At 51.5% G+C, this 115,343-nt stretch carries 101 protein-coding genes and 1 riboswitch (1 of these 102 running past the window's edge); of the genes, 63 read left to right on the top strand and 38 right to left on the bottom strand.

Annotation, left to right across the window (positions count from 1 at the left end):
* A partial coding sequence (locus ACAN56_RS26375; RefSeq protein ID WP_379146542.1) for a beta strand repeat-containing protein occupies positions 1–783 on the bottom strand: 783 nt, incomplete at its 3' end.
* A 770-nt stretch (positions 784–1,553) separates the two neighbouring features.
* Between ACAN56_RS26375 and ACAN56_RS26380 the strand changes: the two genes are divergently transcribed.
* Both ACAN56_RS26380 and ACAN56_RS26385 read left to right on the top strand, forming a co-directional pair.
* Positions 1,554–2,222, top strand: a complete 669-nt coding sequence (locus ACAN56_RS26380; protein ID WP_340896673.1) for an alpha/beta hydrolase — start codon at positions 1,554–1,556, stop codon at positions 2,220–2,222.
* 208 nt (positions 2,223–2,430) lie between these two features.
* A complete protein-coding gene (locus ACAN56_RS26385) occupies positions 2,431–4,131 on the top strand; it encodes an alpha amylase N-terminal ig-like domain-containing protein (RefSeq protein ID WP_038596213.1) in 1,701 nt (566 codons plus the stop codon).
* A 39-nt stretch (positions 4,132–4,170) separates the two neighbouring features.
* Here ACAN56_RS26385 and ACAN56_RS26390 read toward each other — a convergent pair whose 3' ends face one another.
* Complete coding sequence (locus tag ACAN56_RS26390) at positions 4,171–5,259, bottom strand: M23 family metallopeptidase (RefSeq protein ID WP_379146546.1); 1,089 nt, start codon at positions 5,257–5,259, stop codon at positions 4,171–4,173.
* 302 nt (positions 5,260–5,561) lie between these two features.
* On the opposite strand from ACAN56_RS26390, the gene lipA reads away from it, so the two are divergent.
* Entirely contained in the window at positions 5,562–6,464 is a 903-nt protein-coding gene (gene lipA / locus ACAN56_RS26395; protein WP_038596209.1) for a lipoyl synthase, read from the top strand.
* 195 nt (positions 6,465–6,659) lie between these two features.
* Positions 6,660–7,445 carry a YutD family protein gene (locus ACAN56_RS26400; RefSeq protein WP_379146549.1) on the top strand — a complete coding sequence of 262 codons (786 nt, stop codon included), beginning with the start codon at positions 6,660–6,662 and terminating at the stop codon, positions 7,443–7,445.
* A 110-nt stretch (positions 7,446–7,555) separates the two neighbouring features.
* On the opposite strand, the gene ACAN56_RS26405 is transcribed toward ACAN56_RS26400, so the two are convergent.
* From ACAN56_RS26405 to ylbJ, 4 genes are all read right to left on the bottom strand, one after another.
* Positions 7,556–8,992, bottom strand: a complete 1,437-nt coding sequence (locus tag ACAN56_RS26405) for a S41 family peptidase (protein ID WP_052092296.1) — start codon at positions 8,990–8,992, stop codon at positions 7,556–7,558.
* A 59-nt stretch (positions 8,993–9,051) separates the two neighbouring features.
* Entirely contained in the window at positions 9,052–10,233 is a 1,182-nt protein-coding gene (locus tag ACAN56_RS26410) for a copper amine oxidase N-terminal domain-containing protein (protein WP_379146551.1), read from the bottom strand.
* Positions 10,234–10,420: 187 nt separating this feature from the next.
* Positions 10,421–11,224 (bottom strand): NAD kinase, encoded by an 804-nt coding sequence (locus ACAN56_RS26415; RefSeq protein WP_038596204.1) that lies wholly within the window; start codon positions 11,222–11,224, stop codon positions 10,421–10,423.
* Positions 11,225–11,349: 125 nt separating this feature from the next.
* The gene (gene ylbJ / locus ACAN56_RS26420; RefSeq protein ID WP_379146553.1) at positions 11,350–12,588 is read right to left on the bottom strand and encodes a sporulation integral membrane protein YlbJ; all 1,239 of its coding nucleotides are present in this window, start codon (positions 12,586–12,588) and stop codon (positions 11,350–11,352) included.
* Positions 12,589–13,008: 420 nt separating this feature from the next.
* Here ylbJ and ACAN56_RS26425 point away from each other — a divergent pair, with 420 nt between their 5' ends.
* The gene (locus ACAN56_RS26425) at positions 13,009–13,392 is read left to right on the top strand and encodes a globin domain-containing protein (protein ID WP_038596199.1); all 384 of its coding nucleotides are present in this window, start codon (positions 13,009–13,011) and stop codon (positions 13,390–13,392) included.
* A gap of 31 nt (positions 13,393–13,423) precedes the next feature.
* Complete coding sequence (locus ACAN56_RS26430) at positions 13,424–14,128, top strand: DUF2225 domain-containing protein (RefSeq protein ID WP_038596197.1); 705 nt, start codon at positions 13,424–13,426, stop codon at positions 14,126–14,128.
* 103 nt (positions 14,129–14,231) lie between these two features.
* On the opposite strand, the gene ACAN56_RS26435 is transcribed toward ACAN56_RS26430, so the two are convergent.
* Both ACAN56_RS26435 and ACAN56_RS26440 read right to left on the bottom strand, forming a co-directional pair.
* Positions 14,232–14,462, bottom strand: coding sequence for a hypothetical protein (locus tag ACAN56_RS26435; RefSeq protein WP_038596195.1), 231 nt, complete (start codon positions 14,460–14,462; stop codon positions 14,232–14,234).
* The gene (locus ACAN56_RS26440) at positions 14,459–14,650 is read right to left on the bottom strand and encodes a YycC family protein (RefSeq protein WP_038596193.1); all 192 of its coding nucleotides are present in this window, start codon (positions 14,648–14,650) and stop codon (positions 14,459–14,461) included. Before ACAN56_RS26440 ends, ACAN56_RS26435 begins: the two co-directional genes overlap by 4 nt.
* A gap of 209 nt (positions 14,651–14,859) precedes the next feature.
* Between ACAN56_RS26440 and ACAN56_RS26445 the strand changes: the two genes are divergently transcribed.
* Together ACAN56_RS26445 and ACAN56_RS26450 are read left to right on the top strand one after the other, a co-directional pair.
* Positions 14,860–16,650 (top strand): M3 family oligoendopeptidase, encoded by a 1,791-nt coding sequence (locus ACAN56_RS26445; protein ID WP_379146557.1) that lies wholly within the window; start codon positions 14,860–14,862, stop codon positions 16,648–16,650.
* Positions 16,651–17,065: 415 nt separating this feature from the next.
* Positions 17,066–17,473 (top strand): hypothetical protein, encoded by a 408-nt coding sequence (locus ACAN56_RS26450; RefSeq protein WP_038596189.1) that lies wholly within the window; start codon positions 17,066–17,068, stop codon positions 17,471–17,473.
* A 123-nt stretch (positions 17,474–17,596) separates the two neighbouring features.
* On the opposite strand, the gene ACAN56_RS26455 is transcribed toward ACAN56_RS26450, so the two are convergent.
* Entirely contained in the window at positions 17,597–17,830 is a 234-nt protein-coding gene (locus ACAN56_RS26455) for an alpha/beta-type small acid-soluble spore protein (protein ID WP_038596187.1), read from the bottom strand.
* Positions 17,831–17,937: 107 nt separating this feature from the next.
* Positions 17,938–18,906, bottom strand: a complete 969-nt coding sequence (locus ACAN56_RS26460; protein ID WP_379146560.1) for an aldose 1-epimerase — start codon at positions 18,904–18,906, stop codon at positions 17,938–17,940.
* 433 nt (positions 18,907–19,339) lie between these two features.
* On the opposite strand from ACAN56_RS26460, the gene trpS reads away from it, so the two are divergent.
* Positions 19,340–20,329: a tryptophan--tRNA ligase gene (gene trpS / locus ACAN56_RS26465; RefSeq protein WP_038596183.1), complete on the top strand. Its 990-nt coding sequence runs from the start codon at positions 19,340–19,342 to the stop codon at positions 20,327–20,329.
* On the opposite strand, the gene ACAN56_RS26470 is transcribed toward trpS, so the two are convergent.
* A complete protein-coding gene (locus tag ACAN56_RS26470) occupies positions 20,326–20,514 on the bottom strand; it encodes a hypothetical protein (RefSeq protein WP_038596181.1) in 189 nt (62 codons plus the stop codon). The genes trpS and ACAN56_RS26470 overlap by 4 nt on opposite strands.
* A 243-nt stretch (positions 20,515–20,757) precedes the next feature.
* Complete coding sequence (locus ACAN56_RS26475) at positions 20,758–21,762, bottom strand: metal-dependent hydrolase (protein WP_379146562.1); 1,005 nt, start codon at positions 21,760–21,762, stop codon at positions 20,758–20,760.
* A 258-nt stretch (positions 21,763–22,020) separates the two neighbouring features.
* On the opposite strand from ACAN56_RS26475, the gene cyoE reads away from it, so the two are divergent.
* On the top strand, positions 22,021–22,953 hold the full coding sequence (gene cyoE / locus ACAN56_RS26480; protein WP_038596177.1) for a heme o synthase: 933 nt from the start codon (positions 22,021–22,023) through the stop codon (positions 22,951–22,953).
* 18 nt (positions 22,954–22,971) lie between these two features.
* Positions 22,972–23,589 (top strand): SCO family protein, encoded by a 618-nt coding sequence (locus tag ACAN56_RS26485; RefSeq protein WP_038596174.1) that lies wholly within the window; start codon positions 22,972–22,974, stop codon positions 23,587–23,589.
* A gap of 78 nt (positions 23,590–23,667) precedes the next feature.
* On the opposite strand, the gene ACAN56_RS26490 is transcribed toward ACAN56_RS26485, so the two are convergent.
* Positions 23,668–24,030: a DNA primase gene (locus ACAN56_RS26490; protein WP_038596172.1), complete on the bottom strand. Its 363-nt coding sequence runs from the start codon at positions 24,028–24,030 to the stop codon at positions 23,668–23,670.
* 286 nt (positions 24,031–24,316) lie between these two features.
* A complete protein-coding gene (locus ACAN56_RS26495; RefSeq protein ID WP_379146565.1) occupies positions 24,317–25,489 on the bottom strand; it encodes an MFS transporter in 1,173 nt (390 codons plus the stop codon).
* Between the two features lie 242 nt (positions 25,490–25,731).
* On the opposite strand from ACAN56_RS26495, the gene ACAN56_RS26500 reads away from it, so the two are divergent.
* The 13 genes from ACAN56_RS26500 (at position 25,732) to ACAN56_RS26560 (ending at position 39,875) form a co-directional block, all read left to right on the top strand.
* A complete protein-coding gene (locus ACAN56_RS26500; RefSeq protein ID WP_340899730.1) occupies positions 25,732–26,178 on the top strand; it encodes a hypothetical protein in 447 nt (148 codons plus the stop codon).
* A 36-nt stretch (positions 26,179–26,214) separates the two neighbouring features.
* A complete protein-coding gene (locus ACAN56_RS26505; protein ID WP_379146567.1) occupies positions 26,215–27,360 on the top strand; it encodes a transglutaminase domain-containing protein in 1,146 nt (381 codons plus the stop codon).
* Positions 27,361–27,583: 223 nt separating this feature from the next.
* The gene (locus tag ACAN56_RS26510) at positions 27,584–29,695 is read left to right on the top strand and encodes a peptidoglycan D,D-transpeptidase FtsI family protein (protein WP_340896699.1); all 2,112 of its coding nucleotides are present in this window, start codon (positions 27,584–27,586) and stop codon (positions 29,693–29,695) included.
* Positions 29,696–29,768: 73 nt separating this feature from the next.
* On the top strand, positions 29,769–30,506 hold the full coding sequence (locus ACAN56_RS26515) for a Cof-type HAD-IIB family hydrolase (protein WP_038596162.1): 738 nt from the start codon (positions 29,769–29,771) through the stop codon (positions 30,504–30,506).
* 34 nt (positions 30,507–30,540) lie between these two features.
* Positions 30,541–31,026, top strand: a complete 486-nt coding sequence (locus ACAN56_RS26520) for a DUF456 domain-containing protein (protein WP_340896701.1) — start codon at positions 30,541–30,543, stop codon at positions 31,024–31,026.
* 21 nt (positions 31,027–31,047) lie between these two features.
* Complete coding sequence (locus ACAN56_RS26525) at positions 31,048–32,673, top strand: putative polysaccharide biosynthesis protein (RefSeq protein ID WP_038596157.1); 1,626 nt, start codon at positions 31,048–31,050, stop codon at positions 32,671–32,673.
* A gap of 107 nt (positions 32,674–32,780) precedes the next feature.
* The gene (locus ACAN56_RS26530) at positions 32,781–33,125 is read left to right on the top strand and encodes a thioredoxin family protein (protein WP_379146571.1); all 345 of its coding nucleotides are present in this window, start codon (positions 32,781–32,783) and stop codon (positions 33,123–33,125) included.
* Between the two features lie 108 nt (positions 33,126–33,233).
* Positions 33,234–34,166: a COX15/CtaA family protein gene (locus ACAN56_RS26535; RefSeq protein ID WP_038596152.1), complete on the top strand. Its 933-nt coding sequence runs from the start codon at positions 33,234–33,236 to the stop codon at positions 34,164–34,166.
* 98 nt (positions 34,167–34,264) lie between these two features.
* Positions 34,265–36,049, top strand: coding sequence for a UbiD family decarboxylase (locus ACAN56_RS26540; RefSeq protein ID WP_379146574.1), 1,785 nt, complete (start codon positions 34,265–34,267; stop codon positions 36,047–36,049).
* 135 nt (positions 36,050–36,184) lie between these two features.
* Positions 36,185–36,925: a Cthe_2314 family HEPN domain-containing protein gene (locus tag ACAN56_RS26545; RefSeq protein ID WP_379146577.1), complete on the top strand. Its 741-nt coding sequence runs from the start codon at positions 36,185–36,187 to the stop codon at positions 36,923–36,925.
* Between the two features lie 89 nt (positions 36,926–37,014).
* Positions 37,015–37,157, top strand: a riboswitch (SAM riboswitch).
* Positions 37,158–37,259: 102 nt separating this feature from the next.
* Positions 37,260–38,276 carry a methionine ABC transporter ATP-binding protein gene (locus ACAN56_RS26550; RefSeq protein WP_076112519.1) on the top strand — a complete coding sequence of 339 codons (1,017 nt, stop codon included), beginning with the start codon at positions 37,260–37,262 and terminating at the stop codon, positions 38,274–38,276.
* 38 nt (positions 38,277–38,314) lie between these two features.
* Positions 38,315–38,944, top strand: a complete 630-nt coding sequence (locus ACAN56_RS26555) for a methionine ABC transporter permease (protein ID WP_052092688.1) — start codon at positions 38,315–38,317, stop codon at positions 38,942–38,944.
* Positions 38,945–38,996: 52 nt separating this feature from the next.
* On the top strand, positions 38,997–39,875 hold the full coding sequence (locus ACAN56_RS26560; RefSeq protein WP_076112518.1) for a MetQ/NlpA family ABC transporter substrate-binding protein: 879 nt from the start codon (positions 38,997–38,999) through the stop codon (positions 39,873–39,875).
* Between the two features lie 228 nt (positions 39,876–40,103).
* Here ACAN56_RS26560 and ACAN56_RS26565 read toward each other — a convergent pair whose 3' ends face one another.
* Positions 40,104–40,352, bottom strand: coding sequence for a NifU family protein (locus tag ACAN56_RS26565; RefSeq protein WP_038596139.1), 249 nt, complete (start codon positions 40,350–40,352; stop codon positions 40,104–40,106).
* An 82-nt stretch (positions 40,353–40,434) separates the two neighbouring features.
* Between ACAN56_RS26565 and ACAN56_RS26570 the strand changes: the two genes are divergently transcribed.
* Entirely contained in the window at positions 40,435–40,689 is a 255-nt protein-coding gene (locus ACAN56_RS26570; protein WP_038596137.1) for a YuzB family protein, read from the top strand.
* 34 nt (positions 40,690–40,723) lie between these two features.
* Here ACAN56_RS26570 and ACAN56_RS26575 read toward each other — a convergent pair whose 3' ends face one another.
* Together ACAN56_RS26575 and mqnE are read right to left on the bottom strand one after the other, a co-directional pair.
* Entirely contained in the window at positions 40,724–41,785 is a 1,062-nt protein-coding gene (locus ACAN56_RS26575) for an NAD(P)/FAD-dependent oxidoreductase (protein WP_076112517.1), read from the bottom strand.
* An 83-nt stretch (positions 41,786–41,868) separates the two neighbouring features.
* Complete coding sequence (gene mqnE, locus ACAN56_RS26580) at positions 41,869–42,975, bottom strand: aminofutalosine synthase MqnE (protein ID WP_038596132.1); 1,107 nt, start codon at positions 42,973–42,975, stop codon at positions 41,869–41,871.
* A gap of 351 nt (positions 42,976–43,326) precedes the next feature.
* Here mqnE and ACAN56_RS26585 point away from each other — a divergent pair, with 351 nt between their 5' ends.
* The 4 genes from ACAN56_RS26585 (at position 43,327) to ACAN56_RS26600 (ending at position 44,603) form a co-directional block, all read left to right on the top strand.
* Complete coding sequence (locus ACAN56_RS26585) at positions 43,327–43,686, top strand: HesB/IscA family protein (RefSeq protein WP_038596130.1); 360 nt, start codon at positions 43,327–43,329, stop codon at positions 43,684–43,686.
* 17 nt (positions 43,687–43,703) lie between these two features.
* Entirely contained in the window at positions 43,704–43,931 is a 228-nt protein-coding gene (locus ACAN56_RS26590) for a hypothetical protein (protein ID WP_076112516.1), read from the top strand.
* A gap of 144 nt (positions 43,932–44,075) precedes the next feature.
* Positions 44,076–44,384, top strand: coding sequence for a GNAT family N-acetyltransferase (locus ACAN56_RS26595; protein WP_379146584.1), 309 nt, complete (start codon positions 44,076–44,078; stop codon positions 44,382–44,384).
* 15 nt (positions 44,385–44,399) lie between these two features.
* Positions 44,400–44,603: a DUF4177 domain-containing protein gene (locus tag ACAN56_RS26600; RefSeq protein ID WP_340896713.1), complete on the top strand. Its 204-nt coding sequence runs from the start codon at positions 44,400–44,402 to the stop codon at positions 44,601–44,603.
* A gap of 399 nt (positions 44,604–45,002) precedes the next feature.
* On the opposite strand, the gene ACAN56_RS26605 is transcribed toward ACAN56_RS26600, so the two are convergent.
* Positions 45,003–45,212 carry a hypothetical protein gene (locus ACAN56_RS26605; RefSeq protein ID WP_076112514.1) on the bottom strand — a complete coding sequence of 70 codons (210 nt, stop codon included), beginning with the start codon at positions 45,210–45,212 and terminating at the stop codon, positions 45,003–45,005.
* Positions 45,213–45,524: 312 nt separating this feature from the next.
* On the opposite strand from ACAN56_RS26605, the gene ACAN56_RS26610 reads away from it, so the two are divergent.
* Together ACAN56_RS26610 and ACAN56_RS26615 are read left to right on the top strand one after the other, a co-directional pair.
* Positions 45,525–46,187, top strand: a complete 663-nt coding sequence (locus tag ACAN56_RS26610) for a YheC/YheD family protein (RefSeq protein WP_038596121.1) — start codon at positions 45,525–45,527, stop codon at positions 46,185–46,187.
* A gap of 325 nt (positions 46,188–46,512) precedes the next feature.
* Complete coding sequence (locus ACAN56_RS26615; protein ID WP_076112513.1) at positions 46,513–46,656, top strand: sporulation histidine kinase inhibitor Sda; 144 nt, start codon at positions 46,513–46,515, stop codon at positions 46,654–46,656.
* 131 nt (positions 46,657–46,787) lie between these two features.
* Here ACAN56_RS26615 and ACAN56_RS26620 read toward each other — a convergent pair whose 3' ends face one another.
* A complete protein-coding gene (locus ACAN56_RS26620; RefSeq protein ID WP_379146679.1) occupies positions 46,788–47,762 on the bottom strand; it encodes an NAD(P)/FAD-dependent oxidoreductase in 975 nt (324 codons plus the stop codon).
* Between the two features lie 328 nt (positions 47,763–48,090).
* Between ACAN56_RS26620 and ACAN56_RS26625 the strand changes: the two genes are divergently transcribed.
* The 3 genes from ACAN56_RS26625 (at position 48,091) to ACAN56_RS26635 (ending at position 56,156) form a co-directional block, all read left to right on the top strand.
* Complete coding sequence (locus ACAN56_RS26625; protein WP_038596116.1) at positions 48,091–49,284, top strand: NAD(P)/FAD-dependent oxidoreductase; 1,194 nt, start codon at positions 48,091–48,093, stop codon at positions 49,282–49,284.
* 1 nt (position 49,285) lies between these two features.
* The gene (locus ACAN56_RS26630; protein WP_038596114.1) at positions 49,286–49,534 is read left to right on the top strand and encodes a hypothetical protein; all 249 of its coding nucleotides are present in this window, start codon (positions 49,286–49,288) and stop codon (positions 49,532–49,534) included.
* A 202-nt stretch (positions 49,535–49,736) separates the two neighbouring features.
* Positions 49,737–56,156, top strand: a complete 6,420-nt coding sequence (locus ACAN56_RS26635; protein ID WP_379146590.1) for a phosphodiester glycosidase family protein — start codon at positions 49,737–49,739, stop codon at positions 56,154–56,156.
* Between the two features lie 121 nt (positions 56,157–56,277).
* Here ACAN56_RS26635 and hemQ read toward each other — a convergent pair whose 3' ends face one another.
* Entirely contained in the window at positions 56,278–57,036 is a 759-nt protein-coding gene (hemQ, locus tag ACAN56_RS26640) for a hydrogen peroxide-dependent heme synthase (protein WP_038596109.1), read from the bottom strand.
* Between the two features lie 257 nt (positions 57,037–57,293).
* On the opposite strand from hemQ, the gene ACAN56_RS26645 reads away from it, so the two are divergent.
* From ACAN56_RS26645 to dnaI, 3 genes are all read left to right on the top strand, one after another.
* Positions 57,294–57,590 carry a YuiB family protein gene (locus ACAN56_RS26645; protein WP_038596106.1) on the top strand — a complete coding sequence of 99 codons (297 nt, stop codon included), beginning with the start codon at positions 57,294–57,296 and terminating at the stop codon, positions 57,588–57,590.
* Between the two features lie 203 nt (positions 57,591–57,793).
* A complete protein-coding gene (locus ACAN56_RS26650; RefSeq protein ID WP_038596104.1) occupies positions 57,794–59,335 on the top strand; it encodes a replication initiation and membrane attachment family protein in 1,542 nt (513 codons plus the stop codon).
* Positions 59,336–59,359: 24 nt separating this feature from the next.
* A complete protein-coding gene (gene dnaI, locus ACAN56_RS26655; protein WP_038600668.1) occupies positions 59,360–60,316 on the top strand; it encodes a primosomal protein DnaI in 957 nt (318 codons plus the stop codon).
* A gap of 259 nt (positions 60,317–60,575) precedes the next feature.
* Here dnaI and ACAN56_RS26660 read toward each other — a convergent pair whose 3' ends face one another.
* On the bottom strand, positions 60,576–60,734 hold the full coding sequence (locus tag ACAN56_RS26660; protein WP_144024388.1) for a YqzM family protein: 159 nt from the start codon (positions 60,732–60,734) through the stop codon (positions 60,576–60,578).
* A gap of 351 nt (positions 60,735–61,085) precedes the next feature.
* Here ACAN56_RS26660 and trxA point away from each other — a divergent pair, with 351 nt between their 5' ends.
* The 3 genes from trxA to ACAN56_RS26675 all read left to right on the top strand — a co-directional run bounded on the left by trxA (position 61,086) and on the right by ACAN56_RS26675 (position 65,343).
* Entirely contained in the window at positions 61,086–61,403 is a 318-nt protein-coding gene (trxA, locus tag ACAN56_RS26665; RefSeq protein ID WP_038596102.1) for a thioredoxin, read from the top strand.
* A gap of 130 nt (positions 61,404–61,533) precedes the next feature.
* Positions 61,534–63,543, top strand: coding sequence for an excinuclease ABC subunit UvrC (gene uvrC / locus ACAN56_RS26670; RefSeq protein WP_379146594.1), 2,010 nt, complete (start codon positions 61,534–61,536; stop codon positions 63,541–63,543).
* 201 nt (positions 63,544–63,744) lie between these two features.
* Positions 63,745–65,343, top strand: a complete 1,599-nt coding sequence (locus ACAN56_RS26675; protein ID WP_052092293.1) for a sensor domain-containing diguanylate cyclase — start codon at positions 63,745–63,747, stop codon at positions 65,341–65,343.
* A 231-nt stretch (positions 65,344–65,574) separates the two neighbouring features.
* On the opposite strand, the gene ACAN56_RS26680 is transcribed toward ACAN56_RS26675, so the two are convergent.
* From ACAN56_RS26680 to ACAN56_RS26695, 4 genes are all read right to left on the bottom strand, one after another.
* Positions 65,575–67,287 (bottom strand): CPBP family intramembrane glutamic endopeptidase, encoded by a 1,713-nt coding sequence (locus ACAN56_RS26680; RefSeq protein ID WP_379146598.1) that lies wholly within the window; start codon positions 67,285–67,287, stop codon positions 65,575–65,577.
* A 134-nt stretch (positions 67,288–67,421) separates the two neighbouring features.
* Positions 67,422–68,978, bottom strand: coding sequence for a hypothetical protein (locus ACAN56_RS26685; protein ID WP_076112510.1), 1,557 nt, complete (start codon positions 68,976–68,978; stop codon positions 67,422–67,424).
* Positions 68,975–69,709 (bottom strand): ATP-binding cassette domain-containing protein, encoded by a 735-nt coding sequence (locus ACAN56_RS26690; RefSeq protein WP_076112509.1) that lies wholly within the window; start codon positions 69,707–69,709, stop codon positions 68,975–68,977. Before ACAN56_RS26690 ends, ACAN56_RS26685 begins: the two co-directional genes overlap by 4 nt.
* On the bottom strand, positions 69,693–70,091 hold the full coding sequence (locus ACAN56_RS26695) for a GntR family transcriptional regulator (RefSeq protein WP_038596091.1): 399 nt from the start codon (positions 70,089–70,091) through the stop codon (positions 69,693–69,695). Before ACAN56_RS26695 ends, ACAN56_RS26690 begins: the two co-directional genes overlap by 17 nt.
* Before the next feature lie 206 nt (positions 70,092–70,297).
* On the opposite strand from ACAN56_RS26695, the gene ACAN56_RS26700 reads away from it, so the two are divergent.
* Together ACAN56_RS26700 and ACAN56_RS26705 are read left to right on the top strand one after the other, a co-directional pair.
* The gene (locus ACAN56_RS26700; protein WP_076112508.1) at positions 70,298–71,665 is read left to right on the top strand and encodes a TrkH family potassium uptake protein; all 1,368 of its coding nucleotides are present in this window, start codon (positions 70,298–70,300) and stop codon (positions 71,663–71,665) included.
* Positions 71,666–71,680: 15 nt separating this feature from the next.
* The gene (locus ACAN56_RS26705) at positions 71,681–72,349 is read left to right on the top strand and encodes a potassium channel family protein (protein ID WP_340896726.1); all 669 of its coding nucleotides are present in this window, start codon (positions 71,681–71,683) and stop codon (positions 72,347–72,349) included.
* Positions 72,350–72,421: 72 nt separating this feature from the next.
* On the opposite strand, the gene ACAN56_RS26710 is transcribed toward ACAN56_RS26705, so the two are convergent.
* Genes ACAN56_RS26710 through ACAN56_RS26725 form a run of 4 tightly spaced genes read right to left on the bottom strand, consistent with a single transcriptional unit; the run spans position 72,422 to position 74,746 of the window.
* Positions 72,422–72,736: a hypothetical protein gene (locus ACAN56_RS26710; protein WP_052092290.1), complete on the bottom strand. Its 315-nt coding sequence runs from the start codon at positions 72,734–72,736 to the stop codon at positions 72,422–72,424.
* A 23-nt stretch (positions 72,737–72,759) separates the two neighbouring features.
* Positions 72,760–73,452 carry a hypothetical protein gene (locus ACAN56_RS26715; protein ID WP_038596087.1) on the bottom strand — a complete coding sequence of 231 codons (693 nt, stop codon included), beginning with the start codon at positions 73,450–73,452 and terminating at the stop codon, positions 72,760–72,762.
* Positions 73,449–74,390 (bottom strand): ATP-binding cassette domain-containing protein, encoded by a 942-nt coding sequence (locus ACAN56_RS26720; RefSeq protein ID WP_340896730.1) that lies wholly within the window; start codon positions 74,388–74,390, stop codon positions 73,449–73,451. The genes ACAN56_RS26715 and ACAN56_RS26720 overlap by 4 nt, the downstream gene beginning before the upstream one ends.
* Entirely contained in the window at positions 74,387–74,746 is a 360-nt protein-coding gene (locus ACAN56_RS26725) for a GntR family transcriptional regulator (protein WP_179091801.1), read from the bottom strand. Before ACAN56_RS26725 ends, ACAN56_RS26720 begins: the two co-directional genes overlap by 4 nt.
* Positions 74,747–75,081: 335 nt before the next feature.
* Here ACAN56_RS26725 and ACAN56_RS26730 point away from each other — a divergent pair, with 335 nt between their 5' ends.
* The 4 genes from ACAN56_RS26730 to ACAN56_RS26745 all read left to right on the top strand — a co-directional run bounded on the left by ACAN56_RS26730 (position 75,082) and on the right by ACAN56_RS26745 (position 81,165).
* Positions 75,082–77,349 (top strand): helix-turn-helix domain-containing protein, encoded by a 2,268-nt coding sequence (locus ACAN56_RS26730; protein ID WP_379146606.1) that lies wholly within the window; start codon positions 75,082–75,084, stop codon positions 77,347–77,349.
* Positions 77,350–77,590: 241 nt separating this feature from the next.
* The gene (locus ACAN56_RS26735) at positions 77,591–78,547 is read left to right on the top strand and encodes an ABC transporter permease (protein WP_340896732.1); all 957 of its coding nucleotides are present in this window, start codon (positions 77,591–77,593) and stop codon (positions 78,545–78,547) included.
* A gap of 14 nt (positions 78,548–78,561) precedes the next feature.
* A complete protein-coding gene (locus ACAN56_RS26740) occupies positions 78,562–79,461 on the top strand; it encodes a carbohydrate ABC transporter permease (protein WP_052092288.1) in 900 nt (299 codons plus the stop codon).
* Between the two features lie 57 nt (positions 79,462–79,518).
* Complete coding sequence (locus ACAN56_RS26745; RefSeq protein ID WP_379146608.1) at positions 79,519–81,165, top strand: type 2 periplasmic-binding domain-containing protein; 1,647 nt, start codon at positions 79,519–79,521, stop codon at positions 81,163–81,165.
* Positions 81,166–81,300: 135 nt separating this feature from the next.
* On the opposite strand, the gene ACAN56_RS26750 is transcribed toward ACAN56_RS26745, so the two are convergent.
* Positions 81,301–82,200, bottom strand: coding sequence for a LysR family transcriptional regulator (locus tag ACAN56_RS26750; RefSeq protein ID WP_038596078.1), 900 nt, complete (start codon positions 82,198–82,200; stop codon positions 81,301–81,303).
* Positions 82,201–82,639: 439 nt separating this feature from the next.
* Between ACAN56_RS26750 and ACAN56_RS26755 the strand changes: the two genes are divergently transcribed.
* The 8 genes from ACAN56_RS26755 to ACAN56_RS26790 all read left to right on the top strand — a co-directional run bounded on the left by ACAN56_RS26755 (position 82,640) and on the right by ACAN56_RS26790 (position 90,745).
* Positions 82,640–83,305, top strand: coding sequence for a succinate dehydrogenase cytochrome b558 subunit (locus tag ACAN56_RS26755; RefSeq protein ID WP_379146611.1), 666 nt, complete (start codon positions 82,640–82,642; stop codon positions 83,303–83,305).
* Between the two features lie 240 nt (positions 83,306–83,545).
* Positions 83,546–85,288, top strand: a complete 1,743-nt coding sequence (gene sdhA, locus ACAN56_RS26760; RefSeq protein ID WP_342437096.1) for a succinate dehydrogenase flavoprotein subunit — start codon at positions 83,546–83,548, stop codon at positions 85,286–85,288.
* A 174-nt stretch (positions 85,289–85,462) separates the two neighbouring features.
* A complete protein-coding gene (sdhB, locus tag ACAN56_RS26765) occupies positions 85,463–86,227 on the top strand; it encodes a succinate dehydrogenase iron-sulfur subunit (RefSeq protein WP_038596073.1) in 765 nt (254 codons plus the stop codon).
* Between the two features lie 363 nt (positions 86,228–86,590).
* Entirely contained in the window at positions 86,591–87,427 is an 837-nt protein-coding gene (locus tag ACAN56_RS26770; protein WP_379146613.1) for a DUF3891 family protein, read from the top strand.
* Positions 87,428–87,485: 58 nt separating this feature from the next.
* Positions 87,486–88,181 carry an ion channel gene (locus tag ACAN56_RS26775; RefSeq protein ID WP_038596070.1) on the top strand — a complete coding sequence of 232 codons (696 nt, stop codon included), beginning with the start codon at positions 87,486–87,488 and terminating at the stop codon, positions 88,179–88,181.
* A 60-nt stretch (positions 88,182–88,241) separates the two neighbouring features.
* Positions 88,242–89,177 (top strand): metallophosphoesterase, encoded by a 936-nt coding sequence (locus tag ACAN56_RS26780; RefSeq protein WP_038596068.1) that lies wholly within the window; start codon positions 88,242–88,244, stop codon positions 89,175–89,177.
* A 53-nt stretch (positions 89,178–89,230) separates the two neighbouring features.
* Complete coding sequence (locus ACAN56_RS26785; RefSeq protein WP_379146616.1) at positions 89,231–89,773, top strand: GNAT family N-acetyltransferase; 543 nt, start codon at positions 89,231–89,233, stop codon at positions 89,771–89,773.
* Positions 89,774–90,004: 231 nt separating this feature from the next.
* Positions 90,005–90,745 (top strand): NADPH-dependent oxidoreductase, encoded by a 741-nt coding sequence (locus ACAN56_RS26790; protein ID WP_379146682.1) that lies wholly within the window; start codon positions 90,005–90,007, stop codon positions 90,743–90,745.
* 97 nt (positions 90,746–90,842) lie between these two features.
* Here the strand turns inward: ACAN56_RS26790 and ACAN56_RS26795 are convergent, their stop codons facing one another.
* Together ACAN56_RS26795 and ACAN56_RS26800 are read right to left on the bottom strand one after the other, a co-directional pair.
* Positions 90,843–91,655: a histidinol-phosphatase gene (locus ACAN56_RS26795; protein ID WP_379146618.1), complete on the bottom strand. Its 813-nt coding sequence runs from the start codon at positions 91,653–91,655 to the stop codon at positions 90,843–90,845.
* A gap of 97 nt (positions 91,656–91,752) precedes the next feature.
* Complete coding sequence (locus tag ACAN56_RS26800) at positions 91,753–92,655, bottom strand: LysR family transcriptional regulator (RefSeq protein WP_038596062.1); 903 nt, start codon at positions 92,653–92,655, stop codon at positions 91,753–91,755.
* A gap of 400 nt (positions 92,656–93,055) precedes the next feature.
* On the opposite strand from ACAN56_RS26800, the gene ACAN56_RS26805 reads away from it, so the two are divergent.
* The 5 genes from ACAN56_RS26805 (at position 93,056) to ACAN56_RS26825 (ending at position 97,937) form a co-directional block, all read left to right on the top strand.
* Positions 93,056–93,511, top strand: coding sequence for a chemotaxis protein CheX (locus tag ACAN56_RS26805; protein ID WP_038596060.1), 456 nt, complete (start codon positions 93,056–93,058; stop codon positions 93,509–93,511).
* 27 nt (positions 93,512–93,538) lie between these two features.
* Positions 93,539–94,315, top strand: coding sequence for an SDR family NAD(P)-dependent oxidoreductase (locus ACAN56_RS26810; protein WP_052092286.1), 777 nt, complete (start codon positions 93,539–93,541; stop codon positions 94,313–94,315).
* 172 nt (positions 94,316–94,487) lie between these two features.
* Entirely contained in the window at positions 94,488–95,975 is a 1,488-nt protein-coding gene (locus ACAN56_RS26815; protein WP_038596055.1) for a DEAD/DEAH box helicase, read from the top strand.
* Complete coding sequence (locus ACAN56_RS26820; protein ID WP_038596054.1) at positions 95,972–96,718, top strand: ABC transporter ATP-binding protein; 747 nt, start codon at positions 95,972–95,974, stop codon at positions 96,716–96,718. The genes ACAN56_RS26815 and ACAN56_RS26820 overlap by 4 nt, the downstream gene beginning before the upstream one ends.
* Before the next feature lies 1 nt (position 96,719).
* On the top strand, positions 96,720–97,937 hold the full coding sequence (locus ACAN56_RS26825; protein WP_038596052.1) for an ABC transporter permease: 1,218 nt from the start codon (positions 96,720–96,722) through the stop codon (positions 97,935–97,937).
* Positions 97,938–98,216: 279 nt separating this feature from the next.
* On the opposite strand, the gene ACAN56_RS26830 is transcribed toward ACAN56_RS26825, so the two are convergent.
* The 3 genes from ACAN56_RS26830 to ACAN56_RS26840 all read right to left on the bottom strand — a co-directional run bounded on the left by ACAN56_RS26830 (position 98,217) and on the right by ACAN56_RS26840 (position 100,566).
* Positions 98,217–98,327, bottom strand: a complete 111-nt coding sequence (locus ACAN56_RS26830; protein WP_218642534.1) for a YjcZ family sporulation protein — start codon at positions 98,325–98,327, stop codon at positions 98,217–98,219.
* Between the two features lie 153 nt (positions 98,328–98,480).
* The gene (locus ACAN56_RS26835) at positions 98,481–99,782 is read right to left on the bottom strand and encodes an aminotransferase class I/II-fold pyridoxal phosphate-dependent enzyme (protein WP_038600645.1); all 1,302 of its coding nucleotides are present in this window, start codon (positions 99,780–99,782) and stop codon (positions 98,481–98,483) included.
* 169 nt (positions 99,783–99,951) lie between these two features.
* Complete coding sequence (locus tag ACAN56_RS26840) at positions 99,952–100,566, bottom strand: pyridoxamine 5'-phosphate oxidase family protein (RefSeq protein ID WP_076112497.1); 615 nt, start codon at positions 100,564–100,566, stop codon at positions 99,952–99,954.
* Between the two features lie 138 nt (positions 100,567–100,704).
* On the opposite strand from ACAN56_RS26840, the gene pdxR reads away from it, so the two are divergent.
* The 3 genes from pdxR to gpmA all read left to right on the top strand — a co-directional run bounded on the left by pdxR (position 100,705) and on the right by gpmA (position 104,457).
* On the top strand, positions 100,705–102,264 hold the full coding sequence (gene pdxR / locus ACAN56_RS26845; RefSeq protein ID WP_379146622.1) for a MocR-like pyridoxine biosynthesis transcription factor PdxR: 1,560 nt from the start codon (positions 100,705–100,707) through the stop codon (positions 102,262–102,264).
* A 123-nt stretch (positions 102,265–102,387) separates the two neighbouring features.
* Positions 102,388–103,173 (top strand): helix-turn-helix domain-containing protein, encoded by a 786-nt coding sequence (locus ACAN56_RS26850; RefSeq protein ID WP_038596047.1) that lies wholly within the window; start codon positions 102,388–102,390, stop codon positions 103,171–103,173.
* A 534-nt stretch (positions 103,174–103,707) separates the two neighbouring features.
* Positions 103,708–104,457: a 2,3-diphosphoglycerate-dependent phosphoglycerate mutase gene (gpmA, locus tag ACAN56_RS26855; protein ID WP_038596044.1), complete on the top strand. Its 750-nt coding sequence runs from the start codon at positions 103,708–103,710 to the stop codon at positions 104,455–104,457.
* 106 nt (positions 104,458–104,563) lie between these two features.
* Here gpmA and ACAN56_RS26860 read toward each other — a convergent pair whose 3' ends face one another.
* From ACAN56_RS26860 to ACAN56_RS26870, 3 genes are all read right to left on the bottom strand, one after another.
* The gene (locus tag ACAN56_RS26860; protein ID WP_379146626.1) at positions 104,564–106,618 is read right to left on the bottom strand and encodes a methyl-accepting chemotaxis protein; all 2,055 of its coding nucleotides are present in this window, start codon (positions 106,616–106,618) and stop codon (positions 104,564–104,566) included.
* A gap of 191 nt (positions 106,619–106,809) precedes the next feature.
* On the bottom strand, positions 106,810–107,601 hold the full coding sequence (asd, locus tag ACAN56_RS26865) for an archaetidylserine decarboxylase (RefSeq protein WP_341119091.1): 792 nt from the start codon (positions 107,599–107,601) through the stop codon (positions 106,810–106,812).
* An 89-nt stretch (positions 107,602–107,690) separates the two neighbouring features.
* Positions 107,691–108,785, bottom strand: coding sequence for a YheC/YheD family endospore coat-associated protein (locus ACAN56_RS26870; protein WP_379146630.1), 1,095 nt, complete (start codon positions 108,783–108,785; stop codon positions 107,691–107,693).
* A gap of 240 nt (positions 108,786–109,025) precedes the next feature.
* Between ACAN56_RS26870 and ACAN56_RS26875 the strand changes: the two genes are divergently transcribed.
* Positions 109,026–115,343 carry the 5' portion of a WIAG-tail domain gene (locus ACAN56_RS26875; RefSeq protein ID WP_379146633.1) on the top strand. 384 nt of this gene lie beyond the right edge of the window, so only the first 6,318 of its 6,702 coding nucleotides appear in the window; its start codon is at positions 109,026–109,028; the stop codon falls past the right edge of the window.

Below are 115,343 nucleotides of genomic sequence, written 5' to 3' on the forward strand. Positions count from 1 at the left end.
TACGCTGGTAATCGTACCGTCAAGCAGATTAGTGACTGTACCAGCTGACGATAATGTACCGGCAGTAATGGTAGCGCCGAGTACGCTGGTAATCGTACCGTTGAGCAGGTTGGTGACTGTACCAGCCGATGACAACGTACCGGCAGTAATGGTAGCCCCCAGCACGCTGGTAATTGTACCGTCAAGCAGGTTGGTGACTGTACCAGCTGACGATAAAGTACCGGCAGTAATGGTAGCACCGAGTACGCTGGTAATCGTACCGTTTAAGAGGTTGGTGACTGTACCAGCGGACGACAACGTACCTGCGGTAATGGTAGCCCCCAATACGCTGGTAATCGTACCGTTGAGCAGGTTGGTGACTGTACCAGCCGACGACAAAGTACCGGCAGTAATGGTAGCACCGAGTACGCTGGTAATCGTACCGTTTAAGAGGTTGGTGACTGTACCAGCGGACGACAACGTACCTGCGGTAATGGTAGCCCCCAATACGCTGGTAATCGTACCGTTGAGCAGGTTGGTGACTGTACCAGCCGATGACAACGTACCGGCAGTAATGGTAGCCCCCAGTACACTGGTGATTGTACCGTCAAGCAGGTTGGTGACTGTACCAGCCGACGACAACGTACCGGCAGTGATGGTAGCCCCCAGCACGCTGGTAATTGTACCGTCAAGCAGGTTGGTGACTGTACCAGCTGACGATAAAGTACCAGCAGTAATGGTAGCACCGAGTACGCTGGTAATCGTACCGTTTAAGAGGTTGGTGACTGTACCAGCGGACGACAACGTACCTGCGGTAATGGTAGCCCCCAATACGCTGGTAATCGTACCGTTGAGCAGGTTGGTGACTGTACCAGCCGATGANTACGCTGGTAATCGTACCGTTTAAGAGGTTGGTGACTGTACCAGCGGACGACAACGTACCTGCGGTAATGGTAGCCCCCAATACGCTGGTAATCGTACCGTTGAGCAGGTTGGTGACTGTACCAGCCGATGACAACGTACCGGCAGTGATGGTGGCCCCCAGTACGCTGGTAATCGTACCATTCAGGATAACTGTGGTCAGGTTACCGCTGGGATCCGTAGTAAGGGGAAGATCGTTAAGTGAGACGGGGTCCCGCCCGAAAATAAGTGTGCGCAAATTATCCGGATTGGACTGGAATGAACTAAAGTTAGGCAAAGTTATTCATCCTTTCTTCATAGAATAGGAACAGCAAGCTTACTCGTAAAAAGACCCAAACCGTCGTCTGGGTCTTAAACATTATTGCTTCCGTCATTGCTAGAACACAGCCTGTACGGATAAAAATAAACCATTCGAATGGTGTGATATTAATATATGGAGGATTGAAGAGGATGACTGGGTTGGCATGGCAAAATACGCAGATTCCCAAACAAGCCGGTTAAAGCCGCATAATAGGAGTATATTTTTAATGACATAATGATGAAGTGAACCTTAACGATTGGACGTTGAGGTTTATTTTTCTTAAAATGGTTAAAATAAGGCGGATACATATAAACCCAGCGGCCAAAAAATCTAAACGAAAAGAGGAATGGTTATGGATAGCTGTTTGTTTATTCATGGCTTCACCGGGGGAGAACACGAAATCTCTCCGTTGTCACGGTTTATGGAGCAGCATAATTACCATTCCAGGACCTTCACGCTTAAAGGGCACGGCGGCAGCAGAAAAGATCTGCTTCACTCGGACAGGCATGATTGGCGGCAAAGTGCCGAAGATGAATTAAAGAGTTTGCTGAACCAGACGGAGAGCGTTCATCTTATTGGTTTTTCTACCGGAGCGTTGATCGCTTCCCATCTTTCGGTACAATACCAAGCCCGGATTAAGTCGCTTACGCTGCTGTCGGCGCCTGTGTTTCCGCTGAACGTGCTTGAGATTCTCAGAACGTTGGGCAGCCCAGCCATGCTCAGGAATTATTTCAGCAAATTCGGCTCGACGCCGGCGAAGGCCACCCGGGAATTTCAGCGGCTGGTCCGCGAAAGCTTTGAGGTCTATCCGCGCATCGAGATTCCGACCTTGATCGTGCAGGGCAGAAGAGATCATCTGGTGAAGACCAAAAGCGCCGGTTACCTGCAGCAGACCATTCCTTCCGGCCGCAAACAGGTGCTGATGGTGGAGAACAGCGGTCATATGGTTTGCCATTGCGATGACAGTGAGCGGATCATGAATGAAGTACTGCAGTTTATCGAGCGCTCAGGGGCTTCCTGAATAGTGTGTGAAAATAATATATCAAGCGCCGCTTGCAGAGCCTCTTTCACCGATGAGTGTGAAGCAGGCTCTTTCTTATTTATAGAGTTGATTTGCATTGACAACGTATACAGCACATGGTAATTTTTATGAAGGAAACCGGTTTCCCTAACGGGTTGAGTTTGTCCGGAAAATTCCGGGACTGATAATAAAAAGGAGATTAAAAAATATGTCAAACCACTGGTTTTTGTACCATACGTCAGAAGATCCTTTTGCCTTTCCCGCTGGACCGGGAGCCCTGAAATTGCGGCTGTTTGTGCCTGCCGGACAGCATTTAAGCTGTACTGTGGTTCACTCCGACCGCTATGATTCCCCGGGCAGTGAACAGCCGCAGTCTATGGAGAAAATCGGTTCAGCCGGCGCCTATGAGATTCATGAGGCGGTAATCCGGACGGAAACCGGCAAATGCAGATATTTGTTCTATGTAAAAAATCCTGCGGGTGATTATACATGGTACGGGGAGCGGGGAGAGTCCCAAAACCGCGAACGTGCCGGGTCTTTTCAATACGCTTATCTGCATGCCGACCAGGCGCTGGAGCTGCCTTCATGGACGAGCGGAGCCATTGTCTATCAGATATATCCCAGCAGCTATAACCGTGGAACACTGCAGGGAATTACAGAAAAAATACCCTATCTGCAGGAACTCGGCGTAACCGCCATCTACATGACACCTATCTTTGAATCTCCTTCAGAGCATAAATATGATACATCGGACTATTACAAGATTGATCCTGATTTTGGTACAGCAGAGGAGCTTAAGGAGCTCGTCGCTGAGGCACACCGCCACGGGATCAAGGTGCTGCTGGATGCTGTGTTCAACCATTCCGGCGATACTTTTTTTGCTTTCAGAGATGTGCTTGAACATGGGGAGAATTCGCGGTATAAGGATTGGTTCTTTATCCATTCCTATCCGGTTGAGCAGTCTCCGGTTCCAACCTATGAGACCTTCGCAAAGGCCGAAGCCCAAATGCCCAAGCTGAATATGAATCATCCTGAGGTTGCTGATTATATGCTCGGTGTGGCTAAGCATTGGATACGTGAAGCGGGAATTGACGGCTGGCGTCTGGATGTGGCCAATGAGGTCCATCCGCTGTTCTGGTCGCGGTTTCGCCGCGAACTGAAGGATGAATTTCCTGAACTGTTGCTGATTGGGGAAATCATGCATGCTTCAGGCCCGTGGTTAAGGGGTGACCAGTTTGATGGCGGGATGAATTATGTGCTGCGCGATGCGGTGCTGGAATTTTTTGCGGAACAATCCACGGGCCCGCAGCGGTTCATGGAGCAGCTGCTCCATATCGAAGCACTCTGCAATGATCAGGCTAACTCGGCAATGTTCCAGCTGCTTGGCAGCCATGATACCCAGCGGTTTCTGACAGCCTGCAAGGAAGGCGGCCGCGGCTGGAACCGGGCGGGTACAGCCCTTCAGCGGATGAGGCTGGCTATATTTTTTCAGATGACCTATATTGGCCTGCCAATGATTTATTACGGAGATGAAGTCGGAATGGAAGGGGCCACCGATCCGCACTGCAGAAAACCGATGCTTTGGCACAGGCAGGAGCAGAATGAGGAACTGCGCAATTGGTATAAGGAGCTGATTGCCCTGCGGAAAGCACATAACGTCCTGCAAAAAGGCGCATTCCGCCCCTGGTTCACTGATGAGGCGCGTAATGTCCTCGGCTTTGTGCGGCGGGGTGATCAGGACCCAATAGGGCTGATTCTCAACAACTCCCCAAATCATTATCAGCTTGAGCTGAGCAGTTTCCGCCCTGACCCAAATGAACTGACTGACTTGTTGAGTGGAAGGACCATCCGGAATGCCAAACGGATTCTTGTGGAGATTGAACCGTTCGGCTGCCTGATGTTGAACTAGCCGAACGGTGCGGATGAAATCATACGGCCGGGCTCAGGTTCATGATTTGTTTTTCTTATTTTTCCTAAGTGTCCGGTACTCCTGATTCTCCCATTGCTTGAGCAAAGGATAAGGATCGAAGGCCCACTCTGTAATTCCCCGGTCGCGGTAGATGCCGTAATGCAGATGGGGAGGGAATTTGCCCTGAGTTCCGGGTTTGCCATACCCCGAGCTGCCGACCCAGCCAAGAGTCTGCCCGGGTGTGACGATATCTCCGCGGGAGATGGATTTCTCATACCCGGCCAAATGGGCGTAATAATGATATCGGTTCTCGATATCGCGAATGCCTATTCTCCAGCCGCCAAAGCGGTTCCACCCCTTGGTCTCCACTACTCCAAAGCAGGTGCTGCGCACAGTCATTCCGTGCGGGGTGAACAGATCCGTTCCCTCGTGAATGCGCGCACCTCCCCAGCTTCTGCCGGTGCCCCAGGTACTGCGGTAAGCATACATCGTTCCGACAGGCAGCGGAAAAGCGCTGCCTGACAGGTCGAGCCGTCCGAAATGCTCATACAGCTTAGAGAACTGCGCCACCCGCTGGGCCGCGCGGCCATTATGATAATACTCCCAAATTGCAATGTTGAAGTCATTCGCAGAGTTTCCATAATTCAGAAGGTGGCGTGCCATGCTGTAGAGCACATCGGCATCATTTGCGGGATCGGCAAGATCGTCCCCGGACCCGTCCTGCCCGAAACCGCCGAAGAAGCTGATGGAATCAGGCGATTTATCGGCCTGATCCGGATTCAGCGGACCGGACCATACCGGTGCAGGAATGGCGATGCTGGTAAGACGGGAAGAAGCGGATACTTCCGTGCCTCCCTTTTTCTTAGCGATCGTCCGCTCATACTGGTCAATGGCAGCGAATCTGAACCAGGGAATGCCGGTAGCAGCACTCATTTGCTCATAAAGCTCCTTGCGTGCAGCCTCATCATTCACCTTGCTGCCGGCAGGAACGCCGCTGGATTTGACGGCCGGGAGGTTATGCCCCCGGGTGGCTGCAACAGCCGCTTCCCCGCTGCCCGACAGCAATAGGGCAGCCGACAAGCAGGATACGGTGATCACTTTTCTATAATTTCTGAATGGTGCCAGCATGATAATAACCTCCTAAATTCCGCCGTGGAATTGTACAATACATCGGGCAGGTATTGACAGATGCACTTCTTTTTCTTTTAATTTGAAGCAAAAGGGATGTTTTTATCCGTACTTGTCTAAAGCTACCAAGTATGAACAAATACCCTGCAGAAAGAGCTGATGTCTATCTGAAGTACAGGGCAAACAAGTTTGCAAGTTGAATTTCACAAAAACAGGCAATTGCTAATGGCACATGATATAATATGAGGCAGCAACTTTTTAACCATGGAACTTATATTCAGGCGAAAGCGGGGTTCACCACTTTGACTAATAGAACAGCCAAACAACCCAAGCCGGACTGGATTAAAATCAAGTTAACAACCGGTGATAATTATCAGGATATTAAAGGCATGATGCGATCCAAAACTTTACATACCGTATGTGAGGAAGCACGTTGTCCCAATATTTATGAATGCTGGGCGAACCGTACGGCTACATTTATGATCCTGGGAGACATTTGTACACGGGCCTGCCGTTTCTGCGCCGTGAATACAGGTCTGCCCACGGAGCTGGACCTGCTGGAGCCGGAGCGTGTTGCTGAAGCTGCAGAAGGCATGAAGCTTAACCATTGTGTGGTGACAAGCGTGGCCCGCGATGACTTGAAGGATGGCGGTGCGGCGATTTTTGCCGAGACTGTTGCTGCTATTCGAAGACGTCTTCCGCTATGCAGTGTGGAAGTACTGATCCCGGATTTTCTCGGAGACCGGGACAGCCTGGAAATTGTAATGAACAGCCGCCCGGACATCCTAAACCATAATATAGAGACGGTAGAGCGGATGTCGGACCGTGTGCGGGCCAGAGCCAAGTACCGCCGCTCTCTGGAGCTGCTGCGCCGGGCGAAGGAGATCAAACCAGATATTCCTACCAAATCCAGCATCATGCTAGGCGTTGGAGAGGAATGGGACGAAATACTTCAGGCGATGGATGATCTGCGGGCGGCAGATTGTGATATATTGACATTAGGGCAATACCTGCAGCCTTCCCCTAAGCATTTAAATGTGGAGAAATATTATCCGCCGGAGCAATTTGCTTTGCTGAAGGAAGAAGGACTGAAACGGGGCTTCAGTCATGTGGAAGCGGGTCCGCTCGTCCGCAGCTCTTATCGTGCGCATGAGCAGGTCAAGTCCGCTGCAAAAGCCCGTGAGGAGCGTTCAGTTTCACAGTAATAATTAAAATTTAGGGAAACAAAATTGCCTTCGTGACGGAGTCACAGGGTTTATCTTTAGTCTTTAGTCTTTAAGGTTTTAGGTTTTAGAGGGAAAAGGGCCGATTGTGAGCCGTAGGCGAGCAGAGGCCCTTGGGTTAATGTTGTAGGTCCACCCCATCACGCGTTGATGGAGCCGTGGAGCTGAATTTCGAAATTGGAGGAGCGCCAGCGTTCGCCTTTGTTGTCCGATTTCAACCGCATGGCGGTTAAGATGAAGAAATCGGACAACAACAGCGGCCGGAAATTCGAAATTCCGCGGAACGGCGGCTTATCAACGCCCCCGCTCCCGCTCCCATTATGCAAAAGAAAGGCAGGCGACACACGCTTGATCGTTATAGGTGGAAAAGGCTACGAGCTCATGTTGGATCATAAGGACGGCTGGAATCCGGAGGCGTTTCGCGGGAGATACAGCGAGGTGCTGGACCGTTACGATTATATTATCGGTGACTGGGGATACAGCCAATTACGTCTGAAAGGCTTTTACCGGGACAACCATCCGAAGGTGAACCGGGATACGGCTATTTCAGGCATGGTGGATTACATTAATGAATACTGCAATTTCGGCTGTGCCTATTTTGTTCTGCATAAATTGAAAGAGCAGCCGAAGGAAGGCACATTCAAGGATATCTTGATTAAAGAAATACCGGAGCCGGCGCTGGAGGAAGACCTTGAACAAGAGCCGGCTGAACCGGATGCTGTAATTAAAGAGCAGCGGGAATCGAAATCTTCTTACTCTAACCCGGCCCGGGACAAGGGTACTGGCGGAAACGGCAGGGATCATTCGTCTAAGGATAGACCTGTGCGGGAACATCAAAGCCGGAACCACCGGAATAAAGACAAAAAAGGCAATAAAGATTTTCAGGGCAGACAGCAGCAGAACCAGCAAAGCCCGCAGAACCAGCAGAATCCGCAGAACCCGCCCCAGAATTCTTCAAACTAAGCAAAGGCGGCAACTGTCGTCTGTTCTGGGATTGGTATAAAACAAGAATGCCCCGCAGCCATACATGGCTGGCGGGGCATTCTTTTGTTTCTGCTGTGCGATATAATCCGCTATTTAACGGATAATTTCAACTGTTTGAGTGCGGCGTCGTAGCTCCAGGTTAGCGCAGGGAATTTCTTCTTGAATGCATTGAGTTCAATGTAGGTCTCATCATTCTGGGACAGGGCTTCTTTGGAGGCTAAGGCGAAGCTGGAGATGCTGCCGGCTCCGTTCGTGACGAGCACTTTCTTGTTCTTGGCATCCCAAGTAACATCGCTCTCGACAAGGGTGGCCAGCACGCGTGCCGAAGCATAAACCTTGTCTCCTTGCTTCAAGAGACCGACATTTCCGGCAAAAGGACTTCCATTGATGTTCAGAATATGGTTATCTCCGGACGCAGTAATGTTGGTCATTCCGGCAATTTGCAGGGCGGTAATCAGCTGCGCGGTTTTGCTTTGGACTTCAATATCCGGCTTCAGGCCGATCTGGTTAAAGTCCTCCTTGTTCGGGGTCAGGTACTTTAAAGTCGTGAGCTTTAGTTCTCCGCCGTTGGATACGGGCACCAGGTTTTGAATTCTGGCTTTGCCGTATGTGCGGGTACCGACGATAGTCGCGATCTTATTATCGCGCAGAGCGCCGGTCAGGGCTTCGGAGGCACTGGCGGAGTTTTCATTCGTCAGGACGACGACAGGCACGCCGATTTTACTGCCACCCTTTATAATTTCCGGAGTCAGAGCGCCACTTTGGTCGGAGGTGTACATCATAATGCCCGACTCCATAAACTTGGCGGTAATGTTCTTGGCAACATCAATATAGCCGCCTCCGTTATTGCGCAGATCCAACACGAGCGATTTCATCCCAGCTGCCCGCATCTTATCCAGCATAGCGGAGAATTCCTTGTCGGCATTTTGCGTGAAGCCGCTTAATGCGATGTAGGCGATTTTCTGGCCGACAATTTTGCCGGTGACAGAGGTTGTTACCATACTTTTCAGGGTTACGTTAACGGATTTGGCCGCTCCGCTTCGGTTGACTGTTAGGGTCAGCTTGCTGCCCGGCGCTGCGCTAAAGGGATCGGCCTCAAGATCATCGATGGCCGTACCGTTGATCTTCAGAAGAACGTCACCACGTTTCAGACCCGCTTGTTCGGCGGGAGAACGGGGGGTGATTTCTTCAATGTACACTTCATTCCCATTTCTCGCCAGCGAAAAACCGATACCGACATATTCAAGCTCAAGCTGATGTTGAAATTCAGCGGCTTCGTCACTGTCGAGGTACATGCTGTAAGGATCATTGAGCGTATAGATCATTCCGTCAATTGCACCACGGATCAGGGTATCCTTGTCTACCCCTTCCACGTTGTAGGATTCAATATAGTCCATAATTTCGTTAATAATTTCCGTGTTTGAATCGGTCTGTGCGCTCTCTGCCGCTGAAGCAGCAGGTGCTAAGAGGAGGGAGAACGCAAGACAGCCGCTAAGAACGGCCGACATGATTTTACCGGATTTCATAAGTGCATACGCCCTTTTTTATTATATTTGATGATGCATTACAGCTGTCTGTCTTAAGATTATGATTGATCACCATCAAAGCTAAGGTTATAGGTTTCGTCAACCGTCCACGCACCTTCTTCTGACTTCACAAAGAGGAAGATGAGTGACTGCTTGTAGCTCTCCCCGCTATCGGCATCCTTAATGGTGGTTTCCGCATACACAGCGGCTTCTTCGTTAGAATAATAGAAGATATTCGAGTTATCCAGTGTATAGCGGTGATCATAGGTATCAAAATAGTCCTGCATATCCGACTTTGTTGCCGCATCGTACTCCTCCCCGTATGAGGTCATCAGGGCGGAGATAGCATCCGTATTCTCAGCGCTCATATATTGATAATACTTGCTGAGTTTATCTTTGATGGTTGTTGCTGTAGCTTGCGGCAGCACTGCTGCTGTCATTCCCTGTTCACGGGTCAGGAGCACCGTTCTGTCTTGCACCTCCATCGAGGCGATCTTCCATTTCCCGTCCTTACGGACGAGCTCATACAAATATTCAATGTTCTCGTCAGGAATATAAACGCCGCCGGTTCGAACAGCTTTCTCAACCGTGACGGCAGTCGCTTCATTTCCCTGGATTTGCAGCACCTTGAGGCTTTCTATTGTATTCTTGACATCATACAACTCAAAGGATGAATCCATATCGGCTACCATTCCCGTAACGTCCTCACCTGCATCCACAAGCGAATAAAAGCGACTGGCTTGTTCAGTATTATAATATTGATTGGCCAAATGAATTAAGGCCGTAATATCCTTCTCGTCGGTGACAGTGGACACAGCGGCTTTGATCTTGACGCTTCTGCTGCCAGAGTCCCAGACGGCTGTGCCGCCGGTAGCTTCAGCAATGAAACGCAAAGGAATATAAGTAGTGCCGCCGATGGAGAGGGGCGCTGTACTCATTTTTTTGACGGTTCCGTTCAGTGTAGCCCGGTTGCTGCCGAGTTTGAGGCTGAGCTTAAGCGAGGAGCTGGTGCCGGTGATGGTTCCCGTCTGGGCATTATAGAGCACCTGAAGTCCAAGCTTTTCGAAGATGACACGGAAAGGAACGAGTACAGTATTATTCTTAAGGTAAGGAGTACCCGCCGTGAATGAAACATTGCTGCCGTTAATATAGACCTTAATCGGTTGTTCTGCGGCAAAAGCGGGGACTGCCAGCACAAGTGCCAACAGGCTGGTGCCTAATAAAGATATTAATTTTTTCAACGGTATTCTCTCCTTTAAAATAAACATAACTATGTAAAATAGGTTCATTATACCAATGGAAATTCTCCCTGTCTATCAACTTGTGTTAGCTGTAATAGAGGAGTTTGTTAAACGCCCCCAAGCATAAAAGAGCCGGGAATGTCGTTGCATTCCCGGCTTTCCCACCTCTGAAGTTAGGACCAGCTCCCTAGACCAGAAAGGCTTCACGGACACGGTTCCAGAAAGGAAACGGGCGGTATCTGGCAAAGCTGATTTTTTTGTCGGATACCTGGCAACGGACGGAGACCAGGTCATCCACTGGAATATTGTTATGGTCAATCGTCAGCAGCAGGCGCTGGTCTTTGCGGGAAAAGATGTCGCAGTGATGATGCTTGGGCAGCAGCAACGGCGAACCCATCGTACGGAACACACGATTGTTGATCGATGCAATTTCGGCAATTTGCAGCGCTTCAATCGACGGATGCACCATAGCACCTCCAAGACTTTTGTTGTAGGCGGTGCTGCCTGATGGCGTGGAGAGGCATAAGCCATCGCCGCGGAACATCTCGAAGGTAACGTCATTAATGTCAACCTGGATGACCACCGTTCCGTCAACACCTTTAAGGGTGAACTCATTCAGGGCAATATGCGAGGTGGAACCTGATTTTTTATGGATTTCCAGTTCTAGCAGCGGATACTGCACGATACGCGGTTTATGTGGCATGGAGTCACCCACTCCGCACATATAGTCGATCAGTGTCGGAAGCTCTTCCGCTTGCCAATCCGCATAGAAGCCCAAATGTCCGGTATGCACACCTACAAAAGCCAAATTGGGAATCTGATCGATAAAAGTATGAAAAGCGTGCAGCATAGTTCCGTCACCGCCAATGGAAATGACGATTTCAGGAGATTCGGCATCCAGCTCCAGGTTCCGCTCCGCCGCCAGCTTGTGAAATTGCTCCGCAAGTTTAATGGACAATTCGTCTCCGCGGTCCAGAACATAATATCTCAAGATGTACAGGCTCCTTTGTATGATTCAGTCATACACCGATCATAATCAATCTTGACCCGGAACACAATATTAGAGCGATGAAAAGACTGTCCTTCTTGCGTATATTGTTCAGTATCCTTTCAGGATTAATGCCGCCGCCATGTGCGCGCTGCTATGCCGGATAGCATTATGAGCAGCGACAGCAGCAAAGCCCCACCCAGCAGCAGGCCAAGCAGGCTTAGACTGGAGACGAAAGCAGAGGCGGGAGAGGCAAGCCCGGAAGCGGCAGGCAATGAATTCCAATGCTCTGACAACCCGGAGCTTATGACGGGCTTCCAGAGCAGCAGCAGCAAGCCCGCTGACAGAAAGGCGTGGACCAGTCTGGCAAGCATGAAGGGGAGATAACGCAGTCCTGTGCCATTCAGGATGCTTGCGACCTGGGCATGTACGGATAATCCGCCCCAGGAGAGAATAAAAGCAGCTGCAGCTGCTTTGAAATGCAGCGGAATTGAAGCCGTCGCCTCACCGGCTGAACGGGCGCCCAGGGTAACCTCGAACAGGCCGCTGACCAGAGCCGCCGACAATTCAGGCGGGAACCCTGCCAGAGAGAGAATACGGTCTGTCAGTCCGAACAGTGTCGACATGATTCCGGCGCGGGCCAGCAGCTCCATCAGCACGGTGAAGAATACAACCAGCCCTCCTACGACAATAATAAGCAGCAGTGAGGATTGCACAGCCCCCATAAGCAGCTCGCCGAAGCTCCGCCCGTCCCTGCGCCGGGCTTCGGCCATGGAGCTCAGTGCCATGCGCAGCCGCCCGGAGTTTTGTCCACTAGGGGGAGTCTGATTTTTAGCGGATAATGTATGTTCTTTCCGTCCATGGAAGGACATCAGCAGGCCTACGATCAAGCCCCCTCCGTAATGGGCAAGCGCCAGGACTAGTCCTAAAGAAGCATCATGAAAAAAACCGACCGATACGGCACCCAGCAGAAAAATAGGATCGGAGGAGGTGGTGAACGCAACGAGGCGCTCCCCTTCCACCCGGTTGACCAGGCCCTGTTCCCGCAGCTTTGCGGTTAATTTGGCACCAACTGGATATCCTGATACATATCCCATGGCCGCCACAAATCCGCCGCTGCCGGGAATATTGAACAGCGGACGCATCAAAGGGTCCAGCAGCGCACCGAAGAGATGAACTATGCCGAGGCCGAGCATGATTTCGGAAATGACAAAGAACGGAAACAACGAGGGGAACAGCACGTCCCACCAGATGGCCAGCCCGCGCAACGCTGCAGCCAGAGCGCTTGCCGGATGAGCCAGCATCAGCAGGATGCAGCCGGCAAAGATGAGACCTAGCAGGGGGCCGGCAATCTTCTTCAAGAGCATAGTCAACGCCTCCAAGTTCTATGGTTAGATGTATGCCAAAAGGAGGACAAACAGCACAAAAAAATGCGGAAAGCGGTTACAAGACGCGATGCATTTTTGCTTGAATTATGATATTATTAAATTAATCAATGCACACCTTTTAGAGTAATAATTAGGGATGGAGTGATGGTGATGAGCGTAGTTGCCGGAGTTCTCGTTTGTGCTTTTGTATATGTTATCCGGATCTCTCTCGTCCCTCCTGGTGATGAGGAATTTCGGACCTATTAAATATGATGTGACGCTAAACACCGGGTTTAGCGTCTTTTTTTTGCGTTCTACAGGATGACATAAGCCTAAAGTCATTGTTTAACGGTGCAATGCTTTTTTTGGTATAATAAAACAGACGCTTCAATTAAAATGAAAGAAAGCTGGTAACCTCCAATGAATCCAAATGACAGCTTATTCGACAATCTGGGGGGCGCAGAGGGGCTTCACCGTCTGGTTGAAGTATTCTATGCAAAGGTGCAGCTTCATCCGCAGCTGAGCCCGTTATTCCCTGCTGATATTACTCCTGTCCTGGAGAAGCAATATCAATTCCTCAGTCAGTTTTTCGGCGGACCGGCGCTATATTCCGAGCTCCATGGCCATCCGATGATGAGAGCAAGGCATATGCATATTCCTATCACGCCGGCACATGCCGAGCAGTGGCTTAGGTGTATGAAGGAAGCACTGGAGGATACCGGTGTTCAGGAACCGCTGCGTTCATTTGTGCTCAGCCGGCTTGCAGGACCTGCACACCATTTTGTTAACATGCCCCAGGAGTAAGGAGCAGTTGATCGCGAAAGGATGAGGGCATTTGCCAGAATTAATACCTTTGTACTCGATTAAAGTTATATGCTGCAACTGTGAAGAGGAATTCTCAACCTCACGGGTACGTCCGAGCCTCAAAAGAGCAATACGCCGGGATGCGGATTTCTGCTCCTATTACAAGGAGGAAAATCCGGATTATTATGTTGTGCGTGTCTGTCCGAAATGCGGCTTTGCCTCTACAGAGAACTCTGCCGACAAGCTGGTCGACTGGCAGCGCAAAGCTTTTAATGAGCAGGTGGGGACCCGCTGGAAGACCCGGGATTTCGGGGAGAAGCGCAGCTGGGAGCTCGCACTTGAATCGTACAAGCTTGCACTGATTTGCGCTCAAAGCATCAAGGATAAAGACCGGATTATCGCTAGCCTCCTGCATCATATTGCCTGGATGTACCGCTACCAGGGGGATTCTGCGCAGGAGCAGCGCTTTTTGCGTTATTCGCTGGATGAATATGTAAAGGTGTTTGAGAATGACGGGATGGGTGGAAATGACGCCCGGCTGATGTATCTGATCGGCGAGCTGAACCGCCGTATCGGGGAGTTCCACAGTGCGGTGAAATGGTTCTCACGTCTGATCAACGACCAGAGAATCACCGATGCCGCGATGATCCGGGCTGCGCGCGAGCAGTGGGCCCTGCTGCGCGAACAAATGCGTGGAGAAGATATTGACCCGGACACATTGTCTGCAGGAATCTGATGCTTTTGCGCAGCTCCATGAACGGCAAAAAGCGCAAAAGCGACAAACTCGCTTTTGCGCTATGCAGGTGTGCCTGATTGAGGGAATGGGAGACCATAGGCGGTCAGCGGACCGCGCGGTCGAACAGCAGATAGTCCCCATCGTTGTCGATGACTGTCGGGCTAGTGCTGCAGCATGGAAAGACAAGCAGTTTCTTTTTGCCGTCGCGCACGATTTGCAGTTCCTTCGGTTTCATGGGGAGAAGCACATTCTCCGAGTTGCAGAACGGGCAGTACTGCACGTACAGATCTCCAAGAATAATGTCATAAGGCCAGGTATGGCTGAAAGGGATCATTGCTCTTCCTTCTCAGCTGGCGGCGTCTCTGCAGCTTTACCATCGGTCTCAGCGCTTTGCTGCTTCGATAATTCAGCGATCTTTTGCAGCAGGATATGTTGAGGCATATGCATCAAGTGTTCCAGGGGAACGCCGAGCTGTTTGGATAAAGTGATAGCCGTTTCCGGTGAAATTTGCAGTGGCTTCATGTTGATGCCCTCCTAAAAGTTTAATGAGCATAGCTGCTTAGAGTCATTTCGTACAAAGCTGCCTCAGAAGCATATGGCGGTACCCATTAGAATAAATATGATTATTTGGCCTCGAAAGCAGAGGCTTGGGGTTATCGTAATTCACTTTACCATGGCTTCAGGCCAAATACAAAGAAAACCAATTCAGAGCAAAGGAATGGTGGGAAGACATGAAACAACCATTATCACTGACATGGGAGCTGGAGTCTATTTTTCCGGGCGGTTCATCCTCTCTCCAGTTTGAAGAATTCTTGAAGCAGCTTGAAGCGGATATTGAGACCTTGCGGCAGCAGGTTGCCGCTTCCGTCTCCCCGCCTGATTCCGAATCCACCAAATCCCTGGATGCTGTGATCGAATTGCTGCAGAGCTGCTCCGGACGTCTGATCCAGGCGTCGGAATTTGCCGGCTGCCTGGGTGCCCAGAATCAGCAGGACAAGGGTGCTGTCCGGTTATCCTCCAAAGTGACCGGTTTGCGCGCCGGCTTCGAAGGCATCAGTTCGCAATTTGACAATGTGCTGCGTCAAACGTCGGATGCGGTATGGACGGAGTGGATGGCCCGGCCGGAAATTGCTCCGCTTGCTTTCGTACTAAGCGAAAGCCGTGACTTAGCCCGCGAGAAGATGAGCCCGGAGCTGGAAAGTCTGGCGCTTGAGCTCGCCGTTGACGGATATCATGGCTGGAGCGAGCATTACGAAACGATTGTCGGCTCCATTCAAATCCCGTATGAGGATGAGGAAGGAACCAAACAGTTGTCTGCCGGACAGGCCTTCAATAAGCTGGATGATGAAGATCCGAAAGTACGGAAGGCCATGTTCCGCAAATGGGAGGAAGCCTGGGGCGGAGCCGCGGATTATTGCGCGGATACCCTAAATCATCTGGCAGGATTCCGGCTGAAGTTGTACAAAGGCCGGGGCTGGGAGGATGTGCTGAAGGAGCCGCTTGGCATCAACCGCATGTCGCACACAACATTGGACGTGATGTGGGACGTCATTACCAAGAGCAAACCGGCGCTTGTCTCCTACCTCCAGCGCAAAGCCAAACTGCTGGGTATGGACGCACTCGCCTGGGTGGATGTAGAAGCGCCTGTCGGTAAATCCTCCGGCAAAATCCCTTATGATCAGGCAGCAAAAGACATTGTTACGCAATTCCGCAAATTTAGTCCGAAGCTGGCGGATTTCGCTGAGCATGCCTTCGACAATAACTGGATCGAGGTCGAAGATCGTCCGGCCAAACGTCCCGGCGGATTCTGCGTCTCCTTCCCGGAGAGCAAGGAATCCCGCATATTTATGACATACAGCGGCACGCCTTCCAATGTGTCGACATTGGCGCATGAGCTTGGACACGCCTACCACTCTTTCCTGCTGGATGACCAGCCGCTGTTCAACCAGAATTACGCGATGAATGTAGCAGAGACCGCCTCTACCTTCGCAGAAGTCATTGTATCCGATGCACAGGTGAAGGCAGCTGCTGATCCGGAGGAGAAGCTGGCGCTGCTTGAGGCGAAAATTCAGAACAGCGTTGCCTTTTTTATGAACATCCACGCCCGCTTCTTGTTCGAAACCCGCTTTTACGAAAAACGCAAGGAAGGTCTTGTGAACGCGGAAGAGTTGTCGGCACTGATGGAGGAAGCTCAGAAGGAAGCCTTCTGCGGTGTGTTGTCAGAGTATCACCCGCATTTCTGGGCCTCTAAGCTGCATTTCTACATTACAGATGTGCCGTTCTACAATTTCCCTTACACCGTAGGATATATGTTCAGCACGGGATTGTACCGGCTTGCGCTGGAGCAAGGGGCTTCATTTGCTGACAAATATGATAATTTGCTGCGGGATACAGGGGTAATGACACTGGAGGATCTGGTCTCCAAACATCTTGGAGTAGACCTTGCAGAGCCGGATTTCTGGCAGGGAGCCGTAGATCTGATTGTAGCGGATATCAACGAATTTCTTGCAATGACAAACTAATCGACCGAGAATATGACAGAACTAAGACGAGAATTTTTTGTCGAATGGAAATCGATTCGCTCAGAATTGGTGTGAATACGCAAAAGCCCCTTTATCGGGGCTTTTTTTTGCGCTGTATAGTGTCGAAAGCGATCGGTTTATAGTGGAATTTATTGGATTTTTAATAAAGATTGCGCACATATAGGGATTTTAACCCAATTATGTTGAATAATGTTGTACCTTGTAAAGTACTGCCCTATAATGAGCCTAAAGCCTTATATAAGGTCTGCTAGGAAAGAAATACGAAGGCAGTTTGTACGAAGAATATTCAAGAAGCAGTGCTCTCACAAAACGAAGCGGAAGCTTACGAAGCAAGTTTTGTACGAAGAATAGAACTTCAAGAAGCAATGCTCACTAAACTTTTAGGAGGTACAATATGCTCAGGACAGAAGAGCTATCGCTGGCAAGACAGATGGATTTGGTATTCAAGGAACTGCAAGAGGAATTGTCTGGACTGTCTTCCGGCACGGTTTTTGTGCAAATCAGAAATAATGTCATCGGTAAGTTTGGGATCCGCCATAATCCGCTGTCTGGACGAAGTGGTGTATTTAAGGAAGAGCAGGAGGGGCTGAACTCAGGCCAGTTATCCTCCTTCCGGCTTATGGCGCTGGAGAGTCTGAAATACAAACGGCGCTGGACGCATGGTGAGATCAGCTATGAGTTCGCCGTCCGCCAGGGAATGGTGGTTGTAGATGCGATCCTGGAGTCCAATTACAATATGGCCAACCTGATGATCCGCTATCCCCGTAATTCTGCTGATAATTCAGATCAAAATTACGGCTAAAATTATACATAGCTACACAAGCTAAAAGCCCGCCTGCGCTTCGACGAGAAGCGCAGGCGGGCTGAGAAGCTACTCCGTTTCAGGCGTTAGCCCTACCGGATAAATCACTTAATAATAAGGCGACTACGAACGACCGGACAGTTGTTGCTCTGCCAGTTGTACCAGACGTTTGGTGATGTATCCTCCCAAAGAACCGGTTTCGCGGGAAGTGTAGTTACCATAATAACCGTCTTGTGGAATCGTTACTCCAAGCTCTTGTGCTGCTTCATATTTCAACTGCTGCAGCGCTGCATTCGCTTGAGGCACGACCAGGTTATTACTACGGCTGCTACGACCTTGTTGACCTGCTTGACCCATGTGTGTCACCTCCTTCGCCCGTTGTGAAGATAGTATGAGCGCGAGGAGATGAATTCATGCACGATTTCGAAAGAATTTAAGGATGGTAATTATATGAAATTAAGAAGTTAAGGATAGAGTATTTCGAGCATGCTGGAAAGCGCAAGTGTCTGGCCGGGCTGCAAGGTAATGAGTCCTGTAAAGGAAGGGTTCTTTGGAATATTCGGAGCATCCGGCAGCCATGTGTAGGGTTCGATGCACAGAAACTGCTCTGCAGGCCCTTTCGTATATACCACCCAATGACGGAAGTAATCTTTGTCTGCAGTATAGCGAAGCCCATATCCGTCATCGCGGAGCAGCAAGGCTTCTGCGGGCTGCTCTTTTCCGATCCTTAGCACAGTATCCAAATTAGTACCTTGAAGATTCATACCTTGGTTCAAGTCTTCCAAATCACCAAGTGGCAGCAGGCTGCCGCTGGGCAGGAGCTCGTTGTTCAGTTCATAAATGCTTTCTACGGGTAAATTCAGTTTCCAGCGGCCGGGTTCACTGTCAATCATGAACCATGTGTGATAGCCAATCCCGAATGGAATGACTGTGTCTCCTAAGTGAGTGACCTTGAGCGTTTGCTGAACGCGGGCATCCTGAAGCCGGAACGTCATTTCGAATCTCAGAGGAACAGGAAATTGCCTCATCCAGTTAGCGTCGTCGCCGGTATTGAATTCCGTCGTCACCGCACAGCCTTCTTCGTCCTCTTCAATATCGCTGACACACCAGCTCTGCGTCCGGTGCAGTCCATGAATATGATTGTCCCCGGCCGTATTCTGATCAAACTGGTAGCTTGTGCCCTCAAATTGAAATTGACCCTTGCGGATTCGTCCGGGTGGAACTAAGAGCGGAATACCGAAATGGTAAGGCTTCTGCAGATAAAAAGATATGTCGCTTTCATCAGGCCGGCGCAGGATTTCCCGATTCTCCTTACGGTCCCACAAGGAGATAATGTTGTTTCCCAGTCGCGGCAAAAGCGTGAGTTCAAGTTCGCAGCTATGCAAAATATAGGTATCATAGCCGCCCCACTGCCCTTTGGTCACCTGTTTCATGAGAGATATGCTCCTTTAACTTAATCTGAAAGAATGCGAATAACCTTATCATAACAGATTTATGTTTTTGTGGTTAACGGATTTGACATCTTCTCAGTATCGCTCTATGATGAATGCATTAATGAACGATGACAATGCGATGACAGGGACAAGTAGGCGGGAACTGCACCTTCAGAAAGCCGGTGGCTGATGTGAACCGGCGGGACACTTCCGTATGAATGGACCCTTGAGCGCCGCGCTTGAACGGGCTGGAGAGCCTCAGTAGACCGGCCGGCACTTCCCCGTTACCGGAAGCAAAGGCTGTTTGCTGATGTCCTCTATGGACCCCTCGAGCAGCGAATAAGGGTGGTACCACGGTCTCACGTCCCTTGCGGATGTGGGGCCTTTTTGTGTTCTTCGAAAGTGGAAATTACATTTTATGGAGGGTAATTCGATGGCTAAAAAAGTATTGTCGGGCATTCAGCCCAGTGGATCACTGACACTCGGGAACTATATCGGAGCGATCAAAAATTTCGTAAAACTGCAAAAAGAGTATGAATGCTTTTTCATGGTAGTGGATCTTCATGCCATTACTGTTACTCAGGATCCTGCCGCACTGCGGGAAAATTCAGAATCGGTAGCGGCACTTTATCTTGCTGCAGGCATTGATCCGGCAATCTCAAATGTCTATATGCAGTCCCATGTACCACAGCATGCCGAGCTGGGCTGGATCATGACTACGCTGACTGCAATGGGTGAGCTGGAGCGGATGACCCAGTTCAAGGATAAGTCTTCCGGGAAGGATTCTGTAGGCTCAGGCCTGTTCGTCTATCCATCGCTGATGGCTGCCGATATCCTCATTTACAATGCCGACCTCGTACCTGTTGGTGAGGATCAGAAGCAGCATTTGGAATTGACGAGAGATCTGGCCGGACGTTTCAATCACCGGTTTGGGGAATTCTTCACGGTTCCGGAGCCGTATATTCCTGAAGTGGGCGCACGCATTATGTCGCTGGACGACGCCAGTAAAAAAATGAGCAAAAGCAATCCAAACGCGGGCAGCTATATCGCACTGCTTGATCCGCCGGATGTGATCCGCAAAAAAATCAGCCGTGCTACGACGGACTCCGGCCGTGAAGTGGTGTATGATCCCGCAAACAAGCCTGAGATCAGCAATCTGATGAGCATTTATGCCGAGTGCTCGGGAATGAGCCTGCAGCAGATTGCCGACCGTTATGAAGGCCAAATGTATGGAGGGTTCAAAAAGGATCTTGGTGAAGTGCTGGTGGCTGCGCTAGAGCCGCTTCAGCAGAAATATTATGAAATCCGCAGCTCCGGCACGCTTGGTGATATTCTTGCCGAAGGTGCGGAACGCGCCCGCATCGTGGCGGCGCAGAACCTTGCCGCCGTTAAGGAACGGATGGGCTTCCTCCCGTTACGTTAAGAGGCCTGCCTTGCCTCCGCTTTGCGTCTCAGTCTGGCTTTGAGAATAAACCCCCAGCCGATGTTCAGGACACAGAGAACGCCAAGCAGGAGCGCAAGCCAGATGTTAAAGCTGATGGAGATAGAAGCAGCTGTTAGCATTAGAATCGAAGAACATGCGAACCAAAGCGACAGACCTTTACCCATAATTGCCAGCCTTCCTTTCTAATAATAGTAAGTGAATGATCCCGCAGCGCTTATGTGCTGCGGAGTTTTTTTGTAATATAAGGAACTATATAATATGCAGTAATAAATGATGCTTAATAAACATCTGAAATTCATTGAAAACGCTTTATGGTGATTGTGCCTTATGTTGCGGCAGGCGTCAAGAGCGGTAATTCATGGCAGAGCAAAGAAGGCGTCCGGAAACCGGACGCCTTCTGCTATTGATTACAGCTTTACGGAGCCCGGATCAATGGCGAACCGTTCATCCAGTTTCTCGCTGCTGAGCCAGCCTACATAAGTGTTGAGCGGATGATAATGGTTATCCATTACAAGCACCGCTACGAAAGGGAATTGCTTGCGGTGTAAATAACGCACATCGCCCCAGCGTACAATATAACCGGAGGGCAATTCCTCGACCTCGGCTACAGCATATGAGGTGAAATAAAGAAATGCCTGAATGTCCGGATGGGATTTGGAATGTTCTACAGCGGGGTGGGTGGAGCACACCGCATGTTTGAACCATTCCAGCCGCCCGCCGCTCAGCAATCCGACGTTATAGCTGCCGTCCGGTTTGGCTTTGACCACATTCCAGCGTGATGGCGAGATCGTGGGGATGACATAATAACGGTCGCCGGCATTATGATGCATATCTTTGTTCTTGATATTGCGCGTAATCCGGGCATGCACGAGGGTCCGCCAAATATAATAAATCACGATACTGGCATACAGGGTGATAAATAAAGGTGCCGGTGGAATCATCCCGCTGATCCAGAGAATAATTGCCGCTACATGGCTGCCGAATATAAACGGATCAAAGATGTGGATAATATTCCAGGCAATCCATTTCTCTGTGAAGGGACGCGCGGCCTGTGTCCCATACGTGTTGAACAAATCGGAGAATACATGAACGGCTACGCCAATGAAGCTCCACAGAGCAATATGGCTAAGAGAAGGTACATCGGTAAATCCGAATAGCGGTCCGATCACCAGTGTGATCAAAGCCGGCCACAGCAGCAGGAATGGCAGGGAATGGGTGATTCCCCGGTGATTGCGGATATAAAGCGCATTGTCCTTGAGACGCAACGCAGTATCGGCATCCGGTGCTTGCGAGGCCAGTACAGTGGCTACCATGACAGCCCCGGCCAGTGTTCCATGGGAGGCGACGGCGGGATCAACGAAGGAAAGGCCGGCCAGTCCCAGGCCCATAACAAAATGTGTAGCAGTATCCATTGGTCAGATCTCCTTTGTACGGAAGTTCTCTATTAATAACTACCCAATTTTGCGTCCAGTTATTTAGGGAGGAGGAAATAAATATTTTCACGTAATTGTCAAATTGATGAACATCTTGGTCAATGATTGTCAAAGTCTTTCCCGGTTTGATATGATAAAGTTAACAGCGGAGTGGTAAAAATTCTTAATTAAGAACGATAAAACGGTTCTTGACTCCGGCGGAACGTTAGAAGTCCCTTAGAAGGAGGAACACCAAACGTGGACAATCAATTGAGATATCAAGCTTCTTCCGATTCCGCAGCCATGTCTGCCAAATCACCCAAGGAAGGTGCAAGCTGGCGTGACTTTATTACAGTGACGAAACCCGGCATTATCCGCTCCAATCTTATCGCTGCTTTTGCAGGATACTGGGTGGCTTCGGGCTGGGACGTGCAATACGGCCGATTAATTCTGACCTTGCTCGGTACAATGCTAGTCATGGCTTCGGCCTGTGTATTTAATAATTATTTTGACCGCGACCTGGATATGAAGATGGAACGAACCCGTGAACGCGGACTGCCTACGGGCCGACTCAAGCCGAATACGGTTCTGCTCTATGCCATCGGGCTTGGCATTGCCGGTCTTGCTGTGCTGTTTGCATTCTCCGGTGTGCTCAGCGGGCTGTTCGGCATACTCGGCATGTTCGTTTACGTAGTAGTTTACACCCTTTGGTTGAAAAGAACATCTACTTGGAGTACTTCTGTAGGTGCAATCTCCGGAGCCATGCCTCCGGTTATCGGATATGTTGCAGTTACAGGTAATGTGGATCTCGGTGCCTGGCTGCTGTTCGCAATGCTGTTTCTGTGGCAGCCGCCCCATTTCTGGGCTCTGGGCATCCGCCGGAAGGAAGAGTACAGAGCTGCGGGATTTCCGCTGCTTCCAGTCGTTAAGGGAACACGCCGCACCAAGTTCCAGATGATTCCCTATGTGGCATTGCTGCTGCCGATTCCGGTTCTGATGTACGTTTATGATTATGCAGGGATATTCTACCTTGTTATTTCTGCCGCATTGTCCGTTGCCTGGCTGTACTTGACATTGACGGGCTTCAAAGCAAAGGATGACGATGCCTGGGCGAAGAAGAACTTCTTCTTCTCCATTAATTACCTGACTGTCAGTCTGATCGTGCTTGTGCTGAATACGACTCACGTTTAAGAGGGGGAGAGTACACCTGTGCATACCTTGAAACGTTACAAATGGACCTGGCTGCTGTTGGCCCTGGCTTTGGGAATGGCCCTTTACTTAGTGATTCAATCCTTGGATTTAGGGGAAAAGCAGCTGCCGGTCATCGGGGAGGTACAGGACTTCTCTCTTGAAAATGTGGATGGCAAGCAAGTAACACTTGCGGATACGCAAGGGAAAGCACGGTTGGTTTATTTCTTCTTTACGGAATGTCCGGATGTATGCCCCATCACTACCTATATGCTGTCACAGACCCAGGATTTGCTGGTCAAGGACGGCAGCTTCGGCAAGGATGTGGAATTTGTCTCCATCTCATTTGATCCCAAGAATGATACACGCGAGGCCATCAAGACGTTCGCAGACCGTTTCCACGCCGATTATAACGGTTGGTATTTTCTGCGCGGAGATCAGGAGCAGGTGCGGCAGTTGGCTGCCGATTCGTTTAAAGTGCTTATTTATGGAAATGACAAGGATAACTTTGCCCACGCTAATCTTATAGGTCTTGTAGACCCGGAGAACCGGTTGCGCGGACTATATGATGCGGGAGATACAGAAAATGTGACACCTGAATTCCTTGCCGGTGCTTTGAAGAAGCTGGCACCCAATTAAAATGCATTGAACTTAAAAACGCCTTGCTTCATCCTCCGGTTACATGCGAAGGGTGAACAAGGCGTTTTTTTGCTGCCGCTATGGTTCCAGAAACGGGAATGGCAGCGGCTGCGGATAGATGATGTACTCCTCCAACCCCGCTTTTTCAAGCTGGGTGAGATTGTATTCATCGGGAGTTCCTTCAACCCCTGCATAGCCTTTCCGGGTATAAATATGGACCGCGTCTGGAAAAGCATCGCGCAGAATTCCGCGGATTTTCTTACCCGAGCTGTCGTTGTCCATATATAGATAAACTTCTCCGTCTCCGATTTTACGCCGCAGCGATTCCAGCTTGAGTGTATTCAACGTACCGAAGGTGCACAGGATGTCGACCTCCGGCGCCAGCAGTCGCCGCAATCTGCTGCGGTCGTTTTTGCCTTCGACAATGATGGTAATGGACATAATCTGTCGCCCCCCGGATAATAAGTGGTAATGACGGAATTTGTGATCTTAAGCATGTTAATGAACACGGTCATAGGCTTATTAAGTATATTACCTAAGCTTCGTCATTTTTAACAGCTGAGGGACAAAATGTGTTCATTCCCCGGGAAATGTCGTAAAAAGCAACAATCACCCGGCTCAAGGAGAGGCCGGGTGACTGCGGGGTTGACTGGCAGATTTAATTCTGCGGACTGATCATTATCTTCAATAGATAAATGCGGGGAATTGCAGCTCCTTTGTTGCCGGCTCAAGCGGCATGGCTGTTCAAGTCCGCACGGTAGGCCGCGCTTTTTCCGGTATCTCTTGGAGGTAACAGCAGAAGTGCGGTCATGAGCAAGACAAATGCAATGAAATAAGGAGAAACGAAGTCCCTTAACTGTCCTGCAGCCACCGGTCCGGCAAAAGCGCCGAGAGACATCGCAATGGATTGCAGCGAGAAGGTGCGGCCCAGATGGCCGCCTGCCCCGAGACTGATGAACAGCGAAGCCATCGCCGGAAACAGTACACCTTTAGCTGCTCCCAGCAGGAAGAGGACGACACCTACGGGAATGCTGGTGAATGCTGCAAGTACGAAGAAACACAGCGCCATCCCGAGCAGTGCCACAGCAATTCTTGCAACCGGAGAGAGCCGGTTCAGGAAAAACAGGCTGAGCGTCAAGAGTGCCCCCAGGCTGAGAAGCGAAAGCAGAATCCCGGTGGATACGATCCCGTTGCTCCCCTGTGACAAAGGAAGCTCAAAGAACAGTACCCCCTGCGAGCAGGAGACGAAAAAGGGCAGCAGATAATATCGCTTGGTAACGGATGAATGCGGTTTTTCGGATGCAACCTGGTGCTCTTGCAGCGGCTGTGATGGTTTGGCAGCTGCCATACTGCCGGAGAACTTAGGTACACTGAAGAAGGCCATCACACCAGTGGCAATCAGCAGCCAGCCCAAGGTGCTGAAGGTGCCGGAATACCCGGCCTGGTGGACGATAAAGGCTCCGGCAGCTGGCGATACAACCGAAGCCAGCGTATGGATGATGCCATGGCCGGACATATACTTGCCCTGCGTGATGGGATCTGACGAGAGGGAAGCCAGCAGGGTCATGCAGGCCGGAGACAGAAAGGCCAGGGCGAAGCCGCTGGCCGCCCGAAGCAGCAGCAGATGCCAGGGAAGCTGAGCGTGGGCCTGAAGCAGCAGGATGGCGCCTGCAACCGTCAGGCTGAAGACGATGTAGCGGCGGCTGCCGTTGCGGTCAACCAGTACCCCGGCCAGAAGGTTGCCGGGAAGATGAGTCAGGGAATACATGCCCATCATCCAGCCGATGAAGGCCGGTCCCGCCCCCAGTGAGATAGCAAAGGGGGTAAGAATGGGGTACTGGGCATGCAGATCAAAAAATGCCAGGAAAAGAAATAAATACAGCCACAGTGCGGTTTTCACGGAATACACCTCCGAAAGGGCCGTTTCTGCGCTGGCGCAGGGTGGCGCTTTTTAATGGGGAATGGTTAAGCCTACTTGTACTTTACGTGAGTCGAGGGGGGCTTATACCATTTTATTGGGGGATTCCACCTGAACGGGTGGGTAATCATGAATTATAAGAGGCATTCATGTATAATAATTAGTATTAATGGGGACGTGCTCCCTGGTGTGACGAAATTTTTGATAGGGGTGTTGGGAAATTGATGGATCCGGAAGTATGGTCACAGTTTATCAGAGAAAATTGGCTAGTTATCGTTATTGCGCTAGTACTGCTGTTTGCCGTTGTTAATCTGGTCAAGACGGTTCTGAAATGGGCGATTGTTATTGTTATCATTGCGGGTCTGTTCATTTACAGCGGGGTTACAATGGATCAGATTGGAGACGCTGTGAATAAGGTGGCGGATGGAACGGTCAGCACCCTGAAGAGCGAAGCGCAGGAAGTTATGCTGAAAGAAGCGAAAGAAGCAAAATATACTTCAGGCGGTGACGGTACGTTTACGATCACAACACCCAATCTTGAAGTGAAGGGTGAAGCCGGTGAGGATAAAGTGGAAGTGACCTTCCGCGGAGTCAGTCTTGGGAAGTGGAGTGTTAACGATACTACCAAAACCTTTATTGATGAAGCCCGGAAGAATGGGGCCGGGAATTAAAATACAAGCTGATGCGAAAGAAAGGGAGGAGAGGCTATGCTGAACAGCTGGATGGACAGTATTAGTGATGCCAATATCATCACTATCCTCCTTCTGCTGATAGTGCTCTTCTCGCTGCTGCAGGGCTGGAGCCGGGGGTTTGGCCGCTCAGCGGGAGGGCTGTTTGGGCTGCTCGGAACCGGGCTGCTTGCCATAGCTGCATTGGCCCTGGCCATTCCGGCTGCCTTTTACCTCTCGCCCCGTGTACAGACCTGGGCAGGTGGAATTGAGCTTCCGGATATCCAATTAAGCCAGTGGCAGCAGCTGTACTATACGGCGGTGTCCGTTCTGGCGGGTTCGCCGCTTGTGCGTTTTTTGCTGCTGCTGCTCTTGTCCTACAGTCTCATCCGCCTGCTGCTGGGACTGCTGTTTATGCTGCTTCCGATTTCCCTTCCGCGCCTTTCGGGCAGGTCCGGAAACAGGAAGATTACGCAGGTGAGCCGTCTCAGCGGAGCTGTCATCGGTCTGGCTACCGGACTTGTGCGCGCCCTGTTGCTTGTTTTTGCCTTGTACATCGGCGTGGGCTTAAATCCGGACAGCACGTTCAGCCGTTATGTGGAATCATCTCCAATCTACCGGCAAAGCGCATCTGCGGTCTTCGAACCCCTTGCCGGTGAGAATGTGCGCAGTAAGTTGCCGGTTCTGACCAAGGCGGTTGCCGCCGAGATGACGGATATCCTCCGGCGGAAATACGAAGTGCTCGACCATGAGATTTCACCCGACATCGTGGGTGCTGCCTCTGATATAGCGGGACAAGCCGGCGACGATGAGAAGAAGGCCAGACTGCTGTATGATTGGGTCGGCTCCAGGGTCTCTTATGATTATGCCAAAGCCGAGAATTATGAGCAGAACCGGATTTGGAAGGAGCAGACTCCGCAGGATACCTTTGATACCCGGATCGGTGTATGTATTGATTATGCACGTCTTTATGCAGTGATGGCCCGCTCCCAGGGGCTTCAGGTGCGCGTAGTGACCGGTCAGGGCTACGACGGCCAAGGAGGTTCCGGCCCCCATGCCTGGAATGAAGTGTACATCACGGACCGGCAGGCATGGATTCCACTCGATTCTACCTGGGCAGTCAGCGGGGATTGGTTTAATCCCAAGGATTTCGATAAAACCCATGTCAAAGAAAGTATGCTTTGAGCAAGGAAGCGGAATGCCTTGATTCTATGATACAATACAGCATGTGAAACGATGTTGAGGAAAGATAATATGAACACTCTCGTGCGCACACTGGCCGCACGTGCAATTATTGATGCCTGTGACTGGGAATCGTGACTGGACTAAGCGCCTGTAAGGAACTTGGCCTTACATGGAGTCAGCACAGGTACAAAGGTTTATTTTAGATGTAGAGGAGTGAAAAACTGTGAGTTTTTTCCGTAAGCAGGCCTCACCCCCAGAGGAAAGCAACAGCAAAAGTTCGCTTGGCCTACGGATCAATGTATTCTTTTTTAGCACGTTTGTTATCTTTTGTGTAATCATTGTCCGTCTTGCCGTTTTACAGTTCGTCGAAGGGCCAACTCTGACTGAGGTGGAGACAAGCCGTGATACCAAAAATGTGCCGCTCGCCGCAATAAGAGGGAACATTCGTGCAGCGGGAGGAGAGCCCATCGCTTACTCGACTTCTGTGCAGTCGCTTTATATTACACTTACTAAAGAATACACGGCCAAGGTTACGGATAAGGTGACGGGAGAAACCGTGCTTACGCCGGAGGCGCAGGCCCAATCAGATGCCCTTGCGGCCAAGCTGGTTAAGGACTTTAGCGCCTATGGTGATCCGAATGCTGAGAAGCTGACTGAAAAAGATATTATTGATTCCCTGGATTTGTATTTCCGGAAATATTCGGGTTTTATGGCGCGGCGCATCAAGGCTGGCCTTACTTCGCAGGAAGTGGCCTACTTTATGGAGCACAAGAGCGAATATCCCGGACTTGAGATTGTGGAGGAAAGCAACCGGCATTATGACAAGGAATCTGTAGCCGCACAGACTGTCGGATATATCAAACCCTTTAAGTCGTCCAACAGCTTGAATATTTATAAGAATATTCAGAATGCGATGAAACAGTTGGACGCGGACCCCGGCCTCACTTATAAAGACGATGAATTTGTCGGATTCGATGGCCTGGAACTGCAGTACCAACGGGAGCTGCGCGGCAAGAACGGATATCAGGTGATCTCGGTGAGTCCGCAGAATATGGCCGAGAAGGTGGAGGCGGTCGTGCCCCCCGTCAAGGGTAATGATGTCTGGATGACGATCAACAAGAACATTCAGCTCAAGACCGAGCAGGCCATTACAGAGCAAATCAGATGGCTGCACTCGAATTCGGTACAAGGCAAGACACACCCGAATGCATTGACCGGCTATGCCGTAGCTATGGAAGTCGATACCGGCAATATTGTTGCGATGGCCAGCATGCCTGATTATGACACCAATGTGTGGACTGCCGAGAAAATGGACACCGAGGTGTGGAAGAAAATAATGGGCAACTACCAGAACGGAACCATTACACCGTATTCCTCCGGGATGTCGGGTCATGAGTTCGGCTCCACGGTGCTGCTCGGTTCAACCATTAAACCTCTGAGTGTGCTTGTAGGACTAAATGAAGGCTTCTTCACTACTTCGACTACCTATACGGACAGGGGGATTGCCCACTTCGGGAAAAATGACAAATCCTCCGTGCGAAATTCTTCCGGCCACGTGTATGGCCCTATGGACCCGTCCAGAGCGATTGAGAAATCCTCCAATGCGTTCATGGTGGACATGGTTGGCAAGAAATTATGGGAGAAATATCATAGTGAAGGTATTAATGTCTGGGATAAATATATGAAGGAATTCGGCCTCGGTGTATCTACAAAAAGCGGACTGCCCAATGAATATCTCGGACAGATCAACTATACCGATACCAAGGCTGCCGGTAGTGCCCAGGCTGCGCTGGTCTATGCTTCATTTGGACAGCAAGGACGTTACACGGTCCTGCAGCTCGCCCAATACGTAACGACACTGGCGAATGAAGGAGTACGGATCAAGCCGCAGCTGGTCAGCAAAATCACCGATGCCAAGGGCAACGTGGTTAAAGAGTTCAAACGCGAGGTACTTGATGAAGTAACAACCTTTGACAAATCCTACTGGAACGAAATCAAAAAGGGCATGAACAGCGATGTTACTGCGTTTAATGATTTCCCTTATGACTTTGCCCGCAAAACGGGAACCTCACAGCAGCTGGGTAAAGGGGAATTGCGCGATAACGGGGTATTTATTGCCTATGCCCCGCGCGAGAATCCCAAGCTTGCTGTAGCGGTTGTTATTCCGGAGGGCGGGTTCGGCTCCAGCAGTGCCGCTCCGGTTGCACGAAAAATATTTGACGCGTACGACTATGAGTACGGACTGGATGGAGTGCCGAAGAAAAGTCTGAAAACCGATGCCAATGCAGAGGGCTCAGACTCGGCAAGCGGAACAGACGGAACGACGAACAACTGACGCGGCCATGCTGCCGGGTCGAGTGACCAAATAATTAGCTCTTGAAATGAGCATACAAATTGGAGGGGTGGCAATGACTGCCAAATACCGCCTGTTAGCACTGGATATGGATGGAACCTTACTGAATGATGAACAAATCATTACCCCCAAAACGGTAGAATGGATTCAAAAGGCAGTTGATGCAGGCGTTCACGTCTGTCTCTCCACAGGCCGCGCTTCCAAAAGCGCCATGCCTTATGCTGAACAGCTTGGACTCAAGACTCCGATGATTATGGTGAATGGCAGTGAAGTATGGCGGGCTCCGTATGAGCTGTACCGCCGCTCGCTGATGGACCCGGTGCTGGTGCAGCAGATGTATGATATTGCCCAGGAATACGATATCTGGTTCTGGGCATATTCGGTGGATGAAGTGTACAACCGGAACAACTGGGATGGAGAGATTCTGAGCAGGGAATGGCTCAAATTCGGTTATTCCACAGAGGATGATGAGATCCGCCATAAGCTGCTGATGCGGCTTCAGGATATGGGTGGTCTCGAAATTACCAATTCATCGCCGCATAATCTGGAGATCAATCCGCTTGGTGTCAACAAGGCATCCGGTATACGCGAGGTTTGCCAGCTGCTGGGTCTCGAAATGTCACAGGTTGTTGCCGTTGGCGATAGTCTGAACGATCTGGCTGCCATCCAGCAGGCCGGATTTGGGGTTGCTATGGGCAACGCCCAGGAGACCGTCAAGCAGGAGGCGGATGCTGTGGTAGCGTCCAATAATGACGATGGAATTGCTGAAGTGATTCAAAAGTATATCCTGTAGTAAGTGCTATCAAAACTTTGAAGGAGATGAGCCAATGGCGATTCTGGGTTGGATTCTGATTATTGCTTTATTCGCGGTCGGACTGGCCGGGGCTGTATACCCGATTCTCCCTGGTGCGCTGGCGATTTATCTGGCCTTCTTTGTATACGGGTGGTTCTTCAGCTTCGAACCTTTCGGAGTCTGGTTTTGGATTATTCAGACACTGATTGTCGTCGTATTATTTGTAGCCGATTATGTCGTCGGGGCCTGGGGGGTCAAAAAGTTCGGAGGCTCACGTTCTTCGGTCATCGGCAGCACGATCGGTCTGATTCTGGGTCCGTTTGTCATTCCGGCGTTTGGACTGATCCTCGGTCCTTTCATTGGGGCCTTTGTAGGTGAACTGATGGCTGGCTCAAATCCCGGCAAAGCGGTCAAGGTCAGCTTCGGTGCATTGCTTGGCTTATTCAGCAGTACGGTAGTCAAAATCATACTGCAAATTGCCATGGTGGTCCTTTTCTTTATCTGGATCGTAATAAATTAACAGCGAAGAAGGCGAAACAGTTTGTCCAAGAAAGAATCTTTTGTCAAAGGCACGCTTATTCTGGCTGCGGCTGCGCTCGTGGCCCGGGTGCTCGGGCTTGTCCAGCGGGTGCCGCTGGAGCATTTATTCGATGATATCGGGAACGCTTCGTTCACGCAGGCGAACAACGTCTACCTGCTGCTGCTGCCGCTGGCCACAGCCGGAATCCCCAGCACACTAAGTAAAATGGTATCCGAGCGTTATGCCCTGAACCGGCCGCATGAAGCGCAGCAGGTGTACCGGGCCGCACTTATATTTGCCGCTATTGTAGGTGTGCTGATGAGTACAATTTTGTACATAGCTGCTCCTTATTATGCGGAACATACCAAGGTTCCAGAGAGCACCCTGGCCATTCGGGCGATTGCACCGGCACTGCTGCTGTTCCCCTGCATCGCAATGATGCGCGGTTATTTCCAGGGACGCAACAATATGATGGCTGGAGGAATCTCGCAAATTGTCGAGCAGATTGCCCGGGTATCCACGGCCGTGCTGCTCGCTTTTATTTTGCTCCGCCAGGGATACAGCAATACATGGATGGCAGCGGGAGCGTCATTCGGCAGTGTGCTCGGCAGTATTGGTGCATTTGGTGTCATGTTGTATTATGCAATAAAGCTGCGCCGCAGTGAGGAGCAAGTGGCCCTCTATAAAACCAATGAAGCCAAATTGCCGCTGCTGGGTATTTACAAGGATATTTTCAAGCTTTCTATACCCATTGTGTTATCTTCAATTACTGTTCCGGTAGTGAACTTTATCGATACTTCCTTCATTGTGCCATTGCTTAGTGGGCAAATCGGCATGGCAGAAGCGACCCAGGCTTTGGCGATTTTTGGCAGCCGGGCGCAGAGTATCGCGGGAATACCTCCTGTGTTGTCCATTGCGCTAAGCACCTCGCTGATTCCGATTATCTCAGCGGCCTACGCCCGGCGTGATGAAGAGCATTTGAAACGCCAGGTGACGCTCGCGATGCGCATTTCGATATTAACGGGAACACCAATTGTACTTGCTCTCGTTGTATCAGCCTATTCTGTGAACGGACTGATCTTCAGCAGTCTTGACGGCAGCGGGATTGTTGCGATGCTGACGCTTGGTACGATTTTTCAAATTACAATGATGACAACCAACTCCATTCTGCTGGGAATGGGGAAATCGCGAATTTCCATGTATTATGTGATGGCAGGTCTTCTCGTGAAGTTAGGTTCAAACTTCCTGCTGAGCCGCGCCTTCGGGATATACGGCATTATTGCAGCAACGGCGCTTTGCTTCTTCATCATTACTTATCTTAATCTGCGCATGCTCAAAACCATTGTTCCTTTTGAGATTATGGGTAAACGCTGGGGCGGATTCACCGTTGCGGTTCTCGCTTCCGGCGGAATTGGCTACGGCCTGAACGAAGCGGGAGTGATGCTGACCCATCTGATGCCTGCACGGCTTGCTTTCCTGATTACCTGTCTGGTTGTAGGTGCAGCTGTTGTTGTAATTTATCTTGTACTCCTGATTGTGCTGGGTGTGCTAAGCCGCCAGGAGGTTGCCAGTTATCCGCGTGCTTTGCAGAAGCTGCTCAAACCACTGATGAAGCTTCAGCCTGAACGTGTTCGTACTAACGAATAATGCTATGATTAATGTCTTATTTCGTCTATTTTATTTGACTTCCTGAGCACATTTTGCTTCACTTAAAGGGTAACCGACTCAATGATGAAGAAAGGATTGGATAATCCATGGATAAAATTTCTTCCCCTGCGGAATTTCAGGTAGCGATTCAATCACCGCGCTTGAGCGTAGCTGTATTCAAGGCGGATTGGTGCTCCGATTGCAAGTTTATTAATCCTTTTATGCCTGAAGTAGAGCAGAAATACGATGGACGTCTTACGCTTGTCGAAGTAGATGTCGATGCGGTAGGCGATGTCAGCCAGGAACAGAACATTCTTGGAATTCCCAGCTTTGTCGCTTACACCGACGGCCGTGAGCTAGTAAGATTCGTTAATAAGCTGCGCAAATCCCGTGAGGAAATTGAGAATTTTCTGAATACGGCGCTTGAGGTTTATCTGAGTATTCACAAGTAATGAAGTTTGCACACCGCTTTCGCCTTGATAGAGCAGAAGCGGTGTTTTTTTAATCTTTCTTCCCTTATATTATCCAGTTCATTCCTATGAAAATTGCGGGTGATCCTATTGACGACAAATCAATTGAAAACGCTTAGCTACATCACTTGCCTCACAATGTTTTTCGCCTTGCTTGGAGGCGCTGTGGTCACGAAGACGGGATCGGGACTGGAGTGCGGACATGATTGGCCGCTCTGCCACGGAAAGCTGATTCCAGCCTATACCGTGGGATCAATGATCGAGTACACCCACCGCTTGTTCAGTGGGTTGGCGGGTTTGGTGTCGTTAATATCGATGTTTGCTTTTTGGCGTTATGCCCGCAGACAGAAGGAACTGCTTGTTTATGCTGGGCTGACACTTTTTTTTGTAGTGGTACAGGGTGGAATGGGAGCGCTTGCGGTCATGCAAGCGCAGTCAGCTGCGGTGATGGCGCTGCATATGGGCTTCTCTTTAATAGCTTTCGCCAGCTCACTCATGCTCGCGCTGGGTACGAAGCGCGAGCATGAATCTAGAGCCGTAGAGGAGGCTTACGGGCAAGGGGTAAGCCGGGGGTTCCGCAACTTAACGTGGTTTACGGCGTTATATTCATATATTGTCGTTTATATCGGAGCTTATGTTAGCCACACGGATTCACAGGGAGGCTGCTCCGGCTGGCCGCTCTGCAATGGGGAATGGATTCCCGAGCTGTCTGGTGGTGTAGGCATAGTGTTTGTACACCGGGTTGCGGCGGCACTGCTGTTTGTTCTGATCGCACTGCTTGGACATTTAGCCTATTGGAAACACAGAGCATGGCCTGAGCTGAGGGCTCTGGGCGTTGCCGCGGTTGTGCTCTGCCTGCTGCAGGTACTCAGCGGTGCGGCTGTGGTGCATACGCTGTATAACGAACAATTGTACATATTTGCTGCGCTGGCCCATATTTTACTGATTGCTGGACTGTTCGGAGTCTTGTGCTACATGAGTGTGCGTGTATGGCAGCTGAGCAGAAAGAATAAATCAAACTAAATGCAGGGGAAATGTTCGTCTGTCCTGTATCGTTAGTTCTCAGTAAGACTGCCAATCAGACTTTGGGCACTCAGCCAGGTTTGAGGAGGAACAATAAAGTGGGATACGATAATTTGCGTCAATGGATCGAGCAGTTGAGAAAGGATAAGGATCTCGCTGTGATTGATACTCCGGTGGACCCCTATCTCGAACTGGCGGAGATTCATCGGCGTGTGGTACGGGAAGAAGGGCCGGCATTGCTCTTTACCCATGTAAAAGGAACCCCTTTTCCGGTCGCGACAAATTTATTCGGGACGGTCCGCAGGGTAAACCAGGCATTTGGGACCCGGCCCGAGCAGCTGATGAAGTCGCTGACGGGGGCGGTGGAAACTTTGCTGCCGCCCACCCCCTCGGCGATATGGAAAGAAAAAGGCCTGCTGTATGATCTGCTCAAGGTCGGCGTCAAAGATGTGCCGCAGGGTGAAGCGCCTGTGCTGGGCATATGCCGCAGTACCGACCCGCTGCAGGAATTGCCCAGAATCACAAGCTGGCACGAGGATGGCGGGCCGCTGATCACCCTTCCGTTAGTATATACCGAGAGTATTACCAATCCGTTGAACCGTAACCTTGGAATGTACCGTGTGCAAATTTATGATGACAATACAACAGGTGTCCATTGGCAAATCCATAAAGGCGGCGGTTTTCATCACCGTGAGGCTGAACTGCTCGGCGAGTCTCTGCCAGTCTCCGTATTTCTCGGCGGCCCGCCGGCGCTGATTGCCGCAGCCATTGCTCCCCTGCCGGAGCGGCTGCCTGAACTGCTGCTGGCTTCGCTAATGCTGGGCCGTCGGCTGCCCATGGTTAAGGATCCCATGGGTGGACACCGGATTCCCGCTGAATCCGAATTCGCCATCCGCGGTCTTGTAACGCCGCTGGAACGTCGCCCGGAGGGACCTTTCGGAGATCCCTATGGATATTATTCCCGGCAGTATGATTTCCCTGTCCTGCATGTTCAGCGGATGTGGCACCGCAAGGATGCGATTTATCCGGCAACGATTGCCGGCAAACCCCGCCAGGAGGATTATTATTTGAAGGATTTTCTTCAGCGCCTCCTATCCCCGGCCTATCCGCTGCTGATGCCGTCAGTCAAGGCACTGTGGTCTTATACCGAAGCCGGCTCGCATTCGCTGGCATCCGCCGTTGTGCGCGAAAGCTATTCGCGCGAAGCGCTGGCATCGGCTTTCCGCATTCTGGGAGAAGGCCAGCTGTCTTTGACCAAATTTCTGCTGCTGACGAATGAACCGGTGGATCTTTGCGATTTCCCCAAGCTGCTGGAAACGGTACTGGAGCGTTTCGATCCGCAAACTGATCTGGTTGTGCTGAATAATACGGCTCAAGATACCTCGGATTATACCGGACACAAGCTGAACCGCGGCAGTAAAGGCGTAATGATGGGCATCGGATCCCCGGTTCGGGTGCTTCCCCGTACCTATAATGAGGGAGTGCTTCCCGGAATTACCGGCGTTGTTCCTTATTGCGGAGGATGTTTAACGGTATCGGGTGCATCCTATATAGACGACCCTGAGCTTCCGCTGAGACTGATCGCCGAACTGCGCCAGAACGAAACGGAATGGCCGCTTGTCATACTGGTGGATCACGCCGCTGAAACCGCTCAGACGCAAACCTCCTTTCTGTGGACTGTGTTCACCCGGTTTAATCCGGCGAGCGATATTTACGCAGAATCCAAGGTTAACCGCCATCACATTGGCTATAAGCTGCCAATTGTTATCGACGCCCGCATGAAGCCTGATTATCCGGATGAGCTGGAACAGTGCGGGGATATTGTGAAGGTGGTCGACCAAAACTGGAAGAACTATTTCCCGATGCTCACAAAACTAAGTTAATGCTTCCGAAATTAGTTTTGTACGAAGAAGAATCAGGAAGAATTGCTCACAAAACTAAGCGAATGCTTCCGAAGCGAGTTTTGTACGAAGTAGATTCAGGATGTAATGCTTACAAAACTTTAAGGAGGACAAAACATGCTGCGGATATTACTGGGAGAACCGCCGCGCGAGAACGGCGGTGTACTGGCTGAAGCCATGGATAACATGGCGAAGCTTGCAGCGATGCTGCGCAAGGAAATGAACGCGCATGAGGACCACGACCATGAATACCGCAAGCTGGAGATATGGACGCGCGGGCTGATTTCCTCCCTGGACGAGTTGGAGCAAAGCTGGTTCGCGGCAGCCTTTTACCGGAAATTGGTTGTTGCCGGTTATATGGATGATATGACGGTGATCGAGCAGGGCGATTATGCCCGTTATGTTTATTTTTATAAAAACGGCTTTATTCGTGTCTTCTCACTGCTGGACAAGCTTGGAACTGTATTGAACAGTCTGTATAATCTCAACACGACCAAGGTCAAAGCCCATTTCTCATATTTCACCGTGCTGCGGCAATTTCAATTGCTCAAAGCGCATGCGTCGCTGGCGGAAGAACTGGAGAATATCAAGAACTCTTACCGGGAGCCGCTGCAGAATCTGCGCAAACGCCGCAACGCCGAAATTCATTATATGAATGCGGAAATGCAGGATGATCTCTGGCAAAGACATCAAGGTCTGCATGATAAAATTCAGCTTGAAGATTTGGACAGTCATCTGGAGGATTTGAAGCAGTGCCTTGAGATGGTGTGCAAATCTTTAAGCGCTTCGTTCCGTTACAGCAATGAACAGTGGCGTAAAAACGCGGCAGCCTTGAAAGCAGGGGACGGCTCCAAGTAAAACTTTCCCTTTGACAAAAAACCTGAAAATTACTATACTTAGGCATGCATTCGTTTCTCACAGAGAACGGCAACTAATTTCATATCATAATCTTATCGAGAGCGGCGGAGGGATAGGCCCGATGAAGCCCGGCAACCGATTTGTGTAATACGCGTCAACCCGCGTTTTAGATGAATGTCATGGTGCTAATTCCTACAATACCGCGCGGTTTGCGGTCTTTGGCAGATGAGAAGGCATTGTTAATAAACGCACAGGGCCTCTTGCGATCTGCAATCGATCGTAAGAGGTCTTTTTGATGTTATAGAAATAGAAATAAAGAGAGGGGGGACAGCAATTGATAGAGCTAAAAGGTTTAACCAAGGTCTACGGAAAAGGCAGCAAGGCCGCTACAGCGCTCTGGGATCTGAACCTGTCCATCAAAAAAGGTGAGGTTTTTGGAGTAATCGGCCATTCTGGAGCGGGAAAAAGCACCCTAATTCGCTGCATTAACCTGCTGGAGCGTCCGACAGAGGGTGAGGTATGGGTGAACGGTGTGGATCTGACGGCGCTGAATCAGAGGCAATTGCAGGTGCAGCGGCGTAAAATCGGAATGATTTTTCAGCATTTCAATTTGCTCACTTCGGCTACAGTATACGATAATATCGCTTTTCCGCTGCGGCTGATGGGCACTCCGGGAAAAGAAATTGACCATAAAGTGAAGGAACTGATAACACTGGTTGGTCTCGAACAACATCTGAACAAATATCCTGCCCAGCTGTCCGGTGGACAGAAGCAGCGGGTGGGCGTGGCCCGTGCCTTGGCTAGTGATCCCGATGTGCTGCTATGCGACGAAGCGACCTCGGCGCTGGATCCGCAGACAACGGATTCCATCCTGCGTCTGCTGCTCGATATCAACAAGCGATTTAATCTGACGATTGTGCTGATTACGCATGAAATGCATGTCATACAGAGCATCTGTGACCGGGTCGCAGTCATTCATGGCGGCGGTATTATCGAGCAGGGGGATGTCGCAGAGGTATTCCTGAAGCCCAAGCATGAAGTAACCAAGGAGTTTATCCGTAGTGAAACTCAGCAGGACGGGCCTCTTCGGGCGGCCATTGATGCAGTGAACGGTGATTTCGGCAAGGCCGTCAAGATTACCTTTTTGGGACAAAAAACGTACGAGTCTACCTTGTCCCATGTGGCCCGCGGCACCGGGGTCAACTTTGCGATTTTACAGGGGACAATCTCCACAATTAAAGATGTGCCTTATGGCCAGCTGATTGTCCGTTTTGAAGGGTCTCCTGAAGCGGTTGAAGCCACAATCGCCGAGTTAACGGCGCAGGGGCTTGATGTGGAGGTGATTTCATAGTGGGCGGCTTGAATTTTAATACGATTAATTGGGAAGAAATGCTTGATGCTACAGTGGCTACACTAAAAATGTTGGCATTTTCCGGAATATTCACAATTATTCTTGGTTTACCACTCGGAATTGTGTTATATTTATGGGGAAGATCAAATAACATTGTTATCAGGGTTATTTACTCGGTATTATCACTACTTGTAAACATCCTGCGTTCCGTTCCATTTCTCATTCTAATGGTAGCATTGATTCCTTTCAGCAAGTCGATTATGGGGACTTCGATAGGTGTGCTCGGTACGATTCCGGCGCTGGTCATCGGTGCGGCTCCGTTTTTTGCCAGACTGGTGGAGACGGCACTGCGTGAGGTTGACCGGGGCGTGATTGAAGCAGCACAAGGAATGGGAGCTTCTACAGGGCAGATCGTTATGCGTGTACTTTTGCCCGAGGCTCGTCCAGGCTTGCTTGCTGGAGTGACCATCACTCTCGTTACGCTCGTTTCCTACACCGCGATGTCGGGGATGATCGGCGGCGGCGGTCTTGGTGACCTGGCAATCCGCTACGGTTATTACCGGTATGAGAAAGAAGTTATGATTATCTCCGTAGTGCTGATGGTTATACTAGTTCAGCTGCTGCAAATGGCCGGAGACCGGCTGGTTAGATTTTTTACCCGGAAATAAGGTACGTCCATATATAGCCTTATTCATACATTTATTAAAGGGGGATTTACAGATGAAGAAAGTACTGCTCACATTTTTCAGCTTGACCTTGGTATTGGTGCTGGCTGCTTGCGGCAACAATAACAATACCAATAACGTGGCCAATTCCGCCGCAACGAATGCACCAACAACAGATGCTTCTGCAGAGCCAACGACCGAACCGGCTGCAGAACCTGTAACCCTCGTGGTCGGCGCATCTCCTGTGCCGCATGCTGAAATTCTCAAGGCTATCGCTCCGCTGCTTGAAGCACAAGGCATCAAGCTGGAGATCAAAGAATTTACAGACTATATCCTGCCGAACACACAGCTTGCCGAAAAGGCACTGGATGCGAACTTCTTCCAGCACAAGCCTTACCTTGATGACCAGAACAAAAAGAACGGCTCGGATCTGGTATCGGTAACTGCTGTTCACGTTGAACCCTTCGGCGCTTATTCCAAAAAAATCAAATCGATTGATGAACTGGCTGACGGCGCGAAAGTAGCCATTCCGAACGATGCCACCAACGGTGGACGCGCACTGATCCTGCTGGCCAAAAACGGCCTGATCACCTTGAAAGACGACACTAATATCACTTCCACCAAAGCGGATATTACCGAAAACAAAAAGAACCTTGAGATCATTGAATTGGATGCAGCAATGCTGCCACGCCAGCTTGATGAAGTCGATATTGCTCTGATCAACACCAACTTTGCACTTGAAGCCGGCCTTGTTCCAACCAAAGATGCATTGTTCATTGAAGGAGCAGATTCCCCTTACGCCAACCTGCTGGTATCGCGTCCTGATAACAAGGATTCCGATGCTATCCAGAAGCTGGCTGCAGCTCTGAACTCTGCGGAAGCTAAAGCATTTATCGAAGAGAAATACGAAGGTGCGATTATCCCTGCATTTTAAGCTGCTGCCTTAGCTGACTTAACAGAATTACAACGACGGAAAACCCCGCATGCCAGAAATAGGCATGCGGGGTTTTTAGCACTCCGGTTGTTGCGAAATGTGAAATCCTCTATAATACATATAACAAGTGGAAACGGCTTCGCCGTAGTGTGAAGCCTATAAATTCTTATAGTTCAAAAAAATCCCGGGTCTTCTTCTCAGAAGATCCGGGATCGGTATCAAACGGGATTAGAATACTTGAACAACTTCTTCTACGCCTTCTACTTCTTCAAGGAGGGCGCGTTCGATCCCGGCTTTCAACGTGATCGTGGAGCTGGGGCAACTGCCGCAGGCACCCATAAGCTTCAACTTAACAATGCCGTCTTCAACATCGATCAGTTCGACGTCACCGCCATCGCGCTGCAGGAACGGACGAAGTTTATCGAGCACTTCCAGTACTTCATCATACATGGTGGTGCTTTGTACATTCTCACTCATTTCTCAATCACTCCTTTCGTAAGTTCATTATAGTACAAAAAGTTAAAAAATAAAATGGTTAGTGCAGAATAGGGAGAGCATCATGAGACCAATTATTGAATTTTGTGCCAGTAATATTGGCCATGGCACGGAACCGCTGAAAAAAAAGCTGGAACAAAATCCGGAATACGATGTCATTGAATACGGTTGTCTGAACAACTGCGGCGAGTGCTACCTGCAGCCATTCGCCATGGTTGACGGCGAAATTATTGAAGCAGCTTCTCCGGAGGAACTGGAAGCAGCCATCGAGGCCGCAATTAAGGAACAGGAAGCATGGGACAATCTGGAACTGGACTAGCCAAGGGCTAGTCCTATCCTTGGCCTACCTTAACTTAACCCAAAGGCCGTTTGGACATCCACAGTACGCCGCTTTTCAGCAGACGGGGGACACGTCCCATGACGGAGCGGCGGCCCATCAGCCCGAAACCGGCATGTTTGCCCAGGGAACCAAGCGTTCCCTTTAGCTTGATCGCATGGAGCTTCGGCGTTTCGCCACGCCACAGCGCCTGAAGGACATGTGCTACCTGTTCCCCTTGCGCTCCGGCTGCCTGAGCACTTGGAGCGAACGGAAGGCTGGCGCAGTCACCGAGCACGTACACTTCCGGATAATCCGCTATATTGTAATATTGGTCCAGCATGATCCGGCCACTGCGGTCTTTCGCTACTTCGAGCTGCTGGACTACCCGGACCGGCTGGATTCCGGCGGTCCATACAGTAACATCAGCAGGAATAGCCTGGGTGCCATTATAGATGGCATCCTTTTCTACATGAGATACGGAAATTTTGCCCAGTGTTTCGACATGGTGTTCGCTGAACCATTCTTCCACATACTTGGACAGCTTCGCCGGAAAAGCCGACAGCACGCGTTCCCCGCGATCCAGTATAGAAATATTCAGGTCAGGACGGCTTTCACGCAGCTCTGCGGCAATTTCCACTCCGCTTAATCCCCCGCCTACAATATTAACTGTTCCATAAGGCTTCACATCATTCAGCCGCCGATACGTTTCCCGCGTTTCCGAGAAGCTCTGGATACTGCAGGTATATTGCTCTGCTCCTTGAATGCCATGATAATTATCTGTACAGCCGAGAGCGATCGCCAGGATATCATAGGAAACCGGCTCGCCGGTCTCCATGAATATCATTCTGCTCTCCAGATCAATGGAGCCTACTTCACCATATCTGACGGTCAGACGCGGATGCACGGGAAACTGGATGCGTAAATGGTAATCGTTCACCGTCCCTGCAGCAAGCGCATAATACTCTGTCTTGATTCCCTGATAAGGCATCCGGTCGATTAGGACGATCTCCATATCATGAGGGAGATGGTTGTTGAGCAGTTCTTGGATAAGGGCAAGGCCGCCGTAGCCGCCACCCAGGACGAGTAGTGTTCTCATGCAGACCGATCTTCCTTTCGAGTAGTGCTCAAATATGGTTTTTGCAGCAGCGAAGGATAATTCCGGCTAACTCAGTCGTTTAATTATTCGTAAACCTTGATTTCATTGTAGAAGGTATCCCGTTCAACCGGAATCCGTCCGGCGCCTTTTACGAGCCAGATCAATTCTTCGCGTGTCAGACCTTCAGGAGTTAAAGCACCTGCGGCGTGACTGATCCGTTCTTTTAAGATCGTGCCATGCACGTCGGAAGCTCCAAAGCTTAGGGCAACCTGAGTCAGCTGCGCGCCAATATTAATGAAGTAAGCTTTAATATGGTCAATATTATCCAGCATCAAACGGCTGATCGCAATTGTCTTAAGATCTTCGTACGCGGAGTTGCGGCGCATAATCCCGGCGTTTTTGTTCTTGGGCTGCATGGACAACGGGATAAATACCATAAATCCGTTCGTTTCATCCTGCAGCTCGCGGATTTGCAGCATATGGCGGATGCGGTCCTCGTGGGATTCGATGGAGCCGTAGAGCATGGTGGTGTGCGTCTTCATGCCCATCTGATGGGCAACCCGGTGCACTTCCAGATACTCTTCGACGTTTGCTTTATCAACGCGCATTTTTTTACGGTATTGATCAGAGAGAATTTCAGCTCCGCCTCCGGTAAGCGATTGGAGTCCGGCTGCGCGCAGCTGCTCCAGTACTTCACGGATGCTGAGTCCGCTGATCCGGGTGAAAAAGTCAATTTCCGCCGCAGTATAGGCTTTTAAGGTAACTTCAGGAAACCGCTCATGCAGAGCTTTCAGCGAATCAACGTAATATTGGAAGGGCACCTTATCATTATGGCCGCCGACAATATGGAATTCGCGTACGCCGGGATGAATATGCTGTTCGACATATTGCACCATTTCCTGACCGGAAAGGGTATAAGCGCCTTCTTCTCCGTCATCCTTGCGGAAATTGCAGAATGCACAGTGGGATTCGCAAACATTGGTGAAATAAAGGCTCATATTTTCGATAAAATATACCTTGTTTCCATTCTTGCGCTGGTTGACTTCATTAGCCAGCTGGCCGATCGTGAGCAAATCGTTGCTCTCATATAAATAAACGCCGTCTTCCAAATTTAATCGTTCTCCGCCGCGAACCTTTTCGATAATGTTCGCCATTCTGGCGTCTGTGTGGGGTGTGATAAGAGTAGACATATGATTTCCTCCTGAAGGTTTGGCGAGGTGAATGCACCCGCAGAATCGTAACCGAAAATTGCTAAAACACGTGATGTCCAGCGTAAAAAATGGAGGCTTTGATGGCCTCCGTGACAATTTTCCGAATTTTTACGTATATCGCTTCCCCTATTATAAACCTCTCTCCAAGGGTGAGCAACCGCTGAGACTTGAAGTATAGAGCGGATAAATCGTATCCAAAGCAGCAGATATGACTTGAGGGCATGGGAAGAGTGGGGTATACTTAATTTAATATAGAAAATTACTTTTGGCCGGAAGGCTGTCATAGCATAAGAAGCAGATAGGCTAACAAACTTTCAGGAGGTTGAGATCATGATTACAATTAGTGAAACAGCGGCAGAACAACTCAAGACAATGCTGGCTGAGCAGGAGCTGCCCAACATGTTCCTTCGCCTTGGCGTAACACCGGGGGGCTGCAGCGGGTTCTCCTACGCCATGGGCTTTGACGATAACGAGAGCGAGCAGGATGTCTACCTGGATGTCGCTGATCTCAAGGTAGTTGTAAGTAAAGACGACATCCGTTATCTCAACGGTCTTGAGATTGACTTCGAAGAATCCGGCATGACCGGCGGGTTCACCATTAATAACCCGAATGCCACCGCCACCTGCGGCTGCGGTTCCTCCTTCCGTACGAAGGACGATGCCGGCAAGCCTGCAGCTGAGCCTTGCTGAATGGGAAGGGCCGTTTAGTGTCAAAGATACTGAAAGAGGCGTTAATATACGCTTTGATATTTATAACTATTCCAACAGTAATCAATCTTATCTTCACACCGGAAGATGTTGCAGGCCTTTTTGATTACGGCTTTTGGGTAGGCACAGGACTTTTCCTGACAGCTTTTTTTATTGTTTTTGTACTGGTTTTCTTGGTGCTTTTGCTAAAACGTACTTTTCGCAAATCTCCAGAGAAACGTTTGTAACACCCTTCATGACGTGCAGAATGAGACTTCAAGGTTAATCGCCTTGGAGTCTTTTTGTATTTCCAATATTTAGTGTGCCTGATATACTGGAGCATAAATGAACCATACGGCACATTACTATTGATATTAAGGAAGTGATCTGAATTGATCATTGAAACACAACGGCTGATGATCAGGGAGTTTTCGCCCGGGGATTTTGCAGCGGTTCACAGCTACGCATCGGACCCAAGGGTAGTAGAGCATATGATGTGGGGGCCCAATACGGAAGAGGAAACAAGAGCCTATCTTCATTTAACAATCAGCCAGCAGCATCAGGAACCGCGTAAAGTTTTTGAATTTGCAGTGGTTCTGAAAGAGACCAATCAGCTGATTGGCGGCTGCGGAATCTATACGCCTGAGCAGGGCCAGGGAGAGATAGGTTATTGCTTTAATTCCCGGTATTGGGGGCAGTAAGAAAGGAGCGGCCACATGGAGCGATGGGAATACAAAACAATTAAATTTAAGACCGGCGGATTTTGGGGCGGCAGAGTTGATAATTCGGAATTTCAGGAGGAGCTGAATTTTTATGGTAAGGAGGGCTGGGAGCTTGTATCCTGTTTTGACACCAGCCAGGCGCAGGGGGCTTCCAAAGATGTCATTGTTGTCTTTAAAAGGAAGCTGATCGGGCCGTAAAGTACGGGAATAGGGAGGAACCCTCTTTTACAGCGATATTGCCTATTACCTGCCCGTCATAGCAATTGCTTCTATATAAGTTGAACTAAAGAACTACCTAGAGGCAAAAGCAGCGGAGGGGAATTTTGGAACTGGAGGAACGGTAGTGTCCGCCTTTGTCTTCGGATTTCTACCGCTAAATAGCGGTTAAAATCAAGAAATCCGAAGACAACAGCGGCCGGAAGTCCAAATATTCACCGCAGTTGCGTTCTATGCCGGCTTGGTAAGTCTAAAGTTCAACTTATATATATAAGTAGTTAATAGATCTCAGCGAATGAAGCTGTCCATCTGCACAAGCCATCCTCTCACTCCTTCATAGAGTATAGTATCTGCAATGAAGGAGTGAAACGATCGCCGCAATCAGGCCGGAAGGATAAACTTGAAGTTAATCATAAACACGATTAAAGCGGCGGCTCCCATGGAGAAGGCGATACAACTGGCGCCAAGCACTCTGCGGCGGTCTTTTATAAACTTGAAGCCGAGCGCGCAGACAAGGATGGTGGTACCCGCCAAGACAACAGACATACCAATCATAGCCACCCAATACAATACCTCGAACAATTGTGCCACTAAGGATCCCTCCTCTTACCGCAATAATACAATGAATTTTAAGATTATTCCAGTTAGTCTGCGGAGGCTCTACATCGAATCATTTCTATTGAATCGTCAAAATAACCGCGCTGTTGCCGTCGAAAAAATGATTGTCGGATGATGCGGATGAATATAGCGCAGTGCGGATAAAGTCCCAGGACATACGGCCCCGGAGCCATATGCCCTTTTTTGCTGTGAACGCCTTCTTACACGGACAATCATACAGGAAGGCGGGGCTGCTCCTGAGTAATGTATAGGGTAGGCTGGGAATGCGAAAGGAGCGGGATTAAAATGGCGGGAAGACAACTGGCCAGCAAATGGCTGAAGACCGAAGCGCTGCTTAGCGATGCGCGGGTTGCCGGTTACATTCCGAGAACAAGGGAATACAGTGCTGCCGGGCTGCTGAAAATGCTGAGAAGTTATGGGAATGTTGTGATTAAACCTGTCGTAGGCGGCGGGGGTTACGGAGTAATTAAAGTGTTTCTGGACGGGCGTGGATACGGCTTCACATATATGGACAAAACACGCGTGTACGGGGATTTCTCTTCCATGAGGCAGGCGCTCGAGCGTGTGAAGGTAAGACGGAAATATTTGATGCAGCAGGGCATCTCACTGGCCCGGATTGCCGGGCGCCCGATTGATTACCGGGTTAAGGTAGTAAAGAACGGAGCCCGTTGGGAGTTTCGCTCCATGGTGGGAAGATTAGCTCGTCCGGGGCTGTTCGTAACCAACCTATGCAAGGGCGGAACGATGATGAGCTGCCGTGAAGGGCTGAGAAAATCGTTGCCCCGTAACAGAACGGCCACCAAAAAAGCAGAGATGCGGCGACTAACCTTAGTATGTACAGAGCTGATGGAACGTCATTTTCCGGGAATAGGCGAGTTGGGATTTGATTATGCTATAGATAACTCCGGGAAAATCTGGATTCTGGAAGTAAATACAAGACCACAATAATTAAACACTATTTTAAGAATTGACGATAGTAATAGTAATAAGATAGAATAGCGTTTAGTTATGCCGCTTACGAGGTAATATGAGGTAATAAATGTTAAATATTTGAACATGACGAAAATATTTTTGCAGAATATTCTGTGGTTTGTTCCTGTGCATAACTATTATCCCCATATTCCACTGCGGAGCATGGGCCTTCGCAACCCTTACTCACATATTATGCACAGGATTTCCACAGCTGGCTGTGGATAATGAGAACGCTTGTTCGAAAAATGATAGTTTGCTATGATAGATTCAGATCCAAATAAAGGAAAGGTAGGTGAACGTTATGGTTGAATTGTCGGATGAGATGTTGTTGGACTCTTATCAGAGAGCTATAGAGCTCCAATTAGAGCATGATTTCATCGCTCTTTTACTCGCTGAAATTCGCAAACGGAACTTACACTCTCCAGTACATGCGGTTCTACATTAAAGATCATAGACTATTTCTGCAGCAGCTGCTTATCTTTAACCGCAAGCGGCACTAAATAGGGTATCTTTTCAAGTTGAAGTGGAATCAACCTGAAAGGATACCCTTTTATTGTGAAAGTATTGGCAGTTGGCTTAAAGCTTAAGATTGCTGCTATGTCCCGGTGAAAGCTTGGCTTCAGGGTCGATATATACCTTGGCATTGTTCACAGCGGTAGGCGCCTCGCCGAATCCTACAGCGATCAGCTTCAGCTTGCCCGGATAGGTGGTAATATCGCCGGCAGCGAAGATTCCCGGAATGCTTGTTTCCATATGCGAGTCAACAACGATGGAGTTGCTCTCAATGTTAATGCCCCATTCAGCGATAGGTCCAAGAGAAGAAACGAAGCCGAAATTGACGATTACGCTGTCGACTTCAATTTCCTGTGTTTCTTTGGTCTTAATATGGGACAAGGTGACCTTGGTAATAAATTCTTCACCATGCAGCTCTGTGATCTCCGAAGGGGTAATTACCTTCACCTTGGAGGCCATGAGATTCTCTACACTGTGCTCGTGGGCGCGGAATTTATCGCGGCGGTGAATCAGGGTTACCTGCTCGGCGATCGGTTCCAGCATAAGTGCCCAGTCCACTGCGGAATCCCCGCCGCCGCTGATCAGCACCTTCTTGCCTTTGAATGCATTCAAATCGTTTACAAAATAATGCAGATTGGCTTTCTCAAAACGCTGTGCATCTGCTACCTCCAGGCGACGCGGTTCAAACGCGCCTACGCCGGCGGTAATGATGACAGCCTTGCTATGGTATTCCGCTTTATCGGTAGTGACGACGAAATGGCGTTCGTCACGTTTCTCGACAGATACGACCTTTTCTTCCAAACAGATGTTAGACTGGAACAGGTCCATTTGCCGTGAAAGGTTGTCAACCAGTTCCTGTCCGGTAACTTTGGGGAATCCTGCCACATCGTAAATATATTTTTCGGGATAAAGAGCAGCGAGCTGCCCTCCCAATTGGGGCATACTTTCAATAAGGGTTACTGATGCCTGACGCATTCCGCCGTAGAAGGCAGCAAACATGCCGGCCGGACCGCCGCCTATAATTAGAAGGTCGCTCATAGGAACGCCGGATTGCTCTAATGTCACGTAATATTACACCTCCGAGTTGATATATTCAATTTGCCATACTAGTGTACTTACTCATTATAAACATTGTGGGACCACCCTGCAAAGGCTTTAAATGACCTGAAAATTGTGACGTTTTTTCGCATGATAATATTTGATTAAAACGGTACTAAGGTTTACAATGGATATGGTTATTTTAGAAATCCTTTAAGTTTAATTGGAAATTCTTCTGAATTTAAGTGTATAAATTCACAAAAGAACGCTAAATATTTTTACAAAAAATAACACATAGACAGATTTACCTGTTGGAAGGAGCCGGAACATGAGCAGTATTCCAAAAATCGTTATCCTAGGCGCGGGATATGGAGGTATTTTAACTGCCCAGCGGCTGCAAAAGGCTTTGAATTACAATGAAGCCGATGTGACGCTAGTTAACCGACATGAGTATCACTATTTCACTACCCACCTGCATATGCCTGCTGCGGGAACGGACAGCATTGAACATACACGCGTATCTATCTCCAAACTGATTGATGAATTCAAGATTGATCTCGTGAAATCTTCCGTGCAGGAAATCCGTACCCAACAGAAAAAAGTCATTCTCGAGGACGGTACGCTCTCGTATGATTACCTTGTGATCGCGCTAGGCGGCGAGCCTGAAACGTTCGGCATTCCGGGACTTGATAAATATGCTCTTACTATTCGCAGCATCAATTCGGTACGGCTGATCCGCGAGCATATCGAATATCAATTTGCCAAATACAAGAATGAGAACAATGCACAGGAGCATATCAATTTCGTTGTGGGCGGCGCGGGTTTCAGCGGCATCGAATTTGTAGCTGAGCTGGCTGACCGTATCCCTGCGCTGTGCAAAGAATATGATGTAGATCCTAGTATGGTGAATATCTACAACGTGGAAGCGGCACCGACGGCGCTGCCGGGCTTTGCCCCTGAGCTGGTTGAGCATGCGATGACGGTGCTTACGAAGAAGGGGGTAACCTTCAAGATCGGAGTAGCTATTAAGGAATGTCTGCCGAATGGCGTTATTCTCGCAACCGGCGAGGAAATCAAGGCTTCCACAATCGTCTGGACCGGCGGAATCCGCGGCAACCGGCTGATCGAAGCTGCCGGTTTTGAAGCGATGCGCGGACGTGTGAAGATAGATGAATATCTGCGCGCACCGGGACATGAGAATATCTTTATTATTGGCGACGGCTCCCTGATGATTAATCCGGAAGGACGCCCTTATCCGCCGACGGCACAAATTGCCATGCAGCAGGGCGAATGTTGCGCATTTAACCTGGTGGCGGCGATCCGCAGCCAGCAGCCGAAGAAGTTCTCCTTCAGCAACAAAGGCACCGTAGCCTCCCTTGGAAAAGGACAAGGTATTGCCGTTGTAGGCGATAAGACATACAAAGGCTGGACCGCGGCGCAGCTGAAGAAGGTTGTGGATATGCGTTACCTGTTCATTATCGGCGGCATCCCTCTGGTGCTCAAAAAAGGAAGATTCCTTTAAGATGCGCCACTGCAGCGTGCAAGTTCGCGGACTGTTGACGCGTGAAGAGCTGGACCGTTATAACGGCCTGATTGAGGCCGGCTCCTATCTCGAGGATCAAAGCCGGTATGATCTGGCTTATCATGTCCAGAAGGAAATTGATGTGCTCATTCTCCCGGCAATCGAACGCCTGAAGGATAAGGGCCGGGCCCGCGACCGGGCAACGGCTGAATATCTGGAGAGCTTACGGGAAGATGACACGGACGAATAGCAACAAGCCTAATATGAAACGGAAAGCTTCCGGTGACGGGGAGCTTTTCGTTTTTTTTTCTGCGCACTAACAGATTCATGCCAGTGTTAACAATACAACCTACCCTATTTTATTCTCTCCTGATGTTCAGCACATAAGATGTACCCTATGAGATTGTCCAAATTTAGACAAAATGCGACAACCACTGGGAGGGTATAACGAAGTGCAAAAACATCTGCGAAAGTTCAATCCGGCAATCATTTTTCTGTTGCTCTTATCTATGTTTCAGCCAGGTGCAATGGCGAATGCCGCAATTGCTGAACTGCCAGCCAGCGAATACGGCACGGTTATGGATATGCGCAAGACGGAGTTGGCACCGGGTGCGATCTATACCTGGATGGATATTAAAGATGAAAGAGGACGGCAAAAAGTACATACCGTGGAGTTCAATCCGCAGAATACAGGCCTGCAGCTGCGGGCCGGAACGAAAAACGGCAAGGTATACGGAATGCAGGGTGTAACAGGTATGGCAACATATGCGGATGCACCGGGAAACCGTGTAATTGCAGGCATTAACGGTGATTTCTATGAAATATCCGGCTATGCCACCGGTGTTCCGAATGGCCTGTTTATGGATGAGGGGGTTATTCTGAACAGCGGAGGATCATATGCTTTTGGGTTAAAAGCGGATGGAACCTCTATTTATGGACAGCCGGAGCTGTCTATGAGCGTGACGGGGAACGGGAAAACAACGCCGCTGAACAGTATCAACCGTTACCGGAATACGGATCAGCTCGTACTCTATACGAAGGATTACAACAGCTCAACGAAATCAACTGCTGATGGCGATGAAATCGTACTGGATATCGCTGAGGGCGAAGTCAAAAGCGGACAAACCCTGAAGCTGAAGGTATCGGAGGTCCGGACAAGCCAAGGTGATACTCCGCTTGCCCAAGGCAAGGTGGTGCTGTCCGCGCATGGCGCCTCCAGGTCCGTATTGCAAGGATTGGCACCCGGAGATGAGGTCACTGCCGCATTTGCACTGAAGGGAGAATGGAAGGATGTCGCACTGGCAATCGGCGGGCAGGGACCGCTAATCAAAGACGGGGTTGTACAAACGGGTGTCGGGCCGGCAGGAGTGCATCCGCGGACAGCCATTGGTACGAAAGCAGACGGCAGCGTTGTGCTTTTTGAAATTGACGGCCGTTCTCCCGGGTTCAGCGAAGGGGTGGAAACAGAGGAACTGGCAAAAATCCTCAAGGATCTTGGCGTCGTATACGCCATGAATCTGGATGGGGGAGGATCTTCGACCTTTGTGGCGAGAATGCCGGGGACGAACGGAGTCAAGTTGCTGAATCAGGGGTCGGACGGCTTTGAACGGCAGACCGGCAACGGATTGCTGCTCGTCAACACCGCTCCTGAATTGACTGTGGCCTCGAAGCTTGCGATCCAGCCGAATGCTGAGAGGATTTTGAAAGGTTCCAGCTTTACCTTCACTGCTGCAGGCATGGATGAAAATGGCCACCCTGCTGCGTACACGGGGGCGCTGAATTGGCAAGTTGATCCGGTTCTGGGGACTATAAATGAACAGGGTGTATTTACTGCCGGCTCTACAGCCGGAGTAGGCAAAATTAGTGCGGGAGCCGGGAATGCGCAGGGAGAAGGCGAGATTGAAGTCGTCGAAACGCTGACGGAGCTGGAATTCCCCGATGAAATCAAGACATACACATCCGGCCAGTCCGCTCAGTTATCGGTAAAGGCGCTGCGGGGCGGACAGACTATCCAGGCTGACAACCATAGCTTTGAATGGCGTGTGGAAGGTGAAATTGGCACGGTGGATAAGAACGGGTGGTTTCAGGCAAGCAATGAGAACGGAAAAAACGGTAGGATTTACGTGAAATATGGCAGTGTGGAAACCTCCTTTGAAGTGAATGTCGGTTTGCCGCCTGTTATGCTGGAGAATTTTGAAGCGGGGATCGACAAATATAAGGCAGCCAGTGCGGCAGCCAACAGCGTAACGCTGGAGGAAGTGACAGATCAGGACTTTATCCGCAGCGGAGACAGGGCGCTGAAGCTGGAATATGATTTTATTGGAAAAACAGGCACCTCAGGAGCTTATGTCGCGGCAACGTCGACAGAGAATCGGATTCAGATACCGGGTTATCCGGAGAAAATCAGTATGTGGATCTATGGAGACGGGCAGAAGCACTGGCTGCGCGGCCAGATCCGCGACGGCAACAATGCGGCGGTTCCGGTAGATTACACTGATCAGGTGAACGGTGTGAATTGGACAGGCTGGAAATATGTCGAAGTGGCGGTGCCTAAAGGTAAAACAACCCCGTTGTCGATGGATATGCCTGTCCGTTATATGGAGACCAGCAATCTGAAAAAAACAAAGGGTGCCATTTATGTGGATGATATCCGCGCCCTCTATGGCCCCTTGGAAGAAGACCAAACACCGCCGGTCATTAAAAATGAGTATCCTGGCGCTAATGAGATGGTCAAGACGGCAACGCCGGCCCTTTCGGTGAACGGAGAGGATGCCGGCTACGATCCGGTTGCGCATCCGGGAACTACTTTAATCGATGCCTCGAAAGTGCGGTTATTTATTGACGACCAGCTCGTAGAGCACGGCTTCTATCCTCCTAAGGGACAAATTACGTACAAGCCCAAGCTTCCGCTTGCGGAAGGCCGGCATAAGGTGAAGCTTGCGATCCGCGACCTCAGCGGCAATCAGACGATTAAGGAATGGTATTTCACAGTGAATCTGGGATCTCCCTTCTATAAATATGTCACCCCTGAGGTTGTATACGCCGGGAATACCTACACTGTGGATATAACGGCGGAGAAGGCGGATAAGCTGAAGGAGGGTTCAGTTGCTTTTGCCTTTGACCCTGCGGCTGTCCGCGATCTGAAAGTAATTGCAGGCAGCAAGCTGACAGAAGGCCAGCTCGAACCGGTTATCGACGCGGCCAAGGGTACAGTGCTGCTGAAATTGAACCGAATCCATGAAGCAGGGCTTGAAGACAGTGACCTTCTGGGCCAGATTCAATATACGGTCCGCAATGATTATATCGGGCCTTATACATTGGAACAGCTTGGAGGACAGCTAAGCAAACCGCTGACCATTGAGAATACCTCCGGCTCTGTCACCTCGACAGAGGGCAGCGGAACGGCGATCAGCTTCATTGGTGCTTCACTTGAAAGTACAGTGATGACGCAGCTTAAGCTGGCCTGGAATCATTATGAGATCGCCAAAGGCCTGGCGGCTTCCTTCTCGGTAAGTGAAATGGAGGGGGGAGCGGCCTTCCAGGGAGCTAAACTGCTGATCGACGGTGTGGAAGCAGAGGGAGTATCCGGTGCGGACGGGCTGCTGACCACGAAGTCCGCTACTGTAGCGGAAGGGACGTTCAAGCTGCAGGCGGTAAAAGGCAACGCCTATAGTCCGGTGATGACGTTTAAGGTAGCGCCTTATGACGGCACGGCAGCCCCTCGCAACATCAATGTGACCATGGGCGAGGATGCCGATACCAGCCGGCGTTTTGCCTGGCAGACTCAGCCGCAGACAGAGGGCAGTGTAGTTGAATTGGTCAAGCAAGCTGAGTTCACCGGCTTCGAGGACAGCAAGGTGCTCAGAATTGAAGGCGCGAGCACCATCTACAACAGCAATAACGACGGAACGATGCGCGTGCATAAAGCGGAAGCGGCTAATCTTGAACCGGGAACGGCTTATGTATACCGGGTGGGGGACGGAGCGGCGAATGTAAGTGCCCAGGGTACATTTGTAACGAGCGGTGGAGACCGTGAAGCTACCAAGTTCCTTTTCATTGGAGATTCGCAGGCGGATTCGCAGGCAGGCTTCGAGCTATGGAAGAATACTGCGCAGCAGGCTTTCCAGTACATGCCGGATGCGGAAATGCTTGTGCATGCAGGAGATATGGTCGACAAGGGCTTCGAGCAGGAGCAGTGGAACTGGTGGTTCGGAGCTGCACAGGAACAGCTAATGCACACTTCGCTTGTGCCGATTATCGGTAACCATGAAGTGATGGGCACGAACGGTGACGGGGATTATCTGGCCCAGTTCAATAACCCGCAGAACGGTGCGGCGGGAGTTAAGGGAACAAATTTTTCATTTGATATCAAAGACACCCATTTTGTGGTGATGAACACGGAGCATGGCGAGGCGGAGTATAAGGAGCAGGCCCAGTGGCTCGATCAGGATCTGTCAGCCACGGACAAGAAGTGGAAGATCATTTTCTTCCATCAGGGACCTTACGGCAGCATCTATGCCAATGAACGGGTGCAGCAGGTCTGGGTGCCGGTATTTGACAAGCATAAAGTAGATCTCGTAATGAACGGACATGATCACATCTATATGCGCTCCTATCCGATGAACGGAGGGCAGCGGGTTGCCGAAGGCGAGGGCACCCGGTATGTCATCGGCGGATCATCCGGTCCCAAATTCTATGCGCTGACCGAAAGGTTCTGGCAGGAGAAAATTTATGACGAGGACGAGCAAATCTTTACTGCGGTTGAAATAAAAAATGACGGGATTACCGTCACTGCCCGAACGGTTGACGGACAGGAGATTGATCAACTGGTCATTGCCAAAGTGGCTCCGGAATCCGTTACACTGGACCGTACGGAAGCATTGCTTGAGCCTGGACAAAGTATGCAGCTGCATGCGCAGGTGCTTCCTGCCAATGCCTCCAAGGTAAAAATCCATTGGTCTGTTGTTTCCGAGCAGCCGGAGAACACGGTAACGGTTAATACTTACGGATTAGTGACCGCCCTTAAGCCGGGGACGGCAGTCGTAAGGGCAGCCGTTGAAGGCTACCCTGCTATATATGCGGAGAGCAAGATAGACGTGGATGCTCTGGAGTCGCTCTCTCTGCAAGGCAAGCAAGTATTACGGGCGGGAGATACCGATCAGACGGTAACTGAAGCTGTGTATGCCTCCGGAAAGCGGATAGCCGTAGTTGAAGGGCTGAGTTATTCCAGCCAGAATACTGATGTGGCCACGGTTGACGATCGAGGACAGGTTGAGGCGCATGCTGTTGGTTCAACTGTGATCTCGGTAACGTACAGAGAACTGGCCGCCCAGTATAAGCTTACGGTGTCAACGGACGGTACGCCAGTTATGACCGGTCTGGAGATCGAAGGCCCGGAAACCCTGGAACAGGGAAGCAAGGGCGTTGCGGTAGTTCAAGCCGTGTACAGTGACGGCAGCCTTGTGAAGCTGGCCAAGGGGGTTCTGTTCGAAACCTCCGATCCTAAAGTGGCGGAGATTAGCGAGTCTGGGGAAATACACGCGCTAAGTGCAGGAACAGTAAAAGTCCGTGGGGAGTATAACGGGATGAGTGCAGAGTACGGGCTGGTGGTGACCGCTGCCGGACAAGAGCCGACGCCAGTACCAACGCCGATACCGACGCCAACACCAACGCCAACACCGAGTTCACCCCCGGCACCTGGCGCGGTGATCTCCCCTGCTCCTTCTCCGACAGCTGCGGCAACGCTGGAACCCGGAGTCGTGGAGATTGCAGCTGCCCGGTTATCCGGAGAGCGGAATGCGCAAGGGGAAGTTGTAATTACAGCCGATCCAGCCTGGACGGAATTGATCCTGCCAGGGAATGCCGGTGAGTTGCTTGGCAAGGCTCCGCTTAGAATCCAATCGGCTGGCTTGTCCGTGGTGATTCCTGCCGGAGTGCTCGCCGAATTAAGCAGCAAGGTACCGGAAGGCGCAATCCCTGGCAGCACTATCTCATTGGCTGCTGAAGCAGTTGGCAGCGATACCGCGCAGGCCATGATCACCCGTGCAGCGCAAATGTCGGGAGCACGGCTGGAAGCGGCAAGTGAAGTGAGGGAATGGAAGCTTAGCCTTACAACGAAGCAGGGTCAGGAATTTGTCTTATCGCAATTTGCACAACCGGTTACTATTGCTTATGAGGCAATTCCACAGGGGAATAAAGAGCTGCTGGGTATTTACTATATTGGAGAAGACGGGGCGCTTAAGTATGCCGGCGGTAGATGGACCGAAGGCAGGCTGAGCACAGCTGTGAGCCATTTCAGTAAATATGCGGTTCTGCAATACGACAAAAGCTTTAGTGATTTGCCTGCAGAGCACTGGGCAACCGGCGCAGTGAAGCAGCTGTCTGCCAAACAGCTTGTGCAGGGAGTGTCTAGAGAACGGTTCGATCCGAACCGGGCGGTTACCCGTGCAGAGTTCACAGCAATGCTGGTGCGTTCACTGGGACTCAGCGGGCATACGGCTACAGGGTTTGCCGATGTGCAGCCGGACAAGTGGTACGCAGAGGCAATTTCTGCGGCGCAGCAGGCCGGAATTGTGAACGGTTTGTCGGGTTCCGCATTTGGGCCGGAAGCTGAAATTACCCGTCAGGAAATGGCAGTTATGCTCATTCGCGCTTACCGGTATGCAGCGGAGACACAGGTGACCACAGTCTCGACTGCGGCAGCTTTTGCCGATACAGCAGACGCTCCGCAATGGGCCAAGACGGCTATTGAAGAGGCCGTGCGCCTAGGTCTCTTGCAGGGTCGTGCCGCAGGACGCTTTGAGCCGAAGCAGAACGGTACACGTGCCGAAAGTGCACAAATGATTGTGAATCTGCTCCAGTATATGAAATAGGCAGTAACGGAAAGTAAACGCACAAACAGACCGCAGCGGTTAGGCTGCGGTCTGTTTGTGCGTATCTATGAACCCGGCATAAAAGCCATGATATGAAATACAGTGTGCGGCTGTCCGGGGATTACAGCTTCAGCATCTCTTCGAAGCTCTCCGGAGTCAGCAGATTGCCGACATAGAAAGGGCCGAATTCGCCGTAGCGGGCGCTGACTTCATCGAAACGCATTTCGTAGACCAGCTTCTTGAACTGGAGCGCATCCTCGGCGAACAGTGTAACGCCCCATTCCCAATCATCAAAACCGACGGAGCCGGTAATAATCTGTTTTACCTTGCCGGCGTAACCGCGTCCGATTAGGCCATGGGAATACATCAGCTCACGGCGTTTCTCCATATCGAGCATGTACCAGTTGTCAGCAAGCTCGCGTTTCTTGTTCATCGGATAGAAGCAGATATGTTTGGCTTGCGGCAGAATCGGCTTTAGGCGGGCTGCCACATGCGGATTCAGCATGGGATCGCTGCCATCCCCGGCGCTTCCGCCGGCAGCATAGTTGCTAAGTTCAACAATACTGACGTAAGAGTAGGACTTGGTGGTATATTGGGCAAAGGCGATTTTGTTGAAGGCGGTCTCAAGGCTATTCAAAGCTTCCAGGCTTTCGCGCAGAAACATCATCACGAAATCAGCCTTCTGGCCGACAATGGCGTATACAGCGGAGCTTCCTTCCTTGGCTTCTTCAACCGGGCCCCATTCCTGCATAAAAGCATGCAGCTCCTCCAGGGCAACGGCACGCTCTTCATCATCGGCAGCCGTCCAGGCCGTCCAGTTCAGCGAGCGGAAGTCATGCAGTGCATACCAGCCTTCCAGTGTCAAAGCGGCTTCGTTCATGTTCTCACTCCTTAAAAGTAGAAATAACTTTGCTTAAAACCAGCTTCGAAAGCATACGCTTCTATGTATGATCCGATTGATCTATTTGCATTGTATCGCATGCGGGAGGCCCAGAGCAAACCCTGACACCGGCATTTGAGTTGAATGGAGCGTGAGCTGCAATAATGTTCATTGCTTCGTTACATTTTTTCTAGTAAACTTACTATTAATTAAGGCTTAGTGTGCGGTTCTTTATAGAGAGAGGGGATGGCGGTACGATGGGATTTATTCCTGTGTTGGTTCTGGCCGTTTTATTCTTTGTCATGATGTTCGGCATTGGCTTTATCCTCAATATGTTAATGAAGACCACCTGGTTTCCCGCATATCTGTTCGTGATTGTCATTCTGCCGATCGTAATTTATTCCATCTGGGATAGAAGCGCTATGACGCTCTGGGAGCATTTGTCCACCTTTCATATTGTGGATTATCTTACGGGGATTGCCGGACTTGCGGGTGCGGTGCTCAGCGGCTGGACGATCCAGAAACTGCGGCTTGGCGGCTATAAAATGTTCTGATAAAGATTTACATCACACAGAAACGGCTGCACTCAGGCCGTTTTTTTCTTTTTTGCCCGCTATCGCCAGCAAGTGTTCATAAGGGGCCGATAATGCGGCGAAATGCGCCTTATTTGGTTCTTTTTTTACATTTCCGGCCGGGTGTTTTGTGATAGAATAGAAATCTATATGAATTCGTGTAGAAAAGGGGGAGGTATCCGCAGATGCGTATGAGCAACTTGCATCATTTCACCGAACATCATCGGTACTGCGTTTCCCGCGAATTCGGTCTAAGCAGTGTGGATGGACGTATGCTGGGTTCGGTCTATCAGCCGATGGTCGGAGCCTTTGCAATCAGCCTTTACAGGCTGCTGTTTGAACATATTCCGGCTGAAGCAATCGGCTACTCCACAGTGGAGCAGCAGCGCAGGCTGTTTATGACGCTTGGAGTTGAACCGAATGAGAAGGGCCGCAAATATTTAGTGGATCAGGCTTCCCGGCTGGAAGCGGTGGGGCTGCTTCAGACCTGCCGGATCTATGTCGGGGAAACCGAGGATTATATGTATGAATACGAGCTGCTGCCGCCGCTGTCGCCGGCTGACTTTTTTGCAACTCAGCATTTGACGCTGCTCCTGCGGGACAAGATCGGCAAATTCGCTGTGCTGTCGCTGCGCGAGCAGTTCTGGAACCGCGAGCCGGAGGAATGGAGCCGCCGGTCGATTGGCAAAGAGAATATTTCCCTGCCCTTTTATGATATCTTTCAATTGAATACCCATGTGATAGATTATGAGCTGGAGCAGGCGCTGGCCGAGGTAGCTACAGTCCGCCAGCCAGGGACGCGCGAAAGCGGCGAGCCGGCCATCGGCTACAGCGATATTATTTTGCGGTTCCCCAGGGAATCGGTCAACCGGGTTCATGTTGAGAAGCTGCGTTTTGATCATACCCAGATGGGTGTCATTAATTATGTGGCCCATAAGTATGAGCTGAGTCCCCAGGATTTAAGCCGCCTGCTGGATGAGGACGGGGTCTTTACGCCTGACGGCGAGGTCATTCTTGATACGCTGCAATACAAGGCGAGCCAGCATTTCCGCCAGGATATGAAGCGGCAGGAGAAACGGGAGATCGCTGCGGCCAAGGTAGTCTCGCTGCGCTCAGCTGCGGCTGAGGAAGGCGATGATTCCATTGCTCCGCCGGAGCAGTCGGTTGAGATGGAATATTATGTGGAGGTTCCTCCGCAATTCATGTCCAAATGCGATATTCACCAATATAATATGATGCTGCGCAACGAGCCTTATACACGGCTGCTGCAAACCTTTTTTCCGGGTGCGGTGCCGGGCCAGCTGATGGATATTTTTGAGAAAATAGATCTGAACTACAAACTCAGCGGTGAAGTCATCAATGTGCTGATTCACTATCTGATGACGATGGTGGCTTCGGGCGGCGATCAGCGGATGAACCGCAATTTCGTTGAGGCGATCGCCTCCAATATGCTGGTGAAGCAGGTGAACACGTACGAGAAGGCGGTACGCTACATCCGTGACCAGTCGAAGGTCAAGGGCAAAGGAGCGGCATCCGGCTCCACCGGCGCGTCCGGAACACGCCAGCGTTCTTATGCGAAGAACGGGCGCTCCGCCAAGCCGGAAATTCCAATGGTGCTTGATGACGGCAGTGCCGGAACCGTATCGGAAGAGGAATTCGCGGCGATGATGAAGAAAGCGGCCGAGATTAAGGCCAGTAAGAAAAAGGGCGTTTCGAAGACGCCGTAAAGAAAGCGAGGTGCGGAAATGGCAATGGAGTCTATGGGCGAAGTGCTGCGTTCGATGAACAATTCCGCTCTGCGCCAGCGTTCGCGCGATCTTGAGCAGAATCTGCTGAACCATCCTTTGGTCAAGCAGCTGCAGGCTGAGCATCCGGAGCTGGAGGAGTCGCGGCTCAAGGTTCACTTGAGCCGGTTATATCAATATGTCGAGGAGAGCCGCCACTGTGCAAACTGTCCCGGCCTGGAGAAATGTCCGAACGATTTCCCCGGGCACTACAGCAAGCTTACAGTTGAGACCGTTAACGGCTCGTCGGATCTATATGAACGCAAGACAGCCTGCAATCTTAAGGTGGCGCAGGATAATCAGGACAGCATCCGCAAACGGATCCGCAGCTTCTATGTAGACGAACGTGTGCTGAACGGCGGTTACGACGAGATGGATATTATGGGCAAGGACCCGCGCAGGGCCTCAGCCGTGAATAAAATATTTGATTATATTGAAAGAATCAAAGAAAACGGACTTACTTCGCAGGGGATTTACCTGCACGGCACTTTCGGAACAGGCAAAACGTTCCTGATGTGTTACCTGCTCCATGAGCTGGCGGTTGCAGGGTATAGCGGTGTGATTGTGTACATGCCCGATTTTATCGAGGATCTGAAGTCGATCATGCTGGACGGCCAGAAATTGAAGGAAACCGTCGATACCCTGAAGAATTGCGATTTGCTTATCTTTGATGACATCGGTGCGGAGAACCTGAATCCGTGGGCCCGCGACCATGTGCTCGGAGCAATCCTCAACTACCGGATGAACCGTAAACCTACCTTCTATACCTCAAATTATCCGCTGGACGGTCTGGAGAAGCATCTGAGCTTCACCAGCAAGGACGGCGAAGAGCTCTACAAAGGCCAGCGGCTGATGGATCGTATCGCTCCGTTTGTCGAGGTTATTCCCCTGCACGGGGAGAATCAGCGCGGAACAGGCAGATAAGGCGAAGAGCCGGCTTTATAATAAACATACAAACAGCGGCAGCCCGGGACGTTAAGTCCAAGGTGCCGCTGTTTTTTTTGAAAATATGTTTCACACGATAACTTATCCTTCTATTTCTCGCTGAAACGGTACCGTCCTTAAAAAGGACGGCAAAGCCGTTTCCACTTGGGCCATAAACCGGATTGACACAAACAAACCTCCAGCGTTTTCCTTGTGGGGAAAGGCTGGAGGTTTGCGCTGTGTGATAAAGCCTGCCTGTCTATTCGGAGAGAATGAATTTGACGATTACCATTCCGAAGAAAACAAGCGTCATAAATCCCGTCATTCCAAAAAAACCGGCCAATAAATCACCTAAATCGTTGCGGGGCTCCTCATTGAAGTGTTCCCGCGGGTCCCGGACCTTAGCATTGACATCCATAGCTTGCTCCTCCTTGCGGTTGCATGCCTGCACTTAAATAGGTTACAGTTATACATGTGAGAGAAGTCATTGACAATTAATGCGCTTTCCTCAAGTATACGAACTCAGCAGTGAGATGTAAAGATGAGTTTCTCTTACAAAAAATAGATTTTATACAATGTAATTGTCTAAAACATTTCCCAAAAGCACTGTATATATGTTATACTGTTGATGTGTCGGTAAATGGTAATTTGGTTATCATATTACATGAAACATTTTTATCCCGCTAACATTTCGGAGTGAATTCGCTCGAACTAGCGTACGCTATAGAAGCGGATATTGCTTCGCAAAACTTAAAGGAGGAACAATATCATGGCTATCGTGAACGTGTCTGACCAATCCTTCGTCGGCGAAGTGGAAGGTCAAGGTACTGTTGTAGTAGATTTCTGGGCACCTTGGTGCGGCCCTTGCAAAATGCTTGCCCCTATTCTGGAGGAATTGTCCACCGAGCTGGGAGACAGCGTTAAAATTGCTAAATTGAATGTAGATGAGAATCCGGAAACGGCTTCCCGTTTTGGAGTAATGAGCATTCCTACGCTGATTTTCTTCAAAGACGGCCAACCCGTGGATAAAGTTGTAGGACTGAACTCCAAGGATTCCCTTAAGAATATCGTAGCTAAACATCAATAATTTCATTTGATGCTGCTGTACTTGGGCCGTTTTCGGCCCAATCGCCAAAGCGCCTCCGGTTTATCCGGAGGCGCTTTGTGTGCTAAACTTACCTTATAAGCTGCAGCCAAGTCTAGGTGGGGGAGAAATCATGGACTATAACGATAATATCCGCAATAAGCTGGCACTGCTGCCCGACCTGCCCGGGTGCTATCTGATGAAGAATGAAGAAGGCACCATCATTTATGTGGGCAAGGCCAAAGTGCTGAAGAACCGCGTCCGCTCTTATTTTACAGGCAGCCATAATGGTAAAACCCAGCGGCTTGTCGCCAATATTGTTGATTTTGAATACATCGTGACCTCCAGCAATATGGAAGCGCTCATTCTGGAGTGTAACCTGATTAAGAAGCATATGCCGCGTTACAATGTGCTTTTGAAGGACGACAAGACGTTCCCGTATTTGAAAATAACGAATGAAGCTCATCCGCGGCTTGAGGTTACGCGCCGGGTGTTTAAAGATAAAGCGAAATATTTCGGACCCTATCCGAATGCTTACGCAGCCCATCAGACAAAAAAGCTGCTGGACCGGATGTATCCGCTGCGCAAATGCGGAGTAATGCCGAAAGAGGTCTGTCTCTATTATCATATGGGCCAGTGCCTGGCACCTTGCGAGAAGGAAGTGCCCAAATCCGCCTACGAGGAAATCACACAGAATATTGCCGCTTTTCTCGGGGGCGGCCATGAAGCGGTTAAGAAGGATTTGCAGCAAAAGATGCAGGAAGCCGCAGAGGAGCTGTACTTCGAGCGGGCCAAGGAATTACGTGACCAGATCATCCACATCGATGCCCTGATGGAGAAGCAGAAGATTAACACTGCGGATACCAAGGACCGCGACGTCTTCGGCTATGCTGTGGATAAAGGCTGGATGTGTGTGCAGATTCTGTACATGCGGCAGGGTAAAATGATTCAGCGCCATTCGTCTGCTTTTCCGTTCTACGGAGAGGCTTACAGTGACTTCATGTCTTATGTGACGCAGTATTACAGCGACAATCCGGCGTTGCCGCAGGAGATCCTGCTGCCGGATAAGCTGGAGGAAAGTACGGATAAACCGGCTCAGGCCACGGCTTCCGGCGACAGTGGGATGACCGGTGCGGGTGCGTTCACAGCGCTTGTTGCCGAGGCGGCCTCCGCTGATGAAGCTGCGGCGGAGACTGGTCAGGTAACGGCGCAGGATATGGCAGAGGATGCAGAAGAGCGTGAAGCCGCAGCGGCGGAAGCTGCTGCAGCCGGCACCGTGGATGCGGCCGGAGGGGCGGCAGCCTTGCAGGAATGGCTGAACGTCAAGGTACTTGTGCCGCAGCGCGGGCTCAAGAAGCAGATGGTCGGCATGGCCTGCCAGAACAGCCGTGTGGCGCTTGACGAGAAGTTCCGTCTCATTGAACGGGACGAGGAACGGACCTCTGGAGCGGCCCTCAGCCTCGGCCAGAGCCTGGGTCTGGAATCGCTCAGCCGGATAGAAGCCTTCGATAACTCGAATATTCAGGGAACCAATCCGGTGTCGGCGATGGTCGTATTCATTGACGGCAAGCCTGCCCGGAAGGAATACCGCAAATACAAGGTCCGCACGGTCCAGGGGCCGGATGACTATGAAACGATGCGCGAGGTGATCCGGCGGCGTTATGAGCGGGTGCTGAAGGAAGATCTGCCGCAGCCTGATCTGATTGTGGTCGACGGCGGGAAGGGGCAGATCTCCTCGGCCATCGACATCCTGCAGAACGAGCTCGGTCTTTACATTCCCGTCTGCGGTCTGGTCAAGGATGACAAGCACAAAACCGCCCAGCTGCTGATCGGCGACTCTGCCGAGCCGGTGCCGCTGGCGCGCGACAGCCAGGAATTCTATCTGCTGCAGCGTATCCAGGATGAAGTCCACCGCTTCGCGATCACCTTCCACCGCGAGCAGCGCGGCAAGTCGATGGTCACCTCGAAGCTGGACTCCATTCCGGGCATCGGTGATAAGCGGCGGAAGCTGCTGCTGAAGCATTTCGGCTCACTCAAGAAAATTAAGGAGGCCTCGATTGAGGATTTCCGCCCCCTCTCCATTGGCGAAAAGCTGGCGGGGCAGATTCTTGAGGCGCTGAAGGACGAGGAACCGTCCGTGTAGGCGTGCCGCTTCCATTGCAGCGGACTCCAGGCTGACCCCTACGGGTCGGCCTTTTTTTTTTTGAGGGTTCAGATAAGGGTTGTGTCTCGGGGAGAGCCGAGCAGCGGCGGGCATTTGCGCGCCATCTTTTTATCGAATAACGTCATGATTTGATGTATTATGTATTTAGTTGTTTTTTATAGAAATGAGGAGGGTTATCGTTTGTTTACAGTAAGAAGGGCCGGACTGTGTCCTAGTAAAAAAATCAGTCTCACATGGCTGCTTACGGGCCTGGTGACGCTGGTGGTTTTGCTAACCTCAAGCATTCTGCTGATTGGCTCTTACGAGTCCAAGAAACAATCTTTGATAGAGACGACACTCCAGCTGAATTACTCCAGCGCTGAACGAATGTCTAAGACGATGGATTCCTTATTCCTGTCCATGCGCAATAGCCTGAAATACAATGCTGGTGTACTCTCTGATTTTGATGCTATGACTCCGAAACAAGTGGATAATCATCTAGAACTGATGCGCAACAGCAGCAATTTCTTCAATTCCATCTCCTTAGTTGATGTCGACGGGGTGATCCGCAACGTAGTTCCTGCAAAAGTGGGAACGGCCGGCAAGCTTCTTACCTCCAAAGCCGGTCAGGAGGCTCTGGCGCTACAGAAACCATATCTCTCCTCCCCTTACCTAACCCCAAACACTAAGCGGTTAATCGTATTTATGAGTCAACCGGTTTTCAGCAGGAACGGAACATATCTCGGTATTTTGAGCGGGACGCTTTATCTGCAGGAGGACAATATCCTGTCTATGATTTATGGGAATAACAACGTGGACGAGTACGGTTCTTATTTTTATATTGTGGATTCCAAGGGGCAGCGGCTGTACCATCCAAACAAGCAGTTTATCGGGAGAGATATCAGCACCAACAAGGTTGTGCAGAAGCTCATGAAGGGAGAGCGCGGAAAAGAGCGAGTAATTAATACCATCGGCATTGAGGTGCTTGCGGGGTACTCCAGTGTTCCAGCCAATGGATGGGGGATTGCGGTCGTATCGCCGATTAGTATCATCCATCAAGAGCTGATGGGCCATCTCCGGATAATTATCGGGTATTCGTTCTTCCCGTTTCTTATGCTGCTGATGGGCTTTATTTTCATAGCATACAAGCTGGCCCGGCCGTTTGTGCATCTGGCAAATCTGGTGAGCAGGATAGGCAAGGAGAACATTGTAATTCCGGAAGTAAGGTCGCAATGGAGCCGTGAGGCAGAGTTGCTGACCGATGCCGTATTGCTTGCTGTAACGGATATTCAGAAACAGACGGATCAGCTTACTCAAGAGGCCGCGACGGATGCGCTGACGGGCTTAATGAACAGGAGGTCGCTTAAATATCAGCTGGATCATTGGATTGACTCCGGGCTGCCGTTTTCGCTCATTGTACTGGATGTAGACAGATTCAAACTCGTAAATGACACCTATGGCCATGTTACTGGTGACGAAGTACTGAAACACGTTGCCGGAATTATAGTATCCTCGCTTCGCCCAAGTGATGTCTGCTACCGCTACGGAGGTGAAGAGTTCGTCATTCTGCTGGCTGAAACAAGACCAGCGGAAGCTTTTAATGTAGCCGAAAGAGTCCGGCTGGCCCTTGAACAAAGCGTGGCTCCCATTCCAACACGGCTAACGGTCTCTCAAGGCGTAGCGCACTATCCTTTACATGCGTCAGAGCAAGAAGCGCTGCTGGAGATGGCGGATCAGGCGCTGTATCTGGCCAAGAAAGGGGGGAGAAACAGGACTGTGATTGCTGAGCCTAACGATTGAAGATTATAGTGAAATTTACCGGTTTGCGAAGATAAGGGGAATCCGGGAATCATGCAGAAATGTTATATATTATTAAATGTTGTCATAATCAATAGGGGTAGTTTCTAATTTGGGTGTTTACCATATTGGTTGCATTGGTGCTCTATGACCGCTTCTTTAAAAGGAGATAAAACGAGGTGTTCCGCAGGCTGATGGCAGCCAGTTGGAACACCTCATTTTATTATTGAAAGCTTAATTTAAGTTGCCAGCAGGCTGAAGCGATTCTTCGGGTTCCCGTGGTTTCGGCTGACCCGGCTTGTTCGGCGGGTTGAACCGGTACACGATGTAACCGACCACGAATGGCAGGATGAGTGTCACGATTCCGGCACCTATATTTACGCTCTCCTTCATGAAGATCAGCGTGGCTCCCATCAGAATGCTGTCGAACACGACATGGCTGAACATGACGGCGATAAAGCCGTAGCGCAGGAAAATATAGCTGAACAGCAGCCCGATCACTGTCAGCTCGATCGGACGCGAGCTGATCGGGTAAATCGGATACAGTGTATGGCCGAAAGCCCAAATGAGCGTCGTGATCAGCGAGGCGATGAAGGTGTTGCGGACGATTTTTTTGAGCATCCGGATGCCGAATAGGCGGTAGACGGCTTCCTCGGACAGGCCGGCAAGCCAAGCGACGATCGGCAGCAGCCAGGCATATCTCATATTGTAGGGAGATTGGCTGGCGTCCGTGGTGGACCAGTTATGCAGCGTGAGCGACAAGATGATGAACATAATTGTCTGCACACCAAGCAGGATAAAGGCCCAGATATAACCGGTGCGCATGCTGTCGAGCACATATTTGCCGTATCCCGGCTCCTTGGCGCGGGGCCAGGGATTCAGGCCTTCCTCCTTGCGCCATAAGCCGTTGCCTCCAACGAGCGAGAAGTAGAGCAGGGAGGACATCAGCAGGCTGTACAAGGCGTAAATGACAAACAAGATGGCAGAGGTTATCCGGGCTTCAGGGCTGTCACTGCCGGATTCCGGCAGCATATTGTAAGTGCTGACCATCATGATTACAAAATGGGCCAAACTTAAGAAGATGCCGCGCACAAAGGAAGTATGGCCTCTTCTCAGAATGCTGTAGATCAAGGCGAGAATGCCAAGAGCCAGTGTCGGCAGGCCGTAGCCAAAGCGCGTCAGCGTTTGGGCCAGCGAGGTCTGGTCCTCTACGTACGAAGTATGCCAGGAGGGAGCAGAAAATCCGGCCCGGAAGTAAGAAACCTCACCATCCTGGAAATTAAAGTTATAACGCAGCAGAGTTTCTCCGACTTTGACCGAATGGTCTGTATAGACAAGCCCGTATTCATTTGTGCCGGCTTCGATCTGCAGCTTGGCGGGATTTACTCCCCATCGCTTGAGCCACGGGCGGGCGAGCTCCTCCTTCTTATCCAGAGAAAGCGAGGAATCACTGTTTGCACGGGCAGCAGCCGGAGCGCTTCCATAACTGGATCCGTCCTCGGATTTGATGCTGGCACCGCGGGCAAAGGCCACAACCTCTCCAGTGTACATATTGAGATCAACGGTGAGCTGGGCGTCTTTTTCTCCGGATGCCTGAAGCACAGCATGATAGACGTCAAAGGGATAACGCTGATCCAGCTTGTTTTTGGAGTAGTCCTGCAGGAGCTTCTCCCGGGACATATATCCGTAGAAGTCCGAATCAGTCTGATAAACGACGGTCCAATGATCATTTACTGTCTCCGTATGGCCAAGCTGCTGGGCTGCGAATGCGGCGGCATGTGAACGGGCTTCGTTCTTGCTGATGACGGTGGTATCTTCTCCACTGGTACCCGAAAGGAGCTGGGGAGCTACCTGGAACATAATAAATACGATAAGACCCAGAATGCCCGATACGATAAGTTTGATGGAAAGAGGCCGCTGCTGTAAGGGCTGGCCGACGGAATTCATGAAACGCCTCCTTGTGATGAATTGATCCTGCTCTTTTCCTTAAGCTTCGTGCTTTTCTTATTATAGTATCACTTGGCGTGCAGTTACAGGAAATTTCCTGTTGTCCCTTTACGTTTACGTGAAGATTGCCAAGCTTATGCTTGTTTTGTTTGGGCTGCAGCCTTCTTCTGCGGAGTTAAGATGAGGTGATAATATTTGGCTCCCGCAAAAATACAGCATGCCGCAAGAGGCAGGCCAATGACCGCAATCCAGCCCAGCAGGCTCCAGTCCGGCATTAAGCCGCTGTGCATTTCCTTAGGGATCATAAATCTGTTGATCAGGACGCTATGCAGGGTGCCCAGCAGCACGATCGGAAGCAGAAGTAAAGATAGTGCCGATGATTTCATCAGATAGTATTCGGCCTGCATCAGGCCAAAGGTTATTGTCAGCGTAAGTGTATAAAGAAGAAATGAAAAGAGCAGCCATGTCAGGGCGTAAGACAGATTGTGCAGATCGATCTTGCCTGTAATGAAGCCTATAATACTCCCTGCAAAAGCGGAAAGCGCCAGAACAATGATGATCCGCATAACAGTAACCCATACAGCAGCAACTCCGGACAGCAGTACAGCCAACCGGCTCTGCGGGAAGCCGAGCAGCCAGGGCAGCTGTTTGCGTTCGATGCTGCTGCGGCTCACCATCCACAGGAAACCGAACAGAACGGGCAGCATAAACAGCAACCTTGCAACGGACTGGATAGCTAATCCGTCTGTTGATCCGTAATAACCGGCTGCAATGCTGAGCAGCGGCACTGCCAGCTTCAGGATGAGTATGTTTGGATGCTTTTCTATTCGGCGCACCCGGCTGGTATGGAGCCGGAACAGAGTAGTGAATGGCGCTTTGCGGATGGTGAATGTGTTTGTTTTGGCGTTCTTTCCCCATCTTGAATTTGCAGATGAGGGAAGAGCGGCTGATCGGAGTTCCCCCATTGTTCCCAGTCCGTTGCGGGCGATAAGCGGCATCAGGAAGTAACAGAAGGGCCATCCGATTAGAATCAGAGCAAGTGCATACATCAACACTGCACTCGGAGAGGCATATTCCACCCCTTTCAGACCAAGAGCGGATGAGCTTAGCAGGCTGGCATAAATAAGCGGCAGCAGCCACAGTAAATTATATGGAATAACCAGCAGCACAGCAGCTTTTCGTGCACGCATAAGCAGGGTGATTGCCAGCCCCCAGACTACTGCTAAAGGCAATGTGGCTATGATGAACAACGTATAGGCGGCAAGCATGTAGATCAGCTCCCCAGCCGGAAGCGGGGCATACCGGCCGGCAAGAGCGGAAAGGGCATAAACGGCAACTGCAGATGCCATTACCAATAAGGTGATGTTCAGGCTGTGCTTCAGCAGGCTGGCTACTTTGGCATAGAGCAGTGTAAGCCGGGAATGTGGAAAGGATAAAAACCATTCTCTGTGCTGTTGACCTTGGAATGCCAGGATGTGAAGCGTGGACAGGCCCAGCGTAACGGTCCATAGCAGCAGTGCTGCAAAGATAAACGGCGAACGCTGCGTTGCTCTGGTGGCGGGAAGATACATGCCGACAAGCACCATCACACAGAACAGCGATAAGCCAATCAGAATGCTTTTAGATTTCCCCTGTCTGGAAGGGCTGAAACGGCTGTACTCCAACTGAACAAGCGTCTTCAGCGCTGTCATGCGAACACTTCCCTGTAACGAGATTCTACCGATTTGCCGGACTGGCGGAGCAATTCGACGTCTTCGATGCTCTGGATTTGGCCTTCACCGATCAGGATCAACCGGTCAAACAGCAGCTCCATCTCGCGGATATCATGGGTTGCGATCAAGAAGGTACGGGCGCCGTCCGCCAGCTCACCCACGACCGCCGAAGCGATCCGTTCTCTGGAGATTAGATCCACTCCGGTGAACGGCTCGTCGAGTATAACCAGCGGTGCCTGGCGCGACAGACAGGTCAGTAGCTGCAGCCTGGCTTCCTCGCCACGGGACATCGCGGATATCTGCGATTCCGGTGAGACCGAAAGCTCACGGAGCAGTTCCTGTGCTTTCGCCTCATCCCAGTCCGGGTAGATGCCTCCGGCAAAGCCGAGCCACTCCCGGACGGTCAGCCAGCCGGGCAGATTGCTGCGGTCCGGGAGCATGGAAAGTTCGCCAAGGCACTGAACGCCTGCCGGTTTTCCGAATATGTGAGCCGAGCCGGAATCTGCTGCCGTAAGTCCGGATATGATGCGAAGCAGAGAGGATTTGCCTGCTCCGTTAGGCCCCAGAAGGCCCGTTAAGCTGCCTTGGGGAATTTGAAAGCTGATTCCGTCCAGTATTATTTTCTTCTTTACCTTGAGTTTTAAATTATTGCATTCTACTGCCGGAGCTTTTGCTGACAACCCGGCATCCTTATTATGATTCACTGGCATTTGAATCCTCCTTATCGAAATTCAACATTTGTTCAGCAGATATGCCGAGCGTCCCGGCAACAGCCTTGAACTCCCGGATTGCCTTGCGCATAATGGTTTTGCGCGCCTCACCGATGACGTCTTCCTCGCGGGTAACAAAAGTGCCTTGGCCGCGGTAGGTGACAATCAGCCCCATCCTCTCCAGCTCCTGATAGGTTCTGGCGGCGGTAGTCGGATTAACTCCCCGTCCGGCGGCCAGCTCTCTGACCGAGGGCAGGCGCGAGCCGGGGGGAATAAGGCCGCTAACAATCCGTCCCTGTATGGCTTCGACAAATTGCTCGTAAATCGGAAGCGAGGGGTTGATTTGGAATTGCTCCGGCAAAAGCTCAATAGATGGGTCCATTGGGTCCTCCCCTCATAAGTAAACGCTGAGTTATTGGTGTTATTGGTGTATGGATACATGCCATACACTTGATGAATGAAGTGTACCACTACACACCATACAATATCAAGAGGAAAATCTCACAGCCGTAAATCGCCTTTGTGAAGTTGGACAATAACGTATATAATTTGTATGTTTATTTCATGTGCAGAAGCGAATAGGAGAGGATGAGGAGTTTGGCTTCACCGTTTCCCAAAATTTCTGAATTCAGGTTCTTGAAGCTTTCCCCGCCTCAAATATTGGTGTTAGGCTTTGCAGGTGTCATTCTGATCGGCACCCTGCTTCTGATGCTGCCCATTTCAAGTGCATCGGGTCACTCGCTAAGGTTCATTGATGCACTGTTCACCGCAACGTCGGCCACCTGCGTGACCGGACTTGTGGTAGTAGACACGGGGACCTATTTCAGCGTTTTTGGACAAATTACCATACTGGTGCTGATTCAAATTGGCGGCCTCGGATTCATGACGATGGCGACCTTATTCGCACTCTTACTGAAACGCAAAATTTCGCTGCGCGACCGGCTTATTCTTCAGGAAGCCATGAATCAGAGCTCGATGGAGGGCATTGTCCGGCTGATCCGCAAGGTGCTGCTCTATTCACTGATTATTGAGGCGAGTTGTGCGGCCCTGCTAGCGCTGCGTTGGGCGGTGGATATGCCTTTTGGCCGTGCGTTGTATTATGGCATCTTTCATGCTGTCTCGATGTTCAACAATGCCGGGTTTGATATCTTTGGCGGCTACCGCAGCCTGACCGGATACGTCAATGATCCCACTGTGAATATTATCGTCATGTTCCTTATTGTTTCCGGCGGTATCGGGTTTATTGTCATGTCGGATCTGATGGATTACCGTAAGAGCCGCAGGCTGCTGCTGCACACCAAGGTTGTCCTGTCGATGACGGCGGCGCTGATTCTGATTGGAACAGTAGTCATTTTTGTTTTTGAGTTCACCAACTCACGCACGCTGGGTCCGCTGAACCTTGGCGGCAAACTTTGGGCCTCCTTCTTTCAATCGGTAACGCCGCGTACCGCCGGTGCCAATACGGTGGATATCGCCGGGTTGCGCCAGGCTTCGCAGTTTTTCATCGTAATTCTGATGTTTATCGGGGCTTCCCCGGGCTCGACTGGCGGCGGGATTAAGACAACAACGTTCACCCTGATGATCGGGGCGGTAGTTTCGATGCTGCGCGGACGTGATGATATTGTGCTGTTCCGCTACCGGTTGGCGCAGGAGCGTGTGTTCAAGGCGCTGACAATTACGCTGCTTGCTCTACTGCTGATTGTTTCCGTATCGATGGTGTTGTCCACCACGGAAGGACGCCCCTTCCTGATGATTCTGTTCGAAACGACCTCGGCCTTCGCCACTGTGGGCCTCAGCATGGGATTGACACCGGAATTAACGGAAGTCGGCAAGATTCTGATCTGCCTGACCATGTTCGCCGGAAGGCTGGGTCTGCTGACCCTGGCGTATGCGCTTGGCCCGAAACAGGGTAAAGCATTGTATAAGTATCCGGAAGGCAAAATGATAATTGGATAAGGGGTTAAACGAATTATGAAACCACAGCAGTTTGTCGTAATCGGTCTCGGCCGTTTTGGCTCAAGCCTTGCGCTTGAACTGATGGCCATGGGCTATGAGGTGCTTGGGATTGACCATCAGGAGGACAGGGTTGAAGAGATGAGCGGCCGGCTGACTCATGCTGTAATGGCGGATGCTACAGATGAAGGAATTATGCGTTCGCTGGGGGTGCGTAATTTTGACTGCGGTATTGTGGCAATTGGAGATAACATGGAGCGCAGCATACTGGCGGCGATCCTGCTCAAGGAGCTTGGTGTAAAGCAGGTGGTTGGCAAGGCGATAACAATTCTTCACGGGCGGGCGTTGTCCAAGCTGGGGGTCGACCGGGTTATTTTCCCCGAGCGGGATATGGGTGTTCGTGTGGCGCATCAGCTGGTGACGCCCAATCTTCTGGACTATATCGAAATCTCCAAGGATTATAAAATTGTCGAGCTGACCGTGCCTTCCTGCATGAACGGCAAAAGCCTCTCGGAGCTGAACACCCGGGCCAGATACGGCTGCAGCATCATTGCCCTGAACCGTGAGGACGGGATCATCGTCGCTCCTACCGCGCATGATCATGTGAATGAGGGTGATATTATGGTGGTCATTGGCTCCAATCAGAGTATTGAAGAGTTCGAGGACGGAGCTGTAAATGCGGATTAGTGCTATATGCCCGTCTGCGTAGAATTTTAAAAGGAATATAAAAACGCCCGGATGCGTATCCGGGCGTTTTTGCTATTGTGGAAGCGAGGCAATGGTAGTGAATATCTGTGAATAGGCATCTTTAATATTGGCTGGATTGACTTGGTCATTGTACAGCCCGTACCCCCAGAACTGCGCTTTATCCCCAGACTGATAATAGCCTGAAGCATACATGTCTGGTGACAAATCCGGCACTTCTTCATAGGACAGATCCTCAATCACAAAAGGTACATATGATTTCTTGGATTCGATGAAGAAAAACGGGATGCCCGCTTTTTGATATACCTTAGCATATTTGCTATCCGCAGCGTCGGATAAATAATCCTTTTGAATAAAAACGGCATCCACAGTTTCTAACAGCAGTATCTAATCTACATTCGGATGTCAGTACGGCGGTAAACCAGCCAGCCGGTCACCGCGAACAGCGCAGTGATAACCCACATAAGAACGGAGGTTCCAGGCTGGAATGTCTCCGAAGGAAGCGGTAACAGTGCTGATACATCCATGAATTGCAGAGAAGGCAGCAGGAGGGAGATCAACTCAATCAATCCAAAATATATAATGGCCGAGAAGATCCCGATGACTAATTTGAATCTGTAAAAACAGGAGCCAATCAGGAAGGTGGCCATTGAGATTTCGAGTAAGGTTAGTGTGAACATGTACCAAGAGAGCAATAAAGGCCGGTCCACTTCAACCGGGAGTCCTATGGAAGGCAGAACTGCCCGGCCAATCAGATACAGGATGCTCTCCGCCAGCGCAGCCGAAATGCAGAAACCCAGGAGGGCCAGCAGCGTGCTGACATAGAAATTGCGGCGCGTCACACTGAAGCTGCTCATTAGCGGGAAGGTGATAGCTACCGTAACAATCATGCTAACGATGGAGAAGATGGTAATGATATTCCGGTTGACGCTGAAAATGTTATCCGCTGATCCAGCATCCATGGAAGGCAGGAACTTAAGCAGCAGCACCATGGCGATGTCGACAAGAACAAGTACGCTCAGCAGAATCAAGGATCCTCTGCGGTAATCTTTCAGTTGGAATTTAATTAAACTCCGGGTGCTCATAAATTTCCGCCTCCTTGATTGTTCTCTGCATCGCGCAGTGTCAGATATACGAACAGCTTTTGCAGCGGAACCGGAGACAGCTCTACGCCCTGATCCTGCAGCATTTTGCGTTCGGAAGGGTCTGACAGATCTTCCAAGGTGAGCAGGAGTTTGCCGCCCAGGCGTTCGCTGTGCAGCACTCGCACGTCCTTCAACAACGCCTCCAGTACCGTGGCAGGCCCAGAAGCATAGGCAGCATTGGCGGCAAAATCCTCCACAGGGCCTTGGAAGGCGATGCGGCCTTTTTTGATGTAAGTCATTCGTTCAAACAGGTTCTCCGCTTCCTCGATCAGGTGTGTAGTTACTACAAAAGTACGGGGGAATTTGCCGTAATCCTCAAGCAATGTCCGGTAAAAAATTTCACGCATCGAGGCGTCAAGGCCGATTACCGGCTCATCCAGCAGCGTCAGCGGAGCCCGGCTGGCCAGGCCCTTGATGATTCCCGCCATTGATTGACCACCGCGCGACAGCTGCTGGTAATTCTTTTTGTTGTCCAGCTGAAACTTGCGCATCAGTTTCTCGGCCAGTTCGCCATCCCAATTCGGATAAAAAAATGAGGCATAGTTGAAGATGTCCTTTAGGTTGTAGCTATCCCAGGAACGTTCATAGGTCTTGACCAGGCAAATACTGCTGAGGGCAGCGGCATTCTCATGCACGGGAGCACCGCCGTAGGTAATTTGTCCGCTGTCAGGGAACCTTTGGCCGGCTATAAGTGACAGCAGGGTGCTTTTGCCGCTGCCATTGGCTCCGATCAGTCCATGAATCACCTGCGGTTCAAGCGTAAGAGAGACATCATGCACGCCTTGGCCTCCGCGGAATACCTTGCTGACCTGATTCAGCTCAAGCTCTGCCTCGGGCAGTGCTGCCTTCGCCTCAATCGTCTTCCTGGTGATCATCATCGGTTCTCATCCCCCTTGCGGATCATTTCGGACAGTTGCTCGGCCGTAATGCCGAGCTTGCCGGCTTCACGGATCATAGCCACCACATACTGCTCATAAAACTGCTGTCTGCGCTTATCTGTCAAGTCCGCACGCGCACCTGCTGCCACAAACATCCCAATTCCCCTCTTCTTGTACAATATTCCTTGCTCCACGAGCAGATTCACGCCTTTGGCCGCTGTCGCCGGATTGATGCCATAAAACGAAGCGAACTGATTCGTGGAAGGCACCTGAGATTCTTCCGGTATGGTTCCATCTATGATGTCATTTTCTATTCGCTCTGCGATCTGTACGAATATTGGCCGGGTGTCATCCATTTGAAATCCCAATGCTTCACCACCTAACTGGTTAATTACTCATGTAACTAACCTTAGGGGAAAATAGGTCCAGTGTCAAGGGGTGTCCGGCTATAGCATCGATCAATTTTCCTAATTTGTTTGAAAATTTTTCCTATACATATATTTAAAATGTGTTTTTTATAATGATAAAATAACAATAGCCGGGTTATCTGTTTTAAATTAAAATGTAAGCGGTAACAGTGAATGCTGCTGCTGCTGCTGGTGCTGGTGTGAATACCGGATTTGTCATGGAGTACATCCAGGGGAAGTATTGTTCAATCTACGTATCTACAGAAATCATAAGGGGAGCAAAAATGAAAAAAACACCGATGCTGCTGCAGCTGGCATTGATTCTATTCTGCGTCATGGCCATTCCGACAGCCATCCTGACGTGGTACAGCGGGGCACAGCTTTTACAGAACTCAGAGGAGGCCATCGGAGAATCCACACTCGCCGGGCTGAATGCCAACCGCAAGCTGAACGAGAGCGCGCTCGCTAACCTGGCGCAGGATACGGCACGTTCGGCTGCAACTAACGTTTTTGACCGCATTCGCAATTTCGAGACGTTCGAAGAACTCAACTCCAATTACAATAACGTGAGCAGCGCGCTGACAGTGATGAAGGAGTTGATGAATTTGAACCGCCGGGTAGATGGGACGGAATCCTCCTACTTCTACTTGAATGATTCAGATTATGTTATTTCTACTGACAACGGGATCACGAAGCTGGAGCGGTATGAGTCGATCAGCTGGACAACAGAAGCCCTTGAGGGGCGGAGAGGAATCAGCGGCGTATGGGTTCCCCGCAAGCTGGACTCGGGCGTCAATGTTGTATCGTACGTGTATCCGCTCAATCGTCTGTCTTCTACCACGCACGGATTAATCATCGTTAACATAAGCGAGAGCCAGATCGGTAAATATTTGCATGAAACAGAAGTCGGAGACAGCAACCACCTGCTTCTGGCATCGGACGGCACAATAATATCATACAAGGACAAGTCGAAGCTGCTCACTGACGGTTATGAGCTGCCCTTTATTCGGGATATGCTGACTCAGGAACCAAGTGAAGGTTATACATTCCGTGAGCTTGATGGCAAACGGATGGTTTACGCCTGGAGCCGCTCTTCATTGTCCGGATGGTGGAATGTAAGCTGGAGTTCTATGGATGAGCTGATGACCAAATCACGTGATATGCAGGGGAATATCATTTTGCTTACGGGTGCTATTATATTGCTGGGCACAGTTATGGCTGTCGTTCTCGCGACTTGGCTGTCCAGACCGGTGAGGCAGCTGGTGCGGACGATACGCTCCAAAAGCGATTTGGGTGTGGTGAATAAGAATGAGCTTGCCTTCCTGGATATGGCGTTCAAACGAATGCAGGAGGAAGAGGATAGTCTGTTCCAGCTGCTGCAGGAGCGTGAGCAGGATATCCGCAGTCTCGCTGTTCACCGTCTTTTGCGCGGAGAGATTCCGCCCCGGATCACGGAGGTTTTTCCGGAAGCCTGTTACAGAATCGCCGTTGTCTCCATCGACCAGTATAGAGTATATGTGGGCAATACCAATGTGGAGACACGCAGCTACCACCGGTATCTGCTTAATACGAAGTACGAAAGCTTCTTTCCAGAGGGAATTCTGGCCCGTTCTGTCTATCATAACGACGGCTGTATTGTGATTGTGCTGAACTTTGCTCCCGGTGAGGATGAGCGGAGCAGCGGCCTGATTCATCAGGCGCTGGAAAAGGTCGGGGATCAGTCGCTTGCGCTGCTGGAGCATTCGGTCACGATCGGATTAAGTAATTTGGCTGATGCACCCGAAATGGTTGCCCAGCGGTTGTTTGAAGCGATGGAATTGATTAAGCAGCGGATGATTAATGGTGCCGGCAGCATCATGTACTGGGAGGATGAGGGGGAGAACAGCCGTAAATATATCGACTTCGACTGCAGTGAGCGACGGATTCTCAATTTCCTGGACGCCGGCAACCTGGACGGGATCTTCAAAGAGCTTCAGAGCATCCGCTGTCAGATCAGCTCGGAAGAGAATATTTCCTATGATAATATCATGTTCATTTATCACCAGCTGATAGGTGCGACCATCAAGCATCTTCGTGAAAATCATATCGGTACCGGAAGAATGATTATGGGCAAAGGCAACATATACACCGTTCTGGCTGCGATGGATACGCTTGATGAGCTTGAGGAGTATTTGCATGAAATTTTCCGTGAAATTGTACAGAGTCTGGAGCGCAGCACGGGTGAAACCAATCATGGAGAACGGATCATTCATTATTTGAAGGAAAATTACCGTGAAGAAATTGTATTTGAGGATATGGCTAAACAAATCGGCATCAGCTACTCTTATATGCGCAAGATCGTGTATGAGCTAACCGGAAACAGCATGATTGATTATCTTAATCAGCTGCGTATCGAGAAAGCCAAGGAACTGCTGCTGGATACCGACCTGACGATCAAGCAGATTGCAGCAGAGGTTGGCTATCATAATGTCCAGAGCTTCAACCGGTTTTTCCGCAAGTACGAAGGCATGCCGCCGAGCAGCTACAAGTCGGCCAAGAGCAAGAGCTCCTAGGAGCCTGCTCCTGGCCAGTAGCCAGCGGCTTTTTTTTGTTAATGAAAGCGTTTTATTTTTGGGAATACCTATCATAATTGATCATCAGGATGCTGCAGATGCCGCTAAAACCGCGGCCCGATCAAATTTGATGGGGATCATCAATACTCATGATTTTCAAAACCAGACAAAGGGGATAGCATTGAACTCGGGCTGGTGAACACAACCGGCAAGGAGATAATTTGGTGGAGGAGGTGAAAGTTTGAAAGTTGCAAGCGCTTCAAAAACAAATGAAACCGCCTTATTAAGAAACAAACAGGGACTCGGGTATTTCTTACAGCGTGACTGGCAGCTCTATTTACTATTATTAATTCCATTATCTTTTGTAATCGTATTCAAATACCTGCCGATGACAGGACTTGTGCTCGCTTTTAAAGACTACAAGATTGCAAGAGGGGTTTGGGGCAGTGAATGGGTTGGTTTTGAAGTATTCCGGGATATTTTCTCCAAACCAGACTTCACCCGTGCTGTCCGCAATACACTGATGCTCAATATTCTTGATCTCGTATTCAGCTTCACGATGCCGATCGTACTGGCTCTGCTGCTGAATGAAGTCAAAAGCGTAAGGTTCAAACGCGTAAACCAAACCATGCTGTACTTGCCGCATTTCCTGTCCTGGGTCATTATCGGGGCGATCGCTTATCAGCTGCTTAGTCAAGGAAACGGTGTCGTCAATAATTTGATTGAGCTTATGGGCGGTAATCGTGTTCCGTTCCTCCAGGAAGATACGCATTGGCTGATCAGCTACCTGGCAATCGGTGTGTGGTCGAGCATGGGGTGGGGGACCATCATCTATTTGGCGGCCATTAGCGGGATTAACCCGGAGATGTATGAAGCAGCTACCGTTGATGGAGCAGGACGCTGGAGAAAGGTATGGAATATCACAGTTCCTTCCATCCGTGCAACCATTGTAACCTTGCTGATCATGAACCTGGGGAAGATAATGGAGGGCTCGTTCGAGCGTATATTCGTTCTGCAGAACAAGGCCACCACAGAGTACACAACGACCATACCGGTTCTGGTGTACCGTTGGGGGATCGAAAGCGGCAATTTCAGCCGGGCGACAGCGATAGGACTCTTCCAGTCCGTCATCGGTATTCTTCTTGTAATAACGGCTGACCGCGTGGCTAAGAAGCTCGGCGAGGATGGAATATTATAGAAAGGAGAGAAACCATGAGAGCATTAACCGGCAACCCTGCCGCATCACGTAAAGGGCGTTTGGACATCTGGGAATTGCTGATCCGCCTCGTTCTGATCATTGCTTCGCTAGCGTGTTTGTTGCCGTTTCTTCATGTTGTGTCGAAATCCCTGAGCTCTGACTCCTTTGTTATTGCAAATAAGGTTTTTCTGTGGCCGCAGGGCTTCACCATAGAAGCGTACAAGAAAATCTTCGCGGATGCCAGTATACTCCGTTCACTGTACATCTCAGTTATAGTGACAGTGCTGTTCACCATACTGGGGATGGTTCTGACCATCTGCGCCGCGTACCCGCTGTCCAGATCTCAGCTGAAGGGCCGTAGAGTAATCACCTTCATCTTTTTGTTCACGATGTACTTTAGTGGAGGTATCATCCCGGACTATATGAACATTAACAATCTGGGACTGATGGATACGATATGGTCACTGATTTTACCGTTGTCGTTCAGCGCCTTCAATCTGCTGATTATGAAGACTTCTCTAACGAGCGGTATTCCCGTAAGTCTGGAAGAATCTGCACGGATCGACGGCGCCGGGCATTTTCGGATCCTGCTCAGCATTGTTATCCCGTTGTCCAAACCGATTATCGCGACACTCTCTCTCTTCTACGCGGTTGGACGCTGGAATGTTTACCAGGATGCATTGTTCTATATCAAGCATGAGATCTCACTCCGGCCTCTGCAGCTCAAGCTGTATTATCTGGTCATTCAGGCCAGTGAAAGCTTCCAATTGGAAGCCACTCAGGTATCTCTTAGTAATCCGGAAGTCTTAAAAGCATCAGTCGTTGTATTTGCAACCCTGCCCATTCTTTGCGTCTATCCCTTTGTTCAGAAATACTTCGTTCAGGGCGTTATGCTCGGAGCAGTCAAAGAGTAATCTTGTGTTCCAGAATAGTAATTCTACAGTCCGAAATTTAAAATTGGGGGAATTGCGATGAACAAAAAAAGAGTTGTTTCGTTAATGATGGCATCTGTCATGACAGCCGGTATGCTGGCCGGGTGCTCCGGGGGGAATAACAATAATCAGAGTGCTGAGCCTAACAGTCCTGCTGAGACGGCGGCAGCCAATAATCAGAGCGAAGGAAGCTATCCTGATTATACGAAGGGTTTTGAGAAGAAGGTTAGTCTGGATATCCCGGTTTATGAGCGGGCGTTCGAGGGCTGGAATGTAACCGACAACTATTATACCCGCTGGGTTCAAGCGGAATTCGGCGACAAATACAATATCGAAGTCAATTACGTGCCGATTACCCGTAACAGCGAAGTGACCGATTACGAGCAGCTTCTGGCGTCACATAAGGCCCCTGATATTATTTTTCACTATGATATGCCACAGGCACTTACCTATTACGGCGAGGATGTTATGCAGCCGCTGGACTATGCTGAAATCGAGAATTATGCACCGACATATTGGAAAAGTATGGGCGAAACGATCAAGCAATATGGTGTTGTAGACGATAAGAATACCTTCTTCTTCGCCGCACGTCCCGAAGCTGACAATTTCACATCCATCATCCGCAAAGACTGGGTGGAGAAGGTTGGCATGAAGGTGGAAGATTTGACTTCTCTTGAGAAGTACAATGAGATGCTGTTGAAATGGAAAGAAGCCGGACTGGGAGTGACTGGCGGCAGCTTGCTTCAAAACAATTTCAACTACAACTACGCCTTCCGCGATTGGCCCGTCGATCCGAAATACCGCGCGCTTTATTCAGATCTGAGCGTTGCTGATTTGACCAGCGCCGACACTGAGCGTTTCTTGCGTAATATGAACTATCAGTACAATAACGGCCTTATCGATAAGGAATTCTATCTGCGTAACGATGATAATAAGATTAAATCCGAATTCGTTGCCGGAAAAACAGGAAACTACGGATTCTATCTCACGAACAATACAGACGTCTTTGCTGCTACCCTGGCGAACAACCCGGATGCCGAATTTGCTGTAGTGCCGCCTTTTGCAGGTGTTCCTGAGGGGCTCAAGCCTCAAGGACGCGCTTACTGGCCGTTTGGCTTCATCATGGGTATCAACTATGAAACCTCGCCTGAGGAGCGCGCTGCAGTCTGGATGTATCTGGAATGGCTCAGCCAGCCGGAAAATCTGTTCAAGTTCCAGAACGGTGTTGAAGGCGAAAACTATACGCTTGATGCAGACGGTATCGCTGTAAAAAAAGCAGATTATAAGGGCGAATCCGTCCTGGCACAGAACAATAACAAGGACTACTGGGGCCTCGTGACTGAAATCGCGCAATATCCGGAAGCTGACAAGACCCTCAAAGCGAATCTCCGCAACTGGGCACCGGCCGGCTACGAGAATCTCGCCGATGATATGGTGAAATACTACAACGAGGTTGCGGAATTCCGCACACCGGATGCCATGTTCACCGTTGTGCTTGAGAAGGTAAATGAGTATAAAGCCGATCTGAACTCACTCTTTCAGGATCTGTATGTGAAGTGTGCGCTTGCTCCGGAAGCTGAATTCGATGCGACCTATGAAGCAGCTAAGGAGACTTACCTGAAGGCAGGCTACCAGGAACTTCTCGACGAGAAGCAAGAGGCGATCGACGCAGGCAAGTTCCGTTAATTCCAGTATCTGCGGGCCTGTATTCAAACTGAATTACAAGCTGGCGCTCAATATAGCAGAATAACTGCCCGTGTAAGCGCAAATACCCGGCAGGCCGATCCATAGCAATATGGGGGCTTGCCGGGCATTTGCTCGTTATTCGTGTCCAGGCAGGAATACTTCCTCCGTAACCTGCACGAGGCAGCGTGCCGCGGTGCTCAGGCTGCCGCTTCCCTGATAGATCAGACAGGTAGTCCGCTGGGTCTGCTCCAGTTCCTTAATATGGAGAGAGACCAGCCCGCCTCCGTTCAGCAGCTCCGGACGGAGGTACGACTTCGGCAGCAGCGCTGCTGCCTTAATCGTCGGCAGCAGCCGGACGATCGCTTCGAAGGAGTCGATCTCCATGCGCACATCCGGCTCAACGGCGCAGCGCTGGAACAGCTCATCGGTCATGCGGCGGTACCAGGTGCCCTTGGAGAAGAGAATCATCGGCAGCCGCGCGAGATGGTCCATTGTCAGCTTCGCCGGCAGGGTCAGCGGATGATGACTGGAGACGACCAGCCGCAGCTGGTCCTCGAACAGCGGGATGCAGCGCAGCCCCGGCTCCTGTATGGAGGAGGCGATAATGCCGACATCACATTTGCCTTCGCTGACCGATGAGACGATTTCATGTGTTTTTCCGGTAATCAGCTTCAGCTCGGCTGCCGGGTATTTCTCCGTGTAGGCGTTCACAAGCGGCGGCAGTGTGGTCTGCAGTGTCGTCAGACTGGCGCCAAGTGTCACGAACTGCGGCTCACCCTCCCTGAATTTGGACAATGCCTCCAGAAATTTGGACCGTTGCTGACGCTGCTCCAGCGCATAAGTATAGGTGAGACGGCCAACCTCGGTCAGCTCCAGCCGTTTGCCGAACCGGTTGAACAGGGCGACGCCCAGCCGTTCCTCCAGTTTGGAGATTTTGCGGGAGAGAGCGGGCTGGGACAGATTTAGCTGGCGTGAAGCCCGGTTAAGGCTGGAATGCTCCACAACTGCAGCAAAAATATCCAAATCGTCGAACATAACAGAGGTCTCCTTTCATCCAACTTGTAGTAATGCTGATAACTTTATATCAGTGTCCCTGTAGTGAAAGTGATAAAAGGCATAGCCGCGACGGATGTCTCTTCTTGAAAAAGGTTGAAGGACCGGCGAAATCTTTGGAATCACTGTTCTAAATGAGAATTATTATCATATTAAAAATATTCTTATGCAATTATTGTATAACGTTTAATAATTAGATTGCAATTCCCTTATAAGAGAAAAAAGAGTAACATGAAAAGTGACACAAGATATTCACATATTGTGAATAATAAAGCAAAGTCCGGGAAAGCAATGGATAGTGGTGAAAATAGAGATTCAGGTGATGGTTTTAAACCTTAGTTCCCCTGTTTCAACTGTACTCCCGGCGGTGTATGCTCATTAATGAAAACGCTGTTTTTTATTCGGAAAGGGGACACTTTGCATGAGAGGATTTTATTCCAGAAAGATTCATTCCTTGCTCGGCATTATCCCGCTTGGGGGCTTTTTCCTTGAGCACATGCTGACGAATTTTGCGGCAGTGGAGGGTGGCGCTTCCGGCTTCACAGACAGTGTGCTATGGCTCAACAGCCTGCCGCTAGTCTTCTTCCTGGAATTGTTCGGCATATGGCTGCCGCTGCTGTACCACGGGGTTTATGGGCTCTACATCGCCTATCAGTCCAAGCCGAACCTGAACCGGTACAATCTGGAAAGAAACTGGCGGTATACGCTGCAGCGTGTAAGCGGAGTCATCACTTTCGTGTTCATCGTCTGGCATGTGTTCGAGACCCGATTCCAGGTGGCGCTCGGGAATGTGGAGCATGAGGAACTTGGCAGTGTAATGCATGACATCGTTACCCAGCCGCTTCTTCTAGCCGTATATGTAATTGGGATTCTGGCGGCCTGCTTCCACTTTTCCAATGGGCTATGGTCATTCCTGATCAGCTGGGGGATTACCGTGGGGCCGCGTTCACAAAGAGTGTCCTCTGTTCTTTGTCTCGGACTTTTCGTCCTTGTCAGCTTCATGTTCCTGCTGTCGCTGGTCACTTTCCGTGACAGTGAATTCCAAGCTACAGCCTCCGCGCTGCAATCCCTGCGGACTTTTATTTAAAAAAGGAATAGTTGGCATATACTCCAGTGTGGAGCGGCTGCCATTTATGCAAATATCCACAAGGCTGATTTACAGCTGACATAATTACATGTTTGACAGCCTATGCTTCCGAGGCCGGTTTGTACGAAGCTTCTCAGGAAGTGTATGCTCACAAAACTAAAGCATATGCTTCCGAAGCCAGTTTTGTACGAGGCGGATACTCGGAAGTCTATGCTCACAAAACTTTAGGAGTGAACAATCATGGCATCAGCCGATATCATTATCGTGGGCGGCGGGCTGGCCGGCCTGATGGCTACCATCAAGGCGGCGGAATCCGGCGCACATGTGCATTTGTTCTCACTGGTTCCAGTCAAAAGATCGCACTCGGTCTGTGCGCAGGGCGGCATCAACGGCGCTGTTAATACGAAGGGCGAGGGGGACTCGCCCTGGGAGCATTTTGATGACACCGTCTACGGCGGTGACTTCCTGGCGAATCAGCCGCCGGTTAAGGCGATGTGTGAAGCCGCACCGGGCATCATCCATCTGATGGACCGGATGGGTGTAATGTTCAACCGTACCCCGGAGGGGCTGCTCGATTTCCGCCGGTTTGGCGGAACGAAACGGCACCGTACTGCTTTTGCCGGGGCGACAACCGGCCAGCAATTGCTGTATGCGCTGGATGAACAGGTTCGCCGCTGGGAAGCGGAAGGCCTGGTGACTAAGAGCGAGAACTGGGAATTCCTTTCCGTCGTCCTTGATGATGAGCGCGTCTGCCGCGGCATCAGCGCCCAGAACCTGAAGACGATGGAGATCCAGACCTTCCCTGCGGACGCGGTCATTCTGGCCAGCGGCGGTCCGGGAATTATTTTCGGCAAAACAACCAACTCCGTGATCAACACAGGGACGGCTGCCAGTGCTGTATATCAACAGGGTGTGCATTATGCCAACGGAGAATTCATCCAGATTCACCCGACCGCAATCCCCGGCGACGACAAGCTGCGGCTGATGTCTGAATCGGCACGCGGCGAAGGCGGACGTATCTGGACCTATAAGGACGGCAAGCCGTGGTACTTCCTGGAAGAGAAATACCCGTCTTACGGAAATCTGGTGCCGCGCGATATCGCAACCCGCGAAATCTTTAATGTCTGTGTGGACCAGGGGCTCGGGATCAACGGCGAGAACATGGTGTATCTGGATCTCTCCCACAAGGATCCTAAGGAGCTTGACGTCAAGCTGGGCGGCATTATTGAGATTTATGAGAAATTCATGGGCGATGATCCCCGTAAAATACCGATGAAAATCTTCCCAGCCGTGCATTACTCCATGGGCGGCATGTGGGTCGATTACAATCAGATGACCAACATTCCCGGCCTGTTCGCGGCAGGGGAATGCGAATACCAATACCACGGTGCGAACCGGCTCGGCGCGAACTCGCTGGTCTCGGCGATTTATGGCGGCATGGTCTCGGGACCGAAGGCCGTTGAATATATTAAAGGCCTGAAGAAATCGGTGCAGGACATTTCTTCCACCGTGTTCGACAGCTTCCACAAGAAGCAGACTGACAAATACGAGTCCCTGCTGGCGATGTCCGGCACGGAGAACGCCTATGTGATTCATAAGGAACTGGGCGAATGGATGACCGCAAATATGACCGTTGTGCGTGACAACGTTAAGCTGGAAGCGACTATCGGCAAAATTAAAGAGCTTAAGGAGCGTTACCGCAACATCAACATGAATGATACTTCCCGCTGGAACAACCAGGGTGTGGCCTTCACCCGCCAGCTTTGGAACATGCTGGAGCTGTCTGAGGCGATGACACTCGGGGCGCTGCTGCGGAACGAAAGCCGCGGCGCGCACTACAAGCCGGAATTTCCGACACGCAACGACGAGGAGTTCCTGAAGACGACTAAAGCGACATGGAGCGCGGATGGCCCGCAAATCTCTTATGAAGAAGTAGATGTGTCGCTGATTCCTCCGCGGGTACGGGATTATTCGAAGGACTAACCGCTTAATGGTGTCACTTGAATGAGCCCTGAACCTATGGGGAATATGGGATGAATGCATAATGTACATCAGAATACTCCCAAGCAGGCTTCAAAAGGTAATCGGAAATATAGCGGTTATGCACGAAGAAATACGTTGAAGTAATGCTCACCAAACTTTTAGGAGGTAACTGATATGGCGGAAACTGCTGCAGCTCCCAAAAACGTAAAGTTTATAATTACCCGCCAGGACGAGCCGGAGAGCTCACCGTATGTCGAGGAATTTGAGCTGGCCTACCGTCCGGGGATGAACGTGATCAGCGCTTTGATGGAAATCCAGCGTAATCCGGTTAACGCCAAGGGTGACGGTACGGTTCCGGTATGCTGGGATTCCAACTGTCTGGAGGAAGTGTGCGGTGCATGCTCCATGGTGATAAACGGCAAACCGCGCCAGGCCTGTGCGGCGCTGATCGACAATCTGGAGCAGCCGGTGCGCATCGAGCCGATGAAGACGTTCCCTGTGGTACGTGATCTCGTGATCGACCGCAGCCGGATGTTTAATGCACTCAAACGCGTCAAGGCTTGGATCCCGATTGACGGAACCTATGACTTGGGTCCTGGACCGCGGATGGCGGAGAAGAAACGCCAGTGGGCCTACGAATTGTCCAAATGCATGACCTGCGGCGTCTGCCTGGAGGCTTGCCCCAATGTCAATGAGAAGACCAATTTCATCGGGCCGGCAGCCATTTCCCAGGTACGTCTGTTCAACGCCCATCCTACGGGCGAGATGAACGCCGATGACCGTCTGGATGCGTTGATGGAAGACGGCGGCATCGACGGCTGCGGCAACTCGCAGAACTGTGTGCGGGCCTGCCCGAAAGGCATCCCGCTTACAACCTCCATCGCGGAGATCAACAAGCAGACTACCAAGCATATGTTCAAGCGTTGGCTGGGTGTGTAAATTGTAAATTCACTCTTTTCCCCCTCCTTTTTTGATTTACTGCTATCTATCTTTACTGAGCCACTTTCGCGGTGCTATTTGCCGCAGGGAGTGGCTTTTTCGCATTCAGTGGCTACATATCCTGCTGAAGCTCCAGAAGGAATCGGGAGAACGGGTGAGTGTTATTACTTCCGCATTCAGGGGCACAAGCACTTAAGGTTTGCCTGTTTCTTTTGGCGGTATAAATGGGTACATTTTTAGACAGTCCCTTCTTAACGAGCAGAAGGTGTATGAATAGCCAAACTCAAACAAATATAGATGGATATGTTATAATCTCCTTAGTTGAGCCAACATCAGGCAGTGGAGAATCGGGGAGGAATTACGTTGATTTGTAGGGAACAGGACGGAGCATTTGTAATGGTTAAACAGCATGAGCACGGGCGGCTGGCCGGAGAATTTGCGCAATGGTTCAAGGAAGAACATGTACCCGAGGGAAACCGGCGTGCAGAGGTGCTGCGTGCGGTCAGCAACCATGACAGGGGCTGGATTGATCTCGATGAAACGCCTTTCTGGAATGATGCGGCAGGAGCGCCTTACAGCTTCATAGATTTTCCCGTAGTGCCGAAGCTTACGTTCTACAAACGTGGACTTAATGAGATTGAAGCGGACACACCGTACGGTGCGCTGCTGTGCAGTCTGCATTTTGAACGGCTGATTGAGGTGTCCGGGGAGGATTGTCCGGAGCTGACCGCCTATCTTAAGGATGAGGAGGAGCGCAGGGCCCGCATCCACCGCGACCTCGAGAAAAACCAGCCTATCGGAGAAGGCGAGCTGTATTACGATGCCAGGCTGCTGCAGTTTTCTGACGATCTCTCCTTGTATCTGGCTCTGAATGAGCCGGGAAGCCCCAAATCGGAAGAACATCCGTGGTGGAAGGACGGCTTCTCCGGAAGTGAGGATTTCAGCTTTACGTCAGGACGTCTGATCTCGGCGGAATGGCAGGATGCATCCACGCTAATGCTCGACCCTTTCCCGTTCACAAGGGATGTCGAGGTGGCAATGGTACTGCGTAAGGTCAGCAAGAAAGAAATCGCCAGCAAGGGAATTGCTTCTGCGTACAGCTCCGCACCGGAAGAAGAATGCCGGATTACCGTCACCAGCAGGCCGAAAGGCGGATTAATCAAACGGCACGGAAAGCGGGCGCACTCAGGAATGAATTAGCGGCTGCTTATCTTACCGCTACCAATTGCCCGTACCTTAGAACAGGAGTGTAATGGCTATGGCTTGGTGGGTATGGACCCTCAATATAGCAGTGATTATACTGCTGTCGTTTTGGTTTTTCCGGATGAAGCTGAGCTGGATGGGAAAAGGGGTGCTGCTGGCCCCAATTCTAATCTATGCGCTCATTTCGGTTGAGGATTTGCTGAACTGGATTGACCTGGGCTCCATCGTACCGGGCAACCGGGGATTAAGGGGACTGATTTTACTCTTTGCCCTGGCCTCGGTGCTTTTCTACATTCTGTTCATTTTTCATGAAATCAAGGAATCGAACAGCAAGGAAGTCAGGCTGCAGCAGACACTGGTCCGTATCAGTATTGCTGCTTTTACCTGCATTATTTTTTTTACAGTCGTATATACATCCATATATAAGCTATTTGGACAGTCCTCTTTTCAGGGCAAAGGAATAGGGGATGATCTGCTCAGCCAGCTGATTACCTTTCTATATTTCAGTGTGGCTACCTTTACGACTGTCGGCTATGGAGATGTGGCTCCGGTGGACAATACTTCGCGGCTCGTGGTCATCATGCAGATCAGCTTCAGCTTCATTACTGTAGCCTATGCCCTGTCCATGCTGGGCTTGTTCCGCAAGATTCTCGGCCCTGGTACGGAAGCAGAGATTGAGGCGTCCATCGAGGTAGATATTGATGATGAAGTGGACGAAGCGGTAGAAGATGTAAAAGATGAGATCAAGTGATTTTTACAGTTAGCGGAGCGGATTGTATTTCAAGCTCCTGCAAGGAAGGAGGGTCTCCCTATGAATAAAAAAGCGTCCGGGGGTTCTCCCAATGAAGGTCCACCTCTTGTTGCCGGCGGAGGTTACAACACTCCGCTACCACCCGGGAAGGGCAGCGGCCGCAAAATTACCCGCCGCCAGTTCCTGACCCGCGGAGCGGCTACTATGTTTGGGGCCGCGCTGCTCGGCGGCGGATATGTGTGGCAGGGAGAACCCAACTGGCTTGATATCACGAGGCTGGACATTCCGCTGAAGAATCTCCCTTCCGCGTTTGCCGGCACCCGGCTGGTTCATTTCAGTGATGTGCATCTGGGCTTCAACAAGGATGCCCATGATTTGGCCCGGCTGGTTAAGCACATTGAGGCCGCAGAGCCGGATATCATTTGCTTTACCGGGGATATTGTAGACAGCTACGCAGAGGACCTGAAAGAATCCGTAGCGCTGCTCGCGGAACTTCATGCCCCCCTGGGGAAATATGCGATATTCGGCAACCATGATTATAAGAACACGGAATTGCTTGCGCAGCTGCTGCAGTCTGCCGGGTTCACATTGCTGAGGAATCAGTCATATCTTATTAAGCAAGGCGGTGCAGTGATGGCGGTTGCTGGCCTGGAAGACATGCTGCATGGCCGTCCCGATCCGGAAGCTGCACTCAAAGGCATCCCAGAGGGGACATGTACGGTACTGATGATGCATGAGCCGGATTATGCTGACACGGCGGAAAATTATCCCTTCGATCTGCAGTTGTCGGGGCACAGCCATGGAGGACAGATCCGTCTTCCTTTTGTGGGTGCAGCCTACACCCCATACGGGGCAGTTAAATACATAAGCGGACTGTATCATACAGAGAATAAAGCCATGCCGGTTTATGTTAACAGAGGCTTCGGCGAGACTTATATGCCGTTTCGCCTGTTATGCCGGCCGGAGCTTACTGTGATTACGCTGCGCCGGGCGTAAGGAGCAATAGAACTGAAATTCCCAAATTAAGCTGCAAGGGAAGAGGAGCGCGTATGATCACTTACGAGACTGCAGGATTCATGGCTCAGCAAGGAGCCGCAGTGGAACTCCGGACGATGTTGCCTGCCGAAGGTGACAGGCTCAAGATGCTGCTCTCTCACCCGGATGTGCAGCGCCACATTTTGCATCGCAGTACAGCGGGTTCACAGCCAGCCCATCTGGATCAACTGGTGAACCGTATGCTGTATCCCTACGATCCTTGCGCGCTGCATGTGGGGATCTATCGCAAAGATGCACCGGAGCTGATCGGCACCGCCTCCCTGCAGAGCTGGAACCGTCCTGAAGGCAAAGCCGTACTAGGCTACATGCTCGATCCTGTATGGTGGGGGCAGGGCCTTGCTACAGAGGCCATTGGATTGTTGCTGGGCTACGGCATGCGGGAGCTTCGCTTGACCCATGTGGAGGGGCGCTGCCGCGGCGATAACTTCAGGTCCGAACGGGTCATGCTCAAAAACGGTCTGACGCTGGATCGGATCATGCCGATGGCCGATGGCTCGGGCGATGTAATGAAAGTATTCACATTGTCACACAAATGAAATAATGCCGTTATCAAACTCTAACAGTGTCCGGTTAAACTAAGTACATGACCCCCTTTTGAAAATATAACTGCTGTTGGGACCCGATGATTCGGGTCCATTTTTTTTGTTCCGTTGCCAATCCATAGGGGACCCGGAAGCGGTCAGGGACTGGAAGCTCACGCAGCTGTTAGTATATGATGGTTGTACAATTATATATCTGGATTTTAGGAGGATGTAATCTTGAATGAAGTGCTGAAGACATTAAACAATCACCGGTCTTTCCGGAAATACGGGCCGCAGCCTGTTGAGCCGGATAAGCTGCAGATGATTATTGAGGCCGCTCAATCGGCCCCATCCTGGGTGAACGGGCAGCAGGTCAGCATTATTGCTGTGCAGAATCAGCAGCGAAAGGCACAGCTATCGGTCTTGAGCGGGAATCAGAAGCATGTGGCCGACGCCCCGGTATTTTTGATCTTCTGCATGGATTTTTACCGGGCCAAGCTGGCCGCCGAGCTGGAAGGGCAGCCATTTGAGGCTGTGCACGATGTGGATGCGCTGCTGGTCGGTGCGGTGGATGTGGGAATCGCTTTGGAGAGTGCGGTTGCCGCTGCGGAATCCCTGGGGCTGGGCATCATTCCTATCGGTGGAGTCCGCCGCAATACTGCAGGCGTAATTGAATTGCTGGACTTGCCGGAGTATGTATTCCCGGTGGTCGGCTTATGCGTGGGGTATCCTGCCGAGGAGCTGCCAAAGAAGCCGCGTCTTCCGCTGGGGGCGGTTTTTCACGAGGAGCGTTATAACCCTGATCAGAAGGGATTTATACAGGAGTACAATCAGGCGTACCGCGGGTATCTAAAAGCGCTCGAAATGACGGAGCGGGATTGGAGCGCTACGATCGCCCATTTCTACGCTCTTAATCCGCAGTATGGAGATGCGCAGCATACGCTGAAGAAGCAGGGGTTTAACTGTGATAATCTGCAGAAACCCTGAGAATAACAAAATGCACCGCAGCGTTAACGTAATGGATGTCATGCTGTCCATCGACCGTTGAGCACTGCGGTGCATTTTTTTGTAAAGTCACAGGGTGTCACTGCAGCGGAACTGTAATTTTCCCGCGCCGTTTGTAGTATACCCAGTGAGTGAACCCGATTTCTTTAAGGCGCGCCACCACAGCCTCCCGCTGGTCAGCAACCCGGGACGGCAGATGCGCATCAGAGCCAAAGGTGACTTCCACTCCGTAATGCAGTGCACGTGCCAGAATATCATCCGAGGGATACCAGCCGCCGCACAGCTTGGTGCATCCGGAGGTATTGATCTCGATGGCGACGCCGCATTCGCCGATTACGCGCAGGCATTCGTCGATTTCTGCAGGCGTAGAGATTTCCGAAAATTGCGGATAGTTTCCTTTCATGGCATCGATATGGCCAAGAATCTGAAACATGCCGGTGCGCGCGGATTCGGAGATCAGCCGGTAGTATTCGGCTTTTGCCGCGGCTTTCTCCCGGCGGTCAAGCCCTTTCCAGCGCCCCTTATTAAAGATGCTGACACCCTTGACACTATGTACCGAGCCAATGATGTAATCAAAGGGATAAGCGGAAAGGGTTTGGCGGTAGAGTTCGGCATGTTCCGGGAAATAATCGGATTCAATACCGAGCAGCACATCAATTTTGCCTTCGTATTCTTTCTGCAGGGAGAGCACTTCTTCTACGTAATGGACAAGCTCCGATTTGGCCATGGCGATTTTGGGAAAGGCCTGTTCGGATGGACTGCCGAAATAAGGAGTGTGATCAGATATGCCGATGACGCCCAGACCGGCGTTGATGCCGGATTCAATATAGTCCCTGATGCTTCCGTCGGCATGGCCACAGCGGAAATGGTGGGTGTGTAGGTCGAATTTCATGGATATATCTCCTTTAGGCCAAATTTTACGAAAACAGTTCATGAGTATCGGACTTTGGGATCAGCTTCGACAGATGGATTCAAAGCTCTGCGAGGCTCTACTCCGAGCCGATAAATTGGGTTTCGGGCATGCCCTTTAGATCACTTAAGAATTGCCTCATGGCCGAATTGACATATTTGCCGGACTTGGTAATGACACCTACGGGATGCGTGACCTCAAGTTCGATAATCGGCACGATTTTGAGTGTGCCGCTGCGGACTTCTGCCGTAACTGACTGTTTGGAGATAACGGCTGCGCCTAGATCAAGCTCGACCATCCGCTTAACCTCCTCGCTGCTGGTCAGCTCCATGATGACCTGCGGCTGTATGCCGTGTTTTGCGAACACCTCATCGGCGAATTTGCGGCCGACCGTGTCAGGCGACAGGAGGATGAGCGGTGTTTTACCCAGGGCTTCAATCCCGGCCGATTTGACCTGGGCTAAAGGATGCCTTGGTGAAACAACCAGTTCAAAAGTATCATAATACAGCACAGAAGTGGTCATGGCAGGACTCCGTCCAATCAGATAACCGATGCCGACATCAACCAGGCCGTTTTCGACATGCTGATAGATTTGTGATGAAGACATCGAGGAAATCGAAGTTTTGATATGCGGAAACTGGTCTTGAAAATAGGACAGGATACGCGGCAGGATTTGAATGGCAATGGAGGTGGTCGTTCCGAGAATAATATGCCCTTGGGGATTCTCATCAAGATCCGCAAGGCGCTGCTTAAGCTCTTCGACAATACTCACGATCTGCTCTGCATGCGTAAGGAACACTTTGCCTCTGTCCGTCAAGGTAACGGGCTGGTTACGGTCAACGAGCTGAGTTTTGAACTCTTCTTCCAGACTTTTGATTTGTGCCGAAACTGCCGGCTGGGTCAGGTTAAGCAACTCACCTGCCTTGCGGAAGCTCATCGTTTTGGAGATCGTAATCAGCGTTTCGAGCTGGCTGATGTTCATGGACTTGCCCCCCCTTTTTGACTACCGAATAATGCTGCCGCTTCGTCCTGTAATGGGAACAACGGACGATTTTCCCGGGACGGCATAGCTGGTTGGTGCCTAATCAATAAGACTTTTATAGGTGCCCGGGTCTCCGCAATAAATGCAGGAATTCATTTCGGTCCATAGCCGGATTGAATGTGGATATGCAGTTATATCTTACACCGGTTGTTGGCATTTGATTAAATTATAGGAGATTCCTTCCGGCAGAGCAATGTTGCCAGGCAAACTAACTTGTGATTTCCTTCGACACCCCCATTAATTTTTGATGAATAATGCCGATATATGAAGTATAATTATAAATTATTGAATAGGACTTTCGGTATATGACTAAAGACTGGTAGAGGGGGGACACATCTTAATGAAAGCAGAAGTAATTAATCCGTTTTTAGAGTCTGCACGCATTGTAATTGAGCAGGTTATACAAGTCTCGCCATCCACCGGTAATCTGGGCATTAAGGAAATTGAACTGATCGATAATCATATATGGATTCAAGTGGGGATGACGGGCCAATTAAGCGGAAATATTATCTTTGGGATTGCAGAGCAGGTTGCACTGAAAATGGTATCGGCCATGATGGGCGGTTACGTGATTACAGAGATGGACGAGATGGGGCAGAGCGCGATTTCGGAACTGGGCAACATGATCAGCGGCAATGCCAGCACGATTCTTTCCAACCAAGGTGTAACTGTGGATATTACTCCGCCGAAGCTAATGAAGAGTGAGAGCATGTCCGTACTGCCGCGCAGAGCACTGAGCATCCCGCTCTTGATGGAAGGCATCGGCGAACTCGATATTCAAGTGATGATCTCTTAGGCGGACAATTGGGAGCTGAAGATTTTCATGCAACTTAAAGACAAGATTGTTGTCATAACAGGGGCTTCAAGCGGGATCGGGGCGCTGACAGCGCAAATGCTCAGCAAGCGTGGGGCTGTCCCTATTCTTCTGGCCCGTTCGGAAGATAAACTGAAAGAAACGGCGGCCGGTATTCCGGGCGTTTTTGGACTGTACACCTGCGATGTCAGAGATGAGGCGGAAGTAGAGCGGACCTTTGGCGAAATTCTGGCGGTGTACGGCAGGATCGATATTCTGCTTAACAACGCCGGATACGGCAAATTCGCCGGTTTTACCGAGATGGAACCCCATGAATTCGATGATATGATGGATGTAAACTATATGGGCATTGTACGTTGTACGAAGGCTGTAGTTCCGCATATGCTGCAGCGGGGAAGCGGGCAGATTGTCAATGTGGCCTCCATGGCCGGCAAGATTGGTACAGCCCGTGCTGTTGCTTATACAGCAACCAAACATGCGGTTCTCGGTTTCACGAATGCGCTTCGCCAGGAACTCCGGAAGAGCGGGATTATCGTTTCGGCGGTGAACCCGGGGCCGATTGCCACCGACTTTTTCAAAACGGCTGATCCATCAGGCAAATACGAGAAAAGTGTAGCCCGGATGATGATGACTCCGCAGCATGTGTCCTCCAAGATCGTCAAGCTGATGGAGAAAGGCAAAGAGGAAGTAGATCTGCCCGGTCTGGCGGGCTTCGGCATCCGGCTGTATGCTTTGTTTCCACGGCTGGCGGATAAGCTGACCTATAACGTTATGAACAGAAAATAAAGGTTTCATCAGCGGGTGTCTGTCGTCATTCTGCAGGGCGGCAGTCATTTTTGCAGGTCTAGCCTGCGCTAATGACAGCTTATCCTTGCGTAAACGGCCTTCCATTTGGTGGAGAGGCCTTTTTGGCATATAATGAAGATATTAACTTAAGCGAAAAGGATGAATTACACTTATGAATAAAGCTTCTTTTGCGGCCATCGGCATCCAGGACGACCTTGTTGCCAGGCTGTCGGAATTCGGCATTACTGATCCATCTCCGGTACAGGAGCAGACGATCCCGCTTCTGCTGGAGGGGAGAGATGTGCTGGCCGCTTCCCAGACAGGTACCGGCAAAACCTTGGCGTACCTGCTGCCGCTGATTCAAGGGATTAACCCGGAGCACCGGGTAGTCCAAAAGGTGGTGCTGGCACCAACCCAGGAGCTGGCGATGCAAATCCTCCGTGAGGCCGAGCGCTATGGGGCCCACCGGGGGATCAAGGCGATGGGCCTGATCGGCGGAGCGGCGATCAAACGCCAGATTGACAAGCTGCGCGAGCATCCCCAGCTCGTAGTGGGCACCCCTGGACGCGTGCGGGAGCTGATCGGCCTCCGCAAGCTGAAAATGCATGAGGTCAGCACGATCATCATCGATGAGGCGGACCAGATGTTCCAGCTCAGCGGAGCCGGTGAAGTGGCGAAGATCGTCAGCAGCGCGCTGCGCACGCGCCAATTGGTCATGCTGTCAGCGACCATCGGACCGGAGACCCAGGCGCTGGCCGCACGGGAGATGAAGAACCCGGCTGAGGTCGGCATTGATCCTGGAGTGATGACGGCACAGAGTCTTGAGCATCACTATGTGGTGGCAGAGGAACGGAACAAGATTGATATGCTGCGCCGGGTCATCCGCCATTACAACCCGCAGCGGGCGATAGTGTTCGTGAATGCTACCGAGGACATTGCCGAGGTGGAAGCAAAGCTGAACCATCTTGGGCTTACGGCAGCGGCGATCTATGGGGATGCAGACAAGGTGACACGCAGCAACGTACTTACCCGGTTCCGTGACGGCAAGTTCCGCGTCCTGGTGGCGAGCGATGTGGCAGCCCGGGGCCTGGATATTGAGAATCTGACGCTGGTAGTGAGCTTTGATCCGGCGTTTGACTCGGAGCATTATGTGCACCGGGCAGGGCGTACGGGACGTATGGGACGCCGCGGACTGTCGGTCTCCATTGTAACGGAGCAGCAGACGTTCATTATGCGCAAATTCGCCCGAGAGCTGAATATCACGCTTGAGGAGAAGGAAATGGTCGCCGGCAAGGTTATGGCGGCTGATGAAGCCCGCAGCCCGCTGGGCGGCGGCGAACGCGGGCGCGGGGAAAGTGCCACCCCGCGCAAGGAAGGCGCCGCACCGCGCAGCGGCAAGCCGCCTGTAAGGACATCGGCTGTGCAGGCCGATGCGGCCATCAAACCGGCCTTGCCGCGGCAAGGCCAGGCGGGAACTGCCGCAGGCGGAGAAGTGCGGCGCGAAGGGCACCACGGTACGGGCCCGGCTGCAGGCGGGCGCGGCGGTGCAGCTCCTGCGGGTAAACCGCGCGGCAGCAGTGCGGAACGTGAGAAGAACCGCAAGAACAAGGGAGCCCCAAAATGGCTCAAGAACAAAACCCCGAGAGGTGACGGTCAATGAATACAGCCCCCGTACTCGAGATTACGGGCTTAAGTGGTGGGTATAGCCTGAACAAGCCGGTGCTTCATGATATCGGCCTTCAGGTGCAGCCCGGTGAAATGGTTGGACTGATCGGTTTGAACGGAGCCGGAAAAAGCACGACAATGAAACATATCCTTGGCCTGATGTCGCCCCATAAAGGTGAAATTACCGTAAAGGGCAAAACCCGCAGTGCTGACCCGGAGGGGTATCACAGCGCATTGTCATTTGTGCCGGAATCTCCTCTGCTCTACGAGGAAATGACGGTCCGCGAGCATGTCGAATTCACTGCCAGAGCTTACAGCGTGGAGCGCAGCGACTATGAATCCCGCAGCGAGCAGCTGGCCGCACTCTTTAATATGGAGGACAAGATGGATACATTGTCCTCCCATTTATCCAAAGGTATGAAGCAGAAAGTGATGATTATGTGTGCTTTCGTGGCGCGTCCGGCACTGTATGTCATTGATGAGCCCTTTCTTGGCCTGGATCCGCTGGGCATCCGCTCTTTGCTCGACTTCATGCTGGATTTGAAAAAAACGGGGGCGTCGATCCTGCTGAGCTCCCATATCCTTTCCACAATCGAGAACTACTGCGACCGCTTTATTGTGCTGCACCGCGGCAAGGTTATTGCCCAAGGCACGCTTGCAGAGATGACCGCAGCTGCAGGGCTGCAGGGCTTGAACTTGGAGCAGCTGTTCTACGAATTGGTTCAGGGAGGGAAATGATATGGATTTAAAGGAGCTGCGCCGGCAGCGGCGCAGCCGGTTCATGGGAAGCATGCTGCCTTATGTGGGGTATGTCATTAAGAGCGGTGTAGCGATGCTCTTGCTTCTGCTGCTGATTGTCTTCTCGGCCTGGTATACTTCGCTGCTTCGGGACACTCCGTCAGGTATTCCGATCCGCTGGGTTATGCTGGTCCTGCTGCTGCCTGCGGCGGTGCACAGCAGCTTCCGGACGTATCTGCAGAGTCCGGATACTATATTTCTGCTTCCGCAGGGACACCGGATGAAGGAATATTTTGCCCGTAGCTGGGTAAGCGGAAATGTGTGGAAAATTGTGCGGCTGCTGTTTGTACTGATCACCGTCTGGCCCTTGTACATACGTACGGATGAATCGCCTAGGAGTCTGTTCGCTACCGTTCTCATTCTGATTCTGGTGAAATTGCTGTCCAGCTACGGGCTATGGCGGGAAACCGCAATGATATCCCGCCCGGCCGCAGTGGCCTACAACCTGCTGCGCTGGGCAGTAGGCGGATTAATGATTGCGGCATGGCTGTGGCAGCCGTCTCTCCGGGCCCTGATCTTCATATTGATCCTGGCGGCGGCATATTTGGCTGCATGTTCTGTTCCCGGACGGCATTCCGTTCCCTGGGAGCGTCTGATTGCCATGGAGAAGAACCAGGGGTCGAGGGCCTTGATGATTCTCGGCTGGTTCGTGGATGTGCCGGGACGTGAGCAGCGGGTATACGCCCGGCGTTACCTGTCACGCTGGGGGAGCGGTATCGCATGGCGGAGTAACGCTGCTTACCGCTTCCTGCTGACCAAAAGCTTTGCCCGGGGCGATGTCTTCGCCATTGTGATGCGGATCGCTGTTCTGGCGTTGCTGCTGGTCTGGTGGAATCGCGGCAGCTATGTGGGAAGCGGCATTTACTTGTTCTTCCTGTTCATCATGGGCATTCAGCTGTCGGCTTTGCGCAAGCTGCATAGCGAGTCGTTCTGGCTGTCGGTGTATCCTCTGCCAGAGGGCAGCAAAGGTGAAAGCACGAACCAGTTCATCTTCCGCGCCCTTTTGCTGCTGGCCTTGCTGACCGGCCTGCCATTTCTGGCCACAGCGGGTGAACGTCCGCTGCCTGTTCTCGGCACCTTCCTTGCCGGAGCGCTATTGGCCTACGTGTTCAAGGAATACTTGAAGCGCAAAGAAGCCGCGGCGGATGAGGATTTCTAACTTTTGGTGAGACTGGAGTGGAATGCCGGCAGGCCTGTATTCCGCTCCAAGCACAAAGACGCCTTGATAAGAGCGGATGCTCCCGTCAAGGCGTCTTTGTGCAAAGATAAGAATTTATATGTTTCACGCTATAAATTATCCTTCTATTTCTCGCTGAAACGGATACCGTCCTTTTGAGGACGGCAAAGCCGTTTCCACTTGTGATTAGCAGAGCAGGGAATGCTACCACGCGGGAACGGGAGAGAGCCCGAGGCTCCCTCCCGGGAGAGTCATTCCCGGTTAGATAAAGAGTGAACGGCTGATGATAACCAGCAGGATAAAGAGAACCAAAATTGCACCTGTGCTTGTAAATCCAGGGTGTCCGTATCCGCCTCTTACTTCTTCGCTCATGTTCATTCCCCTTTCGAATGTGTTTGCTGTACTTGAGTACATCGTATTGTATGTGCGGATAGATTAACGTGTATAGGCCAATGTCGCAGGGAAAGTCAAAAAAAAATCAGCTCCGGGTACCCGGAGCTGATTTCGAGATCAATGGTTTTGGGATCAGGCTTTTTCCAAATCGCGGATTCCCGCATAAACCAGGTCGAACAAATCTTCAAGCTGCTCCTCTTCAATACAGGAGAAGGCGATGCGCAGATCGGTTTCGCCCAGGGCGATTGTGCCCAGGCCATAATTGTGGATCAGATGCAGCCGCAGGTCTTCAGCTGATACAGTGTGCAGCTTCAGGCACATAAAGTAGCCTGAGTTGAAAGGATAATACGTCCATACGTCATCGCCGTATTTCCCGCTGTCGAGCAGTGCCTTCACTTTGTTGGCACGGCCTTTCATGATCTGGAACTTTTCTTCCTTCTGTTCAGCGAACTGAGGGGCCTTCAGTGCGTCCAGCACAAACGTCTGAGACGGGTGTGCACCGCTGGAAATAGTGGCGCGGATAATGCCGAGCGTTTTCTGTTCCAGTGCTGCAAGCAGCTCCTTGTTCTCGGAAGCGTAGGTGATGAAGCCGACGCGGAAGCCCCAGACGAATTCCTCTTTGGTGGCCCCGTCAATCTTGACGGCCAGCACGCGCGGATGGAGATTGGCCAGACGGCCGAACAACGATTCCTTGAGAGAATCCTCGAAGAAAAGTCCGAAATACGCGTCATCGCTGACGACTACGACATTGATGCCTTCCTCGGCAGCGCGCAGAATCGCGGCAACGATGGCTTCTCCTTCTTTTAGGCCGGGAGTATAGCCTGTAGGGTTATTAGGGAAGTTGAGCAGGACAATGGCTTTGCCGCGTCCCTTCTGGGCGAGCAGCGCTTCCAGCAGTCCTTCACTATTAAATTTCATATCTTCAGTGAAAAGCGGATAGTTGACGATTTCGCTGAGCCGGCGGATGCCGAAGGTCAGCTCGTAATTCTCCCAGTTCTTGTCCGGATAGATGATGGCATCGCCTTGTTCTGCGAACAGATCGGCAACTATGCTGAGCCCGTGCGTCAGGGCATTGGTAACGATAGGGTTGCCGAAGGATTTGCCTTCGAGCGATGGATTTTCACGGAGCATTTTTTCCCGCCATACAGTGCGCAGCTCTGGTTTGCCTGCAGGAGGAGCATAGCCGTACAAGTCTTTGGGACTGTAAGCGGAGAGCTTATCCTGAATGACACCAAGGTGCATAGGCATGCCATTCTCGGTAGCAATACCGATGGTTGCATTGTATTTCTTGGCGTGAGCTGTTGCTTCTGCAGATTGGCTCAGGATGCCCTCTTTAGGGAAATAGATCGCCTTGCCAAGATCGGAGAGCATATCGTACACATGTTCATTGCCTGCCTTGATGCTTTCGTTTAATTGTCCAGCCAGTGGATTCATCAGTTTCATCCTTCCGGTATTCTTCTGGGATATATACGTTAACATTGCCTAACATTATATCACCGTGATTCCCAGCCGTCACTGATGAAAGCAGCCATTTTATAAATACTTTTAGAATATTTTCAGCGGCGTTAGCCAAGCTGTAATTCGTTTCGGTGCTCTACTTAAGTCAGCTATGGTGGGGGCAGTATTTTTTCATCATTTCTATCGTTTCGGCATCGCGTTCTCCGTTTCTCTCCTCCAGACCCCTGGTGATGCCGGACCGTTCCTCTTCTTTCAGATTCTGGCCGAACTTAAATTTGGCTGTCAGCTCATCCGGAACAATTCGTACGACCGCAACACCCTTCAGCCGCGAGCGGTATTTCGGATCTTCGGCATCAATAGGATCAAAGCCGCCCTCGGGCTGCAGCTTGTTCATAAACCGGGACAATACAGCAGCCTTCTCGGCGGACGCCTCCACAAGTTCGGCCACTCCATAAGCAGTTACGCTTTTAAAATAGGCCGTGGCAGGGCAAGCGAGATGGGGATCACTGAAATAAGAGGGGATTAGCGCGTATTCGTCGGCAACGGTAAAGCAGACCCGCGCCTGCTGGCGGATGCTCTCCATTTTGCCTCCGGCATGACTGCCGTGGAAATAGAAGCAGCCCTCCATATAGACGAAATTCAGCGGAGTGACCCGCGGCTGTCCCTGTTCATCGCTTGTACCGAGAAAACCAAAGCTCATTCCTTGCAAAAATTGAGCCACTTCTTCTTCCTGCTCTATCTTAAATTCTTTTCTGCGCATAATACACGTCCTTTTCATCATAGTGGCGGAGTACTCACCTTGAGTAATTGTTTACTTAGAATAGTTGATAAATTGACAATGAAAAAGGACCGGTTTAGAGTTATTTTAATAGTCCACTTTTGAGGAAAGGGTGGGGAGATGAATTTCACACTGCCATATGACCAGTACCTGGCCATCCACCGTTATAAATATCTAGCGTTATATCATGCGTTCCGGGCAGCGATCCTGGAGGGGATACTTCCCGGGGGGACAAGGCTGCCGTCAACAAGACGGCTTGCCGGGCTGTATCTTGTGTCGCGCGGTTCAGCATCACAGGTATATGACATGCTGCTGGCTGACGGTTACATCAAGACTGAGAAGGGCCGGGGCACCTTTGTTTCAGATGACAGCTTTTTTCCTGCTGCCGGGGGAGAGCCGGTATACAGGGAGGATTCAACCGATCATCAGGTGGTTGACCTGCCAAGGGTCGGCGCTGGACTCAATCCGGCAGGTGAGGAAATTCGCACGCCTGATCGGGAATTCCTTGAACCTGGAGCGATCCCGCTGTCCTCTTGGGGAGAGCGCCTGATGGAGCGCCAGGTTTCCATCTACGGGCAGGCGGGTGAAGATGCCATCAGCTTTCGCAGCAGTGGCATGCGGATTGAACATTTTCCTTACGGCGAGTGGCGGAGCGCACTGAATTATGCCGGAGGCAAGGGAGGCGGGATGCTGGAGGGCTATTGTCCGCCGCAAGGGGAGGAGAGCCTGCGGCGGGCAATAGCTGCCCATTTGCGGATTACCCGGGGAATCAGAGCCGACGCGGAGCAGATCGTGCTGTTCAGCGGCTCGATGCAGGGCATTGTCCTTCTGGTGCAGCTGCTGCTGGAACCGGGCGAACCTGCCGTTGTGGAAGATCCCGGATTTCATGGCATCCGCCGGGCAGTGGAGATTGGCGGCGGCAAGCTGCTGCCGGGACGGGTTGACGAGAGCGGGCTTGTGCCCGAGGATTGGGCAGCACGGCTGCTGTTTGTGACGCCAAGCCGCCAATTCCCCACGGGAGCGGTACTGCCGCTCGACCGGCGGCGCAGCTTACTGGAATGGGCCCGGCGGCAGGAGGCAGTCATTGTCGAGGATGATTATGACAGCGAGTTCCGCTGGGGCGGCCGGCCGATTGAACCGTTGAAAGCGCTCGACCGGGAGGACCGGGTGGTGTATATCGGCTCCTTCTCCAACAGCATGTTCTCCGGGCTGCGGCTCGGGTTCGCCGTGCTGCCCCCTTCGCTGGTGGGTCCTGTGACAGCGGCCAAGGCGCTTTATGAGCCGCTTCCAGGCGCACAGCTTGAGCAGCGGGCGTTGGCCCGGTTCATGAGCACTGGCGGATACAGCCGCCATCTGCGGCGGATGACGCGCATATACGGGGAGCGTGCCCGCATTTTCCGTGCGCTTCTGAATGAGCGGCTTGGAATGCTCTTTCAGCCGTTGCCCGGCGATTCCGGCCTGCATATTTATGCCCGGTGGCTGCGCCCGGAACAGGAGTATTCCGCCTTCCGGGAAGCGGCTTTGCAGCGAGGCACAGACTTCCGCGACGCAGCACTGTACCGGATAGGCCCGGGTGGTCCGGCCGCTTGCTTTTCTTTTTCCCATCTTGATGCTGAGGCACTGGAAGAAGGGGTGAACCGCCTGCTTCTGGCCTGGAAGGATGTGCAAAAATACACGTGACAAGGTATTATAAGAGTAAGGAAAATGTATGCTTACAAAACTTAAGCATATGCTTTCGAAGATTTTTTTTGTCGAAGCTAATTCAGTGAGGTAACGCTCACAACAAATTTAGGAGGAAATATTATGCTGCATGCATCGCCGTCCTCTTTTGTGATCCTGCCTGCCCTGGCGAAAATTGTCTGCGAACCGGGCTGGAAGTGGCAAAAAAGAGAGAAGCCGCTGCAAAATTATGATCTGTTCTATGTCTGGAGCGGAGAAGGTACGGTTGTGCGCAGCGGAGTGCCTTTCAAGGTAGGAAAGGGAAGCTGCTTCCTGTTCCGTCCGGGCGACTTTACGTATGCGACCCATAATCCGCAAAAGCCGCTAGTGCTTACATACATTCATTTTGACGTAACCGAAGAGGTCACGGATATTCCCCAGCCTTACCGTGAATTGACCGAAACAGTGGAATTCGAGCATCTGCTCGCCCGTTATGTCCGCCTGTTCCTGGTGAAGACCTACGCTGCAGAAGAGGAGGGGCGGCTGATCTTGAAGCAGCTGATGATTCATCTGCTGCGCGAGGACCGGGTGATGCCGGTAGAGCGGCATGTCAGCAATCAGCTGGCTGAGGTCATCCACGAGGTGGCCAACTACGTCAGCCAGCATCCCGGAGCGGCGCACCGGGTAGAGGATCTGGCAGCCCGGGCGGGGCTGTCGCCACGGTATTTTTCGATCAAATTCAAAGAGATTACAGGTTCCTCGGTCCAGTCCTATGTCATCCGTGCCCGGATTGAGCGGGCCCAGCACCTGCTGCTATATGCCGGGATGAATGTCACCGAGGTGGCCGATGCACTGGGCTATCGCGATATTTTCTTTTTCAGCCGCCAGTTCAAGCAGCATACGGGGAAAAGTCCGTCTGAAATCCGCTGATTCTTCCTTTTGTTTCAGCTTTTTGCTGCAAGGGTAAATACGTTGCAACTTAGTATGCGAGGATTTACATAGCAGCTTGGAAGGGAGAACATAACTGATGTTTAGAGGACGCAGAATATGCAATAGTGAATGTAAAAGTGGAGGCGCCGGGGTTTTTCGAAACCGCTGGAGACGCTTGAAGCAGAATAACATGGCAGCTACAGACTGTTGGTTCTGACAACAAGGGCAGTATCAAATACAAGCGGAGAACCGGGGCCTTGCGGCGTCCGGTTTTTTGAATGGTTCATGGTTCATAGACTGGCATGTAGAAGAAAAGGGTACAGCGGATTCTTTCTGAATAGAAGATACAGGGGACTGTCTTGCAGTACTGGGGTGTATTCTTCTATCTATGCAGGGGCATAAGGATAAAGAGGTTTTTGTATGAGCGTACAATTGTTCAGCCCAACCCTGAGAAAGCATCGGTGAGCAGCTGAATTCATATACTGAGCAGCAAAAAAAATGACCAAACCAATGGCTGAAGGAAGGAGAAAGAACATGTATGAAATCGTATTGATACGGCATGGGGAGAGCGAGTACAACCGTCAGAATTTATTCACAGGCTGGAGTGATCCCGATCTGACGGAAAAGGGAATAGAAGAGGCCAAAGCGGCCGGGAAGCTGTTAAAAGAAGCAGGCTACACGTTCGATCTGGCCTTCGCTTCTGTGCTGAAACGTTCGATCAAGACACTTAATTATGTGCTGGAAGAAATGGATCTGCTGTGGATTCCCGTACAGAAATCCTGGAAGCTGAATGAGCGCCATTATGGTGCGCTGCAGGGGCTGAGCAAGAGTGAGACTGCGGTGAAATATGGTGAAGAGCAGCTTCATATCTGGCGGCGCAGCCTGTCGGTCCGTCCGCCGCTGCTGGAGCCGGATGACCCGCGTTATGCCAGAAACGATATCCGCTACAAGGAGGTGCGCTCCGGGGATATCCCGCGCGGCGAGAGCCTGGAGGATACCGTTCACCGCGTCGGCGATTTCTGGGGCAAGCGGATTGTGCCGCTGATCCGGAAGAAAGAGCGGGTGCTGATCTCGGCACATGGCAACACCCTGCGGGCGCTGATCAAATTTATGGAGGACATTGACGAGACAGCGCTGCTCGACCTTAATGTTCCGACCGGTGTTCCGCTGGTCTATAAGCTGGATGACGATGTGAAGCCGATCAGCCGCTTCTATCTCGGCGTGCCCGAAGAGGTGCAGGCCAAAGCCCGTGAGGTGGCTAACCAGAGCAAGGTAACGGAGTAGCGATATTCGGGCGTTGTCTAAACGAAATCATTCATGAAACCCAAAAGCAGCAGGTCTCTGTAACAGAGACCTGCTGCTTTTGCTGCTTTCCGGTGAAGATGTACTGCTATTCCAATTTGAATTTGGAGGCAGCCTCCGCCAGGCTTTTGGTTAAACCGTCAATTGTTTCGACCATATCGGCTAAACGGTGAACCATGGAAGATTGCTCATGCATTGTTGCTGTGACCTCTTCAACCGAAGCCGAAACCTGCTCACCCGATGCAGACAGATTCTGCGTGGATTCCAGCATTTCGTCCTTGTCGTGCTGCATAAGGGCAATGTCATCAGCCATGCTCTTAATCTGTCCGGTGATGTCCGTAATATTCTGGTGAATGGCATGGAAGGCCTGCCGGGTTCTGCCTACATATTCGTCCTGCTGCGTGGAAATATCCTTAATCTGCTGCACGCTCTGATGATTTTCCTGTACGAAAGCCAGATTCTGCCCGATGATCCCGTTGATTTCACTGGACTGGATGGAGCTCTGTTCAGCCAGCTTGCGGATTTCAGTGGCAACTACGGCAAATCCCCGTCCATATTCCCCGGCCCTTGCCGCTTCGATAGAGGCGTTCAGTGCAAGCAGATTTGTCTGCTTGGCGATATTGCTGATCGCTCCCGTGATCTGGCCGATACTGCTCGAGCTTTCCTGCAGCTTCAGGGTAATCGCAGAGATTTTCTGCACTTCCTCATCGTTTTGCTCGCTGATATTGGACAGCTCTTCTACAACCTGATTGCTGCTGTGGAAGACTTCAATAATTTCATCGGCCCGCTCTTTGACGGATTGGGCTTTTGCATTCATGGAGACGAATTTCTCGCCGAAGCTGAGGAATTTATCCACAATCGTCTCGGTATCATGCGCCTGCGACTCTATGGCTGTGGCAATTTCTGCAGTGGTTACCGTTGTCTCGCCGATCGATTTGGCTGTCTGCTTGGAGGACTCGTCCAGATCCTTGGTGCTTGAATTAAGCACGGAAATGGAGGTGTTCATATTCGTAATCAGCAATTTGTTCTGCTGAGCCATCGTATTAAAGCTGTCGGCAAGCTCCTTGAATTCACTATTATATTTTCCCGTGGCAGTAACCTGCAGGTCGCCTGAGGCCAGTTGTCTGAACAATTTGCTCAGCTGCACAATCGGCCGTGTGATCGATCTGGATACTATCAGACCTATCGCAGTGACAAGCAGCACGGCCAGTATGGAAATGGCAACAATCTGCTTAAGCATGGACATAATCGGCATTTTGATATCCTCGTAAGAATCAATGACCGATACTATCCAGTCGGCATCTGGAATCTTGTTGTACCGGAGATATTCTGTTCCGAGATCACTTTCTCCTGTGAGGATATCGTCTTTCGCCTGCAGGTTAAGCAGAGCTTCGGTACCTTCGGGTTTTAATCCGATTCTTTTCTCATCCTTCGAATTGTACAGCACGATTCCGCTCCGGCTCAGAATTTCAATCTGGCCCTGGCCGTTAATTTGGATTTTTCCTAATTTATCTATAAAAAACTCGGAGCTCATGTTGGATGAATACACGCCGATCACCTTGCCGCTTAAATCTTTAATCGGCCGAGAAAAAGCTATAATCAACTGCCCTGTGCTTTGGGATACTGTGGCATCGCTGATAAAAGCTTCGCCTTTTATGGATTTCTGGAAATATTCCCTGTCTGAGCGTGATTCGCCGACGGTCTCTTTATTGCTTCCGGCAACAATGATTCCTTTGGCATCAAGGACGACCATGGATTGGCTGCCCCTTGTATTCTTCAGGATTGTGGCAAGCTTCTCATTGGAGGCACTGTAATAAGGGTTCTTCCCGGAAAAGAACTCAGTTTCGGACAACGTTCCCTCCTCCCGCAGATTCAACAGCGCGCGGAACAGTTCCTGCGATGAAATCAGATAGGAAGCCTCCTTCTGCAGCTGCACGGCAGTCCATAAGCCTTCTCCGATCCGGTCGGCGTTGGCGGTAATCTCGTCTTTGCTTTTTTTGAGCAGCAGTTCCGAGCCCAAGCTGTACACTGAAACGGATATAGCCAGCACACTGGCGATTACGAGCAGGGTAATCAGCCCGGGAAGCTTGATCCTTAAAGATAAGTTAGTGAATTTGCCAAGCCGGTCTTTCGATTTGTTCATGTAAAAGTTCCCCCTGATGTATGTATGGTCCTACATGTATATCGGAGGGATCATGTTGAGATTCAAGAGGAAACATCAACCAAATGATTAAAATTTGCAATAAATATCAGCTCTATGAAAAAGGATACTCCGGCCCTGTTCAAGGCTTGCGGAGTACCCTTATATGTTCGTTGTTAGGTTAGGCTGAAATGTTAAAGATGACGCTGCAAGGTTCCCAGCAGTTCCCCCATCTTGACCTTGGTCTCGCTTGTCAGCCCGGCCCTTGGGGTAAAGGTGCCGCTCTCCAGCAGCAGTACTACGGTTGAGCCGAATTCAAAATAAGCCAGATCATCGCCGATTTGCCATTCCATGGCCTGTTCATCGGTGTAGCGGATGCTGCTGACATTCATTGCGCCTACCTTTACAACCGCTGCTTCCCCATTCGCTCCCGCGATATAAGTAATAAGACGTTCGTTGCGGCTCAGCACACCCTTCATATGTCTCATGCCGAATTCATTGACAGGATAAGCCCGGCCGCGGATATGATCACTCTCGACTTTACGCCCGGTGAGAGGCGCGTGAATCCGGTGATAATCCGTAGGGCTCAGATAGAGCACGAAGAAAAAGCCTTTCTTGTACAGCTCCAGGTGCGGAGAGTGGTTAAGCAGTTCTTCCAGCTCATAATCCTGTCCTTTTACATTCATAATTGTTCCGGAATGAATCTCACCCATGGCGGTAATCATCGCATCCACCGGACTGGCTACGGCATTGTCCCCGCTTGCGACAGGGCGCATCCCCGGTTTCAACCGCCGGCTGAAAAACTCGTTAAGCGTACGATATTGTCGGGACTGCTTCTCCGCTTCAGCAGCGGGAATATGATAGGACTTAATAAATACCGGGATCAAAAAACGGCTGAGTCTGCTATGGGAAAAAGCCCCCATCAACCGGGAAAGCCATCTGTGCGAGGACAGTTCCGTCATCAGCCGCAGCAATTGTTTAACCATGAACATCTCCCTTCCATCATGCAGCAACAAGGCCCCATACCCGGGGCCTTATCCGCTCTGAATTATATTGACATAGAATAGGAGACAAATCAATAAGAGTTATACCGGGAGGCGTCTTCGAGCAGGAACCGGGCGTAAGCCATTGGCCTGCGGTAGCTTTCTTTCCAGGTTCCTCTGAGTCCTGCCTTGAGGAAACCATAACGCTGGTCACGGCCATTGCATTCAATGAAGTAAATCCGTCTGTTCCGGGTGATGCCGATATCCAGCCCGATGTCGGCAAGCCCGGGAAGACTGTGCTCCAGCTCGCGTGCGATGGCGAGGCTGAGAGTCTGCACTGTCATTCGAAGGTATGCTGCAGCTTCCCCCGGGAAGGCCTGATCCAGCACATATGAGGCGCTGAGCGCTTCGCCTCCCCGTGCGATATTGGATACAAACCCGCCAGGAGCGGCCAGCTTCGCAAACATGCCGGTCACCTGCCAAGTTCCTCCCCAGCCGCGTTGCACCGTGACCCGGAGATCGAAGGGGCGTCCGCCGATTTCAGCCAGCGGGATACGTTCCTGTACCAGATAGGATTCAGCGGCGAGACGCGCCCGAAGCATCCTTGGCAAAGCATCCTGATCCACGAAGGTGCTTACCGATCGGCTAGAACGTGAAGGCAGATAACTCCAGGTCCAGCTCCGTCCGTTGTAGTGAGTAAGACGCATGACCCCTTTGCCAATACTGCCGCGGCACGGTTTGAGGATGAGGTCGGGGTACAGGTCCATCATCTCCTTCAGACCCGGGAGCCCCGCTGTTGTAACCGGCAGATAGCTCTGCAGGCCTTCGTTTTGTTCCAGCAGCCCGTGAATCTGTTCTTTCCCGTAACGGTTGCATGTGTTGTATATCAAAAGGCCCTGCCGGAGCAGCCGCTCGATTCCGCTGCTGTCCTGGCTGTAAATTGCCCGGTTATGGATTACACCCGGTGTGGGGATTACGGCTCTGCGATATCCCTGGACCCCCTTGATATAAGCGATGCTGTATCCGGATTCCGTATCAATGTCGGACAGCTTCAAAAAGCAGGGGGTCAATCCGTATGCGGCAGCCGCCTCCTCATAGCTCTCCAGCGACTCCTGTCCCGTTTTTAACCGGGGAACGCCCCGGTGCATAGCGGCATTTAGCAGTATTCCCACGAGCTTTTGCCCCATGTTCGTTCCTCCCGTTATCTTCTGTAGTTACGGCTGTAGCCCTTATGTTCTCATTGTATGTTTGTACGTGGCCTTCAGGGTGGACGAATGCGCGGCGGCAGAAGCCCTTTTTCAAAAGATAGACGAAGCCGCTTTACTTGCAGATTGATTATAGGCAGCCTTACTGCAAATGGTGTCATCCGCCCACTGGACTGCATATGATGCCTAGAAGAAACAACAGATGGAAGGAGGAGACTGCTTGTGAAGAGCTCCAGAAGGAATCAACAACACAGTTCCAAGAAGCGACTCTACTACGTGGATAATCCCAATAAAAAAGAACTGAGTATGCTGGGAAGCAGTCCAAGGGTGCTAGGGGGATTTGAAGCACCCGTCAGCGAGACGGTGGATCCGCCAGACCGGGCCCTGCAGGTTAGTGGTGTGGGCACGGTAGAAGTTGTTGCAGAGCCGGCACAACCTGCCGTACCTGCAGTACCTGCCGTACCTGCCGCCCCGGATAAAGAATTGCTGGAGGTGCCGGCAGCAGAAGAAACACTCCAGATTGAGGAGGTGGTTGTCCACGCACCCGAGCCCGTTCTGCCTGTTCTGGAAAAAGAGCGCCTGCAGCCAGTATATACCGATGATCTGTGCGATGCGGCCGTTACCGGCCAGAAGATTGCTCCGCGCACCATTGACGGCTCTAAGCTGAAATTCGGGATTATCGGTACTCCCTGGCTGCAGGATTATGCGGTGCAGAGCATCAATATCGCGGACAAGGCGATAACGTCCTCGAAGATTGCCCCCGAATCGATAACTGGCGAACATCTGGCGGAAGGAAGTGTGAACGGCGGCAAGCTGCTGGATCATTCGATCAGCGGCGAGAAGCTGAAGAACGGAAGCATCGGCCCGGAGAAGCTGGCTGACCGGATCATCGGGGGAGAACAAATTGCCGACCGGTCCATTGCCAGCCGTCATTTGAGCGAGCTGCTGATTACTGCCGACTTGCTGGAAGATGGAACCATAACCGGCGAAAAAATTCTAAGCAGCACCATTGTCAGCCGACATTTGGCGAACGGAAGTATCGACCGTTCCAAACTGGCTGACGAGGCGGTGTCCGGCGATAAAATCGCCGACGGCGAAATCAGCGGAGCCAAACTGGGCGATGCCGTGATTGAGGGCCGCCATCTGAGCGAAGGCGTCATCACGGCGAAACATCTGGCGCCGGGAGCCATCGGGCCTGAGCAGCTTGCCGGCCGTCTTATCGGCAAGGAGCAGCTCCAGTCCGGCAGCATTGACAGCGGACATCTTGCGGATGCCGCAGTAGGCACGCGGCAGCTGGGGGAGAAGGCTGTACGCAGCCAGCATCTAAGTCCGGAAAGCGTAAATGGCACCCATATCGGCGACGGAGAAATCACTGCCCGCCATTTGGCGGACCGCAGCATTTCTTTTGTGAAGCTGGCGGAAGGTGCGGTAGGGACGGTACAGCTCGTGGAGCAGGCGGTCACCTCCTCCAAAATCGCCGATCAGAGCATCCTGCCGAATAAACTGGCGGATGAAGCGGTCACTACACGGCATATCGCCAAATCCGCAGTACGCGGACCGCAGCTTGCCATGCAGGCTGTGACCTCGCTCCATCTGCAGCGTGAAGCTATAGATCAGTCCCACTTGGCCAAGGAATCGGTCGGATCGGAGCAGCTGCAGAGCCAGTCGGTGCTGACGGCTCATCTCGCATCCGGTGCGGTTACCGGAGAACAGCTGGCAAGCGAAGCTGTGGCCGGAGAGCATCTGCGCGCGAAGAGCATTACCGCCGCCAAGCTGGCGGACGGGGGCATTCATGCCGGCAAGCTGGCTGCAGGTGCGGTCACCGGAAACGCAATTGCCCGTGAAGCCGTGAGTGGTGAACATATCGCCTTCTGTACGGTGGAGGAAAAAAATCTGGCCGATGCCAGTGTCAGCGCCCGTGTACTGCAGAATGCCGTAGTGGATTCTGAACATCTGGCGCCGGGCGCCATAGAACGCAGACATCTTGGTGAGAACAGCGTGACGAATTCGGCTCTGCAGTCCGGCTCGGTCTCGGGCGACAAGCTTGCCTCCGGCGCGGTGAAGGAAGTACATCTCGCCGCAGGTGCCGTGCAGCCGCATCATCTGGCCGATCATGCGGTTACTTCATTGAAGCTATCACCGGAGAGTGTCTCAACGGATAAGCTCAGTGATCTGGCGGTCACTTCCACCAAGCTGGCTGATGGCAGTGTTACTTCCGCCAAGCTGGCAGCCTTATCGGTGGCTGCGGAGCATTTGACACCAGGGTCGGTTAGCCCCGCGTCGATCAGCGACACGGCTGTCCAAGGCAGACATCTTGCCCCGGGAAGTGTCGGCGGCGCACATATTCGTCCGATGTCTATTGGCAACGGGCACATTATTCCTAGCTCTATCTCATCGATTCAAATCCAGGATGGCAGCATTAGCAGTTCCAAGCTGGCCGAAGGTGCCGTATCTTCCCTCCATCTGTCTCCAGGCAGTATTGGCACCAGTCATGTGGCGGAGGATTCACTGGAAGGCCGTCATATCAAGCAGGGAGAAATCACCCTGGATCACCTGGCTGGAGAGGTCCGCAGCGCAGAGCTGCTCCCGGACGGCAGCATCGGCGGGGAAAAGCTGGCGGAAGGCTCGATCGGTTCGTTCCAATTGGCTCCGAGCAGTGTATATGGCGGACATCTTGCGGTCGAAGCCGTGGACAGCCGCCACATCCGCCCTCACAGCATCAAGCTGAAGCATCTGGCGGAGGAGACCCTTACCGCTGATCTGCTGCCGGACGGCAGCGTCAGCACCGCGAAGCTGGCGGACGGAGCGGTAGGTTCGGAGAATCTCCAGGCGGAAAGTGTGAACGGAGAACATCTCGCGGACGGAGCGGTGGAGGAGCGCCACTTGAATCCCGGGATCATCAAGCTGGAGCATCTGACGGCAGAGGTCCGCAGCGCTGATCTGCTCCCTGACGGCAGCATCGGCGGGAAAAAGCTGGCGGAAGGTTCGATCGGCTCCTTCCAGTTGGCTTCGAGCAGCGTATATAGCGGACATCTTGCGGTCGAAGCCGTGGACAGCCGCCACATCCGCCCTCACAGCATCAAGCTGAAGCATCTTGCAGAGGAGACCCTGACCTCCGAGCTGCTGCCGGACGGCAGCATCAGTTCCGCGAAGCTGGAAGGCGGAGCGGTAGGTTCGAAGCATCTCCAGCAGGAGAGTGTATTCGGAGAACATCTTGCGGACGGAGTGGTGGAAGAGCGCCATTTGAATCCCGGGATCATCAAGCTGGAGCATCTGGCCGCAGAGGTCCGCAGCGCAGAGCTGCTTCCTGATGGCAGCATCGGCGGAGAAAAGCTGGCAGAAGGCTCGATCGGCTCCTTCCAGCTGGCTCCGGATAGCGTATATGGAGAACATCTTGCCGACGGAATAGTGGAACAGCGCCACTTGAACCCCGAGATCATCAAGCTGGAGCATCTGGCCGCAGAGGTCCGCAGCGCAGAGCTGCTGCCGGACGGCAGCATTGGCGGGGAGAAGCTGGCGGAAGACTCCATCGGTTCCTTCCAGCTGGCTCCGGGCAGCGTGCATGGAGAACATTTTGCGATTGATGCCGTGGACAGCCGGCACATCCGCCCCGCCAGCATTAAGCTGAAGCATCTGGCGGAGGAGACTCTGACCTCCGACCTGCTGCCGAGCGGCAGCGTCAGCTCCGCGAAGCTGGCAAAGGGCGCGGTGGGTTCGCAGCATCTCCAGCAGGAGAGTGTTCATGGCAGACATCTCGCGGACAGAGTCGTGGAGGAACGCCACTTGAATCCCGAGATCATCAAGCTTGAGCATCTGGCCGCAGAGGTCCGCAGTGCAGATCTGCTGCCGGACGGCAGCATCGGTGGAGAAAAGCTGGCGGCAGGAGCGGTAGGTTCGCAGCAGCTCCAGCAGGAGAGCGTGCACGGAGAACATCTCGTGGACGGAGTGGTGGAGCAGCGCCACCTGAATCCCGAGATCATCAAGCTTGAGCATCTGGCCGCAGAGGTCCGCAGTGCAGATCTGCTGCCGGACGGCAGCATCAGCGGGAAAAAGCTGGCACAAGGCTCCATCGGTTCCTTCCAGCTGGCTTCAGACAGCGTATATGGCGGGCATCTTGCCATGGAAGCCGTGGACAGCTGCCATATCCGCTCTGGCAGCATCAAGCTGAAGCATCTTGCGGAGGACACCCTGACCTCCGATCTGCTGCAGGATGGCAGCATCGGCTCCGCGAAGCTGGCGGCAGGAGCGGTAGGTTCGCAGCAGCTCCAGCAGGAGAGCGTGCACGGAGAACATCTCGCGAACGGAATAGTGGAGGACCGCCACTTGAATTCCGGGATCATCAAGCTTGATCATCTGTCCGCAGAGGTCCGCAGCGCAGATCTGCTGCCGGACGGCAGCGTTGGCGGGAAAAAGCTGGCGCAAGGCTCCATCGGCTCCTTCCAGCTGGCTCCGGGCAGTGTATACGGCGGACATCTTGCGGTCGAAGCCGTGGACGGCCGGCACATCCGCCCCGGCAGCATCAAACTGAAGCATCTGGCGGAGGAGTCCTTGACCTCCGATCTGCTCCCTGACGGCAGCATCGGCTCTGCGAAGCTGGCAGCCGGAACGGTAGGTTCGCCGCATCTCCAGCAGGAGAGTGTGAACGGAGAACATCTCGCGGACGGAGTGGTGGAGGAACGCCACTTGAATCCCGGGATTATCAAGCTGGAGCATCTGTCTGCAGAAGTCCGTAGCGCAGACCTGCTCCCTGACGGCAGCATCGGCTCTGCGAAGCTGGCAGCCGGAACGGTAGGTTCACAGCATCTTCAGCAGGAGAGTGTGAACGGAGAACATCTCGCGGACGGAGTGGTGGAGGAACGCCACTTGAATCCCGGGATTATCAAGCTGGAGCATCTGTCTGCAGAGGTCCGCAGCGCAGACCTGCTCCCTGACGGCAGCATCGGCTCTGCGAAGCTGGCAGCCGGAACGGTAGGTTCACAGCATCTTCAGCAGGAGAGTGTGAACGGAGAACATCTCGCGGACGGAGTGGTGGAGGAACGCCACTTGAATCCCGGGATTATCAAGCTGGAGCATCTGTCTGCAGAGGTCCGCAGCGCAGACCTGCTCCCTGACGGCAGCGTCGGCTCCGCGAAGCTGGCAGCCGGAACGGTAGGTTCGCCGCATCTCCAGCAGGAGAGTGTGAACGGAGAACATCTCGCGGACGGAGTGGTGGAGGAACGCCACTTGAATCCCGGGATTATCAAGCTGGAGCATCTGTCTGCAGAAGTCCGTAGCGCAGACCTGCTCCCTGACGGCAGCATCGGCTCTGCGAAGCTGGCAGCCGGAACGGTAGGTTCACAGCATCTTCAGCAGGAGAGTGTGAACGGAGAACATCTCGCGGACGGAGTGGTGGAGGAACGCCACTTGAATCCCGGGATTATCAAGCTGGAGCATCTGGCCGCAGAAGTCCGCAGCGCAGACCTGCTCCCTGACGGCAGCATCGGCTCCGCGAAGCTCGCAGCCGGAGCGATAGGCACGCCGCATCTCCAGCAGGAGAGTGTGAACGGAGGACATCTCGCGGACGGAGTGGTGGAGGAACGCCACTTGAATCCCGAGATTATCAAGCTCGCGCATCTGTCCGCAGAGGTCCGCAGCGCAGACCTGCTCCCTGACGGCAGCATCGGCTCCGCGAAGCTGGCTGCCGGAGCAGTAGGTTCGCCGCATCTCCAGCAGGAGAGTGTGAACGGAGGACATCTCGCGGATGGAGTGGTGGAGGAACGCCACCTGAATCCCGGGATTATCAAGCTGGAGCATCTGTCCGCAGAGGCCCGCAGCGCAGACCTGCTCCCTGACGGCAGCATCGGCGGGAAGAAGCTGGCGCAAGGCTCCGTCAGCTCCTTCCAGCTGGCTCCGGGCAGTGTATACGGCGGACATCTTGCGGTCGAAGCCGTGGACGGCCGGCACATCCAGTCCGGAAGCATTACGCTGAAGCATCTTGCGAAGGAGACCCTGACCTCCGATCTGCTGCCGGACGGCAGCGTCAGCTCCGCGAAGCTGGCAGCCGGAACGGTAGGTTCGCAGCATCTCCAGCAGGAAAGCGTGTATGGTGAACATCTTGCAGACGGAGTAGTGGAGGAACGCCACCTGCTTCCTGAGATCATAAAGCTAGAGCATCTCGCCCCAGAGGTCCGCAGCGCAGAGCTGCTGCCGGACGGCAGCGTCAGCTCCGCGAAGCTGGCGGCTGGAGCGGTAGGTTCACAGCATCTCCAGCAGGAGAGCGTGTACGGTGAACATCTCGCAGACGGAGTATTGGAGGAGCGTCACCTGCTTCCCGAGACCATCAAGCTGGAGCATCTGGCCCCAGAGGTCCGCAGCGCAGACCTGCTCCCTGACGGCAGCATTACCGGAGCGAAACTGGCTTCCGGCAGTGTTGGTGCCGAGCAGCTCGCAGAGAGTGCGGTTGGAACTGACGGACTCCAGGATGAAGCGGTGGATGCAACCAAAATTGCTTCCTTCGCCGTTCAATCCCGCCATCTGGAGGAAGAAAGTGTGCAGGGCTAC

Origin of the sequence: Paenibacillus paludis (assembly GCF_042610515.1) — a bacterium.
GTDB lineage: Bacteria > Bacillota > Bacilli > Paenibacillales > Paenibacillaceae > Paenibacillus_AQ.

Excerpts from the sequence above, each read along its gene's own strand:
- ACAN56_RS26380 (WP_340896673.1), top strand. The coding sequence starts at position 1,554 with ATGGATAGCTGTTTGTTTATTCATGGCTTCACCGGGGGAGAACACGAA.
- ACAN56_RS26385 (WP_038596213.1), top strand. The coding sequence starts at position 2,431 with ATGTCAAACCACTGGTTTTTGTACCATACGTCAGAAGATCCTTTTGCC.
- ACAN56_RS26390 (WP_379146546.1), bottom strand. The coding sequence starts at position 5,259 with ATGCTGGCACCATTCAGAAATTATAGAAAAGTGATCACCGTATCCTGC.
- ACAN56_RS26405 (WP_052092296.1), bottom strand. The coding sequence starts at position 8,992 with ATGAAATCCGGTAAAATCATGTCGGCCGTTCTTAGCGGCTGTCTTGCG.
- ylbJ (WP_379146553.1), bottom strand. The coding sequence starts at position 12,588 with ATGCTCTTGAAGAAGATTGCCGGCCCCCTGCTAGGTCTCATCTTTGCC.
- ACAN56_RS26425 (WP_038596199.1), top strand. The coding sequence starts at position 13,009 with ATGAATCCAAATGACAGCTTATTCGACAATCTGGGGGGCGCAGAGGGG.
- ACAN56_RS26435 (WP_038596195.1), bottom strand. The coding sequence starts at position 14,462 with ATGATCCCTTTCAGCCATACCTGGCCTTATGACATTATTCTTGGAGAT.
- ACAN56_RS26440 (WP_038596193.1), bottom strand. The coding sequence starts at position 14,650 with ATGAAGCCACTGCAAATTTCACCGGAAACGGCTATCACTTTATCCAAA.
- ACAN56_RS26445 (WP_379146557.1), top strand. The coding sequence starts at position 14,860 with ATGAAACAACCATTATCACTGACATGGGAGCTGGAGTCTATTTTTCCG.
- ACAN56_RS26450 (WP_038596189.1), top strand. The coding sequence starts at position 17,066 with ATGCTCAGGACAGAAGAGCTATCGCTGGCAAGACAGATGGATTTGGTA.
- ACAN56_RS26455 (WP_038596187.1), bottom strand. The coding sequence starts at position 17,830 with ATGGGTCAAGCAGGTCAACAAGGTCGTAGCAGCCGTAGTAATAACCTG.
- ACAN56_RS26460 (WP_379146560.1), bottom strand. The coding sequence starts at position 18,906 with ATGAAACAGGTGACCAAAGGGCAGTGGGGCGGCTATGATACCTATATT.
- trpS (WP_038596183.1), top strand. The coding sequence starts at position 19,340 with ATGGCTAAAAAAGTATTGTCGGGCATTCAGCCCAGTGGATCACTGACA.
- ACAN56_RS26470 (WP_038596181.1), bottom strand. The coding sequence starts at position 20,514 with ATGGGTAAAGGTCTGTCGCTTTGGTTCGCATGTTCTTCGATTCTAATG.
- ACAN56_RS26475 (WP_379146562.1), bottom strand. The coding sequence starts at position 21,762 with ATGGATACTGCTACACATTTTGTTATGGGCCTGGGACTGGCCGGCCTT.
- ACAN56_RS26490 (WP_038596172.1), bottom strand. The coding sequence starts at position 24,030 with ATGTCCATTACCATCATTGTCGAAGGCAAAAACGACCGCAGCAGATTG.
- ACAN56_RS26500 (WP_340899730.1), top strand. The coding sequence starts at position 25,732 with ATGGATCCGGAAGTATGGTCACAGTTTATCAGAGAAAATTGGCTAGTT.
- ACAN56_RS26505 (WP_379146567.1), top strand. The coding sequence starts at position 26,215 with ATGCTGAACAGCTGGATGGACAGTATTAGTGATGCCAATATCATCACT.
- ACAN56_RS26515 (WP_038596162.1), top strand. The coding sequence starts at position 29,769 with ATGACTGCCAAATACCGCCTGTTAGCACTGGATATGGATGGAACCTTA.
- ACAN56_RS26520 (WP_340896701.1), top strand. The coding sequence starts at position 30,541 with ATGGCGATTCTGGGTTGGATTCTGATTATTGCTTTATTCGCGGTCGGA.
- ACAN56_RS26530 (WP_379146571.1), top strand. The coding sequence starts at position 32,781 with ATGGATAAAATTTCTTCCCCTGCGGAATTTCAGGTAGCGATTCAATCA.
- ACAN56_RS26545 (WP_379146577.1), top strand. The coding sequence starts at position 36,185 with ATGCTGCGGATATTACTGGGAGAACCGCCGCGCGAGAACGGCGGTGTA.
- ACAN56_RS26555 (WP_052092688.1), top strand. The coding sequence starts at position 38,315 with ATGCTTGATGCTACAGTGGCTACACTAAAAATGTTGGCATTTTCCGGA.
- ACAN56_RS26560 (WP_076112518.1), top strand. The coding sequence starts at position 38,997 with ATGAAGAAAGTACTGCTCACATTTTTCAGCTTGACCTTGGTATTGGTG.
- ACAN56_RS26565 (WP_038596139.1), bottom strand. The coding sequence starts at position 40,352 with ATGAGTGAGAATGTACAAAGCACCACCATGTATGATGAAGTACTGGAA.
- ACAN56_RS26570 (WP_038596137.1), top strand. The coding sequence starts at position 40,435 with ATGAGACCAATTATTGAATTTTGTGCCAGTAATATTGGCCATGGCACG.
- ACAN56_RS26575 (WP_076112517.1), bottom strand. The coding sequence starts at position 41,785 with ATGAGAACACTACTCGTCCTGGGTGGCGGCTACGGCGGCCTTGCCCTT.
- mqnE (WP_038596132.1), bottom strand. The coding sequence starts at position 42,975 with ATGTCTACTCTTATCACACCCCACACAGACGCCAGAATGGCGAACATT.
- ACAN56_RS26585 (WP_038596130.1), top strand. The coding sequence starts at position 43,327 with ATGATTACAATTAGTGAAACAGCGGCAGAACAACTCAAGACAATGCTG.
- ACAN56_RS26600 (WP_340896713.1), top strand. The coding sequence starts at position 44,400 with ATGGAGCGATGGGAATACAAAACAATTAAATTTAAGACCGGCGGATTT.
- ACAN56_RS26610 (WP_038596121.1), top strand. The coding sequence starts at position 45,525 with ATGGCGGGAAGACAACTGGCCAGCAAATGGCTGAAGACCGAAGCGCTG.
- ACAN56_RS26615 (WP_076112513.1), top strand. The coding sequence starts at position 46,513 with ATGGTTGAATTGTCGGATGAGATGTTGTTGGACTCTTATCAGAGAGCT.
- ACAN56_RS26620 (WP_379146679.1), bottom strand. The coding sequence starts at position 47,762 with ATGAGCGACCTTCTAATTATAGGCGGCGGTCCGGCCGGCATGTTTGCT.
- ACAN56_RS26625 (WP_038596116.1), top strand. The coding sequence starts at position 48,091 with ATGAGCAGTATTCCAAAAATCGTTATCCTAGGCGCGGGATATGGAGGT.
- ACAN56_RS26630 (WP_038596114.1), top strand. The coding sequence starts at position 49,286 with ATGCGCCACTGCAGCGTGCAAGTTCGCGGACTGTTGACGCGTGAAGAG.
- hemQ (WP_038596109.1), bottom strand. The coding sequence starts at position 57,036 with ATGAACGAAGCCGCTTTGACACTGGAAGGCTGGTATGCACTGCATGAC.
- ACAN56_RS26645 (WP_038596106.1), top strand. The coding sequence starts at position 57,294 with ATGGGATTTATTCCTGTGTTGGTTCTGGCCGTTTTATTCTTTGTCATG.
- ACAN56_RS26650 (WP_038596104.1), top strand. The coding sequence starts at position 57,794 with ATGCGTATGAGCAACTTGCATCATTTCACCGAACATCATCGGTACTGC.
- dnaI (WP_038600668.1), top strand. The coding sequence starts at position 59,360 with ATGGAGTCTATGGGCGAAGTGCTGCGTTCGATGAACAATTCCGCTCTG.
- ACAN56_RS26660 (WP_144024388.1), bottom strand. The coding sequence starts at position 60,734 with ATGGATGTCAATGCTAAGGTCCGGGACCCGCGGGAACACTTCAATGAG.
- trxA (WP_038596102.1), top strand. The coding sequence starts at position 61,086 with ATGGCTATCGTGAACGTGTCTGACCAATCCTTCGTCGGCGAAGTGGAA.
- uvrC (WP_379146594.1), top strand. The coding sequence starts at position 61,534 with ATGGACTATAACGATAATATCCGCAATAAGCTGGCACTGCTGCCCGAC.
- ACAN56_RS26680 (WP_379146598.1), bottom strand. The coding sequence starts at position 67,287 with ATGAATTCCGTCGGCCAGCCCTTACAGCAGCGGCCTCTTTCCATCAAA.
- ACAN56_RS26685 (WP_076112510.1), bottom strand. The coding sequence starts at position 68,978 with ATGACAGCGCTGAAGACGCTTGTTCAGTTGGAGTACAGCCGTTTCAGC.
- ACAN56_RS26690 (WP_076112509.1), bottom strand. The coding sequence starts at position 69,709 with ATGCCAGTGAATCATAATAAGGATGCCGGGTTGTCAGCAAAAGCTCCG.
- ACAN56_RS26695 (WP_038596091.1), bottom strand. The coding sequence starts at position 70,091 with ATGGACCCATCTATTGAGCTTTTGCCGGAGCAATTCCAAATCAACCCC.
- ACAN56_RS26700 (WP_076112508.1), top strand. The coding sequence starts at position 70,298 with ATGAGGAGTTTGGCTTCACCGTTTCCCAAAATTTCTGAATTCAGGTTC.
- ACAN56_RS26705 (WP_340896726.1), top strand. The coding sequence starts at position 71,681 with ATGAAACCACAGCAGTTTGTCGTAATCGGTCTCGGCCGTTTTGGCTCA.
- ACAN56_RS26715 (WP_038596087.1), bottom strand. The coding sequence starts at position 73,452 with ATGAGCACCCGGAGTTTAATTAAATTCCAACTGAAAGATTACCGCAGA.
- ACAN56_RS26720 (WP_340896730.1), bottom strand. The coding sequence starts at position 74,390 with ATGATGATCACCAGGAAGACGATTGAGGCGAAGGCAGCACTGCCCGAG.
- ACAN56_RS26725 (WP_179091801.1), bottom strand. The coding sequence starts at position 74,746 with ATGGATGACACCCGGCCAATATTCGTACAGATCGCAGAGCGAATAGAA.
- ACAN56_RS26730 (WP_379146606.1), top strand. The coding sequence starts at position 75,082 with ATGAAAAAAACACCGATGCTGCTGCAGCTGGCATTGATTCTATTCTGC.
- ACAN56_RS26740 (WP_052092288.1), top strand. The coding sequence starts at position 78,562 with ATGAGAGCATTAACCGGCAACCCTGCCGCATCACGTAAAGGGCGTTTG.
- ACAN56_RS26745 (WP_379146608.1), top strand. The coding sequence starts at position 79,519 with ATGAACAAAAAAAGAGTTGTTTCGTTAATGATGGCATCTGTCATGACA.
- ACAN56_RS26750 (WP_038596078.1), bottom strand. The coding sequence starts at position 82,200 with ATGTTCGACGATTTGGATATTTTTGCTGCAGTTGTGGAGCATTCCAGC.
- ACAN56_RS26755 (WP_379146611.1), top strand. The coding sequence starts at position 82,640 with ATGAGAGGATTTTATTCCAGAAAGATTCATTCCTTGCTCGGCATTATC.
- sdhA (WP_342437096.1), top strand. The coding sequence starts at position 83,546 with ATGGCATCAGCCGATATCATTATCGTGGGCGGCGGGCTGGCCGGCCTG.
- sdhB (WP_038596073.1), top strand. The coding sequence starts at position 85,463 with ATGGCGGAAACTGCTGCAGCTCCCAAAAACGTAAAGTTTATAATTACC.
- ACAN56_RS26775 (WP_038596070.1), top strand. The coding sequence starts at position 87,486 with ATGGCTTGGTGGGTATGGACCCTCAATATAGCAGTGATTATACTGCTG.
- ACAN56_RS26780 (WP_038596068.1), top strand. The coding sequence starts at position 88,242 with ATGAATAAAAAAGCGTCCGGGGGTTCTCCCAATGAAGGTCCACCTCTT.
- ACAN56_RS26785 (WP_379146616.1), top strand. The coding sequence starts at position 89,231 with ATGATCACTTACGAGACTGCAGGATTCATGGCTCAGCAAGGAGCCGCA.
- ACAN56_RS26795 (WP_379146618.1), bottom strand. The coding sequence starts at position 91,655 with ATGAAATTCGACCTACACACCCACCATTTCCGCTGTGGCCATGCCGAC.
- ACAN56_RS26800 (WP_038596062.1), bottom strand. The coding sequence starts at position 92,655 with ATGAACATCAGCCAGCTCGAAACGCTGATTACGATCTCCAAAACGATG.
- ACAN56_RS26805 (WP_038596060.1), top strand. The coding sequence starts at position 93,056 with ATGAAAGCAGAAGTAATTAATCCGTTTTTAGAGTCTGCACGCATTGTA.
- ACAN56_RS26810 (WP_052092286.1), top strand. The coding sequence starts at position 93,539 with ATGCAACTTAAAGACAAGATTGTTGTCATAACAGGGGCTTCAAGCGGG.
- ACAN56_RS26815 (WP_038596055.1), top strand. The coding sequence starts at position 94,488 with ATGAATAAAGCTTCTTTTGCGGCCATCGGCATCCAGGACGACCTTGTT.
- ACAN56_RS26820 (WP_038596054.1), top strand. The coding sequence starts at position 95,972 with ATGAATACAGCCCCCGTACTCGAGATTACGGGCTTAAGTGGTGGGTAT.
- ACAN56_RS26825 (WP_038596052.1), top strand. The coding sequence starts at position 96,720 with ATGGATTTAAAGGAGCTGCGCCGGCAGCGGCGCAGCCGGTTCATGGGA.
- ACAN56_RS26830 (WP_218642534.1), bottom strand. The coding sequence starts at position 98,327 with ATGAGCGAAGAAGTAAGAGGCGGATACGGACACCCTGGATTTACAAGC.
- ACAN56_RS26835 (WP_038600645.1), bottom strand. The coding sequence starts at position 99,782 with ATGAATCCACTGGCTGGACAATTAAACGAAAGCATCAAGGCAGGCAAT.
- ACAN56_RS26840 (WP_076112497.1), bottom strand. The coding sequence starts at position 100,566 with ATGCGCAGAAAAGAATTTAAGATAGAGCAGGAAGAAGAAGTGGCTCAA.
- pdxR (WP_379146622.1), top strand. The coding sequence starts at position 100,705 with ATGAATTTCACACTGCCATATGACCAGTACCTGGCCATCCACCGTTAT.
- ACAN56_RS26850 (WP_038596047.1), top strand. The coding sequence starts at position 102,388 with ATGCTGCATGCATCGCCGTCCTCTTTTGTGATCCTGCCTGCCCTGGCG.
- gpmA (WP_038596044.1), top strand. The coding sequence starts at position 103,708 with ATGTATGAAATCGTATTGATACGGCATGGGGAGAGCGAGTACAACCGT.
- ACAN56_RS26860 (WP_379146626.1), bottom strand. The coding sequence starts at position 106,618 with ATGAACAAATCGAAAGACCGGCTTGGCAAATTCACTAACTTATCTTTA.
- asd (WP_341119091.1), bottom strand. The coding sequence starts at position 107,601 with ATGGTTAAACAATTGCTGCGGCTGATGACGGAACTGTCCTCGCACAGA.
- ACAN56_RS26870 (WP_379146630.1), bottom strand. The coding sequence starts at position 108,785 with ATGGGGCAAAAGCTCGTGGGAATACTGCTAAATGCCGCTATGCACCGG.